Origin of the sequence: Acidihalobacter yilgarnensis, from assembly GCF_001753245.1 — a bacterium.
In the GTDB taxonomy this organism is placed as follows: domain Bacteria; phylum Pseudomonadota; class Gammaproteobacteria; order DSM-5130; family Acidihalobacteraceae; genus Acidihalobacter; species Acidihalobacter yilgarnensis.
On the sequence record NZ_CP017415.1, the window covers coordinates 2,896,260 to 3,010,647 of the forward strand.

Sequence of the window (114,388 nt, forward strand, 5' to 3'; positions counted from 1 at the left end):
GCGACATCCAATTGCTTCCCGGAAGTTTCTATTAAGCCCCCTCCTCCTCCTTGGGCACCCCCGCGCGCGCTAATTTTTCCATATATCATCGTAGCCGCAGAGTTATTCTTACCAAGGTCAACACGCCCTCCATTACCCATTACCATTGCATCTGCATTGATGCTAGCACCCTTCTTCATATTTACTATACTACCGGCGCCTCCCACTTCAACGCGCCCTCCGCCCGCAGCTCCCGATGCGTACAGTTTCGCCTTATTTCCTAATTCAACTGATCGTGCTTGAATACTTATTTTACCGCCACTCGCCCCCACACCAACACCAGACACATCAAGAGAATTGTTAACATCAACCGTTCCGCCACTCGCACTCAGAACAATGGTCCCAGCATGATTTTCTATGCTACCGGCCTCGATAACACCCGTATTATTTACGACGGAATTAAGTAACGTCTGTGTAGATTTTGCAGACAATACAACCCGCCCAGACCGCGAATTTATCATGCCACTGTTTTTAACTAGCGCGTTAACAACGCCAACTGGAACCTCCAATCCAATCAATCGATCACCCAGAATAGAAACGCTCACAGTCGACCCAGAAACCAATCCAACCAGACCATCAGGAGAATAAATATTCCCAGAATTCTCGACATGCCCACCCAAAAAAACGACATACCCCCCACTCGAAGATGACAAATCTCCATAATTAACCACACCAGTCCCGCCATCCCCAGAAAAACGATAATCACCAGCAATGAAATTTTTATTACTAAGGCTAAGCGTACTCGCAACCAAGCCGCCCACATTAACCCTGGATCCAGACCCAAAAATTACGCCATTCGGATTAATAAGAAACACCTGGCCATTTGAAAACAGCCCACCAAAAATTGAACTTTTCGAATACCCAACAACCCGATTCAGAGCTACACTAGACGACGACGGCTGTATAAACCTAACATTTTCATTTTTTGAAATGTCAAAGGAGTTCCAATTTAATATAATTTTACTGCTACGTTGATTGATGTATAAATCACTCCCTGCTGACAGAACTGGACCCACCTGATTGGACAGTGATTGAACGCTGATAAGTGCTTCCTTCATCATGAGCGAGACGCTCTGGAGAGAAGCGATGAGACGGAAAAGACGAAACCATTCGCCTGAGTTCAAGGCCAAGGTAGCGCTTGCAGCGCTACAGGGTGACCTGACGATGGCTGAGTTGGTCAAGAAGTTCGATGTACATGCCAATCAGATCGCGGACTGGAAGAAGCAGCTGCTGAGCAACGCCTCGGATGTGTTCGGCAAGGGCGCACAGAAGGCTGAACAGTCGGCCGAAACCATTGAGCAGTTGCACGCCAAGATCGGCCAGCTGACGATGGAGAATGATTTTTTAGAACGCGGGCTCGAACGGATTCACGGGCCCAGAGGAAAGCAATGATAGATCGTCAGGATCCGCTGCCGGTAAGGCGGCAATGCGCGTTGCTGGACCTGCCGCGCTCGACGTTCTACCGCGTGGCCAAGCCGGTTACAGACGAGGAACTGGAACTCATGGCGCTGATTGATCGCTGCCACCTGAAGTATCCTTTCTATGGCAGCCGACGCATCCACGACTGGTTGGAAGACCAGGGTCACCGCGTAAACCGCAAGCGGGTTCAGCGCCTGATGCGCACGATGGACCTGAGGGCACAGTACCCGAAGCGCAACCTCAGCTTGGCCAATCAGGCGCACAAGGTCTATCCGTACCTGCTGCGGGATCGGGTTATCGACCGCCCGAACCAGGTCTGGGCGACCGACGTGACCTACATCCCGATGGCGCGGGGCTTTGTGTATCTGGTGGCCATCATGGACTGGCACTCGCGCAAGGTGCTCTCCTGGCGCGTATCGAACACGCTCGATGTGAGCTTCTGCGTCGATGCGCTTGAGGAGGCGATCGAGGCCTACGGCGCCCCGGAGATCTTCAATACCGACCAGGGGAGTCAGTTCACGAGCGAGGCGTTCACCGGCGTTCTCAAGCACCATGGCATCCGCATCAGCATGGATGGCAAGGGTCGGTGGGTCGATAACGTGTTCGTCGAGCGCCTGTGGCGCAGCGTGAAATATGAGGAGGTGTATCTGAAGGCCTACGACAATATCGCCGATGCACGAAGGTCACTGGGGCGATACCTGGCCTTCTACAACGCTGAGAGGCGGCACCAGTCACTGGACCGGCGCACCCCCGACAGCGTGTACTACGAATCCGCCGCCAGACTGGCGGCATAACCCGAGAGAGCACTTAGCGGGCTGTCCAATTTCCCGGGTCCACTTCTGACACCACAGAACCCCTGCCAGACACCACACTACCACCCAGAGGAAGCGCCCAAGCAGGAGCCAACCCACCCACCACAAAAATAGTCAAACAGCTTATAGTCAAAAAACCGGAGCGCGTCGAAACCCATTCTAGACGGGGAGTATAAATTAATTGACTCATCCCACCACCTCGTTAAACTGACATTAATTCATCCGCAGATTATTTAATTACCGCCTAAAATGTCACTGCGACCCGACCCCATACCTCACTACCCCTAGATGGCCCGACCGACGCCACATAAGGCCCAATACGATTCGCGTAGGCAAGCGATAATGAATAGCGACGCCAAAACCAATCCATAGCAAATCCAACCCCACCTAACGAGCTCCTATTGGAACCCGGAAATCCTGGATATTTTTTCTTCAAAAGTTCAACACGCCCATATTGGGAAAACCCGCTTATCACCCAACGCCCAGGCAAATGGAATGGTTTCACAATATGCGAAAGAACAAGGCTAGCAAGATAACCCTGCGAACCTTCGCCCTCACCCACAGGATACGCCATGACCCCATCAGGCCCACCCAAAAAATATTGCTCGGAAGAATCTAAATTCTTACTCGCCCATTGCACTGAAAACATTCCACGCAAAACAAAACCCATAGGAAATTTTTGGTTTCGCGATAAAACCCCATCTATTTTTGCGTAACGCCCTACTGAATTGATTGTGATTTTATCAAGCGCATAAGCTGATTCCGGTAAAATTCCGAGGCTACCATACGTCAACTTTAGACTACCGCCCGCATTTCCCCCAAGCCCAAAATCATCATCCTCACTTCCAGAAACACTAGCTTCCATATAGGTGGATTTTTTATTAACAAACCCACCTGTAATACCAATTATATCGCTCATAAATCTCTCCCCAACGCCATACTTAATTCTTATTATTGACCTAGAATGAAGCCACAATGGGTATCTCAAAAACAAATCAACTGATTTCGCCGACCCGTGAGCGTGCAACGCATAAAACGATTTTCCAAGATGATAGTTTAGTGATGACATTGAAACTCCAGCCCGGAGCCCATCAATAATATTGGGGGTAAGATAGTTAACTTCTCCGAATAGAACCCCACCCCCCTCTGAATTTAATACGTGCAATCCAAGCTGATCCCCATACCCACTTGGATTATTAACGGTTATATCAATACCAGATCGAAACTGACCCGAGTAATATCCTCCATGATTGTCTACATAGACATCTCCTGAAACTGCAGGTTTTGACCCGAGGTCGAAGATAGCATCGGTAGTCCCCGCAGATAACCCAGGCATCAACCTAACTCTAGAATACACAGAAGGGGTAAAATTCAGCAGCGCCAACGCGCGCTCCAACGGTTCTTGCTTAACTGGGTCTCCAGATGCAACATCAGATATCGTGTGGCGCACCATTTTATTATCTAATTTAGAATTGTTTTTGATAGAAACCCCCCCCATACACAACCTCTACAACATCTATCTCGACAATACCATTATTGATCGTTTGCGCCGGAACATAAGCTCTAGATAAAAAATACCCTCTATCGCGATACAGATCGGTTATTTTCCCAGCCAGCGACTCAAGCTCTCGCAAGCTGAGCAACCTACCTTCAGCAGGATCGACCACCGACCTCAACACCCCGGAAGGAATAATTTTATTTCCCACTATTATTATTTTTTTAATCGGTATCTTTATGCCGATCTTAGAATTCGAGTAAATCTTGTGTTTTTTATCATTTATTTCTATTTTTTTTATTTTTTCATGACTCCTATCCATCGGACTTATTTGACGCAATAAAGAACCTGCGGTTGGAGTAGAAAAATTGCCTATAGATGCCGCTTCCACAGCACCAGGGAATACGCCAATACCACCTGCGCCGAGCACCAACAGCCACGTTACCAAGCCCTCTATTCGCGTGAATATTTTACGCAACTCAAAACCCTCTAAGTTTTGTTATTAATCAGATCACCCCAATCGCAGACACAGGATCACATGCACCTAATAAATGCTCGCCACCACTTTTTTTAAAGTACCCTGATCCAAGGCTAACCACGCACCACCCAACGTCGCGCCAAGTATCAGCCAAATATCAAAATAACGCTCAACTACAGCCACACCAACGAAATAACCATATTTTTTTAATGCCATTTGGCGCGATCATTCCAAGTAACACCGCCATCAAAGCAACCTATACAGAGGATAGGCCAGATTAAGCAAAATGCCAGGCGCTACAGAACATCCAAAAAAGCAATGACGTTGGGACTCTCTACTTAGCACTCAACATCTACCACGACAGACAGAAGCGGGTCCGGAAATATGGGCCGTTGGGTAAGTACAATGAACGGCGCAAGACGTCTGTCAAGGATTAGAAGCCAAACGAAAACCTCGCTGTTACACACCAAGACCAAGGTGGCCATCGCCACGCTCAAGGGCAACCACACACTCGCTGAGCAGTTCAACGTCCACCCCAACTAGATCGCGCAATAGAAGACGCACTTGCTGGATAATCCCTCGGGTGTTTTCGCAACGTTGGTCGACATGCAAGCAGGGACACCGGACCTCTAGGAGTTGCACGAAAAAATCGGCCCGCAGGCCTTGGAAATGGATTTTTAGCCGGCACGTGCGCTCGCATCGTCGATGTGAGCGCGCTCACAAGCCCCCCGTGCTACGCCAAACGAAGCTTCTGGATGTCTCCACGTTAGTCGGTCTATTACTTGCCGCAAACGACACCCGATGCGGATCTGCGATTGATACGGCGGATCGATCCACTACATCTTGATCATCCGCTTACGTGTGCTTGCATGCCGCGTGATCTGTTAAAACTGGAAGGCTTAGAAGTGGGTCGCAAGCACCTCGCGACGCTGATGAAAAGATGAACATCGAGGCGCTCTACCGCAAGGCCAATACGATCCGCCGCAACAGTTCGCGCCGGATCTATTCGTATCGGGTACGCGGCCCTATCATCGACCGTGCAACCGAGCCTGGACGATGGACACGACCTACTTCCCGATGAGTCGCGGCTTTGTCTATTTGACCGCAGTGCTAGACTGGGCAGTGCGCCGGGTATTGGCCTGGTGTTTGCCCAACACACTGACACCCAAGGCCTGTGTTGATGCGCTGGAGGAGGCGATCCTGAAATACGCTGCGCCAGAAATCATGAATACCGGTAGGACAGTCAGTTCACCAACTCTGTGTCATCGGAGTCCTCCAACAACGGCATATCCAGATCAGCATGGATGGCAAAGGGTGCTGGCGGGACAACGTCTTCGTCGGCGAGCGGCCCTGGAAGATGATCAAGTACGAGGAGGCCTACCTGCATGGCTACGACACCGTCGCCAGTGCACGCCAAGCCTTGGCCATTTACTTTGACTTCTACAACCGACGCCGGCCGCAATCCGCACTTGACGGTAAAACACCGGACAGGCCCACTTTGAGCCGCCGTTGCGGACAGCAGCAGCCTAACCCGTAGAGGACTCACTAAAAAAAACCGAAATACGGGCCAACTCACTGGGCCATTTTTGGACAAACTGGTCAATCGTTTCAATTACTGATCGTATTTAGGTGTAGCGCTGATCCTGTGGATGCTCAGATCGGCGCCCTGGTATTCCTGCTCCTGATCCAAACGGATGCCAACCGTGTACTTGAGTCCACCATAAACGACCAGCCCCCCGACAAAGGCGATTACCACGCCGACGCCGGTGCCGATCAGCTGCGACCACAGACTGACCCCACCCGTCCCACCCAAGGCCTTGAGGCCGAAGATGCCGGCAGCAATGCCGCCCCAGGCGCCGCACAGGCCATGCAGCGGCCATACGCCCAGCACGTCGTCGATGCGCCAGCGATTCTGCGTCAGGGTGAACAGCCATACGAACAACCCACCGGCCACCGCGCCGGTAACGAGGGCGCCTACCGGGTGCATCAGGTTCGAGCCGGCGCAAATCGCGACCAAGCCGGCGAGCGGACCGTTATGCACGAAGCCAGGGTCGTTACGGCCGGCCAGCAACGCTGCCAGAATTCCACCTGCCATCGCCATCAGGCTGTTCACCGCCACCAGCCCACTGATCTGCCGTATGTCTTGCGCGGACATCACATTGAAACCGAACCAGCCAACGGTCAATATCCAGGCGCCCAACGCCAGGAAGGGTATGTTCGACGGCGGATGGGCGGACAACTCGCCATCCTTGCCATAGCGTCCGTGTCGCGGCCCCAGCATCAGCACCGCGGCCAGCGCGATCCAGCCACCCATCGCATGCACCACCACCGAACCAGCAAAGTCGTGAAAGGGCGCGCCGAATTGATGGGTCAGCCAAGCCTGGAAACCAAAGTGATCGCCCCACACCAGACCTTCATAGAAGGGGTACACCAACGCCACGAGCAGAAAAGTTGCAGCGAGCTGCGGATAGAAGCGCGCACGCTCGGCGATACCGCCGGAAACGATGGCTGGGATCGCTGCGGCAAAGGTGAGCAGGAAGAAAAAGCGGACCAATTCCTTGCCGTTATCCAACGACAGGTTACCTGCGTCACGCATGAAATCCGTGTGATAGGCGACGTAATAGCCGATGAAAAAATATGCCAAGGTGGAGATCGCAAAATCGACCAAGATCTTGACCAGTGCATTGACCTGATTCTTGCGCCGGACGGTGCCCACCTCTAGAAAGGCGAAACCCGCATGCATGGCCAGCACCAGGATGGCGCCAAGCAGTAGAAACAGGGTATCTAGGGCCGGATTGAGATTATTCATCGAGGATGCACCGATAGCGACGCCAAAAGCGCACTATCTTAGTGCATTAAAAGACTCATGCACAGATAGAGTGCACCCTCAGGTCTGCGGCAGAGTGACGCCTCGCTGTCCCTGGTATTTGCCGCCACGATCCTTGTAAGACACCTCGCAAACTTCGTCAGACTCCAGAAACAACATCTGAGCGATACCTTCGTTGGCGTAAATTTTGGCAGGTAACGGCGTGGTATTGGAGAACTCCAGTGTCACATGCCCCTCCCACTCTGGTTCCAGCGGCGTCACATTGACGATGATGCCGCAGCGCGCATAAGTGGATTTTCCGAGGCAAATGGTGAGCACGTTGCGCGGAATGCGGAAATATTCGACCGTGCGCGCCAGCGCGAAGGAGTTCGGCGGGATGATGCAAACGTCAGATTTGACGTCAACGAAGCTGTTCTGATCGAAACCCTTGGGGTCGACGATCGCCGAATTGATGTTGGTGAATATCTTGAATTCGTCGGCACAACGCACGTCGTAGCCGTAGCTGGAGGTACCATAGGACACAATCCGCTGTTCACCGCTGTGCCGCACCTGCCCCGGCTCGAAGGGATCGATCATATCGTGCTCAGCGGCCATACGGCGGATCCAGCGATCAGACTTAATGGACATGCGGCGGGCTCCGGGCCTGAGCGGGGCGTCGTGCGCCCCACGTATCGGGTCAGTTGTTCTGGATGACGATGTTAGGGAACTTGCCACTGTAGTCCTTGGACTGGCGGGCAAGCTGTGCGGCGGTATGGCGAGCGATATCGCGATAAATCTCGGCAACCCGTCCTCCCGGATCGGCCACAACGGTCGGTTTGCCGCTATCGGCCTGCTCCCGGATACGGATATCCAGCGGCAGTGAACCGAGCAGCTCCACGCCGTAGTCGTCCGACATGCGTTGACCGCCCCCTTCGCCGAAGATACGTTCTTCGTGGCCGCACTTCGAACAAATGTGGATGCTCATGTTTTCCACGATGCCAAGCACCGGCACTTCGACCTTCTCGAACATCTTCAGGCCCTTGCGCGCGTCCAGCAGGGCGATGTCCTGCGGGGTGGTAACGATCACCGCACCACTGACCGGAATCTTCTGCGACAAAGTCAGCTGGATGTCGCCGGTACCCGGTGGCAGGTCGATGACCAGATAGTCCAACTCGCCCCAGCGGGTTTCGGAAAGGAGTTGCTCCAGCGCCTGCGTCACCATCGGCCCGCGCCAGATCATCGGCGTTTCTTCCTCAATGAGGAAGCCGATGGACATCGCCTTGATGCCATAGTTTTCCATCGGCTCGAGCATCCGCCCGTCCTTGGTCTCCGGCTTACCCGAAATACCCAGCATGCGCGGCTGGCTCGGGCCATAGATATCGGCATCGAGCAAGCCCACGCTGGCGCCCTCGGCGTACAACGCCAGCGCCAGGTTCACCGCCGTGGTGGACTTGCCGACACCGCCCTTGCCCGATGCCACGGCGATAATGTTCTTGACCCCGGCAAGTGGCTTGAGGTTGCGTTGCACGGCATGGGACACGATCTCCCATTTCACGTCGACCTCAACCTTGTCGACACCGGCGACACGCCCGGCATGCTCACGAATCTCCGCCTGGATCGCCGGCACCAACTCTTTGGCTGGGTAACCCAGCACCACGTCCACAACCACCTTCGATCCGTCGATACGAATGTCGCGGATCTGGCCGGCAGCGACTCTATCCTTTTCAAGGTAAGGGTCCTGAATAACCTTCAGGGCCGTTTCAATCTGCAAACGGGATACCTCAGCCATCGCGTACGCGCCTCCAAAAACGTTCCGGGCCAGATGGCCCAAGCTGCAGCGATTGTACACCATGCCCCCACCCCCGATAAACCGCATAAATGCGGGGTTTGAGCGCACGCGCGCATGGCCGGCGGGCGTCGGACCTGATATGTTTAACCGCTTTTCGAAACGCAGACGAGCCTCCCCCATGACGCGCGACATCCTGGTCACCAGCGCCCTGCCCTACGCCAATGGGCCAATCCATATCGGCCACCTTGTCGAGTACATCCAGACCGATGTCTGGGTACGCTTCCAGCGCATGCACGGTCACCGCTGCTTCTACGTCGGCGCCGACGACGCTCACGGCACCCCGGTGATGTTGCGGGCCCAAGGCGAAGGGATATCTCCTGAATCGCTGATTGAACGCGTCGGCGCGGAGCACCGCGCGGACTTCGACGCCTTCGGCATCAGCTTCGACAATTACTACAGCACCCATTCAGAGGAAAACCGCGCGTTCGCATCCGACATCTATCTGAAGCTGCGCGAGGCCGGACACATCGCACGACGTACCATCAGCCAGTTCTACGACCCCGAACAGAAAATGTTCCTCCCAGACCGCTTCATCAAGGGCGGCTGCCCGCGCTGCGGCGCGGCGGATCAATACGGCGACAACTGCGAAGTCTGCGGCGCCACCTACGACGCGGCCGAACTCAAGGACCCGCGTTCGGTGCTCAGCGGCGCCACGCCGGTGAAAAAGGACTCCGAGCATTACTTCTTCAAGCTCTCCAACTTCGAGGCCATGCTGCGCGAATTCGTGCGTGACGCCACGCAGACGGAAGTGGCAAATAAAATGAACGAGTGGCTGTCGACCGGCCTGAACGACTGGGACATCTCGCGCGACGCGCCCTATTTTGGCTTTGAAATTCCAGACGCGCCGGGCAAGTATTTCTACGTCTGGCTGGACGCGCCCATCGGTTACATGGCGAGCTTCAAGAAGCTCAGTGAACGCTTGGGCCTGGACTTCGACGCTTGGTGGAACACCGACGCCAAGACTGAGCTGTATCACTTTATCGGCAAGGACATCCTGCGCTTTCACACCCTGTTCTGGCCAGCCGTGCTCAAGGGTGCGGGGCTACGCACGCCGACCGCCATCTACGCGCACGGCTTCCTCACTGTGGATGGCCAGAAGATGTCCAAATCGCGCGGCACCTTCATCAAGGCGCGCACCTATCTGGACCATCTCGACCCCGAATATCTGCGCTACTACTTCGCCGCAAAACTCGGGGCCGGCGTCGATGACCTCGACCTGAACCTCGACGACTTCGTCGCGCGGGTCAATTCCGACCTCGTCGGCAAAGTCGTCAACATCGCCAGCCGCTGCGCCGGGTTCATCCACAAACACTTCGACGACACGCTTGCCGATATCCTGCCTGATCCGGGGCTGCATCAAACGGTCGCCGCCGCAGGCGCGACCCTCGCGGGCCACTACGAGCGTCGCGAGTACGGCCAGGCCATGCGTGAAATCATGGCGCTTGCCGACCTTGCCAACCAGTACATCGACGAGCACAAACCTTGGGCACTGGCCAAACAGCCCGGGCAGGAAGCACAGATCCAGGCCGTATGCACTCAAGGCATCGACCTGTTCCACCAGCTGATCGTGTACCTCAAGCCGGTACTCCCCGCCTTGGCCGCACGCGCCGAAGCTTTTCTCTGCATCGAGGCACAGAACTGGGAAGATGCCGCCACCCCGCTATGCGGCCACAAAATTCAGCCCTACGCGCCTCTACTCACCCGCATCGACCCGAGTGCTATTGAAGCCATGACCGAAGCCGCCAAGGTAGACCTGCAGGCCGCCGCGCCCGCGCCAACCGGCCCACTGGCCGACGACCCAATCCGCCCTGAGATCGCCTACGACGATTTCGCCAAGGTAGACCTGCGCGTTGCGCGTATTGCCAAGGCCGAACACGTGGAAGGCGCCGAAAAACTGCTGCGTTTGACCCTCGACCTCGGCGGAGAGACGCGCAACGTCTTCGCGGGCATCAAGTCCGCCTACGCGCCCGAGGATCTCGAAGGCCGACTCACCGTCATGGTCGCCAACCTCGCCCCTCGCAAGATGCGCTTTGGCATCTCCGAGGGCATGGTCCTTGCCGCCGGCCCCGGCGGCAAGGACCTGTTCGTGCTCGGCCCCGACGACGGCGCTAAACCCGGCATGCGAGTGAAATAGGCTGGCTTCCCGATCCAGCCTCGCAGGCACCCCACCACCGCATTGAGGAGGCAGATCGGATGAACCCGGAAAAACCACTCGCCATAGTCGCCGGGGTCGGCCCCGGTTTGGGCGCAGCGCTATGTCGCCAATTCAGCGCGGCCGGCTATGCCGTCGCAGGGCTTGCGCGCACGCGCCACCACACCAACGCGTTAGCCGCAGAACTTGAGGCGGGCGGCGGCTCCACGCTCATGCTGGCCTGCGACCTCACTGACGAAGCCGCCGCACACACGGCGATGGAGGAGGCGACCGACAGACTCGGTCCACCGGAGATACTGGTCTATAACGCCGGCGCCATCGCCATGCACGCCTTCGCCGAAACACCCGTGGAGGACTTCGACAGGCTATGGGCGATTAACTGCCGGGGCGCCTTTCTATGCGCTCGCCACGTCGTACCAGCCATGCAGGCGCGCGGCCAGGGCACCATTATTTTCACCGGCGCCAGCGCCGCAACCAAACCGGCCGCCCGCTTCGCCGCCTTCGGCGCGGCCAAGTTCGCCCTGCGTGGCATGGCGCAGGCTATGGCGCGAGAACTGGGCCCGCAGGGCATCCACGTCGCACATGTCATCATCGACGGCATGATCCTCACGCCGAAAAACCGCGACCGCCCCGGCGTCACCACCGACAACACGCTGGACCCGGACGCGATCGCGCAAACCTATCTGGCTCTAATCCGCCAAAACCGCTCCGCCTGGACGCAGGAAATTGATCTGCGGCCGAATGTAGAGACCTTCTGAGCGCTCGCTGACCTCCAGGTAGGACAGCGGGGCTATTCGGATCTTCAACAGACAACACCTAAGACCACGCGACCGATAGCAAAACGACGCCGCGGGAACCTTCCATACACACTGCTCGCGCATAGCGAACGAGTTTAGAGGAAGCTCAAAACCGCCTGCTCGATATCGCTCTTGTCGATTACGGTGTCTTGGGTGACCGGCTTGCCGAACAAGGCCCGGATCCGCGCCGGGATAGGGGTGCCGGCTTTCGCGGCAACGGCTCCGAGCGCCTCGACGTCGTGCGTGCCGACTTCACCGGTCAACGCATTGGCAATCGTCGGCGAGAACTTGGTCCACTCGGCCGTCGAATAAGCGATGGTAACCAGCGGCTGAGTACGACAGGTGTCATAAGCCTTGAAGCAGGTGGCGGTGTGTGGGTCCATCAGGTAGCCGGCAGCAAAGGCTTGTTGGATGTACCGACGCCCCTCGTCATCATCGCAATAATCCGCGGAAAAGATTGCCTGCAGAGCCGCCCGTTCGTCGCTCCTCAGTTCGTAGTGACGTTCGGCATCCAATTGCTGCATCAGCGCCCTTGTCCGATCCCCACCGAATAGGTCGAACAGCACGCGCTCGATGTTTGACGATTTGAGGATGTCCATCGCCGGGGCATGGGTAGCGATCACACTACGATCACGCAAGTCGTAGCGCCCCGTGTTGATCAACTCGGTCAACACATTATTGCGGTTGGAAGCTATCAGGATCTTCTCCACCGGCAACCCCATTTTCATCGCGTAGTAACCGCCCAGGGCGTTGCCGAAATTACCGCTAGGCACATCGAGATAAACCTTATCACCGAGCACAATGGCGCCTTGGCGCACCAATTCCAGATAGCTATGGATATGATAGATCTGCTGGAAGATGATGCGGCCGAAGTTCACCGAGTTGGCCGCCGACAGCAGAGTGTTCTTCTCCTTCAGCTTGGCGCGAAAAGTGTCGGAGCCAAGTAGGGTCTTGAGGGCATTCTGAGCGTCGTCGAAGTCGCCGTGGATGCCAATCACTTTGAGATTCGCCGCATCTTCGGTAACCATCTGTAGCCGCTGAACGTCAGAGGTCCCACCGTCCGGGTACAGACAGGCGACCTTAACGTTCGGGCGATTCTTGAAAGTTTCCAGCGTAGCCGGGCCGGTATCGCCGCTGGTGGCGGCCAGAATTAGGTAATGCTCGCCACGTCGCTGCGCCAACGCTGAAAGAATCGTGCCGAAAGGTTGCAGAGCCATGTCTTTGAAGGCGCGCGTAGGACCATGATAGAGCTCGCTGACATAGAGATCCTCGCTCACCCTCACCACCGGCACCGGATTGGCCGGGTCGTCGAAATCGTCGTATAGCGCCAAGGCCTCGTCGATCAGCGCCGCATCGATATCCAGCTCGAAGGCTACCAGCACGTCGCGCGCCAAGGTTTTGTAATCGACGCTCACGTGCTTCGCAAGAAAATCACCACCCAGGTCCGGCAGGTGCTCGGGCACGTAAATGCCGCCAAAGGACGACATGGGGTTGAGGATAGCGTCTGAAAAGCCTATTCGAGCGGGGCGCTGGCCGTCGTTACCACGAGTTTCGATGAAGTACATAATAAGCCCTGAAGCGCTGTGGCGGAACGCGTGATTATAACCGTGCAGCCGGTCTACGGGCGAGCCTGCGGCGGCTACAATATCGTCATACACACGCTCGGTGTCTGCCGTGGAGCTCCTAATCAGCCGCCCTGCCTATGGATGCACGAAACTTTGCATCCATACGAACAGGCGACAAGCCATCCGTCTCCTCACCCAAGTCACCAGCGCCATCACCGAACCGGTGACGCGCGTAGCCATCAATCAGACTCAATCTGCCCTGGCTCACAAAACGACAGGAGGACGGATGTAAAAATATCCCAGTCAATCAATAACCGATAAAGCAAGGCCGTGACGACAGCCAGCTACGAGTTCGCCCTCGCAACATGAACACGCACGGATCAACATACAAAAACCTCTCATATGCCCTTGTCATTACGATTCAGGGGAGCGGAACCGTGCTCCAGATGCTTTTCAGCCTCACATCACATCACATCACATCACCCGCGAGCCGCCTGGCGAGTCAAGCGCAATCCGCTTTGTTCTAGCAACGCCGGCGATTCTCAATTCATCAAGCCAGAACAAAAATTCTTTAGAATCAAAAAGCGCTCGTATTAGCGAAAAAAAATCGCCCTCTGTATTTTATTTTCGCCCATTGTTTTTTATTTTTATTGCGTCGCAGGCGATAAGATACGAACATGCCTGACAGGTCAGAAATACCGCCAGGATTCTCGTGATTTTTTTGCCAGCAGATTTTAAATCATGGGGCTTGACGAATTTCACGGCAGCCGTTGAGGCGCTTTGCACACAACCCGCTCTTGATCAGAAACACTGATCCATACAAACACCGCGACCTAAGCAGGCTATATTTTCAGGGCAATGCATCGCCAAAATACGAAATGGCAACCCACATGAGATCTCACCCAAGCAATAGAAAAAAAACATCATCCCATGTGCGGGGGTGCATTTTTCTTTTATCCGCTTTCATGCTCGTCGCCTCGTCGCCTCCCGCATTAGCTGAAAAACCATCAGAATCCGGCATACTGAGCATGAATTTCGAGAATGATCTGTTCTACGACACCGATCACGACTACACCAATGGCGTCCGCATCGCTTGGCTTTCTAGTGCTAACGAATCACCAGACTGGATTGTGCAGGCCGCTCGTTTGTTTCCGCTATTTTCCGGTCACGGCCATGTGCGCACCGGTTATGCGCTTGGGCAAAGCATGTATACACCAAAAGACATCACACAAAAAAACCCACCTTTAAATGATCGCCCCTATGCAGGTTGGTTGTATGGTTCGATTGATGTTATTGCAGAAACTGATGCCCGTCTCGACCAACTCGGTTTGATGGTTGGGATTGTAGGACCATCATCGCTTGCCGAATCCACTCAGAAATTCATTCACAGAGTGATTGGTGTCGCGCAACCTGAGGGCTGGGACACCCAGATCAAAAATGAACTTGGGATAGTATTGATCTATCAGCGCAGTTGGCGACAAGCTGTTGACAAGAAAACGTTTGCAGGCATGTCTTACGACATAACGCCTCATGCTGGCGGAGCACTCGGCAACGTTTTCACCTATGCCAACACAGGCGTGACGTTACGCATAGGGAGACCACCGTCACTTGATTATGGCCCACCACGCATCCAACCAAGTCTTCCAGGATCTGGATTTTTTGTGCCGGATAGAGACATCGATTGGTATTTTTTCTCCGGCATAGACATTCGCGCGGTTGCGAGAAACATTTTTCTTGACGGCAACACTTTCGGTGGTGGACGTCGAATTGACAAGGAGCCGTTTGTCGGAGATCTGCAACTAGGCTTTGTGGTCATTTGGCAGCGTGTACGCCTCAGCTACACACACGTTTTACGGACACGTGAATTTAAAGGCCAAAGTGGTGGAGACAACTTCGGCGCGATGAGCCTATCCGCGTCATTCTAAATTTCCACCGTACAGAAACCCCGTGCGCGTACCCGAGAACTCAGGGGCCAGTTCAGCTTCCCGAGCCCCAGCAGGTAAAATTTCGGGCGGTTCTTCTAAATACAGATTGACACCCATCAGCCGATCCAAATGTATCGCGCGGGTCAGGCCGCAACCTCGAGCGTCCCCATATCCTATTCGCCGCATTAGCGTGAACGCGGGTACCCCGAACCGGGAGAGCAGTCAATGCCCGCATCATCAACTGCGGTGCATTGAGGTAGAATACGCATCATGAGCACCCTCGAAACCGCACGCGATACCCTGGCCAGCCTCGGCCGTGACTTCCATGCCCGTGGCTGGGTACCCGCCACAGCGGGCAACCTCTCCGCACGCCTTGACAACGGGCAAGTCGCGATGACCCGATCCGGGCGACACAAGGGACATCTCGGCAAAGAGGACTTCATGCGCCTGGACACCCTTGGCCAGCCGCTGGACGAGGGCACACCCTCAGCGGAAGCAGGGTTACACCTGGCGCTGTACCGGCGCTGGCCGGAGATTGGCTGCGTATTGCACACTCATTCACCGCGGGCGACGGTGATCTCGCGCAGGCGCGGCAAGCACATCACCCTCTCGGGTTACGAGCTACTCAAGGCCTTCGACGGTATCGACACGCACGAGGCAGAGGTCGCCTTACCGATCTTTGACAACGATCAGGACATCCCTCGGCTTGGCGCACGCGTTAACGCCTGGCTTGATCGTAATCCAGCCCCACCAGGCTATCTGATCCGCGGGCACGGTCTGTATACCTGGGGGCGCGATGCCATCGCCGCCGAACGCCACGCCGAAGCCCTGGAATTCCTGTTCGAATGCGAACTGCTGGCCAACCGCTAGGAGCAAGCCATGAGCCGACTGAGTCTCTATCCGCAAGCCGCCGACACACCGACACGCACCCTGACCGAGTTCGATGACATCGCCGAAGCACTCGGTGAGGTCGGCGTGCGTTTCGAGCGCTGGAGCGCGACTACCCCGCTGTCGATGGGGGCCGGGCAGGATGAAACCCTGACCGCCTATCGCGCCGACGTCGACCGACTGATGGCCGAGAGCGGGTATCGCTCAGCCGACGTGATCAGCCTGACGCCGGATCACCCGCAGCGGGAAATGCTACGGGCCAAATTCCTCGACGAACACACTCACGGCGAAGACGAAATTCGCTTCTTCGTCGAGGGTTCCGGGCTGTTCTATTTGCACATCGGCGAACAGGTCTATGGCGTGCTCTGCGAAAAAAATGATCTGATTAGCGTGCCAGCCGGTACGCCGCACTGGTTCGACATGGGACCGCGCCCACACTTCATCGCTATCCGACTGTTCGGCAATCCTGACGGCTGGGTCGCCCACTTTACCCAAAACCCCATCGCGGAACGCTTCCCACGTCTGGAGGCCTGAACACTTGATCCGGGCAATTCTCACCGATATCGAAGGCACCACATCCAGCCTCGCCTTCGTCAAGGACACGCTGTTTCCCTATGCGGCACAGGCGATGCCTGCCTTCGTTCGCCAGCACGAAAACGATCCCGAGGTTGCCGCATTACTGAAAGCCATTGCCAAAGAGGCCGACGCGCAGGATACGCCGTCGATCATCGACACCCTGCTCGGCTGGATACAGGAGGACCGCAAGGCAACCCCGCTCAAGACTCTGCAGGGTTTGATCTGGGCCGATGGCTATACCCGCGGGCAGCTACGCGGGCACGTCTACGCCGACGCAGCGCGTCAACTGCGTGCCTGGCACACGGCCGGCTTGCAGATATACATCTATTCCTCTGGTTCAGTGCAGGCGCAGCAACTGCTGTTCGCACACACCGCCTTCGGCAATCTCACGAATCTGTTCACTGGCTATTTCGATACCCGCATTGGCGGAAAACGCGAGACGGCTAGTTATCGAGGCATCGCCGCTGCCTTGACACTTCCGCCTGGCGAAATTCTCTTTCTCTCGGATGTATGCGCGGAGCTGGACGCCGCGCGGGAAGCCGGCATGAAAACGCATCAACTGCTCCGTGAGGGCGTCAACCCGCAGCCCTGTGGGCATCCGCAATCCACCGATTTCGATCAAGTTGCGCGGGATCAGGCGGATTTACCTATCGGCGATGTGCCCGCACTGTAATCCCCCTCGTGGACGGCCACGTCGCCGCCACCGGTGGCCTTGACCCGATACATGGCTTCGTCCGCGTCACGGATGGCCGACTCGCTACCGATGGATTCCGGCCCCAGCATGCGCACGCCGATACTGACACCAATCACGACTGCCTGCCCGCGCGTCTCGATGGGCTCGCACGCCAGCTTGAGGAGCTTGCGCGCGGCTTCCTCGGCCTTGGCACGTGCATGCGCCGGCTCCACAGACAATCGATGCAGCAACACCACGAATTCGTCGCCACCCAAGCGGCTGACCAGATCCTCACGCCGCGTCATGGATTGCAGCCGCTGCGCGGTGACGATCAGGACGATGTCTCCAAACTCATGGCCCAGCGTATCGTTGATTTTCTTGAAGCCGTCCAGATCGACCAGCAGCAGTGCGCCATAGGCAGGCGTGCGCCGATAACCCGCTAGCGCACGCTCCAGGTAATCCGCCAGTAAACGGCGATTGGGCAGGCGCGTCAGCGGATCGTGATAGGCCAGATGAGTGACCTGACGCAACAGGTGGTCGTGGGCGGTGATGAACGGACGCACCACCCACAAATAGATCCACGGAATCGAGATCAACCCCAGGAGCACTGCGTCGACCACGGTTTCGGTCAGCGCATGGACCTTGAACGGCGCGACGGCCAGCATCACCATGATTGCGGCTTCGACCAACATAATAATCAAGGAAATGCGCAGGACCACCTGCCTGACGCTCAGGACACCCGCATCACTGTATTCATCCCGCTCCGTGCGTTCATCTGGCAGCAGCATGCAACCTTGTCCAGTTAGGCCCGCGACAGGCCGCGGACGCTGTAACTATAAACCACCGCACGCCGCGTATCGTGACAACTCACGCACTCACGACGACGGGAATGATCTCAACCAGGTCGGTTTCGCCGAAATCCACTCCGAACTGCGACAACAGCGTCGTGATCTGCCCACGGTGATGTACCTGGTGCAGAAACTGGTGCAGCAGGAGGTCGCCCAGCAGGCGGACGGACGACACTCCACGGAAATTCTCGTAGGCCAGCGCAGACTCCAGATCAGCCTCGCGCAACACCGCACACCAGTCGATGAGCATGGCATCCAGGCGAGCCCGCACTGGCGTCAGCGCATCGAGTGATGGATAGAGTATCGCGTCGAGTTTCTGCGGTACGGGCATCGTCGCCATCTCCTCAAGCGCCGTGCAGCTGGCGTCATGGTTCGAAAAACGCCGCAGCCAGACGATATCCCCCACCAGAATATGATTGAGCGTGCCGAGTACGGAGCCAAAGAAAGCACCACGCTCGGCGGCCAGCTCCTGCGGCGTCAGACGCGCGCAGGCCTCGTACTGGCGTGTATTCATCAAACGGTTATACTCGGCCAGCAGCCGAATTTGCTCCAATCTCGCCATGCGTCGCTCCACACCCTACCGAATTGTGAGTAGTAGCACCCCTCAATGGCCGCTACTCGCTAACAACATCCAGCCACTCATCGCGGCCTATGGCGAGCCGGTTACGCGCCCGAAATGCGCCTGTACACGCAGCGTGCGCAACCACCGGCGCATCCTCGCCGCGGACAGGGTATAGAACATCGCGTTGAATGCGGCAACGATCACGAAGGTGACGGAAAGTAACCACAGTTGCGGTGTCGGCGGTGCGGCCGGGCTGACGAACTGCGGCAGGAATGCAACAAAAAACAATATCCCCTTGGGATTGAATGCGGTCACCAGATAGGTGTTTGCGAACATGCGCCACGAATCCCGCGCCGGCAAGGCCTGCACCGATGAAGACCCAATATAGGCCGCCGAGCCACTTGAGCGCCCCGGACCACAGAGCCGAGGCCACCAGCAAGGCGCCAAGTCCCACGAGCGCCAGGGCGGTTGGACCGGGAATGGAAGACAACAGGGTGGAAGCCGCCACGAACACCCACCCAAGATGCCCGCTCATCGCCCACCTCCCTGCCGAGTCAGCTGTGAATGATATCGTCCGCGAAGCGGTTGCGCCGGCATGATGGGCTGCCGGATACTGCCTGCCGTCCGGAAGACACCGCCGACCAAGACTTCGCCCGACATGACACCCATCATTCCGATGCTCGCTACCTTGCTCGCCCTCGGTCTGGCGGTGTTGGCCGGCGCGCTCATTCGCCGCCGCAAGACACCGTCCTCACCCCTGCCCGAGCATATCGATGCACTGCTGCCACAGACACAGTGTGGCCAATGCGGCTATCCGGGCTGCATGCCCTACGCCCAGGCAATCGCCGCTGGCCAGGCGGAAATCAATCAGTGTCCGCCCGGTGGGGACCGTACGATTCGCTCACTAGCGAAACTGCTCACGCGCGACCCCATGCCGCTGGACCTGGCGCGGGGCAGGCACAAACCAAGAGCCGTGGCCCTGATAGACGAAACCGCCTGCATCGGCTGCACCCTGTGTATCCAGGCCTGCCCGGTGGACGCCATCGTCGGAGCCGCCAAACGCATGCACACGGTCATTGCAGCCGAATGCACCGGATGCGAACTGTGCATACCGCCCTGCCCGGTCGACTGCATCGAGATGGAACCAGCCAAACCAGACACCTGGCGCTGGCCCTTCACCGAAAGCCCGCGCCGGCTGGCCCGGCAGCGCGCCAACCTCGCGCGGCGACGCCACAACACCCGCCAGCGCCGGCTGGCCTCCGAGCAACGTGCGCGCGAGGCGCGCCTCGCGCGCAAACGCCTCGCCGACGCACCACAACCATCTGCCAGCGACCCCAGACAGATCGCGATTCAGGCAGCGATCGAGCGCGTCAAGGTCAAGAAGGCGGCGATCAAGGCCGCTGCAAAACCATCGCCACAGGACGCAGACTGAGCAACACCCGTGCCGATCGCGCGGGGCGGGATGAAATTCGGTAAACTCTGATATACTTTAATGCTCTCTAAAGGCCTTCTCTCCGGCCGAGGCATCGCCTCGCGGACATTCGAACGTATGGCTGAAGAAACCGTTTCGAACATCGACCGAACCAATGGGGACGCCTCATGAGCGCCTCGTCGGCCGGTTTTGACCTACGAACGTTATTCCGGTCCGGCGCCCGCCGGGCCATCCGTGTCGTGGCGGGCTGCCACGACCGCGCAGACTGCTCCCATAACGATATCGACGCATAGGAGAACCTGAATATGTCCGGCCACTTCCCTTTCGCAGGCACCCGAGGCACCCGTTACGGCCTAGCGCCCCGCATGACCATCAGCGCCTTCTACGAAAAGCAACAGTACAACTATGGATTGCAAGAGGCCTATTACAAGTGGTGGTACGAATGGGCCAAGGCCTTCGTCGAGCAGGATGCCGACCTGAAGGCGACCATGGGCGGCCGCTTCAACCATTACCCCATGGGTCAGCATTCCGAGCACAGTTTTCACCTCAACGATCGCTACTGGGCCAGTTGCATGGACGATCTAGGTGCCTTCATCCGCAACACCGTCTTCCCCAAGCTTGACGACAAGGCCATGCATAAACTTGAGGCCGATCATGACAAGTTGCTCAAGGATCTCAAGGCGCGCATCAAGGAAAGCGGCTATGAGCCAGCTCCCGACGTCGGCCATTTCCGCCACGTCTGATCTTTCCGGGAATCAGCAGCCCACGCACACCGATTAGGGTGCGTGGGCATCTCCAAACCATGAATAACGACACCCGCCGGCTTCTCTTCGAGCGCCTGCGCGCAGCCAATCCCGCGCCGACCACCGAACTGAACTACGCCACACCCTTCGAGTTGCTGGTAGCGGTCGTGCTGTCCGCTCAGGCTACCGACAAGGGCGTGAACAAGGCAACGGCGCGACTGTTTCCCATGGCCAACACCCCTCGGACGATCCTAGAACTCGGCCTCGACGGTCTCAAAGAATCCATCCGCACCATCGGCCTCTACAACACCAAGGCCGAAAACATCATCAAAACCTGCCGGCTGCTGATCGAGCGCCACGGCAGCGAAGTACCGCGCGACCGCGCCGCGCTGGAGGCACTGCCAGGCGTCGGCCGCAAGACTGCCAACGTGATCCTGAATACCGCCTTCGGCGAGCCGACGATCGCCGTAGACACACATATTTTCCGTGTGTCCAACCGCACCGGCCTCGCGCCGGGCAAGAACGTGCTCGAAGTCGAACGACGCCTGCTCAAGGTGGTACCCCGCGAATTTCGCCAGGACGCGCATCACTGGCTGATCCTGCATGGCCGTTACGTCTGCACTGCACGCGCCCCCAAGTGTCCGGTCTGTCCGGTCGCCGATCTCTGTGACGCCCAGCGACGTGCCTCCTCGCACCGTACCCGCAATCGTTCCTTGAACGCCTAGCCCTGCCGATCCAGCGTATTCAAACCCAGTAGCGCGTGCACCGCTGCGATCAGCGCGCGCGGCACGAAACCGAAGGGCGAACGCCCGCCGCCAGCCTCGCACCACAACCACGCCGCTCGCAGGCCATACAGCCAGACCAAGGCCGAATCGTCCCCGATCGGGTCGCGCCTCATGCTCACCGGCAACAGATGTCGTGCGAATAAAACCAGCGCGACGTAACGTCGTGAGACGTCCAATACCTCGATCCGGCGCAACTCATCGAACAGCTCGCCCTGCGTTCGTCGGTGCCGTCGGTGCCGTCGGAGCCGGCGCGCCCAGCGTACATAATGATGTACCGCATCCAGTAGCGGTGCCTGCGTATGGTCCGCCACATCCAGAGCCGCCAGCATCAAAAAACTCCGCAAGCCAGAGTCAAGCGTTTCCCGACCACCCAATGCATATTCCACAGAACCCGCATTCAGAAGTGGACCCGGGAAATTGGACAGCCCGCTAAGTGCTCTCTCGGGTTATGCCGCCAGTCTGGCGGCGGATTCGTAGTACACGCTGTCGGGGGTGCGCCGGTCCAGTGACTGGTGCCGCCTCTCAGCGTTGTAGAAGGCCAGGTATCGCCCCAGTGACCTTCGTGCATCGGCGATATTGTCGTAGGCCTTCAGATACACCTCCTCATATTTCACGCTGCGCCACAGGCGCTCGACGAACACGTTATCGACCCACCGACCCTTGCCATCCATGCTGATGCGGATGCCATGGTGCTTGAGAACGCCGGTGAACGCCTCGCTCGTGAACTGACTCCCCTGGTCGGTATTGAAGATCTCCGGGGCGCCGTAGGCCTCGATCGCCTCCTCAAGCGCATCGACGCAGAAGCTCACATCGAGCGTGTTCGATACGCGCCAGGAGAGCACCTTGCGCGAGTGCCAGTCCATGATGGCCACCAGATACACAAAGCCCCGCGCCATCGGGATGTAGGTCACGTCGGTCGCCCAGACCTGGTTCGGGCGGTCGATAACCCGATCCCGCAGCAGGTACGGATAGACCTTGTGCGCCTGATTGGCCAAGCTGAGGTTGCGCTTCGGGTACTGTGCCCTCAGGTCCATCGTGCGCATCAGGCGCTGAACCCGCTTGCGGTTTACGCGGTGACCCTGGTCTTCCAACCAGTCGTGGATGCGTCGGCTGCCATAGAAAGGATACTTCAGGTGGCAGCGATCAATCAGCGCCATGAGTTCCAGTTCCTCGTCTGTAACCGGCTTGGCCACGCGGTAGAACGTCGAGCGCGGCAGGTCCAGCAACGCGCATTGCCGCCTTACCGGCAGCGGATCCTGACGATCTATCATTGCTTTCCTCTGGGCCCGTGAATCCGTTCGAGCCCGCGTTCTAAAAAATCATTCTCCATCGTCAGCTGGCCGATCTTGGCGTGCAACTGCTCAATGGTTTCGGCCGACTGTTCAGCCTTCTGTGCGCCCTTGCCGAACACATCCGAGGCGTTGCTCAGCAGCTGCTTCTTCCAGTCCGCGATCTGATTGGCATGTACATCGAACTTCTTGACCAACTCAGCCATCGTCAGGTCACCCTGTAGCGCTGCAAGCGCTACCTTGGCCTTGAACTCAGGCGAATGGTTTCGTCTTTTCCGTCTCATCGCTTCTCTCCAGAGCGTCTCGCTCATGATGAAGGAAGCACTTATCAGCGTTCAATCACTGTCCAATCAGGTGGGTCCAGTTCTTTCAATCGCAGGATCACGGTTACAAGGCGAGCGCGCGCCACATCCGGCAAGCCATCACGCGCATAGCCGGCGGCTTGAACCATCGCTGCCGCCGCCAGTGCGCAATCGCGCATTTCACGCTCATCGCGCATACGGATTCGCGCCCCCCGCAACCCACCCAACAGAGTGAGCGCAGCCATCTCAATCAACAGGCGACCCGAAAGGCCGAACATAGCGAAATCTCCATGCAGTGCCGTGATTAATGCAGGGAGGAAATGGAGGAGAACAGCGACGCCCACAGCATTTCCGGGCGCCGCTGCTGGGCAGGCAAGATCGCGCTAGTCACCCAGGACAGGCTTGCGATCACCCTCGCCGTACAACGCGTAAGCTTCCTCGCCGTGTACGGCATCGTCGCCGATTAGCAAGCTCTCCTCATCCATGCGCAGCGGCGTGATGAAGGAAATGATCTTGAGCAACACAAAAGTCATGACGACATTGAGTACGATGATGAAGCCCGCACCGAGTAATTGCAGCAATACCTGATGGAAGTTTCCGTAAAGCCAGCCACCCGGCGTCGTCAGTCCGAAGGCCTTGCACAAATCCGGGGTCGCCAGTACTCCCGTCAGCACACCACCCAGCACACCGGCGACTGCGTGCGTGTGGAAGACACCCAAGGTATCGTCCACTTTATGAAAAATACGCATGCGTTTGCCGAGGATATTCATCGTGAACCAGGGCACGCTGCCGGAGACGAGGCCAATTACAATAGCGCCGTAACCGTTGACCACCCCGGCCGCCGGCGTGATCGCAACCAAACCGGTAATCATGCCTTGTATCGCACCGATCACCGACGGCTTCTTGAAATACATCACATCGATGACCGTCCAGGTCAGCAGGCTGACCGCAGTCGCAATATTCGTGTTGAGCACGGCCACGCCGGCATCTGCGCTTGCCGAATAAGGGTCGCCGCCATTAAAGCCATCCCAGCCCAGCCATAGCAATCCAGCCCCCACCAGCGCCAGAAGAATATTGTTGGGCAGGAAGCTCTCGCGATCGCGTTGCAGTCGTGGTCCTACCATCGCAGCCGCCACAAAGCCGGCGATACCCGCCGACAAATGAATGACATACCCGCCGGAATAATCGATGACGCCCAGCTGCGCAAGCCAACCGCCGCCCCATAGGCTGAACGCACCCACCACATAGGAGAACGTAAGCCACAACGGCACGAACAATACCCATGCCTTGAAACTCATTCGTCCGAGCACCGCTCCGGCCAGGATGATCAACGTGATCGCGGCGAACACGAACTGAAAGAAAATCATCGTGGCCATAGGGAAGGCAGCCGTTGCGCCTGCCGCAGGGATATCGGCCTGGGACAACTCATAGTGCCCCATTAACGCAGGACCCGGCATGCCCAGAAAGGGCCACAACTTGGGACCGAAACCCATGTTGTATCCCCACAATATCCACGCCACCAACACAGCCGCGAAGGCATACAGCGCCATGAATGCCGAATTGATCGCCCATTTCTTCTTGACGATGCCGCCGTACAGCACCACCAGTCCCGGCACACTCTGCAAGCCCACGATCGTGGCAGCTGCAAGCTGCCACGCATTGTCACCCGTATTAAGCCAATGACCCGCCATCTCTACGCTCCTTGTCCTGTTCGTGATCGAATCGACGCACTGATTCAGCGCGAAAACCGCCACTCATGCAGGCAAGTTGCATACCAAAAAAGAAAACCCTCACAAGTCCTAACCTGCAAGGTAATTAATTGATTTTTCTAATTAAAAATAGACATAAAAAGAGTGCATTAAAAATTAATCCGCACTAAAAAAATACATCCATTTAAATTATTTAAAGTGGAACTTATGGTCGACAGGTCGCGCGCAAAAACCGCTATTCCCTAACGCGGCGTCACCCGACCCAAAGGGCCAACGCACCCAACAACATGCAATAAATCGCGTAGGGACGTAAGGCACTGACTTCATGTTCGCTGAACCAACGCATCAAAAACCAAGTCGAAAACCAAGCACATACACCCGCCAGCAAACCCGCCAGCACGATGACATGGACCAGACCACCAGGTACGCCATGATGTAGCAGTTTTGGCACTTCCAGTACGCCAGCCGCTGCAATAATCGGGGTCGCCAGCAGGAAGGAGAAGCGTGCCGAGGCGGCGTAGTCCAGACCCGCCCCCAGGCCAGCAACCAAAGTTGCGCCTGAACGGGACATCCCCGGAATCAGGGCAATCGATTGCGCGAGACCAATGACGAGCGCCTTACCCCAGGTGAGCTTATCCAGGCCACCATCGGGTGTCCTGCGCTTAAGGCTATCGCCGATTAACAACATGAGGCCATTGATCATCAGAAAAATCGCCGCCAGCTCGAACAGCCCAAATAGCCGGCTGATTTGATGATGCAGGGCCAAGCCGATCAAACCTGCGGGAATCGTGCCCGTGACCAACATCCAAAACAGGCGGGCTTCGGCATTACTGGCACCACCGCGCGCGCGCCACAAACCGTTGAACAAACGCCACCAGTCTCGCCAAAAATAGATCAACAACGCCGAAGCCGTACCCAGATGCAGGACCACGATAAAGGGCAAGAACCAGGGCGCATCGCGATCGATTGGCCAATGCAGCATGCCCGGCACCAGCACGCTATGGCCGAGGCTGCTGATTGGGAACAACTCGGTCACGCCTTGCAGGATAGCCATGAGAAAAAGGTGCAGGCTGGAAGGCTCGGTCATGGACATCTCTCGGCTGATAAGCGGGTCGCCAGTCTAGCGAAGGCTTGGGCGCTGGCAAAGCACTACGGGTGACCGTTTCGTAAGTCTGCAGCCGCGACTTAGAGGCTTGAAGCTTTGCTCGACCAACAGCATAGTGTGGCCCTGCCCGAGACAACATCAGGAAATGCTCATGGACCACTGGTTGGAAGGCCGCGTCATCGAGAAACGGCAATGGACCGACAAGCTGTTCACGCTGCGCATTGACGCGCCCATGGATACCTTCAAACCCGGCCAATTCGCTCGCGTCGCGCTCGATATCGATGGAGAGCGGATCGCTCGTCCCTATTCCTGCGTGAATACGCCGGACGCGCCCTATCTGGAAATCTACTACAACACCGTCGAAAACGGCCCGTTGACCACGGCGCTGTTATCCGTTGGCGTCGGCGACTCAATCTGGGTAGCGCGCACGGCCTCGGGCTTTTTCACACTCGACGAAGTCCCAGATGCAGAGAATCTATGGATGATCTCCAGCGGCACGGGTCTAGGCGTCTTCATTTGCCTGCTCAAGACCGAAGCGGCCTGGCGACGCTTCGACAATATCCGCCTGATCCATGCCGTGCGCCAGGCACAGGAACTGAGCTACCGCGATGAAATCGCTGCCATCAAAACCGCCCACCCCGGACATTTCGACTACATCCCTTTCGTCAGTCGCGAATCTCTCCCGGATGCCCTTGAGGGTCGCATCCCGCAAGCCATCGAAGACGGCCGCCTGGAGGCCCGCGCAGGTCTGCGTTTCGATCCGGATAGCGCACAGGTAATGATCTGCGGCAACATGGACATGATCCGCGACACCAGCACGGCACTCAACGCACGCGGTCTGCGGCGCAACCGCCGGCGCGAACCCGGCCATATCACAACCGAAAAATACTGGTAGGTCGCTGACTCAGTTGGGGCCGTGGAACAGCGGCTCGATCCGTTTGAGCGCATCCTGCCCCCCACGCAGTATCAGTACGTCTCCCGCCTCCAGACACATGCCATCGTCCGGATGCTCGCCGCGGATACCACCTCTACGGATCGCCTCCACCCGGATGCCGACCGCGCCCAGCTCCAGCGCCGCGAGCGTACTGCCGACGGCCTTACCCTCGGGATGCACCGTGACGCTGTGCAGGCGATCGCGCAAAGCCTCTGCCTCGCCCGCGAACAGGCCACGCAGACTGCGGTAATGATCCGCACGCTCTTGTTCGATGCGCTCGTTGATCACATCGTCGGGAATATCCAAGCGCTGCAGCAATACACGCGCAAGCAGCATGCTCGATTCGAGCGTTTCGGGCACGACCTGCGTCGCCCCCGCGTGTTCGAGTCGTTCGAGATCGGCCTCATCGCGAGTACGCACCAGGATGGGTAGATCACCCCGCCGCTTGCGTGTCGCCTCGATGATGCGTTCGGCGGTATGCGCATCGTCGAAGGTAATGACCATGGCCCGAGCACGCGCCAAACCCGCAGCACGCAGGATTTCCCCGTGGGTGCTGTCACCGTAGAACACGTGCTCGCCCGCCTCCCAGGCGTCGCGGATCAGATACGGGTCCAGATCCAGAGCCACGTAGTCGATCCCGTCCGCTCGCAGAAAGCGCGCCAAATTCTGACCGATACGACCGAAACCGCAGATAATGACGTGCTCGCCGAGTTCCCGCGCGGCCCAGCCGAGATGCCGGGTCTCGGTATAGCGACCCTTCAGATAGGAACGCGCGAACAGCGCCTTGGCAATACGCCCGTTGTAGCGCAGCAACGGTGGCGCCAGCAGCATGCTGAGGATGATCGTGGCGAGAATTGCCTGACTGTCGGTAGGCGAAAGCAGATGGCGGTTGAGCGCCAACGCCAACAGGGCGAAACCGAATTCGCCGCCCTGCGCCAGCGCAAGCCCCGTACGCAGGGCCACGCCATTTTCGTATCCGAGCCAGCGGGTCAGGAGCATCACCAGTAAGCCCTTGCCCAGCACCAAGCCGACCAGCATCAAGAGCACCAGCGGCCAAACCGATGACAGGGTATGTAGGTTCAGCTGTAGACCGATGCTGATGAAAAACACGCCCATCAGCACATCGCGGAAGGAGCGGATGTCAGTCTCGATCTGATGCTTGTATTCGGTCTCGCTGAGCATCATGCCGGCGAGGAAGGCACCCATCGCCAGCGAAAGCCCCAACAAATAGGTCAACCAGGCCGCTGTCAGCGTCACCAGCAGGACCGTCAAGGTGAACAGCTCCGTGGAACGAGCGGCGGCAATCACATGAAACAGCGGCCGCAGCAGCCAGCGTCCCGCCGCGAGCATGATCGCGAGCGCGAGTACACCCTTGAGCAGGGCGATACCGAGCGACAGCCACAAACCGTCCAATGCCCCGCCGGCCAAAATCGGGATGGCCACCAGAAAGGGCACTACCGCCAAATCCTGAAAAAGCAGTACGCCGAGCGCCAGCCTGCCGTGCCGCGAATGAATCTCCAGCTGTTCATTGAGCTGCTTGACCACGATAGCGGTCGACGACATGGCAAGCGCCCCGCCCGCGACCAGTGCACCGGCCCAATGCACGCCCGACAGCCAAGCAATCAATGCCCCAGCCAAAGTCGAGAGCAACACCTGCGCGCCACCCAGACCCAGCACGATGCGCCGCATCGTCAGAAAATGCCCGATGGAGAACTCAAGCCCGATGGTAAACAGTAGAAACACCACCCCGATCTCGGCGAGCAGATGGATCAGGTCGCTGTCTTGCAACAAACCGATGGCGTGCGGGCCGATGACGATACCGACGAATAAGTATCCCAGTACCGGCGGCAGGTGTAGACGTCTGAATATCGATACGCCCAGCACCGAGCAAGCCAGCAGGATCAATACCCCCTCAATGGCGTGGTGTTCCATCCCGCCCCCTAAACGGTATGACGCGGCCTGGCAGCGGCGCCTCGGACGCCGGTTCTGCTTCGGCATCCCGAGGCCAGTCTGCCCTGACCAGTTCCGGTGATTGTCCCAGGCAGATCGCCTCGCCCTGACGGCGATCATGTCCATCCACGCTGAATTCGAATCCATAGCTGCGGCGTACGCGTACCCTGCCGCTCGAATCTCTGGCTAGGCCCAGACGACGGACTGCGACCGTCTCGTCGAGCAATTGCACCTGCTCACGCGCGCAGGCCCGCCGGCAGGCCTTGAGCGCGGCCTCGCGGGCACGCAGCGAAGCCAGCCACCACCACACCAATGCGCCCAGAATCCCCAGCAGCAATATACTCATGGGAAACGAGTGTACCCCAGTGAGGATACGCAACGGAGTGGCGGATGTGGCAAAGTGTGATGCCTGACGATTTGTCCGAAAACGATAATGCCACCCGACATTCAATACCTCACGGACTTGGTCATCCGCACCGCGCGGACCGAACTGACGCCACGATTCCGACGTGTCGTCGCCGAACGCAAGACCGATGGAAGTCTACTCACCGAGGCCGATCTGGCCATGGATCGCGCCCTGCGCATCGCTCTCGCCCGCGACTGGCCGCAGATTGACTTCCTCAGCGAGGAAATGTCTCCGGACGCACAGGCAGAATGCCTCGCCTCGGGGCGCCCGCTGTGGTGCCTGGACCCCCTCGACGGCACCAGCAATTTCGCCGCCGGCCTGCCACTTTACAGCGTGTCGCTTGCGCTACTGGTCGAGGGACAACCCGCCCTCGGGGTAATTTACGATCCGGAACGGGGAGAATGCTTCAGCGCCGTACGTGGCGGTGGCGCCTGTCTCGACGGCCAGCCGCTCGAACCCCGTGCCGAGACCAGCGAACTTGCACGCGCGGTCGGTATCGTCGACTTCAAGCGCCTGTCCAAGTCACTTGCCGAACGGCTGGTGCGCGAACCGCCCTACCACTCACAACGCAACCTCGGCAGCTGCGCACTGGAGTGGTGCTGGCTCGCCGCGGGCCGTGGCGATTTTTATCTGCACGGCGGTATGCGTCTTTGGGACCTCGCGGCCGGTAGCCTGATTCTGGCTGAAGCCGGCGGGCAGGCGCTTACCCTGGAGGGCGAAACGGTGTTCCGGGCGGAGACAGGACCGCGCTCTGTCATCGCCACCCGCAACGTCACTCTGTTCGAGTCATTGCTGAACACACTATCCGTTCCCGGGAGGGCGCCTAAATGAACGACAAGCCAAGCATTCCCGCCAAAGACGTCGACTGGCGCGACCGCCTCAGTCCCGAGCAATTCCGCGTGGCCCGCGAGGGCGGCACCGAACCGGCATTTACCGGCTGCTACTGGGACCATCATGAACCGGGGCTCTACCGATGCGTCTGCTGTGGCGAGGCACTGTTCCGCAGCGGCGAGAAATTCGATTCCGGCAGCGGCTGGCCAAGCTACTGGCAACCGACCGACGAAGCGGCTGTCCGCACGATCGAGGATCACAGTCACGGCATGCGCCGGATCGAGGCCCGCTGCACCCGTTGCGACGCCCACCTCGGCCATGTCTTCCCTGATGGCCCGCCGCCCACCGGCTTGCGCTATTGCATCAACTCCGCATCGCTCGATTTTGAAGCCGACGACTCAATCTGACCTGGAGACAATCCATGGGTACATTCCAGCAATGGCTCGGCGGTCTGCAACACCTGTTACCCCCTCTTGGCCTGCTGCTCGGCGGCGCGCTCGCCATTATCCTGCTGCAACGTTGGCTCGGCCGTGCGCTTGCCCGCCTGCGACGGCACACGCCCATGTCCATCGACACCGCCCTATTCCTGCAGCGACTTGGCGCCGGCCTGCTGTGGACCGTGCTCGCGCTCGTTGTGCTGCGCTTCATGGGTATCAACGTCGACGGGCTGTGGGCCATCATCGCCAGTACGCTGGCAGTACTCGGGGTTGGTTTGCTGGCGGTCTGGACCATGGTCAGCAACATCACCGCCAGCCTGTTCATTTGGATCTGGCGGCCCTATGAGCTGGGTGAACGCATCGAGTTGCTACCCGATGGGCTGAAGGGACGCGCGATCGACCGCAACCTGATGTTTACAGAGATCCGGGAGGAAGACGGCAGCACCCTCATGGTCCCGAACAATCTATTTTTCCAGCGTGTGATTCGCCGAGCCCCGAACGATGGACACAAGGCTGCATTGGAACGCTGGGAAAGCGAAGGCAAGTAATCGCGCCCAGCTAACACTGCTCCCAAGGCAAACCCTCAAAACGCCAACCTGCCAGCGTGCTGCGATGATGTTGAGCATCCAACGGGCCTTCAAAGCCACCCTCAACATGGAAAATTCGCGCAAACCCAGCCTCCAGCAGCGCCTGTCCCGCCTCCAGAGAACGGCGCCCGCTACGACAGATCAGCACTACGGCTGGGCAGTCGCCATCCACACACCGGCTCCCGCCGAGCATCAGCTCGCGCAACTGTGCGACAAAGCGAGGATTAGGTGTCCAGTCGGGCTCATCTAGCCACGCGATGTGTACTGCGCCGACCGGGTGCCCAATCATCAGATATTCCATGGTCGAGCGGATATCGACCAATAAGGTCTGCGGCTCTTCCTGCAGCAACCGGCTAGCCTCGGTCGGGTTAAGCGCACCCAACATCTCGTCGCTCATGAGAACCCACCTTCCATCCGAGCCGCCTCAAGGGCCACCCATACATTAATTGTATTCATGGATACGAAATATAAATGAACGCCCCCGTGATGTCATCGCCCGTTTACACGGGCGGCAATGGTCGAGCAACCTTCAGGTGCCCAGCACAGAACGCCGGGTCGGCGCGGTGAAGTCGATGACTGGCCCGCGCGGTATCAACCCGCGCGGATTCAGCTCCGGGTGACTGGTGTAATAATGTCGCTTGATCTGATCCATGTTCACCGTCCCGGCGACACCCGGCACTTGATAGAGCGCACGCGTGTAATCCCACAGCTCTGGGTAATCAGCAATGCGCTGGCGATTGCACTTGAAATGTACGTAATAGACCGCGTCGAAGCGCACCAGGGTGGTGAAGAGCCGCCAATCCGCCTCTGTGACCGAGTCGCCCGCCAGCCAATCCTGCCCTCGTAAACGCGCCTCCAGACGGTCCAGTGTCGAGAACAAGTCGCCGAAGGCCTGCTCGTAGGCCGCTTGAGTCTCAGCAAAACCCGCTCGGTAGACCCCGTTGTTGACGCGCTCGTATACCTCGGCGTTGACCTCGTCGATCACCTCGCGTAACGGTATCGGATACAAATCCGGCCCCGGTTTCGCAAAGGCGGTGAAGGACTCGTTAAGCATCCGAATAATCTCGGAGGACTCGTTGTTGACGATGGTCTGGCGCTGCTTGTCCCAGAGGACCGGCACGGTCACGATGCCGCTGTAGTCCGATTGGGCACGACTGTACAACTCATACAGGTAGGCCGCACCGTACAAGGCATCGCCGTCTGAGCCCGGATAACGCTCGAAGGACCAACCCTCGGGTCCCATGTAGGGATGTACCACTGAATACGAAATCACCGACTCGAGCCCTTTGAGCAGGCGGAAAATCAGCGTTCGGTGCGCCCAGGGACAGGCGAGCGAAACATACAGATGGTAGCGATCTGCTTCGGCAGGGAAACCACCTTCGCCGGTCGGCCCAGGTTGGCCGTCCGCGGTCACCCAGTTGCGAAACTGGGAATCCTTACGCACGAATTCACCACTTTCGGTTTCGTGTGACATCCAGTCGCCTTGGATTTTACCCTTGATCAACAGACTCATTTCATCTCCTCAGTCGCGCTTGGCCAAGCCATCAAGGCTGATGCGCCCGGCGCCGACCGCGGCGACTACCAACAGACCGCCAGCAAACGACAAATCGCCCATCAGCAAAATTTTCTGCATCCCATTGGCGATATCGTGGTGGAAAATGATCGCGGTAACGACACTGAATACGGATAGGGCCAGGGCGACCCAACGCGTCTGCCAACCGAATACCAAGGCAGCACCACCGCCAACCTCAAGCAGGATCACCAGTGGCAAAAGCACTGCCGGCACGCCATGTGCCGCCATATATTGCGCAGTACCGTGGTAGGCCAAAATCTTGTCGATACCGGCGATGACAAATATCTGCGCCAGCAGGACGCGTCCGGCGAGCATGGCAAGGTTACGCATGTCAGACTCCTATGATGATGGGGGTCACGCCTCGTGCGCGACCGACCTCACTAGGGTATGACAGGCTGGACAACCCAGCGCAGGAAATTTCTGAGTAACTCGCTCAGGAATTTTGCACGTTTAGGGTGCAACGCCGACCGTACGGACCAGGGCTACTTAGGAGGCCAGCGCCTCATCCCCGTCATCCAGCAGCGGATAAACGCCGTCGGCGTCGTGGACTTCATGTCCAGTCAGCGGGGGATTGAAGACGCACAAACACTCGAAATCACTGATCGCGTGCAGGTTATGCTCTTCATGACCATCCAGGGTATAGAGGGTGCCAGGGGCTATCTTGTAGCGCTTGCCATCCGCCAAGGTTTCGATCTCTGCCTCGCCGGAGATGCAGTACACCGCCTCGATATGGTGCTTGTACCAGATGTGCGTCACGCTGCCGGCGAACAGTACCGTGTGGTTCAGCGAGAAGCCGACACGGTCGGCGCGCACCAGCAGCCGGTTGCTCTCGAAGGTGTCCGTGCGCACGGACTTGGAGGTACCGCGCACGTCGCTGACGTGTTTGACAATCATGCTGAAGAGCTCCTGTATCGGTAAATTTCAGACGGCTTCGTCGAGTACGACCTGCGGCGCGCCGAGCACGTCGCGCACGGCCGTGCGCAGCAGCTCGGTGCCGGCATCAAGCTCGGCTTTCTCGATAGTCAACGGGGGCATGAATTTGGCGACATCGTCATCCGGCCCCGCGGTTTCATGAATCAGACCGCGCTTGAAGGCCGCCTGCGAAATCTCCTTGGCAAGATCCTTGCGGGTGCATACAAGCCCCTGCATCATGCCGCGCCCACGCACCTCGGAAAATGCGTCCGGGTAGGCCGCAGCCAATGTGTCCAGTGCATTGCGCAAGATTTTGGCACGCGCTGCGATGTGCGACTCGAACTCGCCCGTCTCCCAAAACGCTAACGCCGCAGTCGCTGTGACGAAGGCCGGATTGTTGCCACGGAACGTGCCGTTGTGCTCGCCGGCATCCCAAAGATCGTGCTGCGGACGAATCAGGGTGAGCGCCATCGGCAGGCCATAGCCACTGATCGATTTCGACAGGCAGACGATATCCGGTCGGATTCCGGCTTCCTCGAAGCTGAAGAAACTGCCCATGCGACCGCAACCGGCCTGAATGTCATCGACGATGAGCAGCATGTCGTAACGACGGCACACCGCCTCTAGGCTGCGCAGCCACTCCGGCTCGGCGACATTAATGCCACCCTCGGCCTGCACGGTTTCCACGATGACTGCGGCCGGCAAGTCGACGCCGCTGCCGTTATCGCTGAGGAAACGATCCATGTATTCAATGGTATCGGTATCCTCGCCGAAGTAGCCGCTGTACGGCATGGTGTCGCTCAGCGTCAGGGCGACGCCGGCACCACCCCGCTTGAAGGCGTTTCCGGTCACAGACAAGGCACCCAGGGTCATGCCATGGAAGGCATTGGTGAACGAAATGATCTTCTCACGCCCGGTAACCTTACGCGCCAGCTTAAGCGCCGCCTCCACTGAATTGGTCCCGGTCGGCCCGGGGAACTGCACACGGTAATCCATGCCGCGAGGCTCCAAGATCACGTCGCGAAAGCGTTCGAGGAATTCAGCCTTGGCGCGCGTGGCCAGATCGAGACCGTGGGTAATACCGTTACGTTCGATGTAATCAATCAACTTGGCCTTGAGTGCCGGGTGATTATGGCCATAGTTGAGTGCGCCCGCGCCGCTGAAGAAATCCACATATCGGCGGCCGTCGACGTCGTACATGTTCGCGCCTTCCGCGCGGTCGAAAACCACCGGAAAGTTGCGAATATAGCCGCGGACCTCGGATTCCAGGGTTTCGAATATTTCCATCATTGCCTTACCTCACTGAGTCGGTTCAGGGTGGGTCCCGCGAACGCATGCTCGCGATAGGGCGAAGTGATCGGACCGATGTGGATACGCGGCTCTGGTTCATGACCGTCCGGGAACAGATCCGCCTCGAAACCATCGGTCTCCCACAGCGGCGCGCCCAACTCGCGGGCAAGCGAGCCGAATAGCGCGCGTGAGGCCTGATTGCCTGATTCAATAGTCGCTTCAATCTGGCTCAAATCGTCGTGTCTGGCCAGGACATCGCGCAGTAGTCGCTTGGCCAAGCCCTGCCCCCGTGCACGCGCTGCGACGCCGATCTGCCAAACGAACCACACGTCCGGGCGTTCCGGTGGTCTATATCCGGTCACAAAGCCAATGATGCCGTCGCCATCCTCGGCTACCGCGCCGGTATCCGCATAATCGCGGCACTGCAATAGGTAACAATAGGCCGAATTCACATCCAATACCCGCGAGTCGCGGACCAGACGCCAGATGCGTCGGCCATCGCTAACTTTTGGTTTACGAATTTTCATACATTAACTCCGTTGGAATCGGTTTCGGTCGACTGCCTGCGTGGCGATGCCAGTCCCGTGTCCGTGATCGGCCCGCTGGTCAGCAGCGGCGCCGCATCGATGTCATCGGCATCCATCAGGCTGGCGATGCGTTGCAGTGAGGACAGCAACAGGGTGCGCTCCCAATCGGCCAGAGTGTCCAGGCGCGCGGCAAAGCGCTCCTGCAACAACGGGGGCGCATGGCGAAAGATTTCGATCGCCTCTTCGGTAGGACTGACGTAGACCCTGCGTTTGTCCGTGGTCGATCGGTGCTTGGCGACGAGGCCGTGACGCTCCAGGCGCTGCACAATTTCCGTGGTAGTGGCCTGACCCAGTGTGACCTGCCTTGCCAAATCGCCGACCGTAAGCTCACCGGCTGCGATCAACGCCTTGAGTACCATCGCCTGCGGGCCGGTCAATCCATGAGTGTGCGCCAGCCGGCGGGAATGGATGTCGACCGCCCGCATAATGCGCCTCAGGGCCACCATGATTTCGTCACTAATACCTTGATTCAGTTCATTCATGCGCAGCAATTATATTGTGTACGATTCATTTTCTCAAGTCAGATCGACTCACAACGCCCAAATAACGGGCGCAATAGGCATTAATTATCACAAAAATGCACGATTTCAGTGCGCATAGCGTCCGAAACGCCGAAAAAAGTGATAACAGAGGCCATGAGATTTAATTTGTTCACGATTGATATGACGATGGGATGACGTACGGAAACGCACCCAGGCCTCTCGCGTCAGACTCGTGAGCGGAAATGGCGCTTACCGAGAATCGCTCAGGGATTTTGGGGGATATCAGCTGGATTACGGGCGCTCAGGACAGGCACCGAAACAGGGAATCAACGCAAAGACGCCCTGGCACGCGTCGCCAGGGCATTCGGTATTCAGAGAGGACGGCGCAAATACGGCATATCGCCGCGTGCAAGGTTGCGCTGAATGAAATCAGCGCGTCCCGCCTCGCGATCATTGAGTCCCTCAGCGCAAGTCGAAGGAACGCGTGCGGCACTGGAGAGAAGTACCTCCAACTCCATCAGATCGACCTTGGGCGTGACCAAGGTACGAGCATTGGGCGCATCTTGCCCATTGACGACCCAGAACATCCGGGGATGCCAGCAGAATTGACGGACGTCGTCACGCAGAAACAACTCGACGCAGCGCGTATTGATCTCAACCGGGGAGAGCCCGGCTTGTGACTGATTCATGATGGGAACCTCGAGTGGGGAAACCCCCTTTCGGAGTGTACTCGGGTAACCCTAGGCGCGTCGGGCGCAACATCACGCCACGCTCACTCATGCAGTGGCAAAATACGCTGCGATATAGTCGTCCAACGATTCATGCTTGCCCGCCTCAAGTACCGACTGGGCATGCAAGGAATCGCCAGCCAATCGCTCGAAGAACGCCTGACGATCAGCCGATAAAGACTCTGCCAGGAAAAAATCCCGATGCGACTCGGACATGCGCAACGCAAAGGCATGGAAGCCCTCGCCGCGCTCACGCATCTCGCGCAACATACGCGCGGATGGCGTTGCCTCCGGATCGCGTACCTTATCCCGTTGCCGCGCCAGTGCCTTGCAATAGGTGCCGCCACTGCCGCCGTCGAGCAATTCGCAGAACCCGGTCATCACATCCAGTATCTCGAGTGCCCAATCCCGCAGCTCACGCTCGCGGCCCTCTTGCCGCAAAGCAAGACCCGGCTCGCGGCCACGATGCGCAACCCTCAGAAAATTATCGTCAATGGCTTGCCGTTCTTGCGCACCGACCACCGGACTGTCGCAGAATAGGGCAAAGATCAAAAAGGCCTCGATAAAGCGCATCTGCTCTGGGCTCACGCCCAGTGGGTGGTAGGCATTGACGTCGAGCGAACGTAGCTCGATGTATCGAACGCCCCTGCGGCGCAGCGCCAGCGCCGGACGCTCGCCACTTTCAAGTACCTGCTTGGGGCGCACACTACTGTAGTACTCATTTTCGATCTGCAGGATATTACTGCTGAGCTGACGATAATCGCCGTCAACCTTAACGCCGATCTCGGCATAACGTGAGCTTGGAGTACGGATAGCACGCTCCAGGCTGTCGATATAGCTCGCCAAGGAGTCGTAGCAGACCCTCACCCCAGTCTCACCTTCCTTCGCGTTGGTATAGCCGATATCCCCCATACGCAGAGAGGTTGCATAGGGCTCGTAGTGGGTGTGGGTATCGAAATTCGGCAGCCGCGTATGGCTACCCTTGAAGAACGAGGCACACACCGCGGGCGATGCGCCGAAGAGGTAGGGAATCAACCAACCGATCCGCTGCAGATTGCGCAGCATCCCCATATACGACGCGGACACGAAATCGCTTGGATCACCCGCCACGCCCGCGAGCGCCTGATGGACCGGCCAGAAATCTTCGTGCATCGAGAAATTGAAATGCACGCCAGCAATCACCTGCATGACCCTGCCGTAGCGGTAACCCAGCCCACGCCGGTAGATGTGCTTCATGCGCCCCGCGTTGGATTCGCCGTATTCGGCGATGGGGATGCTGGCCTCGCCACCCAGCAGACACGGCATGCTCGTCGCCCAGAGAAATTCCTCGCCCAGATGCGCATAAACGAAACGATGGGTATCGCAGAGAAACTGCAGCGTTTCGGCGCTGTCTTCCCCCGGCGGTGTAATCAGCTCGAGCAGCGCCTCGGAGTAATCGGTCGTGATATACGGATGCGTGAGCGCAGCCCCCAGGATACGGGGGTGTGGCGTCTGGGCGATACTGCCATTCGCCTGCACGCGCAGGCTTTCCTTCTCCAGCCCGATGCGGTTGCGGCGGACCAATCCGGCTTCGCCCTGATCCATGAGTTTGCGTAAACGGCGTTCGGCTGAAGCGTACAAAATGGGGGTCCCAAATTCGATGACTGTGGATCGGCGACTAGCGCGCATTCTAGCGCAAACGCTCTTGGCGAAGGCGCAACGGTTGGCGACGAAGGCTCCCAGCAGCTAGTATTGATTGCACGGAAGTGCGCCATTTCAGCACAACGCCAATCGGCCGCACAACGGCTTGAGGGATCAGCCATTCGTAAGCCTCGCCCATCCAATACGCCTGCCCGCACAGCACGGAGACTGTGGTGGCCACTGGCGGTACTCTTCATCTTCGGCGGCTTCGCCATGCTGGCCGGCGTCAGCCTATGGGCTTGGCAGCAAACGCGTTCGGAGCTGCTCGGCAATCTGCGCGTTGTAGCCCAGTTCGTCTCAGATAACGCGCAAGCAGTCTTTGATGAGCTTGGTAACGACCTCCCCTACCTGAGCCAACAGCTACGCCATGAGCCCGACAATCTTGCCGCGAACTACACCCTCCTCAAAACCTACCAGGATTTTCATCCCAGCGTGGCGAGCATGGCCCTATTCGCGCCCGACGGCAAAATGCTGCTCAATACCGACCGCCCCTTCGGCAGCAGGCTGCCAGATCCGCGCGACAACCCCGCGTTTCGCGCCAGCCTGGAGGCCACGCTCAAAAGCGAAGGCCCCTGGATCGGACTAACTCAGTTCGGGCTCGTACTCGGCGCCTGGCGCATCCCGGTGCGCTACGTCGTGCGTTACCGTGACGGCAAACCACGCTACATCATCCAGGCTGCGGTACTGCTCCAGCACATCACCTCCGCCTGGGCGCACATGACCCTGCCCACGGACACGGCGATCGGCCTGATCCGGACCGATGGCTACCACATTGCGCGCCTGCCTACGGCGAATCCCCGGCGCATCTACAGCATCCAAATGAAGGGCTCGCTGATCCAGGAGTTACGCAAAAATCCCGGCGCAAAAATCGGCGCCTACCACGGCAAGGTGCAGACCGACGGCAGCCACCGCCTCGGCATCTACGTCCACCTATCCCGATTTCCGGCGGTTGCTTACGCCAGCCTCTCTTCGCGCCAGATACTGCTCGACTGGGGGCGCCGCATCACGCCCTTCGTCACGCTCGGGATACTCAGCATCCTGGGCTTTATCGGACTAGCCTACCTACTGATCGTACGCGAACAGCGGCACGCCTCCGAACTCACCGTACAAGCGCGCCGTCAGGTACTCACTGGATTACCCAACCGTATCGGCGCCCAGGAATGGATAGAAGCGGAACTCAACCGCGGCAGCGTCACTCTGAGCGTATTGCAGATCGATCTACTCAATTTCAAAGACATCAATACCGCGCTGGGCACCGAAGCCGGTGACCGCGTGCTCCAGGAAATAGCACGCCGTTTGCGTATTCATGCGGAACGTCTAAACGGCTTCGTCTCTCATCTCGACGCAGATGAATTCCTGCTCGGCCTACCCGGTTCTGGGTTGATCAATGCCCATGCTGCCGCGCAATCGATCCGTCGCACCATCAATTCGGCCTATGAAATAGAGGGCCGAACACTTCGCCTGCAGGCCAGCATCGGTATCGCGTGTATCCCGGACGATGCCCACAGCGCCGCCGGGTTGTTACGTGCCGTCGACGCTGCTCTACATGCCGCCAAGCGGGGACAATCCGGCATTTCATTCTATGATCCGCAGGCAGGACGCCTCAGCGATGCGCGCGTCAGCTTCCAGCACGCGGTTGAGCGGGCGCTCGAACACGACGAATTCAGGCTTTACTATCAACCGATCATCGACCTGGCCAGTGGACAGATCGTCGGTGCAGAAGCGCTGATCCGCTGGCACGACCCCGAACGCGGCCTGCTGCCCCCTAGCGAATTCATCCCACTTGCCGAAACTACCGGCTGGATTGCTCCGTTAGGAGAATGGGTATTCCGGCGCGCCTGCTCGGATGTCAAGGACTGGCAACGCATCGGTTTGGATTTACGCATCTCGGTCAACCTGAGCGCTTCCCAGTTCAACAGCCCGGAGCTGATCGATCAGCTTCAAAACGAGCTCGACACTGCAGGGATTACCGCTCGGCATATCGAACTTGAGATCACCGAAACCGCGGTCATGGAAGACGTTCTGCACAGCGCAGAGATCATGCGTAAGCTCAGCGCCCTTGGCCTCCGCCTAGCCATCGACGACTTTGGCACCGGCTATTCATCTCTCGCATACCTGCGCAAACTGCCGGCACAGACCATCAAGATCGACCAGAGCTTCATCCGTGAAATCGACACCGATCCAGAGGATCTGGAGATCGTCAAGGCCATTGTCGCCCTGGCGCATGTACTCGGCCGTCATACCTTGGCCGAAGGCATCGAAACTGAAGCCCAGTATCAACTCCTTAAGACGCTCGGGGTCGATCTTGGCCAAGGCTACTGGTTCAGTCCACCGCTTCCAGAACCCAAATTCCTCCAGCGCGCCCTCTCCTGGCAACAACGGACCGGGGTGGATACCGCCATCGGCGAGGATTAAGTGCTATCGTCTTCCAGCACTCGATCAGGTGTTGATCGCCCGAGCAACTCGCCCAGTTGTACATGACTCACTTCGCGGATCAGCCTCCGACTCAGACTTCGCTCGCTAGGCAACAAAAGTTGCATGAGCGCGGCATCCGTAAACAAACACTGCTCCGCACTGGGCGCATAGGCTCGATCCAAGCTGACCCTCAGCACGCGCCCCAGATTCAGGCCACGCCCATCGTCAAGTAAAAGCAGGTGCGGATAAAGCCGGCGAGCGGGATCCGGCCGGGGATAATCAATCAGCCCCATAAGTTCGTGGGGTCGCCCACTCGCGCTAGCGCTCGGCACCGGCGCATCTAGCCGCGCCTCGATAAGATAGATTGAACAACCGATTGCGGCGCGCAAACGCGCAATCTGGCGATCATATTCCGCCGATGGCCACAAACCGGCAGCAGACGCAGCAGGCTTGATACCGACCGACATAGATAGAGACCGACTTTTGGCGTCATCATCCACGCACATGGCACAATATCCATACTATTAACATTGTCATAGAGTGACGACTATGATGATGATAGCAAAGAGTCACGCTACGACAATCAGCTACCTTCCCGGGAGATCATCTCATGAAACGCATGACCACTATCATCTTGAGTCTTTTTCTGTTCGCGGCGGCCTCGTCCGCCGCGCTAGCGCGCGGAAATGGCATCGTCACGCTGCGCAGCAACCACAGCGTCGCGGTGACCATTGACCGCCTTGAGCAAGCACTCAAAGACAAGCACATGACCATCTTCGCTCGCATCGACCATGCCAAGGGAGCCCACGGCGTAGGCCTGGCACTACGACCAACCGAGCTACTCATCTTCGGCAACCCCAAGATCGGTACGCACCTGATGGAATGCAAGCAGATCGCGGGACTTGACCTTCCCCTGAAGGCACTGGCCTGGCAAGATGCCAAAGGTCAGGTCTGGCTAAGCTACAACAGTCCGGAATACATCGCCAAACGCGACCGCCTCGGTCATTGCGGCAGCGAAGCAGTTGCCACTATGCATAAAGCACTCAGGGCCTTTACGAAGGCCGCAACCCACTAGTCGGCGTAGCGTTTAGGGCAGCGGGGGAGGCTTGTAAACTGCGAGGCCTCCTCCGCCGCCACCTCATACACAGACCTTTTATCGATCCGATATCGCTCGGAGGGCATGGTCTACCGCCTGAGCACGCCGTCTCAGTGCCAATCGAAGCGGTCTTTCATCCCCACTTTTGTCTCTGCGTCCATCGCCACGCCACTCGCTGAGCAGCTTCGCGGTCACCACTACACGAACTTGGCGCTCATTCCGCTCAGATTCGCACCCATTCAATCGGGGCCTTATCCATGGGCGGCATTGACGCCACCAGGCAGCCGCCAGCTGGCGAACGCGCCAGATAGCGAAGGAAAGAAAGCGTGGAAGTCAGAAGATAGCGCGCTTGATAGCGCACGTACTGACGCCAGGAAAGGATGGTGGGCCGTGTTGGGCTCGAACCAACGACCATCGGATTAAAAGTCCGGTGCTCTACCAACTGAGCTAACGGCCCGCAAGCGAGCGGCGCAGTATAACGCGTCGAGGGCTCTCCCGGAATCCCGGGGCGCAATCCCTCGACGCGAAATTGAAACTTTAAACTGCCTCGAGCTTGCGCAACTTGCCAGGCACCAAGTGGAAATCCGCCAGCGCAGCGATCAGCGCACTGAAGAAAGTGGCCTCTCCTTCGTAGACCATCCGGTAGTACTCGATCTTCATGGTCAAGGCGCTGCCGAAGATAATCGAGATCAAGGTCATATACGAACCGAGCGCCAATGTGGACACGCCGGTCACACCTTGGCCGATGGTGCAACCCATACCCAGCACGCCACCGACCCCCATCAGAAAACCGCCGACTATGTGGCGGCCGAAATCGGTCACCGAGGAGAACCACTCAAGCCGAAGCTTGCGCGTGAACAATGCGTATAGGAAGGAACCCAGCACCACTCCCAGTGCCACCATCATGCCGAAGGTCACCAGCTTGGATTTGAAACCGGCCGTCAGGAAATAAAGCACCTGCCCACTGGGGGATACGAAGGTAAAGGACTGTGCGCCGGGAGCAGCCGGCGGCGTGTCCATGAATTCAATGTCACTCAGCCAATGCTGACCTACTGGACCCGCGGTTAGCCACCAGCCGCCAACCACGATCAGACCAACGACCAAACCACCGATCACGTTGTCACGACTGCCACGGAAGTCGCTCGAGCGCAATGCCCAGACAATCAAGGTCAGGCTCAGCAATACACCAATCACATACCCGACGACATGGGGTGAATGGATGCCAAATGCCGCCGCAAGGATGCTACCAATACCCTGATTACTGGCACCGAAGCTACTCACGTCGACGAAGGCTGGCGTCATCCATTTAAGAAAGACGTGATAGCCAAAATTGGTGTACATCATCAGATAGGCGCCCACACCCATCATCGCGAAAACAAATAGCGATTTGATGTTACCCGCGCCGATGCGCACCATGGTCTTGTTGCCGCAGCCGCTGCCGAGCGTCATGCCTACGCCGAACAGGAAGCCGCCGACCAGATAGCGCGGCCATGCGAGCGAACTGGTCAGGTAGGGGGGAAAGACTTGCTGTTATTCGCCACCATGGACATGTTCGCCTGCCCGGTCCACTGCAGGATAAGCACACCCGCGATGGCGACCGCGATGGCGAACATCCAGGCCCGGATACGCCCAGTGTCACCCATGTTGACCCAGTCTGAAACCGCGCCCATGGTGCAGAAATTGGTCTTGTTGACCACCGCACCCATGATTACCGCCAGCCCGAGCCCCCGAGTAAGACCTGTTGAGTAGTTGTCAGATCCATAAGCCGTCCCTCTGCAAATAAGTTCTCATTGTAGTCGCGCAGGACACAATCGGCCCTGCGGCCAAATCAGTCGCGCAACTTAAGATGCGTCGGGTGGAGGTTTTATTCCGGGCTGGACCGGCGATTCAAATCCCGGTAACGAGTCGGGTCTGGCACGCCAGCGTCTTCGAATCCTGCTGCACGTAACCGGCAAGCGTCGCAGCGCCCACAAGCGCGGCCATCGTCATCGGCCTGATAGCAGGACACCGTGCGTGCGTAATCGACGCCCAATGCCATCCCACGATGAATGATTTCCCCTTTGGTATCATCGATCAGTGGGGCATGGACGTGAAAATGCGTGCCTTCGACACCCGCCTTGGTAGCCACGTTCGCCAACTGCTCAAAGGCCTCGATGAATGCCGGGCGGCAATCGGGATAACCCGAATAATCCACTGCATTGACACCCACGAAGATATCCTGAGCCCCCAATACTTCGGCCCAGCCCAGCGCGACTGCCAGAAATACCGTGTTACGCGCCGGCACATAAGTCACTGGGATACCTTCGCTCGGCGCCTCCGGTACTGCGATGGATTCGTCGGTCAACGCGGACCCACCGATTGCACTGAGATCCAACTTGACCACACGATGCTCGATCGCGCCACCATTCAAAGCAACGGCGCTTGCGGCATCCAGTTCGGCCGCGTGTCGCTGGCCATAATCGAAGCTCAACGCAAAACACTCAAAGCCCGCCGCGCGGGCAATGGCCAGTACCGTGGCGGAATCGAGTCCGCCGGACAATAGAATCACGGCCTTATTCATCGTCCTGCCGCTTCTCCCCATAAATATTTGTGTAGCTGGATCTGAAATCGTACCGGCAGACGGTCTTCCAGAATCCACTCGGCCAGCATGGTCGGTTCTAGCTGGTCATGGACCGGCGAGAACAAGACCTCGACACGCGTCACCAGATCGAATGCCTTGAGTTGGGTGCATGCCCATTCATAATCTTTACGCCCTGAAATCACGAACTTAATCTGATCCCGAGTGCCAAGATGCTGTAGATTCTCCAAGCGGTTTTTCCCAGACTCACCCGAGTCCGGACACTTGAGATCAACCACCTTGACCACGCGTGGATCGACTGCGGATACATCCAGCGCACCACTAGTTTCGAGGGAGACCGTATATCCCGCGTCGCATAATGCTACGAGTAGCGGCAGCACGCTGCGCTGCGCGAGAGGCTCGCCCCCCGTAACCGTGACGTGACTCACCGCATAGTCGGCGACCTTCGACAGCACCTCATCAAGCGACATGGCGCTTCCGCCGGAAAATGCATACGCGGTATCGCAATAGTGGCAGCGCAACGGGCAACCGGTCAGTCTGACGAAGACCGTCGGCCACCCGACATCGCGCGCTTCCCCCTGCAGGGAAAGGAAAATCTCGGTAATACGCAGCTTGGCAGAGCCCCTAGTAGCGGATGGCTCGGCACTGATCGGGTAATTAATGTCCTTCACGCTGCATGCGACTCAGGCGATCGGCGGCCAATCGCGCCGCACTGGTGCCGGGGTAATTATTTACCACGTTCTGCAGGGTCTTGCGTGCTGACGGCCATTGCTTGAGCTCATACTGGCTGTAGCCAATCTTGAGCATTGAGGCTGCAACCTTATTACTCTGAGGATACTGGTTCACGACCAACCTAAACTGCGCCAGCGCCTGATTAAAATGCTGTTCGACGTACAATGCCTCACCCATCCAGTAAGCCGCATTCGGTACATATGGGCTCTGTGGATACTGCTTGATGAAGGATTTGAAGGCATCGACCGCTTCGTGATAATGGCTGTTTTTCAATAAATTGAAGGCTTGTTGATAGGCATCAAGCCCATTGCCGCCGCTAGCGACAGCAACCGCTGCCGGCGTTGATGTCGATGAGGCTGCCGGCTGGCCCGTAGAAGCCGACGGCATCGATGGACTCGCAGCACTTGGCGAGCCTGTGCCGCCATTGGCGGCACTCCCGCTCGACGCTGCCGTCGCGCCACCGGAAACCGCAGCCTCCAGCGCCTGTAAGCGCTGATCCGTGTTCATGTACAACTCGCGCTGCCGTTTGCGCAAATCATCCAATTCGTGGGTAATCTCCTGATTCTGACCACGGAGTTCACGAATCTCCTGCTGCAGCCCGGTGATCTGCTGATACAACTGGATCACGGCCTGACTGTCGTCTGCATGCGCGGGGATGCTGGAGGCGGCGATTGCCGCCCCCAGCAGAACTACAGGTATCCACTGAGCTGAACGCATAAAAGCGAGTTCCGTCGTCGTAATTGCTACTGCCCGGGCATAGGCGCCTGAGCGCTATCGGTCGATGACTGCCCATTCGGAGCCGAGGTCATTGGGGCTGGGGTCATTGGCGCCGCGCTCATCGGTGCAGAGCCGGTAACCGGCTGCCCCGGATAAACTAGGTTCACCCGGCGGTTTTTCTGCCAGCAGGACTCATTTTGCTGCAGGCAGACCGGATTGTCCTCGCCATAGCTGATGATGTCGAGCTGGCTCGATTTGACGCCCTGCAACTCCAGCAACTTCGCCACAGCCTGTGCACGTCGCTCACCAAGCGCCATATTATAGGTATGCGAGCCGCGATCATCGGTATTGCCATCGAGCTTGATCGTCGTCGCCGGATGCGCTGACAGGTATTTGGCATGTGCGCTGATGATCGCCAGGTATTGAGGGGCAATCGTGCTGCTGTTGAATGCAAAATAGATCGCGCGCTTGGAAAGCGGGCTGGCCGGATTATTGAGCTCACTCGCGCTCATCCCGCCTTGGCCTTGCAAGGCATTCGCCTGTCCCTGCTCACCGGTGCCGCCTGCGCTCCCCATCCCCATACCCGCTGAGCCACCGGTGGATGACGGCTTAATCGTTTGCGAGGTCGGCGCGCAAGCCCCCAGCGTGGTGGCCAGACCGATGACCGCCAATATTCTGTAAAACTTGTTCATAACCACTCTCCTTGGAAAGCCCGAAAATAGGACAACAATATCCCGTTCAAACACTCAACTGCCATACGGCGACCAGGCCGGCTGACTGACATACTCGGGGCCGCTCAACCGCTGGCGTACACGCCCATCGACACTCACGACACCCAATACTTTTTTACCACCCTCGACGGTACTGAATATGACCATCGCACCATTTGGCGAGAAGCTAGGGGCATCGTCGAGGGGGCCTCGGGTCAGCACCTGCATCTGTCCAGTACCCAAATTCATAATCGCGATCTGGAAGGCGCCACCTGCCTGATGCACAAACGCAATTTTTTTGCCGTCTGGCGATACGGTAGCGCCGGCATTGTAATTACCATCGTAGGTCAGCCGTTGCGCAGGGCCGCCGCCGATCGTCTTGACATAAATTTGTGGCGAGCCCCCCCGGTCAGAGGTAAACACAATCGATTTCCCATCCGGCATCCAGGCGGCCCCCGTGTTGATGGAGGCGTCATGCGTCACCTGAATCAACTGACGGGTCGAGAGATTCATGACATAAATCTCGGCATGACCGTCGTGCGTCAAGGTCATGGCAAGCCGAGTGCCATCGGGTGAAAACGCAGGTGCGCTATTCAGGCCTGACTGATCGGAGATCATCTCGCGCTTGGCCGTCGTCAAATTCTGCAAATAGAGCTTCGGACGCCCCGAGGCAAAGGATTCGTAAGCGATGTATTTACCATCCGGTGACCAGGCAGGTGACGAAAGCGGTCTCGGTGATGAATAAACAATCTGAGGGTCATGGCCGTCATAGTCCGCCACCATGATTCGAAAACGCGCAATACGCCCATTTTCGACCTTGGTGCTGACATAAGCGATATGGGTATTAAATGCCCCTCGCTGTCCGGTCAACTGCTGATAGACCAAGTCGCTGATCCGATGTGCCGCCTGCCGCAACTGGCCAATCGTCGCCTGAAAGCGGTAGCCCAGCAATTGCTGATTCTGCAAGGTGTCGAACAGCTGAAAGTGAACGCTGTACTGGCCACCTCCGAGGGATTCCAGGCCACCGATGACCACGTCACCCACCCCAATTTTACTCCATGCACTGTTGTCGATCTGGCTTGGCTGGGTAGGTTGCTGAGGCATCTTGGCAGCCGGCACCGGCGCGAACAATCCACTGCGCGCCAGATCGTCGGCGACAATATGCCCGATACGCTGCGGCGGCTGCCCGGTCCCCGTCCAGGCAAATGGCACGATACCGATCGGCGTCGCCCCTACAGCTCCCTGTGTGATGGTGATGTTGAGCGCAGCCTCAGCCTGCACCCAAGCAGCTCCTAGGATCAAACACAGAATCACCGCAAATCGTTGCATATGCATCATCCCTGGGGCTTGAAATCGAATATCAATGTGCGCTGAAAAACACTCGGATTAGGGGCCAGAGGCAACGGTTCTGAGCGCTTAACGGCGGATTCGACCGAGCGCTTGAACAATTCGTCGCCAGTACAATCGGAAATCTGCAGGCTCAGAATATACCCCGCAGGGTCTTGCTGCACCATGACACGGCAACTCTGGCCAGGCTGATAACCCGGCGGAATCAACCAGTTATTTTGTACACGCGATCGAATGGCTGCCAGCCATGAGTTCTGCAATCGGTGATTCCGAGCGGCGACTGCCGCCATCTGCTGCCGTTTGAGCGCAGCCGCCTCGGCTGCGATCTGCGACTGTAGACGGCGTTTCTCCGCAGCTTCCTCTGCCTTTCGCTTCGCCTCCGCAGCAGCCTTCGCCTGAGCGGCGGCCTCAGCCTTTTGTTTCGCCTCCGCAACGGCCTTTGCCTGGGCGGCGGCCTCGGCTTTGTGCTTAGCCTCCGCAGCGGCCTTGGCTTGGGCGACTACCTCGGCCTTGTGCTTCGCCTCCGCAGCAGCCTTCGCTCTGGCGGCAGCCTCAGCCTTGTGCTTCGCCTCCGCAGCGGCCTTGGCTTGGGCGGCGGCCTCAGCCTTTTGCTTCGCCTCCGCAGCAGCCTTCGCTCTGGCGGCAGCCTCAGCCTTGTGCTTCGCCTCCGCAGCGGCCTTGGCTTGGGCGGCGGCCTCAGCCTTTTGCTTCGCCTCCGCAGCAGCCTTCGCTCTGGCGGCCACCTCGGCCTTTTGTTTCGCCTCCGCAACGGCCTTTGCCTGGGCGGCCACCTCAGCCTTGTGCTTCGCCTCCGCAGCGGCCTTTGCCTTGGCCTCCTCGGCGGCCTTGGCATGATCGTCTTTCGGAGGCGCCATCAACGCGGCCTGAATCGGCGCGCCGGACGAAACCGGGGTAATTTCGTGATTACGACTGAGACCAATGCCGAACAGAATCAGCACCAGTACATTTAGAAGTATCGCTGCTAATAAGGCCCATGGGTGCCTTTGAAGTTCACGCCACATGGTTAGCGCTGCGAGTTTGCGGCAGGGGGTTCTGTGACCAACCCCACTTTTTCGGCACCGGCTTGTTGCAGGATACCCATTGCCTCCACAACCTTCCCATAACTCACGTGGCTATCACCACGCACATAGACCTGTGTTTTTGGGTTCTTACTCAACACTTCGCCGACAATGCGTCTCAAGGCCGCCGCGTCAAGTGGTTGCGTCGGATTCGCGCCCTGACTAACAAAAAAGATACCCTGCGCATTCACGGTGACGGTCAGTGGCGGCTGGGTAGCCTGACTGGAAACCGGCTTGGACGGGACGCGTGGCAGATCGACTTTGACACCCTGCTTCAGCAAGGGTGCAGTCACGAGGAATATCACTAACAGCACTAGCATCACGTCGATATACGGCACGACGTTAATTTGGGCCATCGGTTTGCGGCGGCGGTGTCGGCGTGACATCTGGGAACCCGGTTGCCTGATACTCAGTTCATGACCAACTGGCGCTGCAGCAGCGCCAGGAACTCATCCTGAAAATTGTCATAGCGCGTCATCAAACGCTCCAGTTCGTCAGCGAAGCGATTGTACGCAACAACCGCGGGAATCGCCGCGAAAAGTCCCATGGCCGTGGCAATCAAAGCCTCGGCAATGCCTGGCGCGACCATTGCCAGTGAAGCCTGCTGTACATTACCCAACGCCATGAACGCATGCATGATGCCCCATACCGTGCCGAATAGACCAACATAGGGACTGACCGATCCGACCGTGGCCAGGAAGCTTAACCACCGACCGAGCTCATCTTCCTCGCGCGAGGAAGCAACTCGCATGGAACGCTGCGCGGCGTCGATGACGAAATTCGGCACAGTCTCCTGATTCGGCCGCTGCAACCGCAGATATTCGCGGAAACCTGCGGCGAAGATACCCTCAAGCCCTCCACGCTGCGTCTGCGCCCGGACCCCTTCGTACAGCTGAGATAGATTCGCACCCGACCAAAAACGATCCTCGAAAACCACCGCCTGACGACGCGCGCGCTTGAGCATGCGCCATTTCACGAAGATCATCGCCCAGGACAACACCGATGCGATTAGCAGCAGCAACAGCACCAGCTGGGCGAGTACGCTGGAATTCATCACCAGATCGTAGAAGGTGGGATCAACTGACACGAACGACGGCCTCCAATATATTTTCCGGGAATGCGACGGGACTGAACGAAGCTGCATCGAGACAAGCAAGCTTGACGCTACCACACGTCAGCAGCTGCGCGTTACCCGATTGAGCATTGCGGCGGATCTCGTGCGCGATCACAACGCTGGCTGGCCTGATCCGACTGACGGAGGCGGTCACCTCAAGCGCATCATTGAATCGTGCTGGATAACGGTAATCAACACTAACTGCACGTACGGCAAAAACCACGCCGGGGTCACGCATCAAGCTATCCTGCTCGAATCCCAAGCTTCTCAACCACTCGGTACGCGCTCTTTCCATGAACTTGAGGTAGTTCGCGTAGTAAACAACGCCTGCCGTGTCCGTGTCCTCGTAGTAGACGCGTACCGGCCAGGAAAACACTTCCATGATTAACTCCTGAGGCGCTCCTCGCTCGGTAAGGCGGAAGGCAACAGGGGCGTATTCTGTCAAATCCGAGAACGTTTCGCAGTTTTTTTGTCGGGCACACCTGCCCGTTCAGCGCTGGCGATTCGAGGAACGGGAAATTAAATAGCCGGCGATGTCGTCACAACAACCCGAGGGAGAATGTGTTGTGACGTCATCGCCGGAAGGAGCGACATCGTAGCCCGCCGATAGAACGGCGAGCGAAACTTTACCGGCGATCAGGGGGCCGGTGTGCTGGCGGGTGCGTCAGGGGTCTGGGTACCTGATTCAGGCATCGTCGCAGCAGGTGCCGAAGGCGTCATGGTGGCCGCAGAAGGTGCCGCTGCGGTCGGCGCGGAGCCCGTTGAGTCCGAGCTATGCGGGGCGCTCGACTCCTTCTTCCCGCAGCCGGCCAACAGGCCAGCGCCGAGCACGACAGCAATCGCGGCGATCTTCAGCTGATGCTTATTCATACAAACCCTCATCACAGTTGTGGCGAAAACCGCGCTGACCCACTTGCAGCTCAACGCGTCGGATCGAATATCGTCCCCTGAGGCTTGGCTACATGTGCCGCACCGTGGGGATGCCCGGATCCCGTCGCCAACGATCCCAGCAATGCAAATACGGGACCCGTCGTCAGCATTGCGAATATGGCAATGAACACACCTTTCTTCATTCACGCTCCCGACCGGGCAGGCCGTATTCGCCCGTTCCTAAGCTCTGTGTATCAATTCGCGTGCCACTTTTATTTATCCATTTAAAATCAAACACATAAACAGGAAATATCATGCAAACCCCACATAAACTGTCTGCATATGACGACGCCGAATACGACGCGCAGACTAAATGACTGAAAGCAAAGGAGTTTGACTGTCGCCGAATGGCGACAGTCTTAGGTGCGCTTGAACAACGCAGGGTCAATATGATGGCGATTCAACAACTTGTAGAATTCAGTACGGTTCCGCTTGGCGAGTTTTGCGGCTGCCGTCACGTTCCCGTCGGTTAGCGTGAGGATGCGTGTGATGTATTCCCGCTCTGCCTGTTCACGCGTCTCCACGAGTGACGGCATCTCTGCAGGTCCTTCATTCAGGGCCTTCTCTACCTGACTGGCCGGAATCAGGGGCGTGGTGGTCAGCGCAATCGTGCGCTCTACCACGTTATGAAGCTGGCGCACATTGCCGGGCCAGTCGTACGCTACCAGTCGCCCCATCGCGTCCGGGGAAAAGCCCTTGACCTCCTGTGGCGCACGATCGGCGGCAGCGGCAAGAAAGTGCGCCGCCAGCAAGGGTATGTCTTCACGTCGTTCGGCAAGCGTCGGCAGACTCAGCGTGACCACATTGAGGCGGTAATACAGATCCTCGCGAAAGCGGCCCTCCCGCACTGCAACATCAAGATCGCGGTGCGTGGCAGAGACGACGCGCACATCCACCGCAACGGTCGACACTGACCCCACTGGCCTGACGGCTCGTTCCTGAAGTGCGCGCAGCAACTTGGCTTGCGCGGACAAAGGCATGTCGCCGATCTCATCCAGAAATAAGGTGCCCCCACGCGCCGCCTGAAACAGACCAGGGTGATCGTACGCTGCGCCGGTAAAGGCACCTTTGCGGTGTCCAAAGAGCTCCGATTCGATGAGATTTTCCGGGATAGCGCTACAGTTGACTGCCACGAAGGGGCCTTCGTGGCGACGACTGACGCGGTGAATGGCGTGCGCCAGCAGCTCCTTGCCAGTACCACTCTCGCCTCGAATCAGAATGCTCGCATCCGCACGAGCGGCCAGCTTTGCCTCCGCCAGAACGGCTTGCATCTCGGGACTGCGCGTGATGATCCCCGCGCTCCAGGCCGCCTCGACCTCGGTTTCCTCGGGGAACCCTCCACCGAGCTGAACCGCAGAGTCGATCTGAATCTGCAACTCACGATGATTGAAGGGCTTGGTGAGAAACCCGAATACACCGCGTCGTGTCGCCGCTACGGCATCCGGGATGTTGCCGTGTGCCGTCAAAATGATGACCGGCAAGCCCGTGTAGGCTCGCGCAATGGCGTCGAACAGACTCATCCCGTCCATCCCGTCCATACGCAGATCCGTAATCACCACCTGCGGCCGAAAAACCGGCAACTTGGATAACGCCTCGGCCCCACTCTGCGCGGTCTCCACGTCGTAACCGGCGACGTTGAGACGAAGTGAGAGCACGTGTAGTAAATCCGGCTCGTCGTCCACCAACAAAACGCGCGTCTTAATTGAGGTTTTGTAACTCACGATCCTTCACCTGGTTGAGCTGCGTTTCGATGCGGGTCAACGCCTTGAGCTTCTGGCGCAGCGTTTCTGCCTCCTGATTCGAGGCCGCGAGCGCCTTCTCCGTTGCCTGCCGTTGCTGTGTGAGCTGGCGCAGGATCATAGCCAGACCTCGATAAGGCGAATTTGCCTTGATCGTCATCGAACGGAGTAGACCCAAAGACCCATCTGGAGAGAGACAATCCGGAATGACCGTCGCCAGCATAGCCAATGTCATCCGCGAGTAGTCGCTTGGATAGGCGGCAAAGTGAGCCTTCGCCTGCTCACAAGCGGTTTGCTGTCGATCCAAGGGCAATCCGACCACTTCACCCGCGTAGTTCAACAGCGCCTTGATGCCCGCGGACGGCGTAGGTAACGGAGGTGGAGGCGGAATGTGTTTGGCTTGAACTGGCGGCTGTATTACCGGAGGTCGTGTAGGCGGCTGGCGGAGAAACGCCGGTATATGCGCACAGCCGGAAAGCGACAGGAACAGCAGGCTCGCCCACAGTCGCCAACGCCATGAGTGGTCGACATTCATTCCGCACCTTCCTCTCGTAAATCCGGCGGCAACTCGACCACAAACACGGCACCCTCCCCCTCACGCGGCACATCGAGACTCACGCGGCCACGGTGAGCCTGTACGTACTCCTGCACAATGGCAAGACCCAAGCCAGACCCTCTCACCAAACCTTCTTGTGGCGGCTTACCGCGATAAAAAGGTTCGAATAGATGCGCTCGATCTTCGCCGGCGATGCCCGGCCCCTCATCCACAAGACGCAATACCACCCAGCCTTCGGCCAGTGATACGGCAACATGCAAGGTCGACCCTCGAGGTGCGTATTTGATGGCATTGGACAACAGATTGTCGACTACCTGGCGCAATTTGGCCTCGTCTCCCCACATTGCCGCACGCGTCAAGTGGCGATCCACATGCAACCCCCGTCCCGCAATCGCAGGGGTCAACGACTTGATCGACTGGTCGATCAATTGCGATAAATCGAGCATTTTCAGGTTCAGGCTCGCGAACTGACCTTGCAGGCGACTGTACTGTAAGAGCTGTTCGATTCTTTCCTGCAGCTGCCGCCCGCTGGCTGCCAGTATGCGCATCAGGCTCGCCTGTTCCGCATTGAGCATACCCAGCACCTGCTCATCGAGTAGCGACACACCCTCCAGCAGGGTTGTCAGCGGTGTCTTGAGGTCGTGCGACATATCGCGCAGGAAGCGTTGCTTACCGGTATCAAGCTCTTGCAGTCGTCGACGCGTCCAATCCAGGCGCTCGCCCAGATATTTGATATCACGCGGTCCACTCACTGTGACGGGCTGATCGAATCGACCATCGCCCAAGTGGTGGATGGCATGGTCGATCTGCCGAACTGGACGGAGAATCAGACGACTGAGCACATAGGCAAGTGCGAAGGTCAGCGGCACCAACAATGCTGCACCCCAGACCAGAAGCTCCTGTAGCCAGCTGGCATGCGTACGCAGCGCATCCACGCGACGACTCACCATGCGACTACTGTCGATCCAGAGCTGATGCGCCTCCCGGCTCAAACGGTCGAAACCACCGAGTCCAACCTGAACGGCTGGCTTACTTTGCATCCCTTGCAAAAAACGATTGGCCAGCTGGCTCTCGCCGACCGACAGTCGCGCGATCTGCGACTGCAGCCCCCCCCCAGAGGTAGCGCCATCAGGCCGTGCACGGTATGGTCGAATTGCTGATGACTGGAACGGAACACCTGCAACAAGCCGGGATCGCCCACAACCAGATATTGCCGGGCACTACGCTCCATGGTCACCAGCTCCTCCATTAGCAGCAGGCTCCCCTGGGTAAGTTGTACCGCTTCATACACAATGTTCTCGCTCTGCCCGGCAATGCGATTGACCGCATAGGCCGCGCCCAACACCACCAGCAACAAGGGCAGCACCACGAGCGTGAAGCTCAGCAATACCAGTCCTCCCAACGAGTGCGGCGGCCAACGGCGCCAGCCGGTGCCGGAAACCCATTTAATTTTCATCGCGCCCGAAAAGCTCCCCGCTGGGAAGCGGTGCGGCAGGCGCCGTCAGACCGAAGTGAGACCAGGCGCGACGCCCTGCAACACGGCCGCGCGCCGTCCTCGTCAGGAAACCTTGCTGAATCAGATAGGGCTCGATTACGTCCTCGATGGTGCCTCGTTCGTCGCCGATGGCGGCCGCCAGGCTGTCCACCCCGACGGGCCCACCGTCGAAACGTTCCATCACCGCGAGCAACAGGCGCCGATCCATATGATCCAGACCGAAGCGATCGACGTTAAGCATGTCGAGCGCCCGTGCCGCCACCGCACTGGTGATCACGCCGTCGGCCTTGACCTGGGCATAGTCGCGCACGCGGCGTAGCAGGCGATTGGCGACGCGCGGCGTACCGCGCCCACGACGTGCGATCTCCTCAGCGCCTTCGGATTCGATGATCACACCGAGAATTCCCGCTGCCCGAGTCACGATGCGTGTCAAATCGGTCGTGTTGTAGAACTCCAAGCGCTGCACGATGCCGAAGCGATCACGTAATGGCGAGGTCAACAGACCCGCCCTTGTCGTCGCGCCGACGAGCGTGAACGGCGGTAGCTCCAGCTTGATCGAGCGGGCCGCCGGCCCCTCCCCGATCATGATGTCGAGCTGGAAATCCTCCATCGCTGGATACAGAATTTCCTCTACCACCGGACTTAAGCGATGAATTTCATCGACGAAGAGCACGTCGTTGGGCTCTAGATTGGTCAGCAAGGCGGCGAGATCACCCGCCTTTTCCAGTACCGGGCCGGAGGTTTGTCGCAGGCTGGCGCCCAGCTCGTTGGCAATGATATGCGCCAACGTAGTCTTGCCGAGGCCGGGCGGACCGAAGATCAGCGTATGGTCGAGCGCTTCGCCGCGCGCACGGGCGGCGTGAATGAACACCTCCATCTGTTCACGCACCACCGGCTGACCGACGTAGTCGGCAAGACGGCGCGGACGTATACCGCCGTCGACGTCGGTATCCACATCGTCAACCAGAATCTCGCCGCTCAGCAGACGTTCCTTGTCGGTCATCGTACTGCCGCTCGCAGGGCCAAGCGGATCATCGCCTCGGCATCGAGGTCGTCACCCGCCACGGTCGCGATCATGCGGCTTGCCTCCGGTGGGCGGTAACCCAGCGCGACCAAGGCGCTGACGGCTTCCTCCTCGGCGTCTGCTAAGCGAGCCGCGGCGGCGGGTACGATACTCGTCGAGGTGGCCACGGGTGTCGCCAAACGGTCACGCAGCTCGATGATCAGGCGCTCGGCGGTTTTCTTGCCGATGCCCGGCAGACGCGTCAGGCGCGCACTGTCACCCGCATGGATACAAGCCGTAAAGCTCACCGCATCCATACCGGAAAGAATGGCGAGCGCGACTCGCGCGCCCACGCCATTGACCTTGAGTAGCTCACGGAACAATGCGCGCTCGCCCTCGGCGGCAAAACCGAACAGCTGGTGCGCATCTTCACGAATATGCAGGTGCGTATACAACAGCACCTCCTCGCCGAGCCCGGGCAGGACGTAGAACGTGGACATCGGCGCCTCGACCTCGTAGCCCACGCCACAGACCTCGATCAGCAGTTGTGGCGGCTGCTTGTGGGCCAACACACCTCTCAGACGACCAATCACGCGCGCCTCCCGGACAGGTGTGGCAGGTGAATGCCGGTATGCGCGTGGCATAAGGCGATGGCCAGCGCATCGGCGGCATCGGCTTGTGGTCGAGTATCCATGCCCAGTAGAAGTCTGATCATGTGCTGCACCTGCGTCTTATCCGCCGCCCCCGTCCCCACGACGGCAAGTTTGACCTCGCGTGGCGCGTATTCGTACACCGGCAGGCCCGCGATGACACCCGCGCAAATCGCAGCGCCGCGCGCTTGTCCCAACTTCAGTGCGGATGCCGGATTGCGCGCCACGAAAACCTGCTCGACAACCAACATATCCGGTACGTGCGTCGCGACGATCTCGCTGACTTCGCGGAAAATGCGTCCCAATCGTTCGGCGAGCGTGCCCTCCGGCAGGCGGATACAGCCGCTGGCGAGGTGCCGACTGTGACGCCCATCGCTTTCGATCAGGCCGTACCCGGTGATTCGGGATCCGGGATCGATGCCAAGGATGAGCATCAGTCGGCGGCCATGCGTTCCAGCACTTCATCCGGGAAATCGGCGTTGGCGTAGACCGACTGCACGTCGTCAAGATCCTCCAGAGTCTCGATCAACCGGATCATGGTTTCGGCGGTTTCCACATCGATTGGCGTGAGGTTGTTCGGACGCATGGTCGCCTCGGCGTTGTCCGGTTCGAGTCCTGCCTCGCGCATTGCTGCCGCTACGTCCTCGTAGGCATCCGGGCGCGTCAACACCTCGATGCTACCGTCCGCATCAGTGATCACGTCCTCTGCGCCGGCTTCCAGCGCGACCTCCATCAGGCGATCCTCGTCCAATCCCGGCGGAAAATTCAGCACGCCTGTATGTGTAAACATGAATGCGACCGAACCATCCGTGCCTAGGTTGCCACCGGCCTTGGTAAAGGCGTGTCTAACCTCTGCAACGGTACGGTTACGGTTATCGGTCATGCAATCGACCATCACCGCCACGCCACTCGGGCCATAGCCCTCGTAACGCACCTCCTCGTAATTGTCACCATCGAGCTCGCCGGCGCCGCGCTTGCGGGCCCGCTCAACGGTGTCTTTGGGCATATTCGCCGCCAGCGCCTTGTCGATCGCGATGCGCAAGCGCGGATTTGCGCTCAGATCGTCTCCACCCATCCGCGCCGAGACCGTAATCTCGCGAATCAACTTGGTGAAAAGCTTGCCGCGCTTCTTGTCCTGCGCACCTTTGCGGTGCTGGATATTGGCCCACTTGCTATGCCCTGCCATACCGCCACCTCTTCAAGCGATTCAGATCGATGCAATGGCGGATTTTACCATGCCCCCGCATCGCCCAGCAGAAGGCACTCACGCTAAACCCTGGAAAAGCGTCCTTCACGCAAAAAATGACCCACAGAATCGGCCACATCCGTTCGAAACAGCAACGCGAAGTGCCCGCAGGACACCTCAAGGCGGTGCGTCACATACGAAGCTCGCGTCTCGCCCAGCGAAACCGTGCCATCGTGAGGTTTCGACAGCGGCCCGCCAAACAGGCGTCCGACACCCAGGCTATTGCCTGTCCCTGCGACCATGCCCAACTCGCGGCCGGCATGCCAGGCAGGCACGTCGCCTTGCAGGCCGCCGCCAAGACTGGCGCCGAGTATCAGATGACCCAACAGCGGCCAGTGGGCGACGCGTCTTGCCGCCTGACTGCCCGCCAATGGCGTGCCCAGAAACACCACGCGGCCCGGTCGCTGCAGCGGCGCCTGATCGAATAAATGTTGTACCACCAGCCCACCCAGAGAATGTGCCACGAAGTGCACTACTTCAGCGTCGATCTGATCGACGAAGGCGCGTAAGGCCTGAGCATTCGTGTGTGGACTATGCCTCACACTGGGATAGCGAAAGGCATGCACGACATAGCCACGACGCCTCAGACGCGTGCGCAACAGGTGCATTTCCAACCCCGTCATCCACAGACCGTGCAGCGTGACCACGACCTCACGCACGCCAGCCGCTCCCACGGCGAATCGCCTCGCGATTGGTCCACGAACGGATCAGGCGCAACGCATCGGCCTGCGGCAGCCAGCGATAACGCGCGTGTTCGCGCGGATTCAGTACGATGGCACGCGGCGCCGGCAGCGTGACGCGAAAGACATGCTCGATATTGCTGCGATTGCCTGGTGCGTAGCGCCTACGCCAGGGCATGATGATGGGGAAACGATGCGCGATCCCGGTATCCCGTATGGAAACATCACACAAACCGGTCTCCTCGCACAGTTCCCGCTTCGCCGCACGGCCAGGAGTCTCGCCTAACTCCAGGCTCCCGGTAACCGACTGCCAGAAACCGCGTGGCCGACGCCGCTCCATCAGGAGCACACGGCCATCCCGCACGGCGACGACCACCAGTACCGATTCAGGGCGCTTCCAGTTCATCCCGGTCGCCGCCCTGCGCGCTCAAACCTGTGGACGGCGCAATCGGATACCCAACTCCTGTAGCTGGCGCTCGTTGACTGGTGTCGGCGCGTCCGTCAACGGACAAGACGCCGTTTGAGTCTTAGGGAAGGCAATGACGTCGCGGATCGAGGCACTGCCAGTCATCAACATGACCAACCTATCCAGGCCAAAGGCAATGCCGGCATGCGGCGGGCAGCCGTAGCGTAGCGCATCCAGCAGGAAGCCGAACTTCTCGCGCGCCTCCTCATCACTGATACCGAGCAGACGGAAAACTGCCGCCTGCATCTCGGGGTCGTGAATACGCACGGAACCCCCACCCACCTCGGTACCGTTGAGCACCATGTCGTAGGCGCGGGAGAGCACCTCGCCCGGCGCAGCGCCGAGCGCCTCTGGCGCCGCGACGCGCGGCGCGGTGAAGGGATGATGCAGAGACACCCAACGTCCGCTCTTGTCGTCGTGCTCGAACATCGGGAAATCGACCACCCACAACGGCCGCCAGCCGTGCTCAACCAGGCCTCGGTCGTGCCCCAGACGTACGCGCAGGTTGCCGAGGGCGTCGTTGACCACCGCCGCCTTGTCGGCGCCGAAGAACAGCAAGTCACCATCCACTGGCGCGCAACGCTCGATAATGGCATCGATCACGGCATCGGGCAGGAACTTGAGAATCGGCGACTGCAGACCCTCGCGGCCGGAGGCCAGTGCGTTGACTTTAATGTAGGCCAGCCCCTTGGCGCCGAAGCGTGCTACATAGGCGGTGTAATCGTCGATCTCCTTACGCGACAGCGACCCACCACCGGGCAGCCGTAGTACCGCCACACGCCCGGCCGGATCGATGGCTGGCGCGGAAAACACCTTGAATTCGACCTCGCGCATCAAATCAGTGACATCGACCAGCTCCAGCGGGATGCGCAAATCGGGCTTGTCCGAGCCGAAACGGTGCATCGCCTCGGCGTAGGTCATGCGTGGAAAGGGCTCGGGCAGCGCCACTTCGAGTACCTGCGCGAACAGCTCGCGCACCATACCCTCCATCAGCGACATGACATCGTCCTCTTCCAGGAATGAGGTCTCGATGTCGAGCTGGGTGAATTCTGGCTGACGGTCGGCGCGCAGATCCTCGTCGCGGAAGCAACGCACGATTTGGTAGTAGCGATCGAGCCCGCTCATCATCAGCAGTTGTTTGAATAGCTGCGGCGACTGCGGCAGCGCGAAGAAGCTGCCGTTGTGCGTGCGGCTCGGCACCAGGTAATCGCGTGCGCCCTCAGGGGTCGCCTTGGTCAGCATCGGGGTCTCGACGTCGAGAAACTCCCGATCGTCCAGGAAGCGTCGCAGCGTCCGCGTAACCTGTGCGCGCAGCATCAAGCGCCGCTGCATCTCCGGACGGCGCAGGTCGATATAACGGTAGCGCAGCCGGGTTTCCTCGCCAACGTCATCTTCGTCCAACTGGAAGGGCGGCGTTTCAGCGGCGTTGAGTACCGTCAACTCCAGACCCAATAATTCGACCTGACCGGATGGAATGGATGGATTCTCGGTACCTTCTGGCCGCCGGCGTAACCGACCGCGCACCTGCAGCACATACTCGCTACGCACGCGCTCGGCCTGCGCGAAAACCTCCGGCAAGTCTGGATCGAAGACCACCTGCGCGAGCCCGCTACGGTCGCGCAAATCGATGAAGATCACCCCACCATGATCGCGACGACGATTGACCCAGCCGCACAACACCACTTCCTGATCGATCAGCGAAGTGTCCAAGGTCCCGCAGTAATGGCTACGCATGCTCACGTTCGGATGTCCCATCGGCAAAACAAAAAGCGCCGCCAGGCGGCGGCGCGGAGTCGCGCAATGTTAAGGCGAGACAGCAGGGCGCGCAACCGCAACGCCGACCGGCTCAAACCTCAGGGACTACCGTGCTTGTCGGGATTTCACGGGGCGCGACCACACCGAGGGACACAATTAGTTTGAGCGCCTCCTCCACCGTCATCGATAGTTCAATGACCTCCTCACGAGGCAACATCATGATGAAACCGGACGTGGGGTTCGGTGTGGTCGGCACAAAGACGGTAATCACCTCTGCCGCGGTCCGTTCCTGAATTTCACGGCTCGCATTACCCGTCTGGAAGGCAAGCGTCCAAATACCACGCCGCGGGTATTCGATCAGGAGCACCTTGCGGAAGGCCTCTCCATTGGCAGCAAACAAGGTTTCGGCGACCTGTTTGACTGCCGAGTAGATGCCGCGCACCAGCGGGATGCGCGCCAACAATGCCTCCCAGGCAGCCACCACCTTGCGACCGAACAAATTCGCGGCCAGCAGGCCAGTCAGCAGCACGATAGCGACCGTCATCACGAAGCCGAGACCGGGAATCGGATAACCGAGCAGCGCCTCTGGGCGCCACTGCAGCGGCAACAGCAGCAGCGTCCGATCCATGAAGCCCATCAGGACATCGATGACCGTGACCGTAATCACCAAAGGCACCCAGATCAGCAATCCGGCAATCAGATAGCGGCGCAGCCAGGTGGCCATGTCTAGATGTCCTCGGTTGTCTGGCCTCCGCTCAGGCGGATGCGACGGGTTTGGTGTCGGATGATTTCGTGTCGGACGATTTGGCAGCCGGTTTGGCAGCGGGCTCGCCCGCAATGTTGCGCTTATTGTCCTTTTTGAAGTCAGTTTCGTACCAGCCACCGCCGGCCAATCGGAAACCCGCCGCGGAAATCTGTTTCTTGAGCGCGGGCTTGCCGCAAACTGGGCATTCCAGCAGTGGCGCGTCACTCATGCGCTGGATCGATTCCAGCTCGTGTCCGCAGGCTTCGCATCGGTATTCGTAGATCGGCATTTTCAAATACTCCCAAACTAAGCCAATATTGAGGGGGATTATATGGGGACGATTTCGAGAAAAACCAGCCCGCAGCCGCCCCGACGGGCACCCGTTAACATGACCTCAGGAGAAATCGACATGGCGGACAAAGTTGTCATCATGCTGCTCACCCTCAGCCCCGACCAGCCAGGCACATTGGGGACGCCATTCTTTCAAGCTGCCGTGGCGGCAGCGATGGATCTGGAGGTCGAAATTTATTTCGCGGCACGCACGACCCGATTACTGATCCAGGGCGAGGCCGCAGACCTCTATCCCGGTAGCGCTCATGAAAAATCGGTTTACGACTTCATGCAAGATGCCCACGAGGCCGGTGCCAAGTTCTATGCCTGTGCGGCGGCGATGAGTGAACACGGACTCAACGCGGACAACATCATCCCCGAGTTCGACGGCGCACGCGGGGGCGGCGCCTTCATCGGCGAGATCGTTGAGGATGGCGTCGCGGTACTGACCTACTGATCGCCATGTCCAATCCACGCAGCATCCTGATCACCGGCTGCTCCAGCGGCATCGGACTCCATGCCGCACTGGCCCTTCACCGCCGTGGTTGGCGGGTATTCGCCAGCGCCCGCCACGAAGCCGATGTCACCGGCCTGCGCGAGCAGGGGCTGCCTGATGCACTCAGACTCGACCTCGCCGATAGTGCGTGTATAGAGGAGGCCGTGGAAGCCGTGCTTACCGCCACCGGCGGCCACCTGGATGCGCTCTTCAACAATGGTGCCTACGGACAGCCCGGCGCGGTGGAGGATTTAAGCCGGGCGGTGCTGCGCGAACAGCTCGAGATCAATCTCCTTGGCTGGCTAGAGCTGACCAACCGGGTGTTGCCCGTAATGCGCCGGCAGGGACACGGACGCATCGTCAATAACAGCTCGATACTGGGCCTGATCGCCTTGCCCTTCCGCGGCGCCTACGTCACCAGCAAATTTGCCCTGGAAGGCCTGAGCGACACCCTCCGCCTGGAGCTGCGTGGCAGCGGTATTCACGTCAGTCTCATCGAGCCAGGCCCGATCACCAGTCGCTTCCGCGCCAACGCCTACCTGGCATTCAAACGCCACATCGACCGCGAACACAGCCCGTTCACCGAAGCCTATGCAGGCGCAGAACGGCGCCTTGCCAAGCCGGATACCGCCAGGGCAGCGTTCGAGCTGGGGCCCGAGGCCGTATTCAAGGCGCTGCTGCATGCGCTGGACGCTACGCGCCCACGCCCACGCTATTACGTCACCTTCCCGACCCGGCTGTTCGGCATGCTGCGCCGATTGCTACCGACAACAGCCCTCGACTGGTTGCTCACCCGCGTTTCACGGGGTGAGAATACCTAGCCCTATTGGCGCCGATATGGGCTGAAGTCGAAGCGACCGGCAATCATGTCATCCCACAGATCCGATTGTAGGATGGCCATCAGTTTATAGAGACGACGTAGCTCGTCGTCTTCCATGAAGGCTTGGTTCGGTGCGGATTTGAGCGCCTCCGTCAACAAGGCGACCTGATCCCGGGACAGCCCCAGGATCTCAAGTCCGTCATCCCCCATCTCGATCTTCATAAACAATCCTTATTAAATGTGCGACAGCGCGGCGGCTTGTCGTTAGCAGACGACAGCTTGGCGCCATTCCAACAGAAAAGATAATTAATCAAACCATTTACCGCACCTGCACGCGGCCCTAATATCCCCGTCGCCCCTCAGTTACGAGGGAAGTGTATCTTCAGGAGACAACTCGATGAAAAAGTACGTTATTGCTCTGTCCGTGCTGGGCGCACTGACCCTCAGTCTCCCGGCCATGGCCGACAACGCCATGCCCGCTGCGCCGGCACATGAGGCCGCCAAGCCGATGATGCCCACCAAGCCCGCCCACAAGCCGGCCATGAAGCATGTCATGCATGCCAGCATGATGGTGAAGGAAGCCCAGGAAGCCCTGAACAAGCATGGCGCCATGCTCAAGGCCGACGGCATGATGGGTCCGAAAACCCATGCCGCGATCCGCAGCTTCCAGAAGGCCAATGGCCTGAAGGCGACCGGACACCTGAGCAAAATGACGATGGAAAAGCTCGAAGCCAAGTAAGCTTCGGACATCCAGGCTAAACCAGCCCCGTGGGACCCATGGTCCCACGGGGCTTTTTTATGTCGCAGACGTCGATGCCGCCTCACGGCTGAATACCAGCCCGGTCTGATCGCTGTCGATCCGCACCACGTCCCCCGGACCAAAACTGCCCGAGAGTATCTGTTGCGCCAATGGATTCTCAACCTCCTGCTGGATCGCTCGCTTGAGCGGGCGCGCACCGTACACCGGGTCGAAACCCGCCTCGCCCAAACGATCCAATGCAGCCTCACTGACCTCTAACTGCATGTCGCGCTCCGCCAGACGCACCCGCAAAAATTCGAGCTGGATGCCGGTGATCTCTCGGATCTGCTCGCGGTCGAGCGGATGAAAAACCACCACCTCGTCGATGCGATTGATGAATTCAGGGCGAAAATGTCCACCCACGACCTCCATCACCGCTGCCTTCATCGCCTCGTAATTCGCCTCACCAGCCATCCGCTGGATTGCATCCGAACCCAGATTAGAGGTCATCACCACCACCGTATTGCGAAAATCCACGGTACGTCCATGACCATCGGTCAATCGGCCATCATCCAGCACCTGTAACAGAACGTTGAAGACATCTGAATGCGCCTTTTCCACTTCGTCGAGCAAGATCACCGAATAGGGCTTACGGCGCACGGCCTCGGTCAGATACCCCCCTTCTTCGTAGCCGACATATCCAGGCGGGGCACCGATCAATCGAGCAACCGAATGTTTCTCCATGAATTCCGACATGTCGATACGAACCATGGCTTCCTCGGTGTCGAAAAGGAAGGACGCCAGCGCCTTGGTCAGCTCGGTCTTGCCCACACCGGTCGGCCCCAGGAACAAGAATGACCCGTTCGGGCGATTCGGATCGGACAGACCCGCCCGCGAACGGCGGATCGCATTGGATACCGCCGTCACCGCTTCGGCCTGCCCCACCACGCGTGCCGCAAGCTCATCCTCCATACGCAGCAGTTTTTCCTTCTCGCCCTCAAGCATTTTGGTCACCGGGATCCCGGTCCAGCGCGACACCACCTCGGCGATCTCCTCCTCGCCGACCTTGTTGCGCAACAGCTTCATCTCCTGCATTTCAGCCTGAGAGGCCATATCCAGCTGATGCTCCAGCTCTGGGATACGGCCGTATTGCAGCTCTGACATGCGCGCCAGATCGCCGGCACGGCGAGCCGTTTCCAGCTCCGTACGTACGCGGTCCAGCTCCTCCTTGATATGCGTCGTACCCTGTACCGCAGCCTTTTCGGACTTCCAGATCTCATCCAGATCCGAATACTCGCGCTCGAGCTTCTCAATCTGATCTTCAAGATCCGCCAGTCGCTTGCGCGAGGCCTCGTCGGATTCCTTCTTCAACGCCTCGCGTTCGATTTTGAGCTGAATCAACCGACGCTCCAGGCGGTCCATCTCCTCCGGCTTGGAATCGATCTCCATACGGATCCGGCTGGCGGCCTCATCGATCAGATCGATGGCCTTGTCAGGCAACTGACGATCAGCGATGTAGCGGTGCGAAAGCGTTGCTGCAGCGACGATGGCCGGGTCGGTGATCTCGACGCCGTGGTGAACCTCGTAGCGTTCCTTGAGACCGCGCAAGATAGCAATGGTGTCCTCCACGCTCGGCTCGTTGACCAACACCTTTTGAAAACGCCGCTCCAGCGCGGCATCTTTTTCGAGGTACTGCCGGTATTCGTCAAGCGTGGTGGCGCCGATGCAGTGCAGCTCGCCCCGCGCCAGCGCTGGCTTGAGCATATTGCCAGCGTCCATCGCGCCCTCGGCCTTGCCGGCGCCGACCATGGTATGGATCTCGTCGATAAACAGGATGACGTTGCCTTCGGCCTTGGCGATATCATTGAGCACAGCCTTGAGCCGTTCCTCGAAGTCGCCGCGGAATTTGGCGCCCGCCAGCAGTGAACCCATGTCGAGAGACAGGACGCGCTTGCGTTTGAGTCCCTCGGGCACCTCTCCATTGATGATGCGCTGCGCCAATCCTTCGACGATGGCCGTCTTGCCGACGCCCGGCGCGCCGATGAGCACAGGATTATTCTTGGTGCGTCGTTGCAGCACCTGAATCGCACGGCGGATTTCATCATCACGCCCGATCACCGGATCAAGCTTGCTCTGTTCGGCTCGCTCGGTCAGGTCAATGGTGTATTTCTCCAGCGCCTGACGCTGCTCTTCTGCGTTCGGGTCTTCGATCTTCGCTCCTCCACGTAAAGACTCGACCGCTTGTTCGACCGCGCCATGCGAGCCGCCACACTGGGTCATCAGATCCTGCAGGTGCCCCTTGACCTCCAGCGCCGCCAGCGCGAACAATTCGGACGAAATATAAGAATCCTGACGGCGCTGCGCCAGCTTGTCGGTTACGTTCAAAAGTTTGACCAGATCGTTGGACAGGTGCACCTCCCCGGCACTCCCTTCGACGACAGGCAGGGCATCGAGGGCCTCGTCCAAACGGGCACGAAGCTGGTTCACATTGATGCCCGACTGGGTCAGCAAAGGCCGTACCGTACCGCCTTCCTGATCCAGCAGCGCGCGCATCAGATGCAACGGCTCGATGAACTGGTGATCCCGTCCCACAGCCAGCGATTGCGCGTCGGCCAGCGCCATCTGGAATTTGCTGGTCAGCTTATCCATGCGCATGTCGAATTCCCCTCTCGATTAATCGGTTAATGCACTAAGGGATGCGGCCGGCAGCGGCGTTTTTCAACCGCTGACGACGGGATGTCACATCCACATACCCCCATGTTATGTTTGCCGAGCCTTCAAAGGGGACACGCGATGCACGAAATCCGGAAGCTCAACATGGCACACGGCGTCGAATGGGTCACGGCGGGCTGGAACATCTTCCGCCGCGAGCCTGGCATGCTGGTCATGCTCTTCCTGATATTCATCGTCATGATGTTTCTGATCGGATTGATCCCGATCGTCGGCCAGCTGATCGCCCTGCTGGTGACCCCGAGCTTGAGCGGCGGGCTGCTGCTGGCCATCGAAACCACCGCGCGTGGACAGCCACCCACCTTCGGACAACTCTTCGCAGCCTTCAACGAGCCTACGCTGCGGAGTCGCATGCTCACGCTCGGCCTGTGGACACTGATCGTGAATGTGATCGTAATGGCCATTGCCATGCTGATCGGCGGCAGCTTCATCATGAGCCTGATGGGATTCGGCGCCATGGGTGCAGGACATATGGGGGGGGCTGCACTGGCGGGCGCCGGAGCGGGCGTCGGCCTGTTCGCGCTGCTGCTGGCCCTGCTCTTGGCTGTGGTCTATGCCGCCGCCCTGCTTTTCGCCACACCGCTGGTCATGTTGGCAGGCATGGAGCCAGTGGCGGCACTCAAGCTCAGCCTTGCCGCCAATCTGCGTAACCTAGGCGCCTGGCTGATCTTCAGCCTCATCTACCTCGCACTGGTCATCATCGCCATGATTCCTTTTGGGCTGGGCCTTCTGATCGTCGGGCCGATGGGCATCGCCTCCGCTTACTGCGCCTATCTCGACACCTTCACCGGCATCCCCGGCGGCGCCGATTCACCGGGAAGCCTGCTGCCGCCGAGACGCAGCGCGGGCTAGGCGACACGCATCATCAGCGTTTGCGTCGAAACACGTCCGCACGGCGGTTCACGACCCGATCGAGGAACACGCGACCATTGAGGTGATCAATCTCATGCTGCACAACACGCGCCTCGAAATCTTCCATGTCGTACTCATGTATGCCACCCGCCGGGTCTAGGGCGCGTAGGCGAATGTGCTCGGCGCGCGGCACATTGCCCGTGTAATCGGGTACCGAAAGACAACCTTCCCGTCCCAACGCATAACCCTCCCGCGAGAGGATTTCCGGGTTGATCAGCACCAAATGGCCGTGATGGGGCACGGGCTTGCGTGTCCGCGAACAATCCACGATGACAATGCGACGATGATAACCAACCTGAGGCGCCGCGATCCCCACCGCCGACGGACCGGCCTGCCGAGTCGCCTCGAGATCCCCGATGAAGGCCCGTAATGCCGCGTCAAAAAGCACCACTTCCTCCGAAACCTGGCGCAGGCGTTCATCCGGCCAATGCAAAACCTCCAGAACAGCCACTGCTACCCCACCAGCGTCTCAATACCCTCGACACGCACGTCGATGCCCTGTACGCGCAGCGGTGCAAGTGCCGCCTCGACCGCCTCGACGCCATCAGCCGCCACGCCTTCGATCTGCATCACATAAATCGGCGCGGCGTGCAGCCCGGCAACATCCGAATCGAGGGTAAAAATATCGAAGCCGATACCGGCCAACACCTCGGTCACTTCAGCCACGATACCCACCCGATCGGCACCGTGGACGTGCACACGCACCTCAGGCACCCGATGTTGGTGCAGATCACCCGTCATAGGGTCGATATGGATATGCAGCGCCAGCGACTCACCGACCGACGCCAAATCTTCACGCAAGGCGTCAATCGCAAAATCGCCGCGCACCATCAACATCATGGTAAAGCTACCACCGAGCCTGAGCATCGAGGCCTCGCCCAGATGCGCACCGGCCTGGACCAATTCGCGCGACAAACGCGCGACGATCCCGGGGCGGTCTTCACCGACCACCGTCAACATCAGCCATTCATTCATCGCTTTTATCCATGCTCGAAGGGTTGCAGACGCCCCCAGACCACCATCGCAACACCAGCCACTCTATATGCACGCATGTCCGGCACCACGCCTCTCAACGCATGTGCCAGCTGTTCCGCCTGTCGATTCTCGATCATCAAGGCTCGTGCCGCAGCTGCGATGCGCAACAATTCTACGTGCGTCCAAGGGCCCGCCGGCACGTAGCGGCAATCCCAGCCCGTCCGGAAGCTAATCAAGCCCGGGCGCGCAACCAGCACGATACCGCTAACCGGCACCGACTTTACCGGTCGTAGGTTTGTGTATATACCTAGCGGGCTCATTTGCCACTGCGGCGTTCCCAGCGCACGCCAGTTCTGCCAAGCGTCCGCTCGCATTTGCCAACTGGTCAACCCCGCGAGTCCAAGCATCCCCGCGAATGGCAGTACCAACACCACCCGCTGCCAAATCACTGGTGTACCTCGCCATACGACCATGGCCCAGGCTGATACTGCCAACAGTATCATTGGGGCTGCCGGACTGACGATACGGGTTCCCCAGTCGAAACCCTTCCAGGCACGCAACAACACGATCCCCAGGAGGTAAGCCAGCGCCATAGCACTTGCCATCCAGGCAAGCCATTGAGTCCCGCCATCAGGGTCTGAATTCGTTTTTTCCGGTAGCCGTCCGCGATCCACGAGATAGACCACCGTGGTCAGCACAAGTGCCAATACACACACAACCAAAGCCGCCCGGGTCTCGGGATCATTCCCGAATATCCAGCCGGTGTAGAACACCACGGACGATAGGAGCATCAGCAGGGTCATGTGCGACGCCCCTCGCACACCGCCCGACAAATGCCCAGTCACGATCAGATTGTGCAGTAACAGCGGAGCCAGAAAAATCAAAGCAACACAGGGGGTGGCCGCAATCAGAAACCAACGTCTACGCCACGGCAGAGGCGCGCGCAACAAAGTCAGCATCAGCCCCGGGATAAAAACCAATGCCGCATAGCGCGCATAGACAGCCAGTGTGACGGCCAACACGGCCAGCAACCAATACATCACGATACGGCGCATTTCTTGCGGTCCGCCGGCGGCTAACTCAGACAATGCCAGCAGTGCCGCGAACAACCAGAACATGGCCAGTGGCTCGCTCCAGACGTAACTCGCATCCACGAGCAGCGGCCACGTCAGGCTCACGACCAATGCCGATACGACCGCCACCGGAGATGGAAAGCGACCGAGCCGAACCAGTAACCCATAAGCAAATCCGGCCAGCCCGGCGATCAGTCCCGCTTGAATCAGCAACGGCGGAAGACCTGTACTCAGGAGCAGCGGATACAGGGGGGGCCATACGGTATATGCCACATAGCGCGGATCGAACAGGGCAAAATTGAACAAATCCAGACCATGACCATCCATGAAGTCATGTGCCGCACGCAGATAATTGACGGAGTCCGGCGTTATCGCCAACTGGCCATTCGGTGGCAACCCCAGGATTGCCCAGCCGGCCAGCCCCATCACCACCAGCAATCCAGCCAACACCCGCGCAATACGCATGCTCGATCTCGTAGACGACTCTCTCAAAGCAGCCTGCCGCATCATGCGGCGCGCCATGGCGGCGTCAACGCACCAACCAGATCAGACTGGCCATGCGTCCGGTTACGCCGTCTCGGCGATAAGAGTAAAAACGGGAGGGATCCGTGTGAGTACAATAGTGTCCACCGTATACCACCGTAACCCCGGCAAGCGCCAGTCTGAAACGCGCCAAGACGTACAGATCCGCCAGCCAACGCCCTTGCGGCGACGGGGTGAATGCTGAAGTCATCTGTGGGTCCTGATCCAAGAATCGCTCGCGCACCTCATCGCCGACCTCGAAGGCACGCGGACCGATTGCGGGCCCTAGCCAGGCCATCAGCTCCGCCGGCGGGGCTGCCAGCGCACTCACGGTCGATTCCAATACGCCATCCGCGAGCCCACGCCAACCGGCATGCGCAACGCCCACACGCGTTCCGGCGCGGTCGCAGAACAATACCGGCAGACAATCGGCGGTCAGCACGGCGCAGACAATTCCCGGATTCGTGGTTACCGCAGCATCTGCCTCGATACCGGGGGCACTGTCCGCCGCCAGCGTCGCGACATCATGGCCGTGCACCTGAGAAAGCCATATTGGCTCGCTTGGCAAGCCCGCCGCAATCCGCAGACGCATCCGATTCTCGGCCACCACCGCTGGCGTGTCGCCAACGTGCACACCCAGATTAAGTCCGCTGTAAAAGCCCTCACTAATGCCGCCGACACGCGTCGTCGTCAAGGCTTGAACCTTTATCGGCGCCGGCCAATCCGGACGCAGCCAGCCGTCCGGCAGGGCATCAGTCATCCCGCAACCGAGCATGTACGCGCAGGGCGTCGATCAAGGTGAGCATATCCTCGGGAGGCTCCGCCTCCCAGGCCATTCCCTCACCGGTCGCCGGGTGTGTCAGAGCCAACCGGGTGGCGTGCAGCGCCTGGCGCCGAAAGCCGCGCATCGTCTCCGTCAGCGCCTCTCCCGCGCCAGGAGGCAGGCGCAGACGCCCACCATAAGCCGGGTCTCCAACGATGGGATGTCGTATATGCGACATGTGCACGCGAATCTGATGCGTCCGCCCGGTCTCCAAACTGACCCGTAACAGCGTATGCCCAATGAAACGCTCGACGAGGCGGTAGTGGCTGACGGCCGGCTTACCGCCCGGCACCACGCCCATGCGCTTGCGATCGCGCACGTGCCGCGCGATCGGCTCGTCCACCGTCCCGCCAGCAATCAGCTCCCCCTGAACCAGCGCCAGATATTCGCGGCTGACGTCATGCGCGGCCAGCGCGGTCACCAATACCTGATGCGCAGCAGGTGTCTTAGCAACGACCATCAGTCCACTCGTATCCTTGTCGAGACGATGCACGATGCCTGCACGCGGCTGAGTTGCCAGCGCCGGGCAATGATGCAGCAAGGCATTGAGCAGTGTGCCCTCGCGGTTACCCGCCGCGGGGTGTACCACGAGACCGGCCGGTTTGTTCAGCACCACCAAACTATCGTCCTCATAACGAATGTCCAGCGCGATGTCCTGCGCACGATCTTCGTGCATCACGGGCACCAGGGGCCTCACATGCACGGCCTCTCCACCGCTCACGCTATCTCGCGGGCGCGGCACTCGACCGTCCAAGGTGACGCGACCGGCTTCGATCCAGTCCTTGATCCGGGTACGGGAATAATCGGGCATGAGTTGGGCCAGTACCTGGTCCACCCGTCGACCGGCAAGCTCTACCGGGATGTTGAACTCTAGACTGGCATTTGGGGGCATACGTAGGGTATCGCGTCAGTTATACTCGGCGGCTATTATTCAGGCTTTTACCCAGGACTGCCATGCATATCTGGCGACACACCGCGCTTCTCGTTCTCTTCGCCGCCGCCCTTGCCGGTTGCGCCTCGACGCCCCTCGAAACCAAGCACTTGACCGCCGAGCAGTACTATAAGGCGGGAGCGCAGGCACTCAAGGACAGCAACTACACCCGTGCGCTAAACATGTTCGAAACCTTGCGCGGGCACTACCCCTTCGGCAGCTACGCCCGCCAGGCGCAGCTTGAGACCATTTACGTCTACTACAAGCAGAACGAGCCTAAATCCACGGTCGAGGCCGCGCAGCGCTATATCAAGGAAAATCCACTCTCGCCCGAAGTGGCCTATGCGTATTACATGCAGGGACTAGCCAATTTCGACGCCCATACCGGGATCATGAACCGTCTTTTCCCAGTCGACCCGGCACGCGTCGACGTCAAGCCGCTCAAGGAATCCTTCGCTGCGTTCAAGATACTGGTGGAAAAATATCCGCACAGTACTTATGCCCCTGACGCGCGGCGCCGCATGCTTTTTCTACGCGACGAGCTGGCGCAGCACGAACTTTATGTGGCCGGCTATTATATGAAGCGTGGCGCCTACATCGCCGCCATCAACCGCTGCAAGCAGCTATTGCAGGAATATCCCGGAGCATCCGACACGCCACGCGCGCTCGAGATCATGATCAAGGGCTACGACAAGCTCGGGATGGCCGACCTGGCCGAGCAGACACGCAAGGTTCTGGCCCTCAATTCATCCGGAAGCGTCGTCAAGCACTGAATGGGAGGCGGTATGAGTGACTTCTTCACGACCATACGCCGCCGACACTCGGTCAGACACTATCAGGCCGACATGCCGGTCGAAGCGGAGAAACTGCACGCCATACTCGAAAGTGCGATCTCCGCGCCGTCGGCCGGTGATCTACAGGCCTATCAGATAGGCGTAATCGAGGATGCCGCACATCGCGCCGCTCTCGCGCAAATCACCGAACAGCAATTCATCTCCGAAGCGCCGGTATGCCTCGCTTTTTGCACCGACGCAGAACATTCCGCACTCACCTTCGGCGATCGTGGGCGGGATCTTTATGCGCTACAAGACGCAACCATCGCCGCTACCTACGCCCAGCTGGCGGCAGCGGCGGCCGGTCTTGCCTCCGCTTGGGTTGGTTACTTCGACGATGTCGAGGTAACCCGGTTACTCGATCTCCCGCCGAACCTGCGAGCGGTTGCCCTGCTGACGGTCGGCTATCCCGCAGAGCTGCCCGAGGCAACCACACGCCGACGCTTGGATGACATCATTTTCCATCCGTAGTTCGCAAGGCCGCGCCGTGGGGATCGATCTCACGCTAGATCGCGGCCTCACCTTCCTCGCCGGTGCGAATCCGAATGATTCGCTCGACGGGCGTCACAAACAACTTGCCATCACCGATCTTGCCCGTATGCGCGGCGCTTACGATCGCATCGATACTGGCATCTAGTTGATCATCACCCACGACGACCTCCAATTTGATCTTGGGCAGGAAATCGACCACGTATTCCGCGCCCCTATAGAGCTCGGTGTGTCCTTTCTGCCGACCGAAGCCCTTCACTTCGGTCACGGTGATGCCCGCGATACCGATCTCCATCAGCGCGGCACGCACTTCGTCCAGCTTGAACGGCTTGATGATCGCTTCAACTTTCTTCATAGGGTCTACTCCTTGAGTCCATTGTGTGCGCGGGGATCAGGTCCATCGTCCGTCAACGGATCGCTCGCCCGTATCCAGAGGTGATCGGATAACGTCGATCCTTGCCGAAGGCGCGCGGGGAGATACGCACGCCCGGTGGCGCCTGCCGCCGTTTGTATTCATTATGTAACACCAGTCCAACCACGCGCTCGACCACCTCGCGGTCGTATCCGGCCGTCACGATCTCGCTGATCGACCAATCGCGCTCGACGAAATATTCAAGAATCGGATCCAGCACCTCATAGGGCGGCAACGAATCCGAATCCTTCTGATCTGGCGCAAGTTCTGCCGAGGGGGGGCGGGTCAACACACGCTCCGGGATCACCGATTGCTCGCGATTACGCCAGTGCGCCAATCGATAAACCAGGGTCTTGGGTACATCCTTGAGCGGTGCGAATCCCCCGGCCATATCGCCATACAAGGTTGCATAACCAACCGCCATTTCACTCTTGTTGCCAGTGGTCAATACCATACGCCCGGTCTTGTTGGAAATCGCCATCAAAATCACGCCTCGACAGCGTGCCTGGATGTTTTCCTCGGTGGCATCTGGTGGGCGTCCGGCGAGCAAGGGCTCCAACACGCCGAGAAAGGCCTGAAAGGGCCGCTCAATCGGTATTTCAAGCGCCTGAACACCCAGGTTGGCGCATTGAATACGTGCATCTTCCAGACTCATCGGCGCCGTATAACGCGATGGCATCATCACGGCGAGTACGTCCTCTGCGCCCAGGGCATCGACGGCAATGGCCAGCGTCAGCGCTGAATCGATACCACCGGACAGGCCGATCACCGCACCAGGGAAGCCGTTTTTGCGGACATAATCGCGCACCCCCAGCACCAGCGCCCGATACGCATCCGCCTCCCGATCCTCCAGCGACGCCAGTTCGGTCACTTCGCCTCCTCCTGCATGCGGCACGAGGTACAACCCAGTTTCAAAGGAAGGCGCGCGCAAGATCAGCGCACCCGAACCGTCGAGGGCGAGCGATTGACCGTCAAATAGTAATTCGTCCTGCCCGCCCACCTGGTTCACGTAAATCAACGGCAAGCCGGTTTCCGCCACGCGCATGCGCAAGGTTTCGAGCCGCTCTGAGTACTTGCTCGCGTGAAAGGGAGAGGCATTGATGTTGACCAATAATTCGGCGCCCGCGTCACACGTCGAACGTGCAGGCTCTGGGTACCAGATATCCTCGCAGACGGTCAGACCCACCGATATCCCAGCGACGGAGACGACACAGGGTTGCGTACCTTCGACGAAATACCGTTTCTCATCGAATACGCTGTAATTGGGCAGGCAACGCTTCGCGTAACGTGCGATCTCCCGACCGTTACCCAGCACCACCGCGCCATTGCGCAATCCGACGTCGTCCCGGTAGGGCGCGCCGATCACGATATGACAATCATCGATCAGCGGGGCTATCGCCGCCAGCGCCGCCTCGACCTGCCCCAGCAACGAGGCGCGCAGCAGCAGATCCTCGGGTGGATAACCCGTCAGCGCCAGCTCTGGAAAGAGAATCAGCTGGGCATCCATGCGCTCACGCGCCAGGCGGACCTGTTCGAGGATCATGCGCGCATTACCCTCCACATCCCCGACCAGCGGATTACACTGGGCGAGCACAATCCGCAGTGCTGTGCTCATGTCCGGTCGACTAGCAGTTCGTGCATCCGCCTGCCCATGGCATCGGGGGAATGCACGATGGCGACGCCAGCGGCCTCGAGTACGGAAAATTTCTGAGCAGCGGTGCCGCGCCCACCGGAAATGATCGCGCCCGCATGCCCCATGCGCTTCCCGGGAGGGGCCGTGACACCAGCAATATAGGCCACGACCGGCTTGCTGACCTGGGCCTGGATGTAAGCCGCAGCCTCCTCCTCGGCCTGGCCGCCGATTTCGCCGACCAGGATCACCCCCTCAGTCTGGGAGTCTTCATTGAATAGCTTAAGGCAGTCGACGAAATCCAGACCCTGAATGGGATCTCCGCCAATGCCAATGCAGGTGGATTGCCCCAGTCCCACGCGCGTAGTCTGGTGCACCGCTTCGTAGGTCAGAGTCCCGGAACGAGACACAATGCCGACGCGGCCCGGCATGTGGATGCTTCCCGGCATAATGCCGATTTTGCAGCCACCCGGAGTGATGATGCCAGGACAGTTAGGCCCGATCAGGCGGGCTTCCGGGTAATCGACGAGTGCGGCGCGCACACGCAACATGTCGATCACCGGGATGCCTTCCGTGATGCACACGATGACCCGGACGCCCGCATCGGCTGCCTCTAGGATGGCATCTGCCGCATAAGCCGCCGGGACGTAGATCATGCTGGCCCCTGCCCCGGTTTGTCTCACGGCATCGTGAACGGTATTGAATACGGGAAGGCCGAGATGCGTCTGCCCGCCCTTGCCCGGCGTCACCCCGCCGACCAACTGCGTTCCATAGGCCAAGGCCTGCTCGGAATGAAAAGTACCTTGTTTGCCGGTAAATCCCTGGCAGATGACGCGCGTAGATGCATCGACGAGTACGCTCATGTCTCATCTCCCGCGGCCGAAACCACTTGGGTGGCCGCCTCGGCCAAGTCTGCCGCGGGCAGCACATTCAATCCGGATTCGGCCAGTATTGCGCGTCCACGCTCGGCATTCGTCCCCTCGAGTCGCACCACCACCGGTACGTCGACGGCCACCTCGCGGATGGCTTGCACGATGCCTTCCGCAATCAGATCGCAACGCACGATCCCACCGAAAATATTGACCAGCACGGCGCGGATATGCTCGCCGGACAGGATCAGCTTGAAAGCCTCAGCCACCCGTTCGGCCGTGGCCGCACCGCCGACATCCAGAAAATTCGCCGGCCGGCCGCCGCTGAGTTTGATGAGATCCATGGTCGCCATGGCCAGTCCGGCGCCGTTGACCATGCAGCCGATATCTCCGTCGAGGCGGATATAATTCAGCCCATGTCCACGAGCGAACGTCTCGGCGGGGTCCGTCTGTGTCTCATCGTCCAGCGCCGCCAGACGCTGCTGGCGATAGAGGGCGTTATCGTCCAGATTGATCTTGGCATCCAGGGTCAGCAGATCGCCTCCGCCGGTCACGACCAGCGGATTAATCTCGATCAGCGAGGCGTCCGTATCCATGAAGAGACGATAAAGGCGTGTCAGCAGAGCGCTGAACTGGCCAACCTGAGGTGCCGTCAGCCCCAATGAGAAGCCGAGCCGACGCCCCTGCCAGGGCTGCAGACCCACGACCGGATGCGCATGGGTAGTCAATATCAGGTCAGGGGTTTCAACGGCGACGCGTTCGATGTCCATCCCGCCTGCGGTCGATGCCACCACGGCCACGCGGTGATGGCATCGATCCACGAGCAGGCTGAGATATAGCTCACGCTGAATATCGGTCAGCGCCTCGATCAGCACCGATGAAACCGGCAGGCCATCCGGCCCGGTCTGCCCGGTGATGAGGCGCCTGCCGAGCATGGAACCGACCGTCTCGCGCAAAGACTTCTGCCCCACGACCCGCTGCACGCCACCAGCCTTCCCCCTGCCGCCCGCATGCACCTGAGCCTTGGCGACCCAGGCGCCGCCTCCCAGGGTTTCGACCGCCTCGGCGACCGCCCCAACACTCTCGACCCGGAAGCCCCGCGGTACAGGGATCCCATAATGGGCGAAGAGCTCCTTGGCCTGATATTCGTGCAGGTGCATGGGCGAGTGATTTATCCTTAAGACCAGTTAGGCTGGCCGCATCTACGACCGGGCTCGCGGCGCGAGCAGGCGGCCGTTCACGACCGTGCTTTATTGTGCGGGAAAAACGCGGGGGAGCAAAGCCACCCCGGATGACAGAGGGCATCATGTCTCGATTGCTGTTCCTGCTCGCACTGGCCGCCGTCGCCTACTATTTTTACCGCAGCTTCGTGAAGCGCTTGCCGAAACAGCCCACGCGCCCCCCCATGCGCAAGCTGGACACGGTGCGTTGCGAACGCTGTGGCGTCCATCTGCCCGCCGACGAAGCGGTCGCATACCACGATCGTCACTACTGCTCTGTCGAGCACCTCGAGGACGATCGGTCGGGAAATCGTTGAAGCATGCCCAAAATTGAGCGTACCGGCGAGGAACGCCAGAGCTGGCAGCCCCTGCGGCTTTTCAATCTCTACCGCTTGTTCGTCGCCGCCCTATTTCTAGCCTTATGGCGCTTCGGGCTCGCGCCACAGTCACTAGGGCATCTATCACCTGGGCTGTTTTTCATCACGCTGCTCGTCTACCTCGGCCTGGGCCTAATCGCACTGGTCACGGCACGCCTACGCTGGCCCTCGTTCCAATTGCAGGCCAACCTGCTGGCCACTGGCGATGTACTCGCGGTCACACTGCTCGCCCATAGCAGCGGAGGGGTTACCAGTGGCGTCGAGGTATTGTTGATACCGGCCATCGGCGCCGCCGGACTCCTGCTCTCCGAACTGAGCGCGCTGTTCGCTGCCGCCGCCGCTTCCCTGCTCCTGCTGTTCGATCAAATCTATCTGCACCTGAGCGGCCTGCAGGAGCAAACCGCCTATACCCAAATCCGCCTCATCAACGACGCAGCCTGGCAGCTCATGGGGCATGTCAGCGGCGCTCACCTCGACGCGCTGGAACGCCTCTCGCCCGCCCTCTTTACCCTGTTCCGGCAATGGCAAAGCAACCCCGACGCACTGCATCGCACGCTTGCCCTACCGGGACAAGGGTTGGAGCTGCGCATCCGATTCACCCCGCTCGGCCTCGACCGGCAAGCCACCCTGATCATGCTTGAGGATCAGGCCGAACTCGCCGCGCAGGTACAATCGGCCAAACTGGCATCCTTGGGACGCCTGGCCGCCAGCATCGCCCACGAGATACGCAATCCCTTATCCGCCATCAGCCATGCCGCGCAATTATTGCGTGAATCACCGTCACTCAACGCCCAGGACACCCGCCTGGTAGAAATCATCCGCACCCAGGGCGCACGCATGGATGCCATCGTGGACGACGTACTACGGCTGTCGCGCAAGGACCCGCCGCGCACACGCCCCCTCGACCTGAAAATATGGCTGCAGACACAGGCCAGCGAGGTTCGCACCCGCCTAGGTGAAGACGGTGCCGAGCTTCGTCTGCACCTTGACGACACCAATCTTGTGGCGATCTGCGACGAGGGACACTTGGCGCAAATTTTCTGGAGTTTGTGTGAGAACGCCAGCCGCTATGGCCGCCGCAAGAGCGACGGCAGACTGCTATTGACCTTCGCGGCCCACCGTCCACCGGGCGCCCAACAGATACGCATGGACGTCATCGACCAAGGTAGTGGCGTGCCGCCCGAAGTGATTGCCCACCTCTTCGAGCCTTTTTTCACGACCTCTGCCTCCGGAACCGGGCTCGGCCTGTATATCGCGAGCGAGCTATGTGCCCTGAATGGCGGCCACCTCGAGTACATTCCCGTGCCCAGTGGCGGCAGTTGCTTCCGCTGCTTCCTGCCAGCAGTGCGACGCTCGGCGGCAAGTGCATGACGGCGCGCCAGCCTCCATCGGGATGCGGCATTACGACATGCACGTTATATTGATGTCATGATGAAGTACGTACCCTGCAACCCACAGATGCGCCGCTGGACATGAGCACCCAGCACGTTCTAATCGTCGACGACGAACCGGATATCCGTGAGCTTCTGGAAATCACCCTGGGGCGCATGGGTCTTGAAACCCACGCCGCCGGCGACCTCCGCGAAGCCGGCAATCTACTCCGCGACGCGCGCTTTGATCTTTGCCTCACCGACCTGCGACTGCCCGATGGCTCTGGCATACAGCTCGTCGATTATATCCAGCAACATCACCCCGAACTGCCCGTTGCCGTCATCAGTGCGCACGGCACCATGGAAACGGCCATCGCGGCACTCAAGGCGGGGGCCTTCGATTTTGTAGCCAAGCCTGTCGATCTCGAACGACTACGCGCGCTGGTCGGCAGCGCGCTCAAGCTCAACCAGGAAAATTCGCCACAACAACCCGACCGGCGGCGACAACCCTTGCTCGGCAATTCACCGGCCATGCAGGGCATCCGCGACACGGTCGCCAAGCTGGCGCGCAGTCAGGCTCCGATCTACATCCATGGCGAATCCGGCACCGGCAAGGAACTCATCGCCCGTCAGATACACGACCAGGGACCGCGACGCACCGCGCCCTTCGTGCCCGTCAACTGTGGCGCCATCCCGCCAGAACTGATGGAGAGCGAATTCTTCGGTCATATCAAGGGCAGCTTCACCGGGGCAACCGTCGATAGACCCGGTCTGTTCCAGACGGCCCATGGCGGCACGCTGTTTCTTGATGAGGTCGCGGACCTCCCGCTGGCCATGCAGGTGAAGCTGTTGCGCGCAATCCAGGAACGGCGGATCAGGCCCGTCGGCGCCAACCAGGAAACACCGGTGGATGTGCGCATCCTCAGCGCCACCCATAAAAACCTCGCCGACGAGGTTGCCGCAAACCGATTCCGGCAAGACCTGTATTTCCGCCTCAACGTGATCGAACTGCAAGCACCGCCTCTGCGCGAACGCATCGAGGACCTCCCCTTACTGGCGACCCACCTCCTGGAACGTATCGCCTCGCGCTGGGGGCACCCCTCTCTCCGGCTTGCCGATGGTGCCCTGCACGCACTCGAGCAATATCCCTTTCCGGGCAATGTCCGCGAACTCGAGAACATACTCGAACGCGCAGCCACGCTATGCGAAGGCCAGACACTCTATGCCCGCGATCTGCGACTCTCCCCGCCCAACCCGGCAGGCAATGCCTCAACGACGTCGCCCCCGCCTCTCGCCGTTGGCGAAGCCGCACTGGATACCCAGCTCGCCAACCAACAGCGGGAAGTCATCCGCCGCGCGCTTGAACAGACCCGCTGGAACAAGACGCAGGCGGCTGAAGTGCTCGGGATCAGCTTCCGCCAGCTCCGCTACCGCCTGAAGAAACTGGGCATCGAGTGACGTTTTTTGTCACCTGATGACACAAATCGTCCGAAAATGACGCGACACACCCGCGATTTCGGCTGGTCGCGCCAGCATCACCAGCGCCGGGGCACTGGCACGATATCTGTATATACTCATCCAGGGCATCGATGTGGCCCATCCTCGCGGACCCCGCAGAACACAAGCCATCTGGAGATTTCAAAATGAAGAAGGTTCAACAGGGCTTCACACTGATCGAACTGATGATCGTGGTGGCCATCATCGGCATCCTGGCCGCCATCGCCATCCCGGCCTACCAGGACTACACCATTCGCGCCAAGGTCACCGACGGCATCAATCTGGCCGCTGCGGCCAAGACTGCGGTTTCCGCCACGTATGCCTCCAATGGGACATTCGGGGAGCCAATACCACTAATTTGTATTTTGGCCTTGCTCCTGCCGCCTCGATTTCAAGTAAATACACTCAGTCAGTATCAGTATTAAGCAACGCGATCACGATCACCTATAACGAACTCGGCAACTCTACCACGGGTGATCAGCTACAGCTTGTCGCGGTACCTGCGGGTGGCAGCATCAACTGGGTATGTATTTCTGGTGCCAATCCCACTGTAACAACTTCACAAGGAAGCATTACCAGCACTCTGACTAAGGCCTTGCCAGGCAAATATGCGCCTGCCAACTGCCGATTAGCGACCCAGTAAAACAAAAAAACAACAGGCAACGCTTGCGACCCACAAATCACTAAGGACAAACTAATGCAAGCTAAGCATAACTAAGCAAGCTTTTTATGCCTGAGTTGGCGCCCCGCCTTGTGCGGGGCATTTTTTTGCCTAGATTTCAATCATCCACATACAATTGCGGCCGCATGATGGCTCGGGATTTGCTTAACTAAGCGAGAACCCCCAGCGCCGACGAATACACATGAGCGAACAACGACAAAAAGGCTTCACCCTCATCGAACTGATGATCGTAGTGGCCATCATCGGCATTCTGGCCGCCATCGCCATTCCTGCTTACCAGGACTACACCATCCGCGCCAAGGTGACGGAGGGCCTCAATCTCGCCGGCGCGGCCAAATCGGCCATCTGGGACACCTACGGCAACCTCGGCACTTTCCCCACAGTCGGCGGCAACGCAAGCTATGGGCTCCCCGCGACGATTGCCGGCACCAACACCAGTAACGTCACCATCGGCTCGCAAGGCCTGATCACCATCACCTACAAAAACAATCTTGGCGGCGCAGCCAATGGCAAAACCCTGCTGTTGCAGCCTTGGACGCACGGCGGCGTGATCGAATGGATCTGCTACGCGGCAAACAAGCCCGCGCAAACACCCTTGAGCACCAACACAGCCACCCTGCCCGGAAAATACGCGCCTGCGATCTGCCGCTAGGCGTACATCCACGGACTCGCGCCCGCGCGAGTCCGTTACAATTCCCTCTTAACTCCTGCCCGAGGCACGCATGTCTGCGCGAACCCGCCTGCTCGTCTGGATCACCCTCATTCTCACCGCACTACTGACCGCCTTCATTTACTGGCCCGGTGTGCATGGCGGCTTCGTGCTGGATGACTACGGCAATATCGTCGACAACGCCTGGTTACACATCCATAACTTGCACCCGAACACGCTGCTTGCCGCCGCCTTTTCCTCGCACTCAGGCCCCCTCGACCGGCCGATCAGCATGCTGAGCTTCGCGCTGGACGAGTACTTCTGGGGGCCCGGACCTTATGCGATGAAGGCGACGAACATCGTCATCCACGCCCTCAATGGCTTCTTCTTGTTTGCCGTCGCCTCATTGATCCTCAAAGCCTATCGTCGCCGTTTCCGCCCCGATCTCGAGCCCGCACTGCTCGCGTGGACCGCCCTCGCCATCACCGCCGCCTGGCTGCTACTGCCGATCAATCTGACGGCGGTGCTCTACATCGTGCAACGCATGACTAGCTTGTCCGGCGGCTTCGTCATGATCGGCGTAGCACTATATCTGCACGGACGACTGCGCATGCTCGAAGGGCGGAAGGGCTTCTGGCTGATCCTCCTAGGAATGCTGGTGTTCGGCCCGCTCGCCGTATTGGCCAAGGAATCTGGTGCCAATTTGCCCATCTACACGTTGGCCCTGGAGTGGACGCTGTTCGGCTTCGCGCGCGCCAACGGCAAGCGCGATGCTCGCCTGTACGCGTTTTATCTGCTGGTGCTCGTACTGCCGGGCATATTCGGCATGCTCTGGTTGTGGCCCGGTATCCACGCGAGCTTCGAACACTCAGAACGCTTGTTCACGATGGACCAGCGCCTGCTCACCGAACCGCGCGTGGTACTGCTCTACATCGCCTGGTCGCTGGCGCCCAATCTCGGGGTACTCAGCCTCTACCATGACGACTTTCCCTTCTCCACCGGCCTGCTCTCGCCACCCACCACACTGCTCTCGATCATCGCGCTTGCGCTCATCCTCGCCCTCGCACTCTGGCAGCGACGCACGCGTCCGTTACTGAGTCTCGGCATCCTCTGGTTCCTGGGCGGCCAGTTGATGACCGCCACTATCTTCAACCTGGAACTCGTCTTCGAGCAGCGCAACTATCTACCCGACATCGGCCTGCTGCTAGCGCTATTCTCGATGACGCTGCTGGAACCGCCGGTTCAACGACTGGCGCTGCCGCGCCGAGTGCTGATCGTGGGTCTGATCGCGCTCTATGCCGGCATCACCGCGCTACGTGTGCACGAATGGGCCAACCCCATACGCTTCGCCGTGATTTCCGCAGCGGCGCACCCGAATTCACCGCGCGCGACCTATGGGCTTGGACGCACCTACGCCAATCTGGTCACCAATGCCCAATCGCCGATGCTGCCACTGGCCACACAGGCACTGGAGCGGGCCGCCGCCGTGCCGCATGCCAGCATTCTGCCGGCCTCAGCGCTGCTGATCCTGCATGCAAAACTCAAGCTCCCGCTCAAGCCTGCCTGGTGGCTGGATATCGAAGACACCCTCGCCCGCCGATCTGCCTCGGCACAGGACATCAACGGACTGACCGCCATGGTCAATTGCGCCATGGACGAAAGCTGCCAATTTCCGCGCACACAAATGATCCGCGTATTTCAGGCCGCCTTCGAAAAAAGCCCGAACAGCGCCAACATCATCACCATCTACAGCAACTATGCGCTCAATGTGTTGCACGACTATCCTCTAGCACTGAGCCTCATGCAGGTGGCCGTGAAGCTCGCACCGACGGTTTCCCAGTACTGGATCAACCTCGGACGACTCGACATCTACCTTGGCAATTTCAAGGCCGCAGAGGACGGCATCGTGCATCTGCAGTCTCTCAATCGACTCCATCATCTTGACGACGCCCTGAAGGATTTGCGCAATCGCCTTGCCGAGGCGCGCAAAATAGATGCCCGCGCCGCCGCCAAGGCCCGAACGCCAGCGACCAAAACGAACGAGACGACACCGCATGACTGAGCCCGCCATCAGCATCGTCCTACCTGCGCGCAACGAAGCAGACAATCTCAATGTATTATTGCCCGAGCTACGGCGCCTGCATCCGAACGCCGAAATTATCGTTGTTGACGACGGGTCGGCCGATGAAACCGCCGCGGTAGCCTCGACGCAGGGCGCTGATCGCGTCGTAAGACACCCCTATGCCATGGGCAACGGCGCGGCCATCAAGAGCGGCGCACGCGCAGCCACCGGCCACATCATCGTATTCATGGACGCAGACGGCCAACATCAGCCCAAGGACGTCTCGCAGCTACTCACACGCATCGGCCAGGGTTACGACATGGTGGTCGGTGCCCGCGAAGCCCGTTCGCAAGCCTCATTGGGACGATTGGCCGCCAATACGCTCTACAATCAGCTGGCGAGCTGGGTAACTGGACACGCTGTACGCGACCTCACTTCCGGTTTCCGGGCAATCCGTGCGGCGCGCTTTCGGCGTTTTCTCTACCTGCTGCCCAACGGCTTTTCCTATCCGACAACCATTACCATGGCCTTTTTCCGAGCCGGCTACGCAGTCGACTATCTCCCGATCGAGGCACTCAAACGCGGCGGCAAGAGCCACGTCCGCCCCCTGCGTGACGGCCTGCGCTTCCTGCTGATCATCTTCAAGATCGGCACGCTGTACTCCCCGCTCAAGGTTTTTGTGCCCGCCAGCGCGGTCTTCTTTGCACTCGGTCTGCTACGTTACGTGTTCACTTTCTGGCATAACGGCACCTTTACCAACATGAGTGTGCTCCTGTTCATCACTGGCACCCTGGTGTTCCTGCTCGGCCTGATTTCCGAACAAATCGCGAACCTGATGTACGCCCAAACCGACGACGAAGCACCTTGAGCCTGCCGGTCGCACTCGTCATCACACGCAATCTGCCGCCACTGATCGGCGGCATGGAACGGCTCGTGTGGCATATCGTGGACGAGCTGCGCACGGAATATGCGGTTTGCGTCGTAGGTCCGGAGGGCTGTAGCGAGCAACTGCCAAGCGGTGTCGAGGCTCACGAGGTTCCGCTGCGTCCGCTTTGGCGTTTTTTGTTGGGGGCCGCATGGCACAGCCTGGACGAAGCGCGTCGCCGACGCCCACGGTTGATTCTCGCCGGTAGCGGCCTCACCGCGCCCCTCGCTTGGCTAGCCGCGCGTCTGACCGGCGCGCGCTGCGTCGTCTACCTTCATGGCCTTGACGTCGAGGCGCGCCACCCGCTCTATCGCCTTTTCTGGCGCCGCAGCTTCCGTCATTTCGACCAGGTACTGGTCAACAGTCTATTCACCCGGAATCTCGCCCTGGCGGCCGGCGTCCTTCCGGAGCGGATGACCCTACTTCACCCCGGCGTCGCCTTGCCCGACATGGCATTGGCCGCAAGCCGGCGCACAGCCTTTCGTGAACGACACGGGCTAGACGATGCCCCTGTCATGCTCTACCTCGGCCGAATTACCGCGCGCAAGGGGCTCGCGCCCTTTATCCGCGACATACTGCCCATGATCGTGACCGCACAGCCCCGAGCAAAACTGGTTGTCATCGGCGAAGAGCCCACACAGGCGCTGAACCGCCATACGGGTGAGCGTCAGCTGATTGAGCACAGCCTTGACGCCAACGGCCTAAACCACTCCGTGCGCCTTCTGGGCGAATTCGACCAGGACAACCCCGAAATCGAGGCCGCCTATTTTGCCGCCGACGTCCTCGTCTTCCCCGTACAAGCACGCGCGCACGATAACGAGGGCTTCGGCATGGTCGCCATCGAAGCTGCTGCCCATGGCCTGCCGACCGTGGCCTTCTCCGTGGGCGGAGTAACCGATGCCATTAGCGACCCCCGCAGCGGCCACTTGATCCCTCCTGACGCCAACGAGGCATTCGCAAAGGCGGTACTGGCTTGCCTGATACCGACTCCGGGACGCGCCACCAACTGTCGCGCCTTCGCGTCCAAGTTCGCCTGGACGACCTTCGGCCAACACCTGCGCGAGACATTTCGGTCCCAGACCACCCCACGATGACTGCCCCCTCCCATCTACCGCACGCCACGCTGGACCTGCGTAGCCGTATGGCCAAGGGGGCCAAGATTGAACGATTACTGGAGCTCGCGCGAGGGGACAGCGTATTGCGCCTGCTCGAAATCGGCACCGGCGCGGGTGGCATCGCTCATTATTTTGCCACCCACCCCTCCGGGAGATTCGCGGTTAGCGCGGTCGACACCTGCGATCAACGCCAGATACGAGACGGCTACGACTTCCGAAAAGTCACCGATACCTGCCTGCCGTTTCCTGGTGCCACCTTCGACATTGTCATCACCAATCATGTGATCGAGCACGTAGGCGATCTGTCCGCACAAAAACAGCATTTGACGGAGATCCACCGCGTGCTGCGGCCGGAGGGATGTGCCTACTTCGCCATGCCGAACCGATGGATGTTGGTGGAACCGCACTATGGTTTACCCTTCCTGAGCTGGCTCCCGCCCACGCTGCGCAGCCCATATCTGCGGCTCATGCGACGCGGTAAGGTTTACGATTGCAAGCCATTGTCCAAGCGGCACATCGAGTCGCTGTTCATGGAAGCCGGCTTCGAATATCGCAATCTTGGAACCCGAGCACTGCGCGAAATCATCGCGCTAGAAAACATCCAAAACAGGTTTGCACACCTCGTTTCAAACCTCCCAGACCCCGTGCTTGAGCGCTTGGCCCCGCTCATGCCGACACTTATTTATCGCCTGACGCCCATCGCCGCATCCATATGAGAAAGCCAGATAGACCTGCGCCCGCAGTCTGGTTCCCCGCCATCCGCGCAGGCAGCGGTGCGGACGTATTCACTGAACGCCTCGTCGATGGGTTGCTCGCCCGCGGACTACGGGCCGAGATCACCTGGCTGCCGCATCGCGCCGAATACATGCCCTGGAGCGTGCCGTCTCCGCCCGCCCCACCATGGGCCAACATCGTTCACGTCAACAGCTGGCTGCACCCGCGTTTTATCCCCACCCGCCTGCCGATGGTCGCCAGCATGTTGCACAGCGTGCATGATCCTGCGCTGATGCCTTACAAAACGTTGCCGCAACGGCTTTACCATCGCCTTTGGGTGAAGCCGGTCGAACGGGCCATATTGCGGCAGGCAGACCGCGTGATTGCCATCAGCCGTTACACCGCGGCGCGTACGCACGATGTCTTTGGTATCGACGATATTGACGTAATTCCCATTGGCATTGACCTCAATGGCCCGTTTCAGCCCATCCCGTCGCCAGTCATGCGCCACCGACCGTTTCGACTGCTCTATATCGGCAACTGGTCGGCACGCAAAGGCGCTGACCTACTCGCACCGATCATGAGGAACCTCGGAGAGGAGTACGAACTTTGGCTGAGAACCGGCCTTAGAGACAGAGAGTTCGCATCATTGCCGCCAAACATGAAGCAGATACCGCATTGTGAGGGCGACGAAGCGCTCGCCCAGCTCTATCACCAATGCGACGCGCTGTTATTCCCGTCACGGCTTGAGGGCTTCGGCATGGTCGCGCTGGAAGCCCAGGCCTGCGGTCTTCCGGTCATCGCCACGAACGGATCTGCCCTGCCCGAGGTGGTCGAGGACGGCGTCACGGGTCTCCTCTGTACCTTCGGGGCTATTGAGGAATTCGCTCATGCGGCACGCCGTCTGGCGGCGGACGGGGAGCTTTTCCTCGCTCTCCGAAATGCCGCAGGCAAGCATGCGGCCAAGCATCTCGATCTGCCGCGCATGATCGACCGCTACATTGCCGTATATGAATCCATACTAGCGCGTTGACACAGCCAGCCGGCGTAACTCCGTCGCCATCACCATCGCCGCCTCTCGCCAGCCGCAAGCAGGAAGCGCCACCGGCCGCGGCCGAGCCAGGATGGCATCAAAACCCCGCTCGAAACCTGCCACCGTAGGCGGCACGTACACGGCATCCGGTCCCCCAGCTTCCCGGATTTCGGGTATGTCAGAGGCAAGTATCCGGGTGCCGCAGGTTCTGGCTTCCAACGCGGGGATCCCGAAACCTTCGTAATGTGAAGGGAACACAAAAGCCTCCGCGCCAGCGTATATCTGGGCCAGTTGCTCATCGCTAACGTAACCCAGCCAGCGAACGCCCAGCGCCTTCACTTCGTCCAACAGGGCTTTCAAGCGCCGGTTTTGCCAACCGGACGCACCCACAATGTACAGTCTGTATTCTTCAAAATCCCCACGTTGTTTCCTACGCACGAATGCCTGCAATAAGGTTTCCAAATTCTTGCGCGGCTCAAGCGTCCCGACGGCCAGGAAATAAGGCTTTTCCACACCCATGCCACGCAGGCTTGCAGCCACGTCGTTCATGTTTTGAAGGCCAAACGGTACGGTAACGCCCGGCCGCGCGATCGCGTCGGCAGAAACACCCAGTTCGTTAAGTAGTCTGTCGGCCGTCCCTGATGAAATCGCAACCCTCGCATCCGCCGACCTCACGTCCGCCGCATACCACAAGCGATGCGCCAGGCGCGTTACCGTAGGCATTGACTCAGGAAACAGCCGATAATTCAGGTCGTAAATCGTGCTCAATATTTTAATTCTTTTGTTTCCAACCATGCGCGGCGACAGCGTTCTCGACGCCCAGAAAATATCTATTCCGTCCTTCTCGCAGTAATTACCCACATAACGTTTCAGCCAAAAATACGAGGAAGGGAAACGCCGCCCTCCCATGCGGGAAATCCAGCGGTCAGGTAATTGCATCGTCAAAGGCGCGTGGGTATACAGGAAAAATTCCGCTTCCGGCAGCAACCCTTCTAATTCCTGAATGATCTGCAAAACATACCGGCCGATACCCGTGATTCTGCCGGATAACGGCGTTGCGTCGATCCCGATTCTCATTCCTGGTACCCGTCCAGATCAAGCGAATTCCAAGCGAATTCCATCCCCATCGGTCGGCATGTCTTGTTTATGCCATACCGGATTTTCGCCTTCCAGACGGAATCATAAGCCCCAACAGCAACACGGTCATGCCGATTTCCGATGCATAAGTGGCTAGTACCGCGCCCTTCCAATTCCACAATGGGATAAACCACAGATTCAACAATATGTTTACGGCCGCACCGGCCACCAGAACCGCCACTGCCGCCCGCTCCCGATCTGCTCCAATCAACAGATTCTGCGTCAGTAAGCGCGGCAGGCTAACCAGCGGCAACCAGCACAACCACTTCAGCGCATCAACCGCAGCCTGGTACTGGTTACCCATGATCACGGGTAACCAGCCTGCAAGCCAGAACAAGGTAACACCAGCTAAAACCGCATACAGCAGAGGCACGGGTAACAGCCTCAAGCCATATTTCAACATAGACGCTTTCCCTGCGGCACCCATCTTGAAGAATCGCGGCAGGCCGGCCATCAAGAGCGCATGAAGCGGAATGACAACCAGATCGACCACGCGGTACCCAGCTGAATAGGCCCCGGCCGCCGCGAGGTCTGCCAGTCGCGCCAGCATGATCTTGTCCGCATCGGCATACAGTTTGAGTGAACTTCCGCCCACGGCGTAGGCGGCGCCTCGCCGCATGACCGACACAACCATCCGGAGTGAAGGCAGGATTGGCCTATCTAAATCTCGCCGCACCAGAAACGACAAGTAAATCGCTGCGGTAAGACTTGCGGCGAAGTACAACACCGCCCAGAGTCCCAATAGATTCGGGGGTGACACCCATATAGTGAAAACCAGCAGGCACAGCACGCCTATCACACGCGGCGCGATCGGCAGCAACAGCAGCTTGGCTGCGCGACCAATTCTCTCGTGCCCCTGATATGCATTCATGCATGCCAGGGTGAATGGCATGCAAACGATCTCTGCAAGCCCGATGAAAATGATCGCTAACCACGTGATCCCAACAGGCAGAACGGCCCATGCGAACATTCCGTATAGCGCCAACAGCATGGGGGCCGTCACAGCCAGAGACGCCACCGTATTACCCCACGCGACGCCAAATGTGGAAGGATCACGAGCCACATCCCGTACCATCAGTGTCGATGAACCCATCCCTGCGAAGGTGCCCATCGTTGCCGCCAAGGCCAGCACCGCCGCATATGCGCCGTATCCGCTTGTGCCTAGAACTCGCGCGACGATCAAAAACACCAGCCCTTGCCCGATGGTTCTCGCCCCCATCGCCAGACTCATCAGCAACGTGCCGGCAGCCAGCCTACCCGGACGCCAACACAGCAACCGCCAACGGCGGCCTCCAGCGTTAGAGTTCGGCTTCATTCAAGTTCACCCTGCCCTCTGGTGGAAGGAATAGTCTATGCACGGCGCATATCTGCGAAACCCACGTTGACATTGTATGTGTACGCGCTAACATACTGACATTATTAAGCTAAAAATACAGAGCACCTGGGAGCTAACACATGTCAACACCTGCGACGCAGCTGAGGCTTAGTGGCCTCGCGCGTCATCTGGTTCGTAGTGGCCTGCTCAAGGAGGAGGAGGCCTACGGGCTGCAAGAACAGTCGCAGCAAAAGCGCATTCCGCTGGTCAGCCTGCTCATCAAGCAGAGTCATCTGACCCCTCCTCAGGTTGCGCTCGCTGCTGCCGAAGAATTCGGCATCCCCCTGTTCGACCTGTCGGTGTTCGACCTCGAATATCTACCCAAAGCGCTCATCAACGAAAAGTTGGTTCGACAAAACCGGGCCCTGCCGCTGTTTCAGCGTGGGAACCGACTCTTCGTCGCCATTTCAGACCCCATGAATCTTGGCTCGGTCGATGAGCTGAAGTTCAATACCGGCATCCAGACCGAACCGCTCATGGTCGAGGACGACAAACTCGACCGCTCAATCGAGGAAGTCCTGAGCGCCATGGATTCGTCCATGAGCGAATTGATGGGCGACTCGGACCTCGAAGGACTCGATCGACTGGAAGTCGCAGAGGCGCCGGAGGATAACAACGCCGCCTCCACACCGGATCAGGATGACGCGCCCGTGGTGCGCTACGTCAACAAGGTGCTGCTCGATGCCATCAAGCGCGGCGCCTCGGACATCCACTTCGAACCCTACGAAAAATACTTCCGCCTGCGTCTACGCATAGACGGCATGCTCCACGAAGTTGCCCGCCCACCGGTCGCCATGGCGGCCCGGATATCCTCCCGCATCAAGGTCATGTCGCGTATGGATGTGGTAGAGCGACGCAAACCGCAGGACGGGCGCATCAAGCTCCAAATCAGCAAGAATCGTGCGATCGATTTCCGTGTAAACAGCTTGCCAACATTGTTCGGCGAGAAGATCGTACTGCGTATACTCGACCCAACCAGCGCCCAGCTCGGTGTTGAAGCCCTCGGCTTCGAGGAGGAGCAACGCAGACTTTACCTGAGCGCGCTGAAAAAACCATACGGCATGATTTTGGTCACCGGCCCCACCGGCAGCGGCAAGACCGTGACACTCTACACTGGCCTCGGCATCCTCAATACCGAGGATCGAAATATCTCGACTGCCGAGGACCCGGCCGAAATCAACATGCCTGGCATCAACCAGGTCAACGTCAATCCCAAGGTCGGCTTGACCTTCGCCGAGGCTCTGCGAGCCTTTTTGCGCCAGGATCCCGACATCGTAATGGTCGGTGAGATACGCGATCTCGAAACGGCGGAGATCTCGATCAAGGCCGCACAGACGGGGCATCTGGTGCTCTCGACGCTGCATACCAACGATGCACCGCAGACGCTGACCCGCCTCATGAACATGGGCGTACCGGCGTACAACATCGCCAATTCGGTTTCGCTCATCATCGCCCAACGCCTAGCAAGACGGCTCTGCCCCCACTGCAAGCAGGTACACGACGTGCCGAATGAAGCCTTGCTTGATGAAGGCTTTGATACCGCCGACGTCGGCACCTTCAAGCTCTACAAGCCCAACATACAGGGCTGCAACAAGTGCAGCGGGGGTTACAAGGGTCGCTTGGGCATTTACCAAGTCATGCCCGTATCCGACGAAATGGGACGCATGATCATGGCGGGTAGCAATGCCATGGATATCGCCGCGCAGGCCAAAAAAGAAGGGGTCGACGATCTCCGCGCCTCCGGCCTCAGAAAAGTGAAAGACGGCGTGACCAGCCTGGATGAACTCAACCGCGTCACCAAGGACTAGCACACTGACGCCACACTGCATGGGTAGAGACGAGCTATGGCACAAAAGGCACTGAGCAAATCCATCTTCGTCTGGGAAGGCGTTGACCGAAAAGGCATCCGCATCAAGGGCGAAAACGAAGCTCAGAGCGAGGCCTTGCTCAAGTCGCAACTCAGGCGGGACGGCATCAATCCGACCAAAATCCGGAAAAAAGCGAAATCGTTGTTCGGTGGGGGCAAAAAGATCGACGGCAAGGACATCGCCGTGCTCGCGCGCCAGCTCGCCACCATGATGAGTGCCGGCGTACCGCTGGTTCAGTCACTGGACATCATCGCGCAAGGGCACGACAAACCCGCCATGCAGAAAATGGTCTTCGGGCTCAAGGGTAACGTCGAGGGCGGTAACACACTCGCAGATGCCCTGACCCATTATCCAGACCTGTTCGACGACTTGTTCGTCAATCTCGTCCGCGCCGGTGAGCAATCCGGTTCCCTGGAAAATCTTCTAGATAAAATTGCCACCTACAAGGAAAAAACCGAAGCGATCAAGGCCAAGATCAAGAAGGCGATGATGTATCCGGCCGCGGTCGTCACGGTCGCCTTCATTGTCACAGCCATCCTCCTCATCTTCGTGGTCCCTCAGTTCCAGACGCTGTTCAATGGTTTTGGCGCCTCCCTACCCGCCTTTACACTCTTCGTAATCCACTTGTCCAAGCTCTTTCAAGCATGGTGGTGGGCGATTTTCGCCGCTATCGGCGGTGGTATCTGGTTGTTCGCGCGTGCCTACAAACGCTCGCACGCATTTCATCGCATGATCGACGGCTGGATGCTACACGTGCCGATTTTCGGCGCGCTTGCCAGGAAATCGGCCATCGCTCGCTTTGCGCGGACGCTGTCCACCATGTTCGCAGCCGGCGTGCCGCTGGTCGAAGCGCTCGAATCGGTAGCGGGCGCGACCGGCAACGTGCATTACGCCGAGGCCACGATGAAAATGCGCGACGATACTTCCTCCGGCACCCAGTTGCGTCAATCGATGCGCCAGTTCACGCATTTGTTCCCCAACATGAGCCTGCAGATGGTAGCCATCGGCGAGGAATCGGGAGCACTGGATAATATGCTCGCCAAGGTCGCCGACTTCTACGAAGAGGAGGTCGACGTCATGGTCGACGGTCTCTCCACTCTCCTCGAACCGCTGATCATGGTCATACTCGGCGTCATCGTCGGCGGACTGGTTATCGCCATGTACCTGCCAATCTTCAATCTCGGCAAGGTCGTCTGAACTACCCCTAGCACGGGGAACGCGCACCGCGTCCCCGCCGAATGAAGCCATGCTGCGAACCCAGCCCGATGACCCTGCCGATACCCATCCCCTACCTCGTTCTGTTAATCCTAACCGGCTTGGTGATCGGAAGCTTCGTGAACGTGGTCATTCACCGCCTTCCACGTATGATGGCGCTACAGTGGCGGCGCGAATGCGCCGAGCTGGGCGCCTCCGAAGCGCACACGCCCACAGAGGACGACGACGCGCATCCTCAAAAAAACGAAACTTACAACTTGGTTGTGCCTCGCTCATCTTGCCCGCATTGCGGGCACATGATTGCAGCGACCGAGAACATCCCGATCCTCAGTTATCTTTGGCAACGCGGGCGCTGCGCTGCCTGCCGTGCCCCGATTTCGCCACGCTACCCGATCATAGAGCTACTGGGCGCCCTGCTTGCCGCAATGGCAGGATTGCGTTTCGGCCTCAGCTGGGAAACGCTGGCGGCGGCCGTGCTCGGCTGGAGTCTGCTCGCCGCTGCTGCCATCGATCTCGAAACTCAGCTACTGCCCGACAGCATCACCCTACCGCTGCTATGGCTCGGCTTGCTGCTGAATATCGACGGGCTATTCGTACCGTTGCGCGACGCCGTCATCGGGGCGATGGCGGGTTATTTGAGCCTGTGGCTGATCTATCACCTGTTCCGCCTACTGACCGGTAAAGAGGGCATGGGCTACGGCGATTTCAAACTGCTCGCCTTGCTCGGCGCGTGGTTCGGCTGGCAGCTACTGCCACTGACCATACTGTTGTCCTCCTTGGTTGGCGCCCTCGCGGGGCTGTCCCTGATGGCCTTTCGGCGTCACCACCACGAGATTCCCATACCCTTCGGCCCCTATCTCGCGGCGGCTGGTTGGATCGCCCTGCTGTGGGGACACGCGCTGACCGGCGCGTATCTGCGCTTCGCGCATATTGGCGGATGAGCTACCGGATCGGCCTGACGGGAGGCATCGGCTGCGGCAAGTCCACCGTGGCCGCACGTTTCGCGGCGCACGGCATACCGATCATCGACAGCGACCGCATCGCCCGCGAGCTGGTCGAGCCGGGACAGCCGGCACTCGCAGCAATCACACAGGCCTTCGGCGCCGACCTGCTACACGCGGACGGGCGACTTGACCGACGCGCGTTACGTCTACGCATTTTCGGCGACGCCGGTGCCAGAAGCCGCCTGGAGGCCATACTTCACCCGCGCATCCGCGCGACGATGCAGGCGGCAAGCGCCCAGACTGAAGCCCCCTATATCATGCTGATGATCCCCTTGCTGATCGAAAGTGGTTGGCAGGACATGGTTGATCGAATCCTCGTCATCGACTGCGCACCGGAAACTCAGATTCGCCGAGTTATGGCGCGCGATAAAGCCTCGGAGCCAGAGGTCCGCGCGATACTCGCTGCGCAAGCATCGCGCGAGGGGCGGCTCTCGGCCGCGCACGATATCCTTCGCAACGAAGATGCCGACACCGACACCCTCGACGCGCGTATCGCCGAGCTCGACATGCGCTACCGCGAAGCGGCGCGCGCCGATCGGACCTGAAACCGCGTCGCCATCAGGCCCCGGGATTGTCCAGGCCGAGTATCCATGGCCTGGTGTTCCACAACGCGTTTTGCTTTTTTAAATCGATGTTCTTCGTATGCTCGGAGATTAAGTCCGCAACCGTCACAAGCCCGTCATTCCCATGGATGCCCTGACGGTCAGGCGCTGCGAAATCCTCCGGCGATAAGAATCGGCCGACATGGTGAAGCGAGCGGATCATCGCAAACACGAGGAACCTGTTCACAGACCGCGCGGACCTTAACCTGATACACTTTCTGGAAAGCATAAAAAAAGCCCCGTCACGCGCCCGTCAGCGGTGATCGGGTGGGCTGATTCATTGGGTTGCCGACACGATGCACGCTCTCAAACTTTCCCTACTCGGCCCGATCGAAATCGAATTTCAGAACAGACCGTTTTCGGGCGCGCCGCACGACAAGGGATTCATGCTACTGGCCTATCTGGCAGTGGAGGGCGCTCGTCCGCACAGCCGAGAGGCTCTGGCCGAAATGCTCTGGCCGGACCTGCCAGCCGAACGAGGACGTCACAACCTGCGCCAGACACTGTTCCGCCTACGCAACCTCTTGGGGAACAGCAAGGTAGGCAATTTCTTCGAAACCGATCGCCACCGCATCTGGTTCAATCGGCAAAGCGACTATCTGCTCGACCTCGATCAATTCACCCATGCACGTGACGTCGACACGGCGTCACTGCTCCGACGACTCAATCTCTATCGCGGCATGTTCATGGAAGATCTGCGCAGCGAGACGAGTGAGGAATTCGCACTCTGGATCGAAGGACGGCGGACGCAGACGCATCGCCTCATGCTGGCCCTGCTTGAGGAAGCCTGCACGCGCTTTGAGTCACAAAACGAAACGGTGGCCGCCCTGCGCTGGGCAGAACGTTACGTCGATCTCGCCCCTTGGAATGAGGACGGCCATCGACGCCTGATACAGCTGCTGGCCAAAAACGGCCAGCGGAGTGCCGCTATTGCCCACTACCATGCGATGGTCGAATCGCTCGATCACGAACTGGGTGTCACCCCCTCTGCCGAAAGCAGACGCCTGTTCGAGCGCCTTGAGCAAACCGCTACCGCGCCCCCAAACGAGCAGGCAGACAAGCATATCTGGCACGGCGGTAACAACCCCGGGCTCGGGCACGAATATCGGCAGATCACGGTACTACGCTGCGGCTTCGGCTATCAGGACATAGATGACCCAGAAGCCTTCGCCGACGCAGTTGCCGAACCCATCGCCCTCGCTGCCCGTACCATAGAGGAGCACAACGGTTGGATCGCGGTGGCACGCAGCACCGGCATTCTAGCCTACTTCGGCTGGCCAACTGCGGACGAACGGGCTACCACGCACGCCGTGCGCGCTGCTATCGCTGTCGCCAGTCGAATATCGGAAAAAACGGCTCGCAGCCTTTCCATTGGCATACACACCGGGCCGATCATTCTGACTAACGAGACGAATCGGCCGGACACTATCGGGCTGACCACCGACATCGTGCTCCGCCTGCAGATTTCAACACCGCCAGGCATCATCGCGATTAGCGAGGCTACGCGGCGCTGTATTCGCGGGCACTTCGAACTATCCGCCCTCCCTCCCCTGACGATGACCGAGCAAAGCCGCCCCTTAGGCGTCTGGCGTGTCCACCGAGACAACCAAGGCGTACTGATGGACGGTCAAGCCCAAAAACCGCCCCTGGTCGGGCGCGACGTCGAACTTGAGTCCCTGCTCGACGACTGGACCCAAGTCCAGAGCGGACGTTGCGTGGTCACCGTACTCGTCGGCGAAGCAGGTATCGGCAAAACTCGGCTACTACAGGCGCTACACGATAAAATCGATCGGCCGCTACTGCGCGAGACGCACTGTGATCCCCTGATGAAGCAGACGCCTTATCACCCGGTCATGCATTTTTTTAGGCGCCATCTCGACTTGCCGCGCAATTACCCAGATACCCTCGTGACCCATAAGCTGGAGGCACACTACACCAGCTTCCCCAGCCGAGACGGCGGCGGCATCATCAAGCCATTGCAATGGCTACTGGCACGTCCAAGCGATGAGGGTTTATCTGAACATTCCGCGAGCACACACAGTGGTGATGGCGAACGTCACCAGCTCGCCGAGGCCGTCGCCAGCCTGCTGGAAACCAGCGCACAGACAACACCGCTCCTGCTCGTGATCGAGGATTTGCACTGGGCAGACCCCTCCACCTTGGCATTGTTAGGTTATCTGACCACGAGGCTCGCACAGTCACGCATACACATGTGCCTGACCATGCGCAGCACCGCCTGCCTCCCGAACAATCTGCTCGAGCGCGCCCGTATCCTTCAGCTCAAGCCACTCGATCTGTCCGCTTCGTTGCAGCTGACCCAACGCATTGCCCCCCCTGACAAGACCAGTAGCGATTTCGCCCTGGTGATTGCCAAGCAGTCCGAAGGCAATCCCATGTTCATCGTAGAGCTGACGCACATGCTCCACGACGACGCGCTGGACGACACGCTGCCGGGCAAGCTGCAGGAACTCATCAGCACGCGTATCGAGCAAGCCTGCGAAGACAAACCTCTGTTACGCGCTGCGGCCGTCATCGGACGCGAATTCTGCACCGCGCACTTGGCGCGCCTGCTTGAACTGCCGGAGGCAACGGTGGATGAAGGGCTCCGACGCCTGAGTCAGCGCCACCTGATCGAGCGCTCATCCGATGACGGCCCGACCTACCGATTCGCACATGCGCTTGTTCATCAAATCACCTATCAATCTACCACCCGCAGCCAGCGTCGGGTGATGCACCGCCAATTCGCCACACTGCTGCAAAACGCCAACGACATCGATGCCGGTGCGATCGCTTGGCATCTCACGGAAACCGGCGCGTACGCCGAGGCCATCGGCTGGTGGCTCAAGAGCGGGCGCAACGCAGCGTCACTGGCCGCCTATACCGAGGCCGTCAGCCATTTCGAGCGCGGCCTGCAGCTCCTTGAACACATCCCTGATCGCGAGGCGTTCTGGGAAACCGAGCTCGATCTACTCATCCAGCTGGCATACCCGCTCGCCATCACCAAAGGATATTACGATTCCAAATCCGAACGCCTCTACCGCCGCGCACTGGAAATCAGCAAACGACACGCCGTCGAACCCCGCCACGGGCTGGCGCTGCTGCGCAGCTATTGGTTCGGCGCGAGCAGTCGCAATTCCTTCAGCGAAAGTCGCCTCATCGCGGGACGCATGATCGAGCTGGCCGAGTCGGTCCACGCAAATGTCTTCGCCGCGCTCGGGCACTATCTGTATGGCAACGCATCGTTATGGCTTGGCGACTTTCATCGAGCATGCGATCACCTGCAAGAAACCCTGTCTCGTTTAGACCATAAGGATCAGGAAACCGATCATTTCCTACGCAATGATCAGCACTTTGACATCACGGCTACCGGCTACCTCGGCTGGAATATGTGGTTTCTCGGCCGCATCGATCAGGCGCTACGACTTACCCAACGTGCCGTGCAAATGGCGGAAACTCGTCACCACCCGGCGACCCTCATGGCCGCCCTTGCTACCTATATCGGCACACGCATCTGGTGTCGACGGTCCGACGAGGTTGCCACTGCAGCCCAACGCCTTGGCGCGCTGTGCCAGGAACATGGTTTTCGCATGTGGGGCGATGTCGGCACGCTTGCCAGCGTATGGGCAACCGCCGCCAATCGAAAATCACGCGAGGGGCTGGATGATGCTGAAGCCGCAATGAATCGCGCGACGGCGCTCTGGCCTGGCGGCGCCACGGGTTTTCAGTTCATTCTCGTCGATGCTTGCATCATGGCCGGCGATAGCGTGCGCGGCTGGCGGATTCTCTCGCAGGCTTGGAAAACCATGCAAGCCACCGGTTCACGCGCCTTCTTCGCCGGCTGCAAGCTGGCCGAAGCGCGTTTGCTCGCGCTAGATGGACAAAACCACGAACATTGCTTAAGGGAATCCATTGAAGTAGCGCAACAGCAAGAGGCCCACAGCCTGGAAATTCTAGCCTGGGGCGATCTTCATGAAACCTACCATGCACGTGGCACAGTGTTGCCGGAAACACATCGGCAGCGCATGCGCGATACACTGAGCCGCTGCTCGGGCACAGAACTTGCGCCTGAACTCGCGTATATCAACCGCCAGCTGCATGGCATCGCCTGAACCGGAATTTATCCGCCCTCGAAAATGGCAATGCGCAGACAAATATGCAGAATAGGCAAATAGGCGGAACAACATTGACCCGGAAGGCCGCGTGAACGACTTTGTTACCTACGAACAGCCCCTCAACGAACGCATGCGTACCTTTTTGCGCCTCGAAGTACTTATGGAACGCCTACGTTCCGCCATGGAGGGAGAAGAAACCTGGCGCGCACACTGCGCACTCAATTCGCTGTTGGAAATCGTCAGCCTAGTCAATCGAGTCGATGTCAAAAACGACCTCATGCTAGAACTCGATCGGCAGGCCGCCAATATCGGCCGGCTCAGTGCTGACAACGGAGTAGATCAACAGCGTCTGCAGGAAATCGTCGAGCGCTTACGCCACCTCAGTCGTAAGCTCCACGAGATGTCCGGGCAACTTGCTCAGCATCTGGTACGCAACGAACTGCTTGCCAGCATCAAGCAGCGCATGAGCATCCCCGGCGGTACCTGCGACTTTGACCTTCCGGCATATCACTACTGGCTATCACGCAAACCGGAACTCCGGCGCGCTGTGCTTAAGACCTGGACGGAACCCTTTGATCAAGTCATGGAAGCTACGGGACTCGTCCTCGGGCTGGTCCGAGACAGTGCGGTTCCCACCAGTCAACACGCTACCCAGGGGTTTTTCCAGCAGACGCTGAATCTTGAAACGCCCACACAAATCCTGCGCGTTCGGGTCGACGCAGCATCGCCTGTCTACCCCGAAATCAGCGCTGGCAAACACCGCTTCAGCATCCGTTTCCTGCGCCAACCCGACATTGCCACACGCGCCACCCAAACCGACGAAGACATCAGTTTCGAACTGGCAACCTGCGCACTCTAGCGTGTCCCCTCAGGGTGTCGTAAACGGCACCCGCATTTCTACCTGTCGCTTTGGATACGCCAGAATCACAACCGCTATCCAGTCGGCCCGACCCGAGGCGCAGGCCGGAATCATTGCGCGGGCTACCCAAACTTTGGCCGCGCCGTACCCCTCGCTACGAAAAGCAAATCGGTTGTCGCCCATATTCATGCCCTTCATGATGAATTGCACCTCGGCATGTATAGGCGCCGGATCCGACTTCAGCGAAAGCACCAAGGGCGTGAGCGTTCGTGGGGACGAACCAAACTTGAGTGTCGCCCGATAACCCGCGCCCATGACCGTACATCCGGTTACCGCCGACGGGTTGCAACCCGTCGGCGGCGTCAGCACCAAGGTTGCAGCCTCCGCAGCCTGTACACATCCCGCCGCCAGCAACACATACAGCAGCAAACCCGTCACAAGCACGCTGTTTCTTCCGCCGTCCATTACGCCCTCCCAGAACCGCAATCCCATAACCCTCGAATTGCGGCAATTCCCTGTCCGCCCCATTTGCGTGCCTGATCCACGTCCGATGAATGCAGACCGCCCAAGGCATAGACTGGGAATGCCGCCTGGGCGCATAGCTCGGCAAACCCCACCCACCCGATCACGGGTGCAGTCGGGTGGCTCAGGGTTGCGCGCACAGGCGAACAGACCGCGAATTCAATCTGTAAGGCAGCGGCCTGCGCCAGCTCGGTAGCATCATGACAGGATGCACCCAACCAGAGATCGGTGGGTCGATCACCCAGGCGCAGACTCGCAAGTGCCGCCGAAGACAAATGCACGCCATCGGCACCGATATCCCGAGCCAAGGCAAACGTGCCATTAAGCATCAGGCGTGCACCATAACGTTGGCAGATCATCACGGCAGCTTCCGCCAAGCGCCGCAGCGGGTCATTGCTCAAGGTCTTCGCGCGTAACTGAACGAGGCGGATACCGCCCTTAACGGCTTGTTCAAGCCGGTCGAGAAAGACCGCGTGGTCTGCTTCTGGTTCGGGCGTAATGAGGTAGCGATCCGGCAGACGCAATGCCGTCACGATGCCCCGATTGGCGTCAGGCAGGCTGAGCGAGCCAAGCGCCTCGGGCGTGAACCACCTCAATGGCTGACCCTCGCGACCTGACGGTGTGCCCACAAACCTATCAACGTGATAGACATGCAGGCGCACCGAGCGCTCTGGATAACGAAATGGGATAGTGATCAATGGATGGTAACTGATCGGGTCTATACCCAGCTCTTCGCTCAGTTCGCGGCTTAAGGCCTGTTCCGGGGTCTCTCCCCGCTCCAGTTTGCCGCCAGGAAATTCCCAGCGCCCCCCTGATGTACATCTGGGCGGCGCTGTGAGAGCAGCACACACCCGTCCTCACGGCCAATCACGCCAACCGCTACCGCCAGCGACCGGTCATCGGGGCAAGCCTGCTCGTCAACTGCGGTAATCGGCGTTGATGCGCACATAGTCATAACTCAGGTCGGTCGTCCAGATCTGAGTGGAAGCCTCACCACGCGACAGCGCAATACGAATCAGGAGTGCCTCCTGTGCCAGTGCCGCCTGCCCCTGTGCTTCAGTGTATGCCGGGTCCCGACCACCTCCGGTCACGATGCGCACACCATTGATATCGAGATCGACATGGTGCGTATCCAGATCACGGATACCCGAGCGTCCGACCGCTGCAAGGATGCGCCCCCAGTTGGGGTCACTTGCGAACAGAGCGGTCTTGACCAGTGGCGAATTCGCCACCGTGAACGCGACCTGTCGAGCCTCCTCAACGCTGTATGCGCCACTAACTTCGATGGTAACGAACTTGGTCGCGCCCTCCCCATCGCGAATCACTGCCTGCGCCAGCTCACGACACAGATCGGCCAGTGCATCGGCAAATCGGCGATAAGCCGGCATGGCCGCATCGTCGATCTCGACACCGGATGCCCCTGTCGCCAACAGCGTACAGGCGTCGTTGGTGGAGGTGTCGCCATCGACGGTGATGCTATTGAAAGAACCGGCCATGGCAGCGTTCAGCGCCTGTCTCAACACGGGTCCCGGCACACTGGCATCCGTGCCGATAAATACCAGCAAGGTCGCCATGTCCGGGTGGATCATGCCGGAGCCCTTGACGATCCCGGTCAAGGTGACCGTACGACCATCGATCACGAATTGCCTGGATGCCCCTTTGGGCAGGGTATCCGTGGTCATGATGGTCTGCGCTGCCTCTAGCCAACCATCCTCATGAAGACCTTGCAGGGCAGATGCGATACCCGCAGGAAAGCGCGCTACCGGCAAAGGCTCACCGATCACCCCGGTCGAGAACGGCAGCACAGCCTCGACCTCACACCCGCCTCGTTCAGCGAGCAACCGGCAAGTTTCATGTGCTGCGGCAAGTCCGGGCTCACCGGTACCTGCGTTGGCATTACCCGCATTGACCAGCAGGAAGCGTGGTGCCATTTCTGCGAGGTGGTCACGCGCCAACTGCACCGGAGCGGCGCAAAAGGCGTTGCGCGTAAAGACCGCGGCACCCTGCGTACCCACATCTGCCGCAATCACCAGTAGGTCGTTACGTCCACGGTAACGAATGCCTGCGGCGGCTACGCCCAATTGTATCCCTTTGATGGGCAGTAATGGCCCAGGCATCTGCAAACCGACCGCCATGGATCTCGTCTCTTAGTTCAGCTGGCCGTGACAATGTTTGAATTTCTTGCCCGAGCCGCACCAGCAGGGATCGTTACGGCCAACCTTGGGATGATCCCGCCGATAGGGCTCGGCCCCACCCGCTTCGGGTAGTTGCGGCCCAGCCTCTTCATCGCCATTCGCCATGAGCGCACTTTGTGCCTCGGGGTGCGAAAACTGCATCGGTGTGGCGCTTCGTTGCATCGCCTCGGCTCGATCAAGCTCTTCCGGCGAAGCCATCTGGATACGCATCAATACCGACACGACCTCGTGCTTCATGGCCTCAAGCATGGATTCGAACATCGTGAAGGCCTCGCGCTTGTATTCCTGCTTGGGGTCCTTCTGTGCGTAGCCACGCAGGCCGATTCCCTGGCGCAGGTAGTCCATGGCCGCCAGATGTTCCTTCCATTGGCTATCCAGCACCTGCAACATGATGTCCTTCTCGATGCGGTACATCAGCTCCTCGCCGAAGTCCGCAGCCTTTTTGGCCATCAGTTCGTCAGCCGCCTCGCGGATGCGATGACGCAGGCCCTGCTCGTCCAGGTGGTCGTCCTCGTCCAGCCATTGCTGTAAAGGCAGCACCAACCCAAAATCTCGCGTCAGTGCATCGGTCAGCTCGGCGATATCCCACTGTTCATCAAGACTGTCGCGTGGAACGCATGCATCGATAGCGGAGGTGATTACGTCCTCGCGTATGGATTCGACGGTCTCGTGTACGTTCTCGGCCGTCAACAGCTCCCAGCGTTGTTCGTAGATGACCTTGCGTTGGTCGTTGGCGACGTCGTCGTATTCAAGCAAATTCTTGCGGATGTCGAAATTGTGGCCTTCAACTTTGCGCTGAGCATTTTCGATCGCGCGCGTAACCCAGGCATTCTCGATCGCCTCGCCCTGCTGCATACCCAATCGCTGCATCAGACCCTTCACACGATCCGAGGCGAAGATGCGCATCAGGTTGTCTTCGAGCGACAGATAGAAGCGTGTCGAACCCGGATCGCCCTGACGGCCGGCGCGACCACGTAGCTGATTATCGATGCGGCGTGACTCGTGACGCTCAGTACCCACGATGTGCAAACCGCCGGCGGTAACCACCGCGTCGTGACGCGCTTGCCAAGCTTCGCGCAACTGGGCACGCGTAGCCTCGTCCAGGTCATCGCCATGCTTGGCGTATTCCGCCTCCAGACTACCGCCCAACACGATGTCCGTACCGCGGCCAGCCATATTGGTCGCGATGGTCACCGCACCAGGCAAGCCGGCTTCGGCGACGATCTGGGCCTCACGTTGATGCTGCTTGGCATTGAGCACTTCGTGACGAATATCGAGCTTCTTGAGCTTGGCGGCAAGGTACTCGGAGGTTTCGATCGAAGCCGTACCGACCAGCACGGGACGCTGAGACTCCACACATTCCCGGATATCCTCGATGATCGCCTCAAATTTTTCCTCGGCGGTGAGATAGATCAGGTCGTGAAAATCCTTACGCGCCAGCGGCCGGTTGGTTGGGATAACCACCACCTCAAGCCCATAGATCTGCTGAAATTCGTACGCCTCGGTATCCGCCGTACCCGTCATGCCGGACAGTCGTTCGTAAAGCCTGAAGTAATTCTGGAAGGTGATTGAAGCGAGCGTCTGGTTCTCGTTCTGTATGGGCACCCCTTCCTTCGCCTCGACCGCCTGATGCAGCCCCTCCGACCAACGCCGCCCCGGCATCGTACGCCCGGTGAATTCATCGACGATGATGACCTCGCCGTCCTTGACGATATAGTCCACATTGCGCTGATAAAGCGCATTCGCACGCAGGGCCGCGTTGAGGTGGTGCATCAGACCGATGTTGGCCACGTCGTATAGACTGGTGCCCTGCTCTAGCAGTTCTGCCTCATCCAGCAGCGCCTCGACATGCAGATGGCCCGCCTCAGACAGCAATACCTGCTTGAGCTTTTCATCAACCAGATAATCACCCTCAGCCTCCTCGTCCGCCTGTGGACTGAGCTTGGGTATCAACGCGTTGATCTTAAGGTAAAGCTCTGAATTCTCGTTGGTCGGACCGGAAATGATGAGGGGTGTGCGCGCCTCATCGATCAGGATCGAGTCCACTTCATCGACCACCGCGTAGTAGAGCGGCCGCTGGACACGCTCCTCGACACTGAAGGCCATATTGTCACGCAGGTAGTCGAAACCGAATTCGTTATTCGTCCCGTAGGTCACGTCTGCGCTGTAGGCCTCTCGACGTTGTTCTGCGTCCAGCCCGCCCACGATTACTCCAGTGCTCAGCCCTAGAAAGCCATACAAACGACTCATCCAGGCAGCGTCACGGCTGGCGAGATAATCATTCACGGTAATGACATGCACACCGCGGCCGGTCAGGCCATTAAGGTAGGTGGGCAAAGTCGCGACGAGTGTCTTACCTTCGCCGGTCTTCATTTCGGCGATTTTGCCCTCGTGCAACACCATGCCACCGATCAGCTGCACGTCATAGTGACGCATCCCCAATACGCGGCGGCTCGCCTCACGCACGGTGGCGAATGCCTCCGGCATCAGATCGTCTAACGCCTCGCCTTGCGCGAGCCGCTGCTTGAATTCATCGGTCTTGCCTTTGAGCGAAGCATCGTCCAACGATTCGAACGAAGGCTCTAGTGCATTGATTCGGGCAACTAGGCGCCCATACCGCTTGACCTGACGTTCGTTGCGACTACCGAATACCTTTGTTAAGACCTTGCCGAGCATGCGCAGCCATCCGCCTTATGTGTTTTAGGGAGGGGCAATGAATGCGGAATGGTAGCAGAAACCAGCAGGCTGGGTCGCGGGCGCGGGGCGCCATCAACCTCGCCGCTTGCGAATAAAACGCAGCGGATTGATCGGATGCCCCTGATAGCGCACTTCAAGATGTACGTGCGGCCCGGTGGAGCGCCCGGTGGAACCCAGCTGTGCGATGACCTGACCCTGCCGGATTACTTGGCCTATTTTTACGTCCACCCGCTCATTGTGGCCATATATGGTCGAATAGCCGTCGCCACTCGCGATTTCGACCATATTGCCATAGCCACCATCGGGACCCGCGTGGATCACAATGCCGCTGGCCACCGCCTGCACCGCCTCGCCTTCACGTCCGGCAAAGTCGATGCCCGGGTGAAATTCCGGCCGACCGGTAAAGGGGTCGGTTCTCATGCCGTAATAAGAAGAAATCCAGCCCTTTTCGATGGGCCAGCCCTTGGGGGTGGTCTCCGCGCGCAAATGCCGCCGCGCAAGCACCTGCCCGAGCACCTCAAGTTGCGCCTGCCGTTCATTGAGTTGTTGCGACAGAGCATCGAGTTGCTGCTGTATATCCGGTGCACTGAAGTGCCCCTCTTCTCCCTTCGGGTCGGGGCCGCCCTGCCCGGGCGGATGACCGAAATCGAATTCACGAGGATCGAGATTGGCCATTTTCACGAGTTTGCCGCCTAGCGCGTCCAGGCGCATCACATCGGCCTGCAATTCACCAAGACGTCGCGTGAGGGCATCAATCCGCGCATCAGCAGTTTGACGCGTCACCCTCACCTCGCGCTGCGACTGCGTAATGGTCTGCTGCCAATGATTGACGAGGTTGCGGACACCGTATTCCTGCCCAACCAGATACCCCCCGTACAACAGGCTCGCAACCAGCAACAATACCCCTGTTGCCAACAGCGTCCAATGGTGCCACCGACCCAGCGCGAGGTGGCGACTGCCGCCACCCTTACCCCCAAAACGATGATATCCATGGCCATGAGCTAATATCCCATAAACTGCGTTATCGACTCGCTGCCCGCGATAGCCGCCAGTCGTGTCGGCGCACACGCCTTCATTCTGAATATTGATTACACTAACGAATTGACAGCGCGTGCCAATACCCGCTTCTGACGAGCGGCCGCTTAAGCCCGATGAGACCGATCCGACACCTATTATGCAACACGCCAGCCAATTCCTACCTGCAGCCCTGCTAGAACGCGCCAAGCGTATGGCTCGAATTTCGTCGATGCTAAAGTCGGCTCTGACACCGGAATTATCAGCGCATGTTTGGTTTGCCGGGATCGAAGGAGACACAGCCCAATTGCTCACAGACAGTGGCAGCTGGGTCGCACCGCTGCGTTTCCAGCAACAATTGTTGCTGGAACGGCTCAACGGGGTTATGAATGGTCCTACCTGTACCCGAATCAGCATCCGGGTCGTACCAGAGGGGCTACCGGCCAATAGCTAAAGAACCCCGGCAACCCAAAGTAGCCACCCTCTAACCCAGCGCAACCACCGGCTGGGAATACGAGATCGGTGCAAGTCGCTCGTCGTCGAAGGTCACCTCCTCCCAAGCCCCTTCCTGCGCTATCAACGCTCGCAGCAATCGATTATTCAGAGCATGACCGGATTTGTAGCCGGTAAAGGCCCCAATCAGGCTGTGGCCGAGCAAATAGAGATCGCCAATGGCATCCAACACCTTGTGCTTGACGAACTCATCCTCGTAGCGCAGACCATCCTCGTTCAGCACCCGGTAGTCATCCAACACCACCGCATTTTCCAAGCTGCCGCCCAACGCCAAATTACGCGCGCGCAAAGTCTCAATGTCGCGCATAAAACCGAAAGTGCGGGCACGACTGACCTCCTTCACGAAGGAAGTGCTGGAGAAATCCAGTTCGGTGAACTGCACTCCGTTCTTGAACATCGGGTGATCGAAGTCGATGCCGAAACCAACCTTGAAACCGTCAAACGGTTCGAATCTGGCCCATTTATCGCCATCCTCGACCGTGACGCGCTGCTTAATCCTGATATAGCGTTTAGGCGCATGCTGCTCAACGATACCTGCCGACTGAATCAGGAACACGAAGGGGCCGGCGCTGCCGTCCATGATCGGTACCTCTGGTGCGCTCACATCAACGGTCAGGTTGTCGATCCCGAGGCCTGCCACGGCCGAAAGCAGATGCTCGACCGTTGAGATGGAAGTACCACCTTGCACCAATGTGGTCGACAGCCGCGTGTCTCCGACATTCTGCGGCGTCGCTTTGATCGAAACGACAGGGTCCAAATCTACCCGGCGGAAGACCACGCCGGCATCGACCGGCGCAGGATGCAGGGTGAGCAAGACCTTCTCTCCCGTATGAAGACCCACCCCTGTCGCGCGAATCGCGTTCTTAAGCGTGCGCTGCCTGATCAATGCCTGTATCCCCTATGATTTCGTCCATGACGACGCGGAGCATCCGTCGAAACCGATCCGCATACATCAGCAAGAGCAATATCCGCGCCAGCCAGCAGGCCAAAAACGCCCGCTCAGAGGCCTTATAAACGACCCATGTTAGCGCAGACTGCAAGTTCACGCACTATTTTTGCGCGTAATCCGCCCAAACTCTCGACTGGCTCAATCCGCCTGTTTACGCAGAAACGCGGGGATGTCCAAGTAGTCCGTACCCGTCATCTGACGTGCAGGCGGCTCATCATGGCGGTGTGGCTTACGGATGACCGTCGGACGGTCGTACTCCTTGTAATTACCTCGACCAAGACGCTCATGCTCGGCTTTGGGAAATGGTGACGGAGGAACCTCGGTTTCAGTCACGCGGCTACCCAGGCCAGTCGCCACCAAGGTAACGCGCACCTCGTCTTGCATATCCGGGTCGATCACGGTGCCGATCACCACCGTCGCGTCGTTCTGGGCCAAAGCCTCGATTTCCGAACCCACAGACTCGAACTCATCCATGGCGAAATCCAGACCAGCGGTAATATTCACCAGAATGCCCTTGGCACCAGCGATATTCACGTCCTCCAGCAACGGACTTGAGATCGCCGCCTGCGCCGCACTACGCGCACGACCTTCGCCAGAACCGGTGCCGGTGCCCATCATCGCCATACCCATTTCAGACATCACGGTACGCACGTCGGCAAAGTCAACGTTGATCAAACCTGGCCGCGTGATCAATTCTGCGATGCCCTGAACCGCACCATAAAGTACGTTATTGGCTGCCTTGAACGCATCCAGCAAAGTCACACCCTTACCGAGTACGGACAACAACTTTTCATTCGGGATAGTGATTAACGAGTCGACGTGCTTGCCGAGCTCTTCGATGCCCGCTGTGGCCGACGCCATTCGTCTACGTCCCTCGAATGGAAAGGGCTTAGTGATCACTGCGACGGTCAGAATGCCCATTTCGCGAGCGATCTGCGCCACCACCGGGGCCGCACCGGTCCCTGTGCCACCACCCATACCAGCCGTGATGAACAGCATATCGGCGCCTTCGATGACCTCGCGAATCCGATCACGATCCTCCATCGCAGCCTGGCGACCAAGCTCTGGATTGGCGCCGGCTCCCAAACCCTTGGTGATATTGGTGCCCAGTTGCAGCACCGTCTTCGCGCTGTGATTCTTAAGTGCCTGGGCATCCGTGTTGGCGCAAATGAAATCTACACCCTCGATGCTGGCATTGACCATGTGCTGCACAGCATTGCCGCCGCCGCCGCCCACGCCGATGACCTTGATAACCGCATCCTGTGCAAATGAATCTACGAGTTCGAACATAGCAACCTCCCAAATCCGTTATGGATTCAATAATTCAAAAATTCAAAAATTCCCCTGGAACCAACTTTTCATACGGTGCCAAACGCCGTCCGATGAGGTCGGCATACGATGTCGCTCCAAACGTCCTGCGCCCCGTCCGCGGCTGCCGTAAAGCACAAGGCCGACACCCGTCGCGTGAATCGGATTGCGCACCACATCCGCAAGCCCGAACACGTGCTGCGGGACACCCAGTCGTACAGGCATGTGGAAAACCTCCTCGGCAAGATCAAGCGCGCCTTCCATTTTTGAAGAACCGCCGGTGAGCACGATGCCCGCGGCGATCAAATCTTCGTATCCGCTGCGCCTGAGCTCCGCTTGCACCAAGCTGAGTAATTCCTCGTAGCGCGGCTCGACCACCTCGGCCAAGGTCTGACGTGATAGCCGCCGGGATGGACGATCACCGACACTGGGTACCTCGATGGTCTCCTCCGGATTCGCCAACTGGCGAAGTGCACAGGCGTATTTGATCTTGATTTCCTCGGCATACTGCGTCGGTGTACGCAACGCGACCGCGATGTCGTTGGTCACCTGATCCCCCGCAATGGGAATGACCGACGTGTGCCGGATTGCACCGTCTGTAAACACGGCCAGATCGGTCGTGCCGCCGCCGATGTCGACTAGGCAAACGCCCAATTCTTTCTCATCTTCGGTCAGCACCGCGTAACTCGATGCGAGCTGTTCCAGGATGATGTCCTCAACCTCGAGCCCACAGCGACGGACACACTTAATGATGTTTTGTGCCGCACTGACCGCGCCGGTAACCAGATGCACCTTGGCCTCCAGGCGCACACCGGACATGCCCACCGGCTCGTGGATACCTTCCTGGTCGTCGATAATGAATTCCTGCGGCAGGATATGAAGTACCTGCTGGTCGGCCGGGATCGCCACGGCTCTTGCCGCATCGATGACCCGATCAACATCGCTCTGGGTGACTTCCTTATCCTTGATCGCAACAATGCCGTGGGAATTGAGGCTGCGGATATGACTACCCGCGATCCCGGCATAGACGGAGTGAATCTGCACCCCCGCCATCAGCTCGGCCTCTTCCACCGCCCGCTGCATTGATTGCACCGTGGATTCGATATTGACCACGACGCCCTTTTTAAGACCACGCGAGGGATGCGAGCCTATCCCGACGATGTCAATCGTGCCCTCGGCATTGATCTCGCCAACAATGGCGACAACCTTCGAGGTACCAATATCCAGGCCTACGATCATGCCCCGGTCCGCTCGCTTGGACATGCTTTGCTACTCCTTGGCGGGGGCCGTAGCCCCATCGGTGTTTGAATGTTTCCAGGCCACGGCAAAGCCGTTGGGATAACGCAAATCAATCCTGTTGATGTCATCGGCCTTCGGTGCCAATACACGGGCGTAGGCTGCGGCCAGCCGCGCCATACGTCGCACATTCCAATCCCGCCCGATGACGAGTTCGATGCCATTGGCAAACCACAAGCGGTATGCGCGGCGCGCATCCTCGCGCAACGCGACCACGTGTAGACCTTCGGTAGCAAAGAGTGCCTGAGTGGCCTGGTAACGCTGCATCAGCTCATGCTCCTTGCCATCTGGGCCACTCAGGGCCGGCAGCCCCTTGGGAAAGGTCGACACGGGCGGCGTGAAAATATCGCCCTGCGTGTTCAACAAGGCCTTGCGACCCCAATACGCGAACGGCCGCTGCGGCTGTAAGCGAATGAGCAATGTGCCCGGCCACCGTCGCTGCACGTTCGCGCGATAGACCCATGGGATGGCAGTCAGTGCGTGAGCCACCGCATTGAGGTCGATGCCAAAAAATCCACCGCTGAGATTCGATGCCACGACCTGTTGCACTTGTTGCGATGAGATGTGTTCGCCCGCGCCCTTCACCTTCACGATACGAATCGGCAAGGTATCCGGCGAGAGCAGCCAGCCACGCAGCCTGTCCGCACCCACGATCAGCGCCGCGCACACAAGTATCGTCGCGGAGAGCCTCACCCAACGCCCGATACCCAACCCTTGACCGGGTGTCCGCGCGGCGGCGACTCTCGGTCGTCGTCGCGAGGTCATTGCAGGCATTTTTTTGCGTCCTTTGTTCATGTCTCATACCGGCTCGTCCATCGGCAGCGTGTCCTCTAGGATGCGTAACACCAACTGCGACATGTCCATACCCATCGCCCGAGCAGCCATCGGTACCAGACTGTGATCGGTCATCCCTGGCACGGTGTTGACCTCAGCCAGGTGTGCCTTGCCAGCTGCGTCCAGTAGAAAATCCACTCGCCCCCAACCCTGGCCACCCACGCTCGCGAAGGCATCTATGGCCATTGCGCGCATGGCCTGCTCGACCTCTTCCGACAGGCCGCAAGGGCAGAGATAGCGAGTATCGTGACGAGTGTATTTGGCCGCGTAGTCGTAGAATTCGGTGGCCGGCACGATACGAATCGCTGGTAGCGCCTGATCGCCGAGCACCGCGACGGTGTAATCGCCACCCGCCATCGCCGGTTCGGCCAATACCACACCATGACAACCTGCCGCCGCGGCATAAGCTGCCGGCAGATCCTCGGCGCGATCGACCTTGCTGACCCCGACACTCGAACCTTCTTGCGATGGCTTGACGAACAGCGGCAATCCCAGGCGCTGTGAAATCGCCGTGAAATCGCTGGCCACGCTGAGTAGCTCGCCCGGCACCGCCGGCAAACCCAGCGACTGCCACAGTAATTTACAGCGCCACTTGTCCATGCCCAGCGCCGAACCCAACACACCGCTGCCGGTGTATGGCAAATCGAGCAGATCCAGTACCGCCTGGAGCGTGCCATCCTCTCCGCCGGTGCCATGCATGACGATGAAGCAGCGGTCGAAGCTGCCCGCGGCCAATTGCTCGAATACGGTCTCGCGGCGCAGGTCGACCGGGACCGCGTCGACCCCGGCCGCGCGCAATGCAGCGGTGACCGCCGCGCCACTGTTGAGCGATACCTCGCGTTCCGCCGACCAGCCACCCATCAGGACCGCGACGCGGCCGAATCGCCTGGGATTCACACTCATACCCGGATCTCCCGTTCACCCACTATGCGCACCTCAGGTATCAAGCGAACGCCCGCATGCGCTTCAACGCGAGCCTGCACCGCCAGGATCAAATCTTCGATATCGCTTGCCGTGGCGGCGCCCGTGTTCAAAATAAAATTGGCGTGCCGTTCGGCCACCATGGCACCGCCTTGCTGCAAACGCTTGAGCCCGGCTGCTTCGATAAGCCGACCGGCAAAATCACCGGGTGGGTTACGGAATACGGAGCCGCAGGAGGCGACCCCAGTCGGCTGCGTATCGCTCCGGCGCGCCAGAAAACTTCGAATTTCCGCCTGCAGTGTCAAGGGTTCGCCGCCCGCCACGAGTGCAAGCTCCGCACACACAAACCAGCTTTCACCTGCTGTCCGCGCGCGGACGTGCCGGTAGGAAATTTCGTAATCGGTTGGCGTATGCACGGTAAGCGCACCCTCGCGATCAATGGTCGTCACGCGCGTCACCAGCGGCCAGGTCTCACCGCCAAAAGCTCCGGCATTCATCGCCAGCGCCCCCCGAACGTGCCTGGTATGCCGGCGAAGAAATTCGCGCCCTTCAGCCCTTCCCGGGCGGCTAGGCGCGCGATCTTGGCGCAAGGCACGCCGGCGCCGACAACCAACCCTGTGTCGCCGTCACGGCGCAATTCGGTTAGGCGCGCGTGGGTTGCGATCACCGTGCCGCGAACCCCCCCGTCCCGTATCAACAGATTGCTACCCAATCCCAGCCAAAGCAGCGGTTCGTCATCCGGCAGTTCACGCAGAAAATTGCGCAGATCAGCAAGATCGGCGGGACGGTACAGGCGATCGGCGTGGCCACCTGTTCGCCAGCTGGTCAAGGCAGCAAGTGGTGCATCGAGCACCAGCTCACCGCGCAGGTTGTGGCCGTGGACCGCAGACGTCATCATGCGCCCTCCCCATCCGCGAATCCCGGCGCGAGTAATCGCACGGGTAGCCGCGCCGCAACGGCACCAATGGAACCGGCACCCAGGGTCAATACCACATCGCCGCCACGCACAAGATCAACCAACGTCTCCGGCAAGCGCTCTACCTCCTCCACGAAGACCGGCTCGACCCGCCCGCGTGCGCGAATCGCGCGCGCCAAACTGCGTCCATCGGCATTGGCGATCGGCTCTTCACCGGCGGCATACACCTCCATCAGGACCAGCGCATCGACCTCGGAAAGTACGGAGACGAAGTCCTCGAAAAGATCGCGGGTACGGCTGTAGCGATGTGGCTGGAAGGCAACCACCAGGCGACGCGTCGGCCAAGCCTTGCGGGCGGCATCGACAGTCGCTGCGATCTCGGTCGGGTGATGCCCATAGTCGTCCACCAGCAATACCGAGCCGTGTACGGTTTCAATCTCGCCCCCCATCTGGAAGCGTCGGCCGATACCCTGGAAACCGGACAGTGCCCGCTGGATCGCCTCATCGCTCACACCCAGATCGTGGGCGACCGCAATGGCGGCCAGTGCATTGAGGACATTGTGACGCCCCGGCAGACTCAACCTCACCGGCAAAGGCGCAGCCCGACCTGGCAGACTGACCTCGAAGCGACTGCTTGGCCCGTCATAGTGGATATCACGCGCCATCACATCGGCTGTGCAGGCGATACCATAGGTGCGCAGCGGCCGGCTCAGCTGCGGCAGGATCGCCTGTACGCCGGAATCATCTACGCAGACCACGGCCAGACCGTAGAACGGCAGATGATGAATGAACTCGACAAAGACGCGCTCAAGCTCGGCGTAATCACCCCCGTAGGTACCCAGATGATCCGCATCGATGTTCGTGACCACGGAAATCATCGGCAGCAAATGTAGAAACGAGGCGTCGCTCTCATCCGCCTCGGCCACGAGATAGTGGCTGTCGCCCAGACGCGAATGTGTCGCGGTGCTGTTGAGCCGCCCACCGATGATGAAGGTCGGATCAAGCCCACCCTCGGCCAGTAGGCTGGCGACCAGGCTCGTCGTCGTGGTCTTGCCATGCGTTCCCGCCACCGCGATGCCGTAACGGAAGCGCATCAACTCGGCAAGCATCTCGGCGCGGCGCAC

The 114,388-nt window shown here is 59.2% G+C and carries 114 protein-coding genes, 1 tRNA gene and 5 pseudogenes (1 of these 120 running past the window's edge); 41 read left to right on the forward strand and 79 right to left on the reverse strand.

The window, feature by feature from the left end:
* Positions 1-353: 353 nt before the first annotated feature.
* Positions 354-1,100, reverse strand: a pseudogene (locus tag BI364_RS19255) (two-partner secretion domain-containing protein); the annotation flags it as partial.
* Positions 1,101-1,125: 25 nt separating this feature from the next.
* On the opposite strand from BI364_RS19255, the gene BI364_RS13955 reads away from it, so the two are divergent.
* A protein-coding gene (locus BI364_RS13955) for an IS3 family transposase (protein ID WP_156782608.1) occupies positions 1,126-2,252 on the forward strand; the annotation gives its coding sequence in 2 pieces (ribosomal slippage) (positions 1,126-1,393 and positions 1,393-2,252; 1,128 coding nt in all).
* Between the two features lie 262 nt (positions 2,253-2,514).
* On the opposite strand, the gene BI364_RS18055 is transcribed toward BI364_RS13955, so the two are convergent.
* The 3 genes from BI364_RS18055 to BI364_RS18060 form a co-directional block, all read right to left on the reverse strand.
* Positions 2,515-3,723: a ShlB/FhaC/HecB family protein gene (locus BI364_RS18055; protein WP_156782771.1), complete on the reverse strand. Its 1,209-nt coding sequence runs from the start codon at positions 3,721-3,723 to the stop codon at positions 2,515-2,517.
* A 13-nt stretch (positions 3,724-3,736) separates the two neighbouring features.
* Positions 3,737-4,243 (reverse strand): POTRA domain-containing protein, encoded by a 507-nt coding sequence (locus tag BI364_RS13960; RefSeq protein ID WP_156782772.1) that lies wholly within the window; start codon positions 4,241-4,243, stop codon positions 3,737-3,739.
* A 66-nt stretch (positions 4,244-4,309) separates the two neighbouring features.
* The gene (locus BI364_RS18060; protein ID WP_156782773.1) at positions 4,310-4,459 is read right to left on the reverse strand and encodes a hypothetical protein; all 150 of its coding nucleotides are present in this window, start codon (positions 4,457-4,459) and stop codon (positions 4,310-4,312) included.
* Between the two features lie 216 nt (positions 4,460-4,675).
* Here BI364_RS18060 and BI364_RS13965 point away from each other — a divergent pair.
* Positions 4,676-5,780: pseudogene (locus tag BI364_RS13965) on the forward strand (DDE-type integrase/transposase/recombinase).
* Positions 5,781-5,855: 75 nt separating this feature from the next.
* Here the strand turns inward: BI364_RS13965 and BI364_RS13970 are convergent.
* The 3 genes from BI364_RS13970 to apbC form a co-directional block, all read right to left on the reverse strand.
* Positions 5,856-7,052, reverse strand: coding sequence for an ammonium transporter (locus tag BI364_RS13970; protein ID WP_070079267.1), 1,197 nt, complete (start codon positions 7,050-7,052; stop codon positions 5,856-5,858).
* Positions 7,053-7,130: 78 nt separating this feature from the next.
* The gene (dcd, locus tag BI364_RS13975) at positions 7,131-7,697 is read right to left on the reverse strand and encodes a dCTP deaminase (protein WP_070079268.1); all 567 of its coding nucleotides are present in this window, start codon (positions 7,695-7,697) and stop codon (positions 7,131-7,133) included.
* 49 nt (positions 7,698-7,746) lie between these two features.
* Complete coding sequence (apbC, locus tag BI364_RS13980) at positions 7,747-8,838, reverse strand: iron-sulfur cluster carrier protein ApbC (RefSeq protein WP_070080091.1); 1,092 nt, start codon at positions 8,836-8,838, stop codon at positions 7,747-7,749.
* 178 nt (positions 8,839-9,016) lie between these two features.
* On the opposite strand from apbC, the gene metG reads away from it, so the two are divergent.
* Positions 9,017-11,032 carry a methionine--tRNA ligase gene (metG, locus tag BI364_RS13985; protein WP_083251428.1) on the forward strand — a complete coding sequence of 672 codons (2,016 nt, stop codon included), beginning with the start codon at positions 9,017-9,019 and terminating at the stop codon, positions 11,030-11,032.
* A gap of 59 nt (positions 11,033-11,091) precedes the next feature.
* Positions 11,092-11,808, forward strand: a complete 717-nt coding sequence (locus tag BI364_RS13990; RefSeq protein ID WP_070079270.1) for an SDR family NAD(P)-dependent oxidoreductase — start codon at positions 11,092-11,094, stop codon at positions 11,806-11,808.
* 134 nt (positions 11,809-11,942) lie between these two features.
* Here the strand turns inward: BI364_RS13990 and thrC are convergent, their stop codons facing one another.
* Positions 11,943-13,412 carry a threonine synthase gene (gene thrC / locus BI364_RS13995; protein ID WP_070079271.1) on the reverse strand — a complete coding sequence of 490 codons (1,470 nt, stop codon included), beginning with the start codon at positions 13,410-13,412 and terminating at the stop codon, positions 11,943-11,945.
* A 965-nt stretch (positions 13,413-14,377) separates the two neighbouring features.
* Here thrC and BI364_RS14000 point away from each other — a divergent pair.
* The 4 genes from BI364_RS14000 (at position 14,378) to mtnC (ending at position 17,474) form a co-directional block, all read left to right on the forward strand.
* Entirely contained in the window at positions 14,378-15,337 is a 960-nt protein-coding gene (locus BI364_RS14000; RefSeq protein ID WP_070079272.1) for a lipid A deacylase LpxR family protein, read from the forward strand.
* Positions 15,338-15,607: 270 nt separating this feature from the next.
* Complete coding sequence (locus BI364_RS14005; RefSeq protein WP_070079273.1) at positions 15,608-16,207, forward strand: methylthioribulose 1-phosphate dehydratase; 600 nt, start codon at positions 15,608-15,610, stop codon at positions 16,205-16,207.
* Between the two features lie 9 nt (positions 16,208-16,216).
* Positions 16,217-16,759, forward strand: a complete 543-nt coding sequence (locus tag BI364_RS14010) for a 1,2-dihydroxy-3-keto-5-methylthiopentene dioxygenase (protein WP_070079274.1) — start codon at positions 16,217-16,219, stop codon at positions 16,757-16,759.
* A 4-nt stretch (positions 16,760-16,763) separates the two neighbouring features.
* Entirely contained in the window at positions 16,764-17,474 is a 711-nt protein-coding gene (gene mtnC, locus BI364_RS14015; protein ID WP_070079275.1) for an acireductone synthase, read from the forward strand.
* On the opposite strand, the gene BI364_RS14020 is transcribed toward mtnC, so the two are convergent.
* The 3 genes from BI364_RS14020 to BI364_RS18445 all read right to left on the reverse strand — a co-directional run bounded on the left by BI364_RS14020 (position 17,435) and on the right by BI364_RS18445 (position 19,253).
* On the reverse strand, positions 17,435-18,262 hold the full coding sequence (locus BI364_RS14020) for a GGDEF domain-containing protein (protein WP_070079276.1): 828 nt from the start codon (positions 18,260-18,262) through the stop codon (positions 17,435-17,437). The genes mtnC and BI364_RS14020 overlap by 40 nt on opposite strands.
* A 79-nt stretch (positions 18,263-18,341) precedes the next feature.
* On the reverse strand, positions 18,342-18,884 hold the full coding sequence (locus BI364_RS14025) for a DinB family protein (RefSeq protein ID WP_070079277.1): 543 nt from the start codon (positions 18,882-18,884) through the stop codon (positions 18,342-18,344).
* An 87-nt stretch (positions 18,885-18,971) separates the two neighbouring features.
* Entirely contained in the window at positions 18,972-19,253 is a 282-nt protein-coding gene (locus BI364_RS18445; protein WP_070079278.1) for a LysE family translocator, read from the reverse strand.
* Positions 19,254-19,560: 307 nt separating this feature from the next.
* On the opposite strand from BI364_RS18445, the pseudogene rsxB reads away from it, so the two are divergent.
* The 3 genes and pseudogenes from rsxB to nth all read left to right on the forward strand — a co-directional run.
* Positions 19,561-20,118: pseudogene (gene rsxB / locus BI364_RS14040) on the forward strand (electron transport complex subunit RsxB); the annotation flags it as partial.
* Positions 20,119-20,621: 503 nt separating this feature from the next.
* Positions 20,622-21,059 (forward strand): hypothetical protein, encoded by a 438-nt coding sequence (locus tag BI364_RS14045; RefSeq protein WP_070079281.1) that lies wholly within the window; start codon positions 20,622-20,624, stop codon positions 21,057-21,059.
* A gap of 59 nt (positions 21,060-21,118) precedes the next feature.
* Positions 21,119-21,784, forward strand: a complete 666-nt coding sequence (gene nth, locus BI364_RS14050; RefSeq protein WP_070079282.1) for an endonuclease III — start codon at positions 21,119-21,121, stop codon at positions 21,782-21,784.
* Here nth and BI364_RS14055 read toward each other — a convergent pair.
* The 5 genes from BI364_RS14055 to BI364_RS14080 all read right to left on the reverse strand — a co-directional run bounded on the left by BI364_RS14055 (position 21,781) and on the right by BI364_RS14080 (position 26,231).
* On the reverse strand, positions 21,781-22,173 hold the full coding sequence (locus BI364_RS14055; RefSeq protein WP_156782774.1) for a hypothetical protein: 393 nt from the start codon (positions 22,171-22,173) through the stop codon (positions 21,781-21,783). The genes nth and BI364_RS14055 overlap by 4 nt on opposite strands.
* Before the next feature lie 117 nt (positions 22,174-22,290).
* A protein-coding gene (locus BI364_RS14060; protein WP_233279523.1) for an IS3 family transposase occupies positions 22,291-23,417 on the reverse strand; the annotation gives its coding sequence in 2 pieces (ribosomal slippage) (positions 22,291-23,156 and positions 23,156-23,417; 1,128 coding nt in all).
* Positions 23,418-23,461: 44 nt separating this feature from the next.
* Positions 23,462-23,713, reverse strand: a complete 252-nt coding sequence (locus BI364_RS14070; RefSeq protein ID WP_070079284.1) for a hypothetical protein — start codon at positions 23,711-23,713, stop codon at positions 23,462-23,464.
* A gap of 105 nt (positions 23,714-23,818) precedes the next feature.
* Positions 23,819-25,126 carry an ammonium transporter gene (locus BI364_RS14075; RefSeq protein ID WP_070079285.1) on the reverse strand — a complete coding sequence of 436 codons (1,308 nt, stop codon included), beginning with the start codon at positions 25,124-25,126 and terminating at the stop codon, positions 23,819-23,821.
* A 271-nt stretch (positions 25,127-25,397) separates the two neighbouring features.
* A complete protein-coding gene (locus BI364_RS14080) occupies positions 25,398-26,231 on the reverse strand; it encodes an undecaprenyl-diphosphate phosphatase (protein WP_070079286.1) in 834 nt (277 codons plus the stop codon).
* Between the two features lie 169 nt (positions 26,232-26,400).
* On the opposite strand from BI364_RS14080, the gene BI364_RS14085 reads away from it, so the two are divergent.
* Positions 26,401-27,144: a ferredoxin--NADP reductase gene (locus BI364_RS14085; protein ID WP_070080092.1), complete on the forward strand. Its 744-nt coding sequence runs from the start codon at positions 26,401-26,403 to the stop codon at positions 27,142-27,144.
* A gap of 9 nt (positions 27,145-27,153) precedes the next feature.
* On the opposite strand, the gene BI364_RS14090 is transcribed toward BI364_RS14085, so the two are convergent.
* Together BI364_RS14090 and BI364_RS14095 are read right to left on the reverse strand one after the other, a co-directional pair.
* Entirely contained in the window at positions 27,154-29,115 is a 1,962-nt protein-coding gene (locus BI364_RS14090; RefSeq protein ID WP_070079287.1) for a cation:proton antiporter, read from the reverse strand.
* Positions 29,096-29,479 carry a DUF3301 domain-containing protein gene (locus tag BI364_RS14095; protein ID WP_070079288.1) on the reverse strand — a complete coding sequence of 128 codons (384 nt, stop codon included), beginning with the start codon at positions 29,477-29,479 and terminating at the stop codon, positions 29,096-29,098. Before BI364_RS14095 ends, BI364_RS14090 begins: the two co-directional genes overlap by 20 nt.
* An 87-nt stretch (positions 29,480-29,566) precedes the next feature.
* Between BI364_RS14095 and BI364_RS14100 the strand changes: the two genes are divergently transcribed.
* Genes BI364_RS14100 through BI364_RS14110 form a run of 3 tightly spaced genes read left to right on the forward strand, consistent with a single transcriptional unit; the run spans position 29,567 to position 31,355 of the window.
* Positions 29,567-30,370, forward strand: coding sequence for an inositol monophosphatase family protein (locus tag BI364_RS14100; RefSeq protein ID WP_070079289.1), 804 nt, complete (start codon positions 29,567-29,569; stop codon positions 30,368-30,370).
* Positions 30,367-30,777 (forward strand): peptide-methionine (R)-S-oxide reductase MsrB, encoded by a 411-nt coding sequence (msrB, locus tag BI364_RS14105; protein WP_070079290.1) that lies wholly within the window; start codon positions 30,367-30,369, stop codon positions 30,775-30,777. The genes BI364_RS14100 and msrB overlap by 4 nt, the downstream gene beginning before the upstream one ends.
* 14 nt (positions 30,778-30,791) lie before the next feature.
* A complete protein-coding gene (locus BI364_RS14110; protein ID WP_070079291.1) occupies positions 30,792-31,355 on the forward strand; it encodes a mechanosensitive ion channel domain-containing protein in 564 nt (187 codons plus the stop codon).
* Between the two features lie 10 nt (positions 31,356-31,365).
* Here BI364_RS14110 and BI364_RS14115 read toward each other — a convergent pair whose 3' ends face one another.
* The 9 genes from BI364_RS14115 to gshA all read right to left on the reverse strand — a co-directional run bounded on the left by BI364_RS14115 (position 31,366) and on the right by gshA (position 38,550).
* Positions 31,366-31,791, reverse strand: coding sequence for a rhodanese-like domain-containing protein (locus BI364_RS14115; RefSeq protein WP_070079292.1), 426 nt, complete (start codon positions 31,789-31,791; stop codon positions 31,366-31,368).
* 132 nt (positions 31,792-31,923) lie between these two features.
* On the reverse strand, positions 31,924-32,907 hold the full coding sequence (locus tag BI364_RS14120) for a glutathione S-transferase family protein (RefSeq protein WP_070079293.1): 984 nt from the start codon (positions 32,905-32,907) through the stop codon (positions 31,924-31,926).
* A 9-nt stretch (positions 32,908-32,916) separates the two neighbouring features.
* The gene (locus BI364_RS14125; RefSeq protein WP_070079294.1) at positions 32,917-33,297 is read right to left on the reverse strand and encodes a DoxX family protein; all 381 of its coding nucleotides are present in this window, start codon (positions 33,295-33,297) and stop codon (positions 32,917-32,919) included.
* Between the two features lie 156 nt (positions 33,298-33,453).
* Complete coding sequence (locus BI364_RS14130; RefSeq protein WP_070079295.1) at positions 33,454-33,861, reverse strand: ectoine synthase; 408 nt, start codon at positions 33,859-33,861, stop codon at positions 33,454-33,456.
* A 27-nt stretch (positions 33,862-33,888) separates the two neighbouring features.
* Complete coding sequence (gene ectB, locus BI364_RS14135) at positions 33,889-35,169, reverse strand: diaminobutyrate--2-oxoglutarate transaminase (protein WP_070079296.1); 1,281 nt, start codon at positions 35,167-35,169, stop codon at positions 33,889-33,891.
* Positions 35,166-35,696 carry a diaminobutyrate acetyltransferase gene (ectA, locus tag BI364_RS14140; RefSeq protein WP_070079297.1) on the reverse strand — a complete coding sequence of 177 codons (531 nt, stop codon included), beginning with the start codon at positions 35,694-35,696 and terminating at the stop codon, positions 35,166-35,168. Before ectA ends, ectB begins: the two co-directional genes overlap by 4 nt.
* Entirely contained in the window at positions 35,693-36,238 is a 546-nt protein-coding gene (locus tag BI364_RS14145; RefSeq protein ID WP_070079298.1) for a MarR family winged helix-turn-helix transcriptional regulator, read from the reverse strand. The genes ectA and BI364_RS14145 overlap by 4 nt, the downstream gene beginning before the upstream one ends.
* A 371-nt stretch (positions 36,239-36,609) precedes the next feature.
* Positions 36,610-36,927: a hypothetical protein gene (locus BI364_RS14150; RefSeq protein ID WP_070079299.1), complete on the reverse strand. Its 318-nt coding sequence runs from the start codon at positions 36,925-36,927 to the stop codon at positions 36,610-36,612.
* 87 nt (positions 36,928-37,014) lie between these two features.
* Complete coding sequence (gene gshA / locus BI364_RS14155; RefSeq protein WP_070080093.1) at positions 37,015-38,550, reverse strand: glutamate--cysteine ligase; 1,536 nt, start codon at positions 38,548-38,550, stop codon at positions 37,015-37,017.
* A gap of 147 nt (positions 38,551-38,697) precedes the next feature.
* Between gshA and BI364_RS14160 the strand changes: the two genes are divergently transcribed.
* A complete protein-coding gene (locus tag BI364_RS14160; RefSeq protein ID WP_156782776.1) occupies positions 38,698-41,061 on the forward strand; it encodes a putative bifunctional diguanylate cyclase/phosphodiesterase in 2,364 nt (787 codons plus the stop codon).
* Here the strand turns inward: BI364_RS14160 and BI364_RS14165 are convergent.
* Complete coding sequence (locus BI364_RS14165; RefSeq protein ID WP_070079301.1) at positions 41,058-41,528, reverse strand: hypothetical protein; 471 nt, start codon at positions 41,526-41,528, stop codon at positions 41,058-41,060. The genes BI364_RS14160 and BI364_RS14165 overlap by 4 nt on opposite strands.
* Before the next feature lie 143 nt (positions 41,529-41,671).
* Between BI364_RS14165 and BI364_RS14170 the strand changes: the two genes are divergently transcribed.
* Positions 41,672-42,136: a DUF302 domain-containing protein gene (locus tag BI364_RS14170; protein WP_070079302.1), complete on the forward strand. Its 465-nt coding sequence runs from the start codon at positions 41,672-41,674 to the stop codon at positions 42,134-42,136.
* Between the two features lie 402 nt (positions 42,137-42,538).
* Here BI364_RS14170 and BI364_RS14175 read toward each other — a convergent pair.
* From BI364_RS14175 to BI364_RS14290, 25 genes and pseudogenes are all read right to left on the reverse strand, one after another.
* Positions 42,539-42,614, reverse strand: a tRNA-Lys gene (locus tag BI364_RS14175).
* Between the two features lie 80 nt (positions 42,615-42,694).
* Positions 42,695-43,863: pseudogene (locus BI364_RS14180) on the reverse strand (YeeE/YedE family protein).
* Between the two features lie 158 nt (positions 43,864-44,021).
* On the reverse strand, positions 44,022-44,738 hold the full coding sequence (queC, locus tag BI364_RS14185) for a 7-cyano-7-deazaguanine synthase QueC (RefSeq protein WP_070079303.1): 717 nt from the start codon (positions 44,736-44,738) through the stop codon (positions 44,022-44,024).
* A complete protein-coding gene (gene queE / locus BI364_RS14190) occupies positions 44,714-45,406 on the reverse strand; it encodes a 7-carboxy-7-deazaguanine synthase QueE (protein WP_233279524.1) in 693 nt (230 codons plus the stop codon). The genes queC and queE overlap by 25 nt, the downstream gene beginning before the upstream one ends.
* Complete coding sequence (ybgF, locus tag BI364_RS14195; protein ID WP_070079304.1) at positions 45,393-46,184, reverse strand: tol-pal system protein YbgF; 792 nt, start codon at positions 46,182-46,184, stop codon at positions 45,393-45,395. The genes queE and ybgF overlap by 14 nt, the downstream gene beginning before the upstream one ends.
* Positions 46,185-46,210: 26 nt before the next feature.
* On the reverse strand, positions 46,211-46,876 hold the full coding sequence (gene pal / locus BI364_RS14200; RefSeq protein WP_070079305.1) for a peptidoglycan-associated lipoprotein Pal: 666 nt from the start codon (positions 46,874-46,876) through the stop codon (positions 46,211-46,213).
* Positions 46,877-46,930: 54 nt separating this feature from the next.
* On the reverse strand, positions 46,931-48,223 hold the full coding sequence (tolB, locus tag BI364_RS14205) for a Tol-Pal system beta propeller repeat protein TolB (protein WP_233279525.1): 1,293 nt from the start codon (positions 48,221-48,223) through the stop codon (positions 46,931-46,933).
* 5 nt (positions 48,224-48,228) lie between these two features.
* Positions 48,229-49,263: a cell envelope integrity protein TolA gene (gene tolA, locus BI364_RS14210; protein WP_070079307.1), complete on the reverse strand. Its 1,035-nt coding sequence runs from the start codon at positions 49,261-49,263 to the stop codon at positions 48,229-48,231.
* A 2-nt stretch (positions 49,264-49,265) separates the two neighbouring features.
* Positions 49,266-49,676: a protein TolR gene (tolR, locus tag BI364_RS14215; RefSeq protein WP_233279526.1), complete on the reverse strand. Its 411-nt coding sequence runs from the start codon at positions 49,674-49,676 to the stop codon at positions 49,266-49,268.
* A 53-nt stretch (positions 49,677-49,729) separates the two neighbouring features.
* Positions 49,730-50,407 carry a protein TolQ gene (gene tolQ / locus BI364_RS14220; RefSeq protein WP_233279527.1) on the reverse strand — a complete coding sequence of 226 codons (678 nt, stop codon included), beginning with the start codon at positions 50,405-50,407 and terminating at the stop codon, positions 49,730-49,732.
* Entirely contained in the window at positions 50,397-50,816 is a 420-nt protein-coding gene (ybgC, locus tag BI364_RS14225) for a tol-pal system-associated acyl-CoA thioesterase (RefSeq protein WP_070079309.1), read from the reverse strand. Before ybgC ends, tolQ begins: the two co-directional genes overlap by 11 nt.
* A gap of 254 nt (positions 50,817-51,070) precedes the next feature.
* Positions 51,071-51,304: a hypothetical protein gene (locus tag BI364_RS18065; RefSeq protein ID WP_156782778.1), complete on the reverse strand. Its 234-nt coding sequence runs from the start codon at positions 51,302-51,304 to the stop codon at positions 51,071-51,073.
* Between the two features lie 419 nt (positions 51,305-51,723).
* On the reverse strand, positions 51,724-53,085 hold the full coding sequence (locus tag BI364_RS14230; RefSeq protein ID WP_156782779.1) for a sigma 54-interacting transcriptional regulator: 1,362 nt from the start codon (positions 53,083-53,085) through the stop codon (positions 51,724-51,726).
* Positions 53,063-53,638: a hypothetical protein gene (locus tag BI364_RS14235; RefSeq protein ID WP_156782780.1), complete on the reverse strand. Its 576-nt coding sequence runs from the start codon at positions 53,636-53,638 to the stop codon at positions 53,063-53,065. Before BI364_RS14235 ends, BI364_RS14230 begins: the two co-directional genes overlap by 23 nt.
* The gene (locus BI364_RS14240) at positions 53,635-54,699 is read right to left on the reverse strand and encodes a HAMP domain-containing sensor histidine kinase (protein WP_083251431.1); all 1,065 of its coding nucleotides are present in this window, start codon (positions 54,697-54,699) and stop codon (positions 53,635-53,637) included. The genes BI364_RS14235 and BI364_RS14240 overlap by 4 nt, the downstream gene beginning before the upstream one ends.
* Entirely contained in the window at positions 54,648-55,115 is a 468-nt protein-coding gene (locus BI364_RS14245) for a CHASE3 domain-containing protein (RefSeq protein ID WP_070079312.1), read from the reverse strand. The genes BI364_RS14240 and BI364_RS14245 overlap by 52 nt, the downstream gene beginning before the upstream one ends.
* Positions 55,105-56,157 carry a Holliday junction branch migration DNA helicase RuvB gene (ruvB, locus tag BI364_RS14250; protein WP_070079313.1) on the reverse strand — a complete coding sequence of 351 codons (1,053 nt, stop codon included), beginning with the start codon at positions 56,155-56,157 and terminating at the stop codon, positions 55,105-55,107. Before ruvB ends, BI364_RS14245 begins: the two co-directional genes overlap by 11 nt.
* On the reverse strand, positions 56,154-56,750 hold the full coding sequence (gene ruvA, locus BI364_RS14255) for a Holliday junction branch migration protein RuvA (protein WP_070079314.1): 597 nt from the start codon (positions 56,748-56,750) through the stop codon (positions 56,154-56,156). Before ruvA ends, ruvB begins: the two co-directional genes overlap by 4 nt.
* Complete coding sequence (gene ruvC / locus BI364_RS14260; RefSeq protein ID WP_197496058.1) at positions 56,747-57,244, reverse strand: crossover junction endodeoxyribonuclease RuvC; 498 nt, start codon at positions 57,242-57,244, stop codon at positions 56,747-56,749. The genes ruvA and ruvC overlap by 4 nt, the downstream gene beginning before the upstream one ends.
* Positions 57,241-57,993 (reverse strand): YebC/PmpR family DNA-binding transcriptional regulator, encoded by a 753-nt coding sequence (locus BI364_RS14265; protein WP_070079316.1) that lies wholly within the window; start codon positions 57,991-57,993, stop codon positions 57,241-57,243. Before BI364_RS14265 ends, ruvC begins: the two co-directional genes overlap by 4 nt.
* An 83-nt stretch (positions 57,994-58,076) precedes the next feature.
* On the reverse strand, positions 58,077-58,712 hold the full coding sequence (locus BI364_RS14270; protein WP_070080098.1) for an esterase/lipase family protein: 636 nt from the start codon (positions 58,710-58,712) through the stop codon (positions 58,077-58,079).
* Positions 58,705-59,139, reverse strand: coding sequence for a dihydroneopterin triphosphate diphosphatase (nudB, locus tag BI364_RS14275; RefSeq protein ID WP_070079317.1), 435 nt, complete (start codon positions 59,137-59,139; stop codon positions 58,705-58,707). Before nudB ends, BI364_RS14270 begins: the two co-directional genes overlap by 8 nt.
* A 21-nt stretch (positions 59,140-59,160) precedes the next feature.
* Complete coding sequence (gene aspS / locus BI364_RS14280) at positions 59,161-60,933, reverse strand: aspartate--tRNA ligase (protein WP_070080097.1); 1,773 nt, start codon at positions 60,931-60,933, stop codon at positions 59,161-59,163.
* Between the two features lie 112 nt (positions 60,934-61,045).
* A complete protein-coding gene (locus BI364_RS14285) occupies positions 61,046-61,678 on the reverse strand; it encodes a DUF502 domain-containing protein (RefSeq protein ID WP_070079318.1) in 633 nt (210 codons plus the stop codon).
* Between the two features lie 31 nt (positions 61,679-61,709).
* Positions 61,710-61,988, reverse strand: coding sequence for an FmdB family zinc ribbon protein (locus tag BI364_RS14290; RefSeq protein ID WP_070079319.1), 279 nt, complete (start codon positions 61,986-61,988; stop codon positions 61,710-61,712).
* Positions 61,989-62,108: 120 nt separating this feature from the next.
* Between BI364_RS14290 and BI364_RS14295 the strand changes: the two genes are divergently transcribed.
* Positions 62,109-62,486: a DsrE family protein gene (locus BI364_RS14295; protein WP_070080099.1), complete on the forward strand. Its 378-nt coding sequence runs from the start codon at positions 62,109-62,111 to the stop codon at positions 62,484-62,486.
* A complete protein-coding gene (locus tag BI364_RS14300; protein ID WP_070079320.1) occupies positions 62,486-63,346 on the forward strand; it encodes an SDR family oxidoreductase in 861 nt (286 codons plus the stop codon). The genes BI364_RS14295 and BI364_RS14300 overlap by 1 nt, the downstream gene beginning before the upstream one ends.
* Before the next feature lie 2 nt (positions 63,347-63,348).
* Here BI364_RS14300 and BI364_RS14305 read toward each other — a convergent pair whose 3' ends face one another.
* The gene (locus tag BI364_RS14305; protein WP_070079321.1) at positions 63,349-63,567 is read right to left on the reverse strand and encodes a hypothetical protein; all 219 of its coding nucleotides are present in this window, start codon (positions 63,565-63,567) and stop codon (positions 63,349-63,351) included.
* Positions 63,568-63,742: 175 nt separating this feature from the next.
* On the opposite strand from BI364_RS14305, the gene BI364_RS14310 reads away from it, so the two are divergent.
* Positions 63,743-64,084 carry a peptidoglycan-binding domain-containing protein gene (locus BI364_RS14310; RefSeq protein WP_070079322.1) on the forward strand — a complete coding sequence of 114 codons (342 nt, stop codon included), beginning with the start codon at positions 63,743-63,745 and terminating at the stop codon, positions 64,082-64,084.
* 57 nt (positions 64,085-64,141) lie between these two features.
* On the opposite strand, the gene clpB is transcribed toward BI364_RS14310, so the two are convergent.
* A complete protein-coding gene (gene clpB / locus BI364_RS14315) occupies positions 64,142-66,739 on the reverse strand; it encodes an ATP-dependent chaperone ClpB (RefSeq protein WP_070079323.1) in 2,598 nt (865 codons plus the stop codon).
* Between the two features lie 138 nt (positions 66,740-66,877).
* On the opposite strand from clpB, the gene BI364_RS14320 reads away from it, so the two are divergent.
* Positions 66,878-67,666: a BPSS1780 family membrane protein gene (locus BI364_RS14320; RefSeq protein WP_070079324.1), complete on the forward strand. Its 789-nt coding sequence runs from the start codon at positions 66,878-66,880 to the stop codon at positions 67,664-67,666.
* Positions 67,667-67,679: 13 nt separating this feature from the next.
* Here the strand turns inward: BI364_RS14320 and def are convergent, their stop codons facing one another.
* From def to rluD, 5 genes are all read right to left on the reverse strand, one after another.
* Entirely contained in the window at positions 67,680-68,177 is a 498-nt protein-coding gene (gene def, locus BI364_RS14325; RefSeq protein WP_070079325.1) for a peptide deformylase, read from the reverse strand.
* Positions 68,178-68,179: 2 nt separating this feature from the next.
* Positions 68,180-68,701 carry a glycine cleavage system protein R gene (locus BI364_RS14330; RefSeq protein WP_070079326.1) on the reverse strand — a complete coding sequence of 174 codons (522 nt, stop codon included), beginning with the start codon at positions 68,699-68,701 and terminating at the stop codon, positions 68,180-68,182.
* 5 nt (positions 68,702-68,706) lie between these two features.
* Positions 68,707-70,239: a hypothetical protein gene (locus BI364_RS14335; protein ID WP_070079327.1), complete on the reverse strand. Its 1,533-nt coding sequence runs from the start codon at positions 70,237-70,239 to the stop codon at positions 68,707-68,709.
* Between the two features lie 64 nt (positions 70,240-70,303).
* Positions 70,304-71,056, reverse strand: coding sequence for a peptidoglycan editing factor PgeF (pgeF, locus tag BI364_RS14340; RefSeq protein WP_070079328.1), 753 nt, complete (start codon positions 71,054-71,056; stop codon positions 70,304-70,306).
* Positions 71,049-72,011 carry a 23S rRNA pseudouridine(1911/1915/1917) synthase RluD gene (rluD, locus tag BI364_RS14345; RefSeq protein WP_070079329.1) on the reverse strand — a complete coding sequence of 321 codons (963 nt, stop codon included), beginning with the start codon at positions 72,009-72,011 and terminating at the stop codon, positions 71,049-71,051. Before rluD ends, pgeF begins: the two co-directional genes overlap by 8 nt.
* Positions 72,012-72,073: 62 nt before the next feature.
* Between rluD and BI364_RS14350 the strand changes: the two genes are divergently transcribed.
* Positions 72,074-72,823, forward strand: coding sequence for an outer membrane protein assembly factor BamD (locus tag BI364_RS14350; RefSeq protein WP_070079330.1), 750 nt, complete (start codon positions 72,074-72,076; stop codon positions 72,821-72,823).
* A 12-nt stretch (positions 72,824-72,835) separates the two neighbouring features.
* Positions 72,836-73,354 carry a nitroreductase family protein gene (locus BI364_RS14355; RefSeq protein WP_070080100.1) on the forward strand — a complete coding sequence of 173 codons (519 nt, stop codon included), beginning with the start codon at positions 72,836-72,838 and terminating at the stop codon, positions 73,352-73,354.
* A gap of 34 nt (positions 73,355-73,388) precedes the next feature.
* Here the strand turns inward: BI364_RS14355 and BI364_RS14360 are convergent, their stop codons facing one another.
* Genes BI364_RS14360 through sucC form a run of 4 tightly spaced genes read right to left on the reverse strand, consistent with a single transcriptional unit; the run spans position 73,389 to position 77,443 of the window.
* Entirely contained in the window at positions 73,389-73,727 is a 339-nt protein-coding gene (locus BI364_RS14360; RefSeq protein WP_070079331.1) for a P-II family nitrogen regulator, read from the reverse strand.
* Positions 73,728-73,779: 52 nt separating this feature from the next.
* Positions 73,780-75,399 carry an NAD+ synthase gene (locus tag BI364_RS14365; RefSeq protein ID WP_070079332.1) on the reverse strand — a complete coding sequence of 540 codons (1,620 nt, stop codon included), beginning with the start codon at positions 75,397-75,399 and terminating at the stop codon, positions 73,780-73,782.
* Positions 75,396-76,277 (reverse strand): succinate--CoA ligase subunit alpha, encoded by an 882-nt coding sequence (gene sucD, locus BI364_RS14370; protein ID WP_070079333.1) that lies wholly within the window; start codon positions 76,275-76,277, stop codon positions 75,396-75,398. Before sucD ends, BI364_RS14365 begins: the two co-directional genes overlap by 4 nt.
* Complete coding sequence (gene sucC, locus BI364_RS14375; RefSeq protein ID WP_070079334.1) at positions 76,274-77,443, reverse strand: ADP-forming succinate--CoA ligase subunit beta; 1,170 nt, start codon at positions 77,441-77,443, stop codon at positions 76,274-76,276. Before sucC ends, sucD begins: the two co-directional genes overlap by 4 nt.
* Before the next feature lie 146 nt (positions 77,444-77,589).
* Between sucC and BI364_RS14380 the strand changes: the two genes are divergently transcribed.
* From BI364_RS14380 to BI364_RS14425, 11 genes are all read left to right on the forward strand, one after another.
* On the forward strand, positions 77,590-77,820 hold the full coding sequence (locus BI364_RS14380; protein WP_070080101.1) for a PP0621 family protein: 231 nt from the start codon (positions 77,590-77,592) through the stop codon (positions 77,818-77,820).
* Positions 77,821-77,823: 3 nt separating this feature from the next.
* Entirely contained in the window at positions 77,824-79,251 is a 1,428-nt protein-coding gene (locus BI364_RS14385; protein ID WP_070079335.1) for a two-component system sensor histidine kinase NtrB, read from the forward strand.
* 101 nt (positions 79,252-79,352) lie between these two features.
* Positions 79,353-80,708, forward strand: coding sequence for a sigma-54-dependent transcriptional regulator (locus tag BI364_RS14390; RefSeq protein ID WP_070079336.1), 1,356 nt, complete (start codon positions 79,353-79,355; stop codon positions 80,706-80,708).
* Between the two features lie 185 nt (positions 80,709-80,893).
* The gene (locus tag BI364_RS19010; protein WP_083251559.1) at positions 80,894-81,172 is read left to right on the forward strand and encodes a pilin; all 279 of its coding nucleotides are present in this window, start codon (positions 80,894-80,896) and stop codon (positions 81,170-81,172) included.
* Positions 81,106-81,390, forward strand: a complete 285-nt coding sequence (locus BI364_RS17625) for a pilin (protein WP_197495732.1) — start codon at positions 81,106-81,108, stop codon at positions 81,388-81,390. Before BI364_RS19010 ends, BI364_RS17625 begins: the two co-directional genes overlap by 67 nt.
* 220 nt (positions 81,391-81,610) lie before the next feature.
* Positions 81,611-82,081 (forward strand): pilin, encoded by a 471-nt coding sequence (locus BI364_RS14400; protein WP_070079337.1) that lies wholly within the window; start codon positions 81,611-81,613, stop codon positions 82,079-82,081.
* 70 nt (positions 82,082-82,151) lie between these two features.
* The gene (locus tag BI364_RS14405) at positions 82,152-84,140 is read left to right on the forward strand and encodes a hypothetical protein (RefSeq protein ID WP_070079338.1); all 1,989 of its coding nucleotides are present in this window, start codon (positions 82,152-82,154) and stop codon (positions 84,138-84,140) included.
* The gene (locus BI364_RS14410) at positions 84,133-85,008 is read left to right on the forward strand and encodes a glycosyltransferase family 2 protein (protein WP_070079339.1); all 876 of its coding nucleotides are present in this window, start codon (positions 84,133-84,135) and stop codon (positions 85,006-85,008) included. The genes BI364_RS14405 and BI364_RS14410 overlap by 8 nt, the downstream gene beginning before the upstream one ends.
* Positions 85,005-86,159 carry a glycosyltransferase family 4 protein gene (locus tag BI364_RS14415; protein WP_070079340.1) on the forward strand — a complete coding sequence of 385 codons (1,155 nt, stop codon included), beginning with the start codon at positions 85,005-85,007 and terminating at the stop codon, positions 86,157-86,159. Before BI364_RS14410 ends, BI364_RS14415 begins: the two co-directional genes overlap by 4 nt.
* On the forward strand, positions 86,156-86,896 hold the full coding sequence (locus tag BI364_RS14420; RefSeq protein WP_070079341.1) for a class I SAM-dependent methyltransferase: 741 nt from the start codon (positions 86,156-86,158) through the stop codon (positions 86,894-86,896). Before BI364_RS14415 ends, BI364_RS14420 begins: the two co-directional genes overlap by 4 nt.
* Positions 86,893-87,927 carry a glycosyltransferase family 4 protein gene (locus tag BI364_RS14425; protein WP_083251432.1) on the forward strand — a complete coding sequence of 345 codons (1,035 nt, stop codon included), beginning with the start codon at positions 86,893-86,895 and terminating at the stop codon, positions 87,925-87,927. The genes BI364_RS14420 and BI364_RS14425 overlap by 4 nt, the downstream gene beginning before the upstream one ends.
* Here BI364_RS14425 and BI364_RS14430 read toward each other — a convergent pair.
* Together BI364_RS14430 and BI364_RS14435 are read right to left on the reverse strand one after the other, a co-directional pair.
* Positions 87,916-89,004: a glycosyltransferase family 4 protein gene (locus BI364_RS14430; RefSeq protein ID WP_070079343.1), complete on the reverse strand. Its 1,089-nt coding sequence runs from the start codon at positions 89,002-89,004 to the stop codon at positions 87,916-87,918. The genes BI364_RS14425 and BI364_RS14430 overlap by 12 nt on opposite strands.
* Before the next feature lie 67 nt (positions 89,005-89,071).
* On the reverse strand, positions 89,072-90,379 hold the full coding sequence (locus BI364_RS14435) for an oligosaccharide flippase family protein (protein WP_070079344.1): 1,308 nt from the start codon (positions 90,377-90,379) through the stop codon (positions 89,072-89,074).
* A gap of 140 nt (positions 90,380-90,519) precedes the next feature.
* Between BI364_RS14435 and pilB the strand changes: the two genes are divergently transcribed.
* The 4 genes from pilB to coaE all read left to right on the forward strand — a co-directional run bounded on the left by pilB (position 90,520) and on the right by coaE (position 95,071).
* Positions 90,520-92,247 carry a type IV-A pilus assembly ATPase PilB gene (gene pilB, locus BI364_RS14440; RefSeq protein ID WP_070079345.1) on the forward strand — a complete coding sequence of 576 codons (1,728 nt, stop codon included), beginning with the start codon at positions 90,520-90,522 and terminating at the stop codon, positions 92,245-92,247.
* Between the two features lie 36 nt (positions 92,248-92,283).
* On the forward strand, positions 92,284-93,504 hold the full coding sequence (locus BI364_RS14445; RefSeq protein ID WP_070079346.1) for a type II secretion system F family protein: 1,221 nt from the start codon (positions 92,284-92,286) through the stop codon (positions 93,502-93,504).
* A 68-nt stretch (positions 93,505-93,572) separates the two neighbouring features.
* Positions 93,573-94,463: a prepilin peptidase gene (locus BI364_RS14450; RefSeq protein WP_070079347.1), complete on the forward strand. Its 891-nt coding sequence runs from the start codon at positions 93,573-93,575 to the stop codon at positions 94,461-94,463.
* Positions 94,460-95,071, forward strand: a complete 612-nt coding sequence (coaE, locus tag BI364_RS14455) for a dephospho-CoA kinase (RefSeq protein ID WP_070079348.1) — start codon at positions 94,460-94,462, stop codon at positions 95,069-95,071. Before BI364_RS14450 ends, coaE begins: the two co-directional genes overlap by 4 nt.
* A 13-nt stretch (positions 95,072-95,084) precedes the next feature.
* Here coaE and BI364_RS14460 read toward each other — a convergent pair whose 3' ends face one another.
* Positions 95,085-95,300 (reverse strand): hypothetical protein, encoded by a 216-nt coding sequence (locus BI364_RS14460; protein ID WP_156782781.1) that lies wholly within the window; start codon positions 95,298-95,300, stop codon positions 95,085-95,087.
* A gap of 124 nt (positions 95,301-95,424) precedes the next feature.
* Between BI364_RS14460 and BI364_RS14465 the strand changes: the two genes are divergently transcribed.
* Together BI364_RS14465 and zapD are read left to right on the forward strand one after the other, a co-directional pair.
* Positions 95,425-99,237 carry an AAA family ATPase gene (locus tag BI364_RS14465; protein ID WP_070079350.1) on the forward strand — a complete coding sequence of 1,271 codons (3,813 nt, stop codon included), beginning with the start codon at positions 95,425-95,427 and terminating at the stop codon, positions 99,235-99,237.
* A gap of 91 nt (positions 99,238-99,328) precedes the next feature.
* The gene (gene zapD / locus BI364_RS14470; protein WP_070079351.1) at positions 99,329-100,099 is read left to right on the forward strand and encodes a cell division protein ZapD; all 771 of its coding nucleotides are present in this window, start codon (positions 99,329-99,331) and stop codon (positions 100,097-100,099) included.
* A 9-nt stretch (positions 100,100-100,108) separates the two neighbouring features.
* Here the strand turns inward: zapD and BI364_RS14475 are convergent, their stop codons facing one another.
* The 5 genes from BI364_RS14475 to BI364_RS14495 form a co-directional block, all read right to left on the reverse strand.
* Positions 100,109-100,564 carry a hypothetical protein gene (locus tag BI364_RS14475; protein WP_070079352.1) on the reverse strand — a complete coding sequence of 152 codons (456 nt, stop codon included), beginning with the start codon at positions 100,562-100,564 and terminating at the stop codon, positions 100,109-100,111.
* Positions 100,564-101,472, reverse strand: a complete 909-nt coding sequence (locus tag BI364_RS14480; protein ID WP_322111765.1) for a Nudix family hydrolase — start codon at positions 101,470-101,472, stop codon at positions 100,564-100,566. Before BI364_RS14480 ends, BI364_RS14475 begins: the two co-directional genes overlap by 1 nt.
* Before the next feature lie 66 nt (positions 101,473-101,538).
* Positions 101,539-102,756 carry a bifunctional glutamate N-acetyltransferase/amino-acid acetyltransferase ArgJ gene (gene argJ / locus BI364_RS14485; RefSeq protein ID WP_070079353.1) on the reverse strand — a complete coding sequence of 406 codons (1,218 nt, stop codon included), beginning with the start codon at positions 102,754-102,756 and terminating at the stop codon, positions 101,539-101,541.
* Positions 102,757-102,768: 12 nt separating this feature from the next.
* Positions 102,769-105,492 carry a preprotein translocase subunit SecA gene (gene secA / locus BI364_RS14490; RefSeq protein WP_070079354.1) on the reverse strand — a complete coding sequence of 908 codons (2,724 nt, stop codon included), beginning with the start codon at positions 105,490-105,492 and terminating at the stop codon, positions 102,769-102,771.
* A 93-nt stretch (positions 105,493-105,585) separates the two neighbouring features.
* Positions 105,586-106,428 (reverse strand): M23 family metallopeptidase, encoded by an 843-nt coding sequence (locus BI364_RS14495; protein WP_233279528.1) that lies wholly within the window; start codon positions 106,426-106,428, stop codon positions 105,586-105,588.
* A gap of 259 nt (positions 106,429-106,687) precedes the next feature.
* Between BI364_RS14495 and BI364_RS19260 the strand changes: the two genes are divergently transcribed.
* Positions 106,688-106,981 (forward strand): DciA family protein, encoded by a 294-nt coding sequence (locus tag BI364_RS19260; protein ID WP_083251433.1) that lies wholly within the window; start codon positions 106,688-106,690, stop codon positions 106,979-106,981.
* Between the two features lie 30 nt (positions 106,982-107,011).
* Here the strand turns inward: BI364_RS19260 and lpxC are convergent, their stop codons facing one another.
* The 7 genes and pseudogenes from lpxC to murC form a co-directional block, all read right to left on the reverse strand.
* A complete protein-coding gene (gene lpxC / locus BI364_RS14500) occupies positions 107,012-107,926 on the reverse strand; it encodes a UDP-3-O-acyl-N-acetylglucosamine deacetylase (protein WP_083251434.1) in 915 nt (304 codons plus the stop codon).
* 201 nt (positions 107,927-108,127) lie between these two features.
* Complete coding sequence (ftsZ, locus tag BI364_RS14510) at positions 108,128-109,279, reverse strand: cell division protein FtsZ (RefSeq protein ID WP_070079357.1); 1,152 nt, start codon at positions 109,277-109,279, stop codon at positions 108,128-108,130.
* 42 nt (positions 109,280-109,321) lie between these two features.
* Positions 109,322-110,560 (reverse strand): cell division protein FtsA, encoded by a 1,239-nt coding sequence (gene ftsA, locus BI364_RS14515; RefSeq protein WP_070079358.1) that lies wholly within the window; start codon positions 110,558-110,560, stop codon positions 109,322-109,324.
* 6 nt (positions 110,561-110,566) lie between these two features.
* Positions 110,567-111,367, reverse strand: a complete 801-nt coding sequence (locus BI364_RS14520; protein WP_197495735.1) for a cell division protein FtsQ/DivIB — start codon at positions 111,365-111,367, stop codon at positions 110,567-110,569.
* Between the two features lie 24 nt (positions 111,368-111,391).
* Positions 111,392-112,330 (reverse strand): D-alanine--D-alanine ligase, encoded by a 939-nt coding sequence (locus BI364_RS14525; protein WP_070079359.1) that lies wholly within the window; start codon positions 112,328-112,330, stop codon positions 111,392-111,394.
* Positions 112,327-113,243: pseudogene (gene murB, locus BI364_RS14530) on the reverse strand (UDP-N-acetylmuramate dehydrogenase). Before murB ends, BI364_RS14525 begins: the two are co-directional and overlap by 4 nt.
* Positions 113,243-114,388: the 3' portion of a UDP-N-acetylmuramate--L-alanine ligase gene (gene murC / locus BI364_RS14535; protein WP_070079360.1), read on the reverse strand. 297 nt of this gene lie beyond the right edge of the window; the window shows 1,146 of its 1,443 coding nt (coding positions 298-1,443); its start codon lies off the right edge, out of view — the gene reads right to left on this strand; the stop codon is at positions 113,243-113,245. The pseudogene murB and the gene murC overlap by 1 nt, the downstream one beginning before the upstream one ends.

Coding starts and splice junctions, on each gene's coding strand:
- BI364_RS18055 (WP_156782771.1), bottom strand. CDS start 3,723: ATGGTGCGCCACACGATATCTGATGTTGCATCTGGAGACCCAGTTAAG.
- BI364_RS18060 (WP_156782773.1), bottom strand. CDS start 4,459: ATGGCATTAAAAAAATATGGTTATTTCGTTGGTGTGGCTGTAGTTGAG.
- BI364_RS13970 (WP_070079267.1), bottom strand. CDS start 7,052: ATGAATAATCTCAATCCGGCCCTAGATACCCTGTTTCTACTGCTTGGC.
- dcd (WP_070079268.1), bottom strand. CDS start 7,697: ATGTCCATTAAGTCTGATCGCTGGATCCGCCGTATGGCCGCTGAGCAC.
- apbC (WP_070080091.1), bottom strand. CDS start 8,838: ATGGCTGAGGTATCCCGTTTGCAGATTGAAACGGCCCTGAAGGTTATT.
- metG (WP_083251428.1), top strand. CDS start 9,017: ATGACGCGCGACATCCTGGTCACCAGCGCCCTGCCCTACGCCAATGGG.
- BI364_RS13990 (WP_070079270.1), top strand. CDS start 11,092: ATGAACCCGGAAAAACCACTCGCCATAGTCGCCGGGGTCGGCCCCGGT.
- thrC (WP_070079271.1), bottom strand. CDS start 13,412: ATGTACTTCATCGAAACTCGTGGTAACGACGGCCAGCGCCCCGCTCGA.
- BI364_RS14000 (WP_070079272.1), top strand. CDS start 14,378: ATGCTCGTCGCCTCGTCGCCTCCCGCATTAGCTGAAAAACCATCAGAA.
- BI364_RS14005 (WP_070079273.1), top strand. CDS start 15,608: ATGAGCACCCTCGAAACCGCACGCGATACCCTGGCCAGCCTCGGCCGT.
- BI364_RS14010 (WP_070079274.1), top strand. CDS start 16,217: ATGAGCCGACTGAGTCTCTATCCGCAAGCCGCCGACACACCGACACGC.
- BI364_RS14020 (WP_070079276.1), bottom strand. CDS start 18,262: ATGCTGCTGCCAGATGAACGCACGGAGCGGGATGAATACAGTGATGCG.
- BI364_RS14025 (WP_070079277.1), bottom strand. CDS start 18,884: ATGGCGAGATTGGAGCAAATTCGGCTGCTGGCCGAGTATAACCGTTTG.
- BI364_RS14045 (WP_070079281.1), top strand. CDS start 20,622: ATGTCCGGCCACTTCCCTTTCGCAGGCACCCGAGGCACCCGTTACGGC.
- nth (WP_070079282.1), top strand. CDS start 21,119: ATGAATAACGACACCCGCCGGCTTCTCTTCGAGCGCCTGCGCGCAGCC.
- BI364_RS14055 (WP_156782774.1), bottom strand. CDS start 22,173: ATGCTGGCGGCTCTGGATGTGGCGGACCATACGCAGGCACCGCTACTG.
- BI364_RS14070 (WP_070079284.1), bottom strand. CDS start 23,713: ATGTTCGGCCTTTCGGGTCGCCTGTTGATTGAGATGGCTGCGCTCACT.
- BI364_RS14075 (WP_070079285.1), bottom strand. CDS start 25,126: ATGGCGGGTCATTGGCTTAATACGGGTGACAATGCGTGGCAGCTTGCA.
- BI364_RS14080 (WP_070079286.1), bottom strand. CDS start 26,231: ATGACCGAGCCTTCCAGCCTGCACCTTTTTCTCATGGCTATCCTGCAA.
- BI364_RS14085 (WP_070080092.1), top strand. CDS start 26,401: ATGGACCACTGGTTGGAAGGCCGCGTCATCGAGAAACGGCAATGGACC.
- BI364_RS14090 (WP_070079287.1), bottom strand. CDS start 29,115: ATGGAACACCACGCCATTGAGGGGGTATTGATCCTGCTGGCTTGCTCG.
- BI364_RS14095 (WP_070079288.1), bottom strand. CDS start 29,479: ATGAGTATATTGCTGCTGGGGATTCTGGGCGCATTGGTGTGGTGGTGG.
- BI364_RS14100 (WP_070079289.1), top strand. CDS start 29,567: ATGCCACCCGACATTCAATACCTCACGGACTTGGTCATCCGCACCGCG.
- msrB (WP_070079290.1), top strand. CDS start 30,367: ATGAACGACAAGCCAAGCATTCCCGCCAAAGACGTCGACTGGCGCGAC.
- BI364_RS14110 (WP_070079291.1), top strand. CDS start 30,792: ATGGGTACATTCCAGCAATGGCTCGGCGGTCTGCAACACCTGTTACCC.
- BI364_RS14115 (WP_070079292.1), bottom strand. CDS start 31,791: ATGAGCGACGAGATGTTGGGTGCGCTTAACCCGACCGAGGCTAGCCGG.
- BI364_RS14120 (WP_070079293.1), bottom strand. CDS start 32,907: ATGAGTCTGTTGATCAAGGGTAAAATCCAAGGCGACTGGATGTCACAC.
- BI364_RS14125 (WP_070079294.1), bottom strand. CDS start 33,297: ATGCGTAACCTTGCCATGCTCGCCGGACGCGTCCTGCTGGCGCAGATA.
- BI364_RS14130 (WP_070079295.1), bottom strand. CDS start 33,861: ATGATTGTCAAACACGTCAGCGACGTGCGCGGTACCTCCAAGTCCGTG.
- ectB (WP_070079296.1), bottom strand. CDS start 35,169: ATGATGGAAATATTCGAAACCCTGGAATCCGAGGTCCGCGGCTATATT.
- ectA (WP_070079297.1), bottom strand. CDS start 35,696: ATGAAAATTCGTAAACCAAAAGTTAGCGATGGCCGACGCATCTGGCGT.
- BI364_RS14145 (WP_070079298.1), bottom strand. CDS start 36,238: ATGAATGAACTGAATCAAGGTATTAGTGACGAAATCATGGTGGCCCTG.
- BI364_RS14150 (WP_070079299.1), bottom strand. CDS start 36,927: ATGAATCAGTCACAAGCCGGGCTCTCCCCGGTTGAGATCAATACGCGC.
- gshA (WP_070080093.1), bottom strand. CDS start 38,550: ATGGATCAGGGCGAAGCCGGATTGGTCCGCCGCAACCGCATCGGGCTG.
- BI364_RS14165 (WP_070079301.1), bottom strand. CDS start 41,528: ATGTCGGTCGGTATCAAGCCTGCTGCGTCTGCTGCCGGTTTGTGGCCA.
- BI364_RS14170 (WP_070079302.1), top strand. CDS start 41,672: ATGAAACGCATGACCACTATCATCTTGAGTCTTTTTCTGTTCGCGGCG.
- queC (WP_070079303.1), bottom strand. CDS start 44,738: ATGGGGAGAAGCGGCAGGACGATGAATAAGGCCGTGATTCTATTGTCC.
- ybgF (WP_070079304.1), bottom strand. CDS start 46,184: ATGCGTTCAGCTCAGTGGATACCTGTAGTTCTGCTGGGGGCGGCAATC.
- pal (WP_070079305.1), bottom strand. CDS start 46,876: ATGAACAAGTTTTACAGAATATTGGCGGTCATCGGTCTGGCCACCACG.
- tolB (WP_233279525.1), bottom strand. CDS start 48,223: ATGCAACGATTTGCGGTGATTCTGTGTTTGATCCTAGGAGCTGCTTGG.
- tolA (WP_070079307.1), bottom strand. CDS start 49,263: ATGTGGCGTGAACTTCAAAGGCACCCATGGGCCTTATTAGCAGCGATA.
- tolR (WP_233279526.1), bottom strand. CDS start 49,676: ATGGCCCAAATTAACGTCGTGCCGTATATCGACGTGATGCTAGTGCTG.
- ybgC (WP_070079309.1), bottom strand. CDS start 50,816: ATGGAAGTGTTTTCCTGGCCGGTACGCGTCTACTACGAGGACACGGAC.
- BI364_RS18065 (WP_156782778.1), bottom strand. CDS start 51,304: ATGAATAAGCATCAGCTGAAGATCGCCGCGATTGCTGTCGTGCTCGGC.
- BI364_RS14235 (WP_156782780.1), bottom strand. CDS start 53,638: ATGAATGTCGACCACTCATGGCGTTGGCGACTGTGGGCGAGCCTGCTG.
- BI364_RS14240 (WP_083251431.1), bottom strand. CDS start 54,699: ATGCAAAGTAAGCCAGCCGTTCAGGTTGGACTCGGTGGTTTCGACCGT.
- BI364_RS14245 (WP_070079312.1), bottom strand. CDS start 55,115: ATGAAAATTAAATGGGTTTCCGGCACCGGCTGGCGCCGTTGGCCGCCG.
- ruvB (WP_070079313.1), bottom strand. CDS start 56,157: ATGACCGACAAGGAACGTCTGCTGAGCGGCGAGATTCTGGTTGACGAT.
- BI364_RS14265 (WP_070079316.1), bottom strand. CDS start 57,993: ATGGCAGGGCATAGCAAGTGGGCCAATATCCAGCACCGCAAAGGTGCG.
- nudB (WP_070079317.1), bottom strand. CDS start 59,139: ATGAACTGGAAGCGCCCTGAATCGGTACTGGTGGTCGTCGCCGTGCGG.
- aspS (WP_070080097.1), bottom strand. CDS start 60,933: ATGCGTAGCCATTACTGCGGGACCTTGGACACTTCGCTGATCGATCAG.
- BI364_RS14285 (WP_070079318.1), bottom strand. CDS start 61,678: ATGGCCACCTGGCTGCGCCGCTATCTGATTGCCGGATTGCTGATCTGG.
- BI364_RS14290 (WP_070079319.1), bottom strand. CDS start 61,988: ATGCCGATCTACGAATACCGATGCGAAGCCTGCGGACACGAGCTGGAA.
- BI364_RS14295 (WP_070080099.1), top strand. CDS start 62,109: ATGGCGGACAAAGTTGTCATCATGCTGCTCACCCTCAGCCCCGACCAG.
- BI364_RS14305 (WP_070079321.1), bottom strand. CDS start 63,567: ATGAAGATCGAGATGGGGGATGACGGACTTGAGATCCTGGGGCTGTCC.
- BI364_RS14310 (WP_070079322.1), top strand. CDS start 63,743: ATGAAAAAGTACGTTATTGCTCTGTCCGTGCTGGGCGCACTGACCCTC.
- clpB (WP_070079323.1), bottom strand. CDS start 66,739: ATGCGCATGGATAAGCTGACCAGCAAATTCCAGATGGCGCTGGCCGAC.
- BI364_RS14320 (WP_070079324.1), top strand. CDS start 66,878: ATGCACGAAATCCGGAAGCTCAACATGGCACACGGCGTCGAATGGGTC.
- BI364_RS14330 (WP_070079326.1), bottom strand. CDS start 68,701: ATGAATGAATGGCTGATGTTGACGGTGGTCGGTGAAGACCGCCCCGGG.
- BI364_RS14335 (WP_070079327.1), bottom strand. CDS start 70,239: ATGCGTATTGCGCGGGTGTTGGCTGGATTGCTGGTGGTGATGGGGCTG.
- pgeF (WP_070079328.1), bottom strand. CDS start 71,056: ATGACTGATGCCCTGCCGGACGGCTGGCTGCGTCCGGATTGGCCGGCG.
- rluD (WP_070079329.1), bottom strand. CDS start 72,011: ATGCCCCCAAATGCCAGTCTAGAGTTCAACATCCCGGTAGAGCTTGCC.
- BI364_RS14350 (WP_070079330.1), top strand. CDS start 72,074: ATGCATATCTGGCGACACACCGCGCTTCTCGTTCTCTTCGCCGCCGCC.
- BI364_RS14355 (WP_070080100.1), top strand. CDS start 72,836: ATGAGTGACTTCTTCACGACCATACGCCGCCGACACTCGGTCAGACAC.
- BI364_RS14360 (WP_070079331.1), bottom strand. CDS start 73,727: ATGAAGAAAGTTGAAGCGATCATCAAGCCGTTCAAGCTGGACGAAGTG.
- BI364_RS14365 (WP_070079332.1), bottom strand. CDS start 75,399: ATGAGCACAGCACTGCGGATTGTGCTCGCCCAGTGTAATCCGCTGGTC.
- sucD (WP_070079333.1), bottom strand. CDS start 76,277: ATGAGCGTACTCGTCGATGCATCTACGCGCGTCATCTGCCAGGGATTT.
- sucC (WP_070079334.1), bottom strand. CDS start 77,443: ATGCACCTGCACGAATATCAGGCCAAGGAGCTCTTCGCCCATTATGGG.
- BI364_RS14380 (WP_070080101.1), top strand. CDS start 77,590: ATGTCTCGATTGCTGTTCCTGCTCGCACTGGCCGCCGTCGCCTACTAT.
- BI364_RS14385 (WP_070079335.1), top strand. CDS start 77,824: ATGCCCAAAATTGAGCGTACCGGCGAGGAACGCCAGAGCTGGCAGCCC.
- BI364_RS14390 (WP_070079336.1), top strand. CDS start 79,353: ATGAGCACCCAGCACGTTCTAATCGTCGACGACGAACCGGATATCCGT.
- BI364_RS19010 (WP_083251559.1), top strand. CDS start 80,894: ATGAAGAAGGTTCAACAGGGCTTCACACTGATCGAACTGATGATCGTG.
- BI364_RS14400 (WP_070079337.1), top strand. CDS start 81,611: ATGAGCGAACAACGACAAAAAGGCTTCACCCTCATCGAACTGATGATC.
- BI364_RS14405 (WP_070079338.1), top strand. CDS start 82,152: ATGTCTGCGCGAACCCGCCTGCTCGTCTGGATCACCCTCATTCTCACC.
- BI364_RS14410 (WP_070079339.1), top strand. CDS start 84,133: ATGACTGAGCCCGCCATCAGCATCGTCCTACCTGCGCGCAACGAAGCA.
- BI364_RS14420 (WP_070079341.1), top strand. CDS start 86,156: ATGACTGCCCCCTCCCATCTACCGCACGCCACGCTGGACCTGCGTAGC.
- BI364_RS14425 (WP_083251432.1), top strand. CDS start 86,893: ATGAGAAAGCCAGATAGACCTGCGCCCGCAGTCTGGTTCCCCGCCATC.
- BI364_RS14430 (WP_070079343.1), bottom strand. CDS start 89,004: ATGAGAATCGGGATCGACGCAACGCCGTTATCCGGCAGAATCACGGGT.
- BI364_RS14435 (WP_070079344.1), bottom strand. CDS start 90,379: ATGAAGCCGAACTCTAACGCTGGAGGCCGCCGTTGGCGGTTGCTGTGT.
- pilB (WP_070079345.1), top strand. CDS start 90,520: ATGTCAACACCTGCGACGCAGCTGAGGCTTAGTGGCCTCGCGCGTCAT.
- BI364_RS14445 (WP_070079346.1), top strand. CDS start 92,284: ATGGCACAAAAGGCACTGAGCAAATCCATCTTCGTCTGGGAAGGCGTT.
- BI364_RS14450 (WP_070079347.1), top strand. CDS start 93,573: ATGACCCTGCCGATACCCATCCCCTACCTCGTTCTGTTAATCCTAACC.
- coaE (WP_070079348.1), top strand. CDS start 94,460: ATGAGCTACCGGATCGGCCTGACGGGAGGCATCGGCTGCGGCAAGTCC.
- BI364_RS14465 (WP_070079350.1), top strand. CDS start 95,425: ATGCACGCTCTCAAACTTTCCCTACTCGGCCCGATCGAAATCGAATTT.
- BI364_RS14475 (WP_070079352.1), bottom strand. CDS start 100,564: ATGGACGGCGGAAGAAACAGCGTGCTTGTGACGGGTTTGCTGCTGTAT.
- argJ (WP_070079353.1), bottom strand. CDS start 102,756: ATGGCGGTCGGTTTGCAGATGCCTGGGCCATTACTGCCCATCAAAGGG.
- secA (WP_070079354.1), bottom strand. CDS start 105,492: ATGCTCGGCAAGGTCTTAACAAAGGTATTCGGTAGTCGCAACGAACGT.
- BI364_RS19260 (WP_083251433.1), top strand. CDS start 106,688: ATGCAACACGCCAGCCAATTCCTACCTGCAGCCCTGCTAGAACGCGCC.
- ftsZ (WP_070079357.1), bottom strand. CDS start 109,279: ATGTTCGAACTCGTAGATTCATTTGCACAGGATGCGGTTATCAAGGTC.
- ftsA (WP_070079358.1), bottom strand. CDS start 110,560: ATGTCCAAGCGAGCGGACCGGGGCATGATCGTAGGCCTGGATATTGGT.
- BI364_RS14520 (WP_197495735.1), bottom strand. CDS start 111,367: ATGCCTGCAATGACCTCGCGACGACGACCGAGAGTCGCCGCCGCGCGG.
- BI364_RS14525 (WP_070079359.1), bottom strand. CDS start 112,330: ATGAGTGTGAATCCCAGGCGATTCGGCCGCGTCGCGGTCCTGATGGGT.